Origin of the sequence: Exiguobacterium sp. TNDT2, assembly GCF_003331145.1 — a bacterium.
Classification (GTDB): domain Bacteria; phylum Bacillota; class Bacilli; order Exiguobacteriales; family Exiguobacteriaceae; genus Exiguobacterium.
On the sequence record NZ_QLVE01000004.1, the window covers coordinates 1 to 113,853 of the forward strand.

Annotated in this window: 119 protein-coding genes, 1 pseudogene and 1 other annotated feature (1 of these 121 only partly in view); of the genes and pseudogenes, 96 read left to right on the plus strand and 24 right to left on the minus strand. The window is 51.4% G+C overall.

Translation table 11 applies throughout. The features are described from left to right. The first annotated feature begins 188 nt into the window (after nucleotides 1–188). Nucleotides 189–1,853, plus strand: coding sequence for a peptide ABC transporter substrate-binding protein (locus tag DPV68_RS03230; protein WP_114165395.1), 1,665 nt, complete (start codon nucleotides 189–191; stop codon nucleotides 1,851–1,853). A gap of 118 nt (nucleotides 1,854–1,971) precedes the next feature. On the opposite strand, the gene trpS is transcribed toward DPV68_RS03230, so the two are convergent. Both trpS and DPV68_RS03240 read right to left on the minus strand, forming a co-directional pair. Next, the gene (gene trpS / locus DPV68_RS03235) at nucleotides 1,972–2,973 is read right to left on the minus strand and encodes a tryptophan--tRNA ligase (RefSeq protein ID WP_114165396.1); all 1,002 of its coding nucleotides are present in this window, start codon (nucleotides 2,971–2,973) and stop codon (nucleotides 1,972–1,974) included. Between the two features lie 48 nt (nucleotides 2,974–3,021). Next, nucleotides 3,022–3,229: a binding site (T-box leader), on the minus strand. A 46-nt stretch (nucleotides 3,230–3,275) separates the two neighbouring features. Next, nucleotides 3,276–3,644 carry a DUF3899 domain-containing protein gene (locus tag DPV68_RS03240; RefSeq protein WP_114165397.1) on the minus strand — a complete coding sequence of 123 codons (369 nt, stop codon included), beginning with the start codon at nucleotides 3,642–3,644 and terminating at the stop codon, nucleotides 3,276–3,278. A 273-nt stretch (nucleotides 3,645–3,917) separates the two neighbouring features. On the opposite strand from DPV68_RS03240, the gene DPV68_RS03245 reads away from it, so the two are divergent. From DPV68_RS03245 to DPV68_RS03265, 5 genes are all read left to right on the plus strand, one after another. After that, a complete protein-coding gene (locus DPV68_RS03245) occupies nucleotides 3,918–5,534 on the plus strand; it encodes a peptide ABC transporter substrate-binding protein (protein ID WP_114165398.1) in 1,617 nt (538 codons plus the stop codon). A gap of 300 nt (nucleotides 5,535–5,834) precedes the next feature. Further along, nucleotides 5,835–6,761: an oligopeptide ABC transporter permease gene (gene opp3b, locus DPV68_RS03250; protein ID WP_114165399.1), complete on the plus strand. Its 927-nt coding sequence runs from the start codon at nucleotides 5,835–5,837 to the stop codon at nucleotides 6,759–6,761. After that, nucleotides 6,761–7,786, plus strand: a complete 1,026-nt coding sequence (gene opp3C / locus DPV68_RS03255; protein WP_114165400.1) for an oligopeptide ABC transporter permease — start codon at nucleotides 6,761–6,763, stop codon at nucleotides 7,784–7,786. Before opp3b ends, opp3C begins: the two co-directional genes overlap by 1 nt. 24 nt (nucleotides 7,787–7,810) lie before the next feature. Next, nucleotides 7,811–8,884, plus strand: a complete 1,074-nt coding sequence (locus DPV68_RS03260; RefSeq protein WP_114165401.1) for an ABC transporter ATP-binding protein — start codon at nucleotides 7,811–7,813, stop codon at nucleotides 8,882–8,884. After that, nucleotides 8,884–9,834, plus strand: a complete 951-nt coding sequence (locus DPV68_RS03265; RefSeq protein ID WP_114165402.1) for an ABC transporter ATP-binding protein — start codon at nucleotides 8,884–8,886, stop codon at nucleotides 9,832–9,834. Before DPV68_RS03260 ends, DPV68_RS03265 begins: the two co-directional genes overlap by 1 nt. Nucleotides 9,835–9,905: 71 nt before the next feature. Here the strand turns inward: DPV68_RS03265 and DPV68_RS03270 are convergent, their stop codons facing one another. Then, nucleotides 9,906–10,436, minus strand: coding sequence for an HD domain-containing protein (locus tag DPV68_RS03270; protein ID WP_114165403.1), 531 nt, complete (start codon nucleotides 10,434–10,436; stop codon nucleotides 9,906–9,908). Nucleotides 10,437–10,654: 218 nt separating this feature from the next. Here DPV68_RS03270 and DPV68_RS14950 point away from each other — a divergent pair, with 218 nt between their 5' ends. The 4 genes from DPV68_RS14950 to DPV68_RS03285 all read left to right on the plus strand — a co-directional run bounded on the left by DPV68_RS14950 (nucleotide 10,655) and on the right by DPV68_RS03285 (nucleotide 13,508). Beyond that, on the plus strand, nucleotides 10,655–10,792 hold the full coding sequence (locus tag DPV68_RS14950; protein WP_198662232.1) for a hypothetical protein: 138 nt from the start codon (nucleotides 10,655–10,657) through the stop codon (nucleotides 10,790–10,792). 179 nt (nucleotides 10,793–10,971) lie between these two features. Continuing rightward, nucleotides 10,972–11,370 carry a transcriptional regulator SpxA gene (gene spxA / locus DPV68_RS03275; RefSeq protein WP_015881217.1) on the plus strand — a complete coding sequence of 133 codons (399 nt, stop codon included), beginning with the start codon at nucleotides 10,972–10,974 and terminating at the stop codon, nucleotides 11,368–11,370. Nucleotides 11,371–11,550: 180 nt separating this feature from the next. Next, nucleotides 11,551–12,207, plus strand: a complete 657-nt coding sequence (gene mecA / locus DPV68_RS03280) for an adaptor protein MecA (protein WP_114165404.1) — start codon at nucleotides 11,551–11,553, stop codon at nucleotides 12,205–12,207. A 68-nt stretch (nucleotides 12,208–12,275) separates the two neighbouring features. After that, nucleotides 12,276–13,508 carry a DUF2254 domain-containing protein gene (locus DPV68_RS03285; protein WP_114165405.1) on the plus strand — a complete coding sequence of 411 codons (1,233 nt, stop codon included), beginning with the start codon at nucleotides 12,276–12,278 and terminating at the stop codon, nucleotides 13,506–13,508. A gap of 43 nt (nucleotides 13,509–13,551) precedes the next feature. Here DPV68_RS03285 and DPV68_RS03290 read toward each other — a convergent pair whose 3' ends face one another. Next, nucleotides 13,552–14,274 carry an SDR family NAD(P)-dependent oxidoreductase gene (locus DPV68_RS03290; protein WP_114165406.1) on the minus strand — a complete coding sequence of 241 codons (723 nt, stop codon included), beginning with the start codon at nucleotides 14,272–14,274 and terminating at the stop codon, nucleotides 13,552–13,554. 81 nt (nucleotides 14,275–14,355) lie between these two features. On the opposite strand from DPV68_RS03290, the gene cls reads away from it, so the two are divergent. Genes cls through pepF form a run of 3 tightly spaced genes read left to right on the plus strand, consistent with a single transcriptional unit; the run spans nucleotide 14,356 to nucleotide 18,762 of the window. Next, nucleotides 14,356–15,867 carry a cardiolipin synthase gene (gene cls / locus DPV68_RS03295; protein WP_114165407.1) on the plus strand — a complete coding sequence of 504 codons (1,512 nt, stop codon included), beginning with the start codon at nucleotides 14,356–14,358 and terminating at the stop codon, nucleotides 15,865–15,867. A gap of 12 nt (nucleotides 15,868–15,879) precedes the next feature. Continuing rightward, on the plus strand, nucleotides 15,880–16,941 hold the full coding sequence (locus tag DPV68_RS03300; protein WP_114165408.1) for a competence protein CoiA: 1,062 nt from the start codon (nucleotides 15,880–15,882) through the stop codon (nucleotides 16,939–16,941). An 18-nt stretch (nucleotides 16,942–16,959) separates the two neighbouring features. After that, nucleotides 16,960–18,762 carry an oligoendopeptidase F gene (gene pepF, locus DPV68_RS03305; protein ID WP_114165409.1) on the plus strand — a complete coding sequence of 601 codons (1,803 nt, stop codon included), beginning with the start codon at nucleotides 16,960–16,962 and terminating at the stop codon, nucleotides 18,760–18,762. A 218-nt stretch (nucleotides 18,763–18,980) separates the two neighbouring features. On the opposite strand, the gene DPV68_RS03310 is transcribed toward pepF, so the two are convergent. Together DPV68_RS03310 and DPV68_RS03315 are read right to left on the minus strand one after the other, a co-directional pair. Beyond that, entirely contained in the window at nucleotides 18,981–19,754 is a 774-nt protein-coding gene (locus tag DPV68_RS03310; protein WP_114165410.1) for a DsbA family protein, read from the minus strand. An 84-nt stretch (nucleotides 19,755–19,838) separates the two neighbouring features. Then, the gene (locus DPV68_RS03315) at nucleotides 19,839–20,420 is read right to left on the minus strand and encodes a CYTH domain-containing protein (RefSeq protein ID WP_198662233.1); all 582 of its coding nucleotides are present in this window, start codon (nucleotides 20,418–20,420) and stop codon (nucleotides 19,839–19,841) included. 107 nt (nucleotides 20,421–20,527) lie between these two features. Between DPV68_RS03315 and yjbM the strand changes: the two genes are divergently transcribed. From yjbM to DPV68_RS03330, 3 genes are read left to right on the plus strand one after another with little or no spacing between them, the layout of a single operon-like run. Next, nucleotides 20,528–21,172 (plus strand): GTP diphosphokinase, encoded by a 645-nt coding sequence (gene yjbM / locus DPV68_RS03320; protein ID WP_114165411.1) that lies wholly within the window; start codon nucleotides 20,528–20,530, stop codon nucleotides 21,170–21,172. 11 nt (nucleotides 21,173–21,183) lie between these two features. Continuing rightward, complete coding sequence (locus DPV68_RS03325; protein WP_114165412.1) at nucleotides 21,184–21,981, plus strand: NAD kinase; 798 nt, start codon at nucleotides 21,184–21,186, stop codon at nucleotides 21,979–21,981. 3 nt (nucleotides 21,982–21,984) lie between these two features. Further along, nucleotides 21,985–22,851 carry an RluA family pseudouridine synthase gene (locus tag DPV68_RS03330; protein ID WP_114165413.1) on the plus strand — a complete coding sequence of 289 codons (867 nt, stop codon included), beginning with the start codon at nucleotides 21,985–21,987 and terminating at the stop codon, nucleotides 22,849–22,851. 41 nt (nucleotides 22,852–22,892) lie between these two features. Here the strand turns inward: DPV68_RS03330 and DPV68_RS03335 are convergent, their stop codons facing one another. Then, on the minus strand, nucleotides 22,893–24,059 hold the full coding sequence (locus tag DPV68_RS03335) for an FtsW/RodA/SpoVE family cell cycle protein (protein WP_114165414.1): 1,167 nt from the start codon (nucleotides 24,057–24,059) through the stop codon (nucleotides 22,893–22,895). A 149-nt stretch (nucleotides 24,060–24,208) separates the two neighbouring features. Here DPV68_RS03335 and fabI point away from each other — a divergent pair, with 149 nt between their 5' ends. Beyond that, nucleotides 24,209–24,982 (plus strand): enoyl-ACP reductase FabI, encoded by a 774-nt coding sequence (gene fabI, locus DPV68_RS03340; protein WP_114165415.1) that lies wholly within the window; start codon nucleotides 24,209–24,211, stop codon nucleotides 24,980–24,982. Between the two features lie 86 nt (nucleotides 24,983–25,068). Next, nucleotides 25,069–25,257, plus strand: coding sequence for a hypothetical protein (locus DPV68_RS03345; protein ID WP_114165416.1), 189 nt, complete (start codon nucleotides 25,069–25,071; stop codon nucleotides 25,255–25,257). Between the two features lie 2 nt (nucleotides 25,258–25,259). Here the strand turns inward: DPV68_RS03345 and DPV68_RS03350 are convergent, their stop codons facing one another. Next, the gene (locus DPV68_RS03350) at nucleotides 25,260–25,769 is read right to left on the minus strand and encodes a YjcG family protein (RefSeq protein ID WP_114165417.1); all 510 of its coding nucleotides are present in this window, start codon (nucleotides 25,767–25,769) and stop codon (nucleotides 25,260–25,262) included. Nucleotides 25,770–25,942: 173 nt separating this feature from the next. Here DPV68_RS03350 and DPV68_RS03355 point away from each other — a divergent pair, with 173 nt between their 5' ends. From DPV68_RS03355 to DPV68_RS03370, 4 genes are read left to right on the plus strand one after another with little or no spacing between them, the layout of a single operon-like run. Next, nucleotides 25,943–26,488, plus strand: coding sequence for a phosphatidylglycerophosphatase A family protein (locus tag DPV68_RS03355; RefSeq protein WP_114165615.1), 546 nt, complete (start codon nucleotides 25,943–25,945; stop codon nucleotides 26,486–26,488). Beyond that, nucleotides 26,488–27,072, plus strand: coding sequence for a phosphatase PAP2 family protein (locus DPV68_RS03360; RefSeq protein ID WP_114165418.1), 585 nt, complete (start codon nucleotides 26,488–26,490; stop codon nucleotides 27,070–27,072). Before DPV68_RS03355 ends, DPV68_RS03360 begins: the two co-directional genes overlap by 1 nt. Beyond that, the gene (locus DPV68_RS03365; RefSeq protein ID WP_114165419.1) at nucleotides 27,069–27,578 is read left to right on the plus strand and encodes a hypothetical protein; all 510 of its coding nucleotides are present in this window, start codon (nucleotides 27,069–27,071) and stop codon (nucleotides 27,576–27,578) included. Before DPV68_RS03360 ends, DPV68_RS03365 begins: the two co-directional genes overlap by 4 nt. 20 nt (nucleotides 27,579–27,598) lie before the next feature. Next, entirely contained in the window at nucleotides 27,599–27,790 is a 192-nt protein-coding gene (locus DPV68_RS03370; RefSeq protein ID WP_114165420.1) for a hypothetical protein, read from the plus strand. A 17-nt stretch (nucleotides 27,791–27,807) separates the two neighbouring features. Here DPV68_RS03370 and DPV68_RS03375 read toward each other — a convergent pair whose 3' ends face one another. Then, a complete protein-coding gene (locus tag DPV68_RS03375) occupies nucleotides 27,808–28,095 on the minus strand; it encodes an FHA domain-containing protein (RefSeq protein ID WP_114165421.1) in 288 nt (95 codons plus the stop codon). A gap of 273 nt (nucleotides 28,096–28,368) precedes the next feature. Next, on the minus strand, nucleotides 28,369–29,100 hold the full coding sequence (locus tag DPV68_RS03380) for a hypothetical protein (protein WP_114165422.1): 732 nt from the start codon (nucleotides 29,098–29,100) through the stop codon (nucleotides 28,369–28,371). 151 nt (nucleotides 29,101–29,251) lie between these two features. On the opposite strand from DPV68_RS03380, the gene DPV68_RS03385 reads away from it, so the two are divergent. From DPV68_RS03385 to nadE, 8 genes and pseudogenes are all read left to right on the plus strand, one after another. Beyond that, the gene (locus DPV68_RS03385; RefSeq protein WP_114165423.1) at nucleotides 29,252–29,821 is read left to right on the plus strand and encodes a GNAT family N-acetyltransferase; all 570 of its coding nucleotides are present in this window, start codon (nucleotides 29,252–29,254) and stop codon (nucleotides 29,819–29,821) included. Then, complete coding sequence (locus DPV68_RS03390; RefSeq protein WP_157964136.1) at nucleotides 29,821–30,534, plus strand: alpha/beta fold hydrolase; 714 nt, start codon at nucleotides 29,821–29,823, stop codon at nucleotides 30,532–30,534. The genes DPV68_RS03385 and DPV68_RS03390 overlap by 1 nt, the downstream gene beginning before the upstream one ends. Continuing rightward, a pseudogene (locus DPV68_RS15030) lies at nucleotides 30,527–31,087 on the plus strand (NADPH-dependent FMN reductase). Before DPV68_RS03390 ends, DPV68_RS15030 begins: the two are co-directional and overlap by 8 nt. Before the next feature lie 70 nt (nucleotides 31,088–31,157). After that, a complete protein-coding gene (locus DPV68_RS03405; RefSeq protein ID WP_114165427.1) occupies nucleotides 31,158–31,397 on the plus strand; it encodes a hypothetical protein in 240 nt (79 codons plus the stop codon). Nucleotides 31,398–31,468: 71 nt separating this feature from the next. Further along, nucleotides 31,469–32,560 (plus strand): virulence factor, encoded by a 1,092-nt coding sequence (locus DPV68_RS03410; RefSeq protein WP_114165616.1) that lies wholly within the window; start codon nucleotides 31,469–31,471, stop codon nucleotides 32,558–32,560. 243 nt (nucleotides 32,561–32,803) lie between these two features. Next, nucleotides 32,804–32,998, plus strand: coding sequence for a hypothetical protein (locus DPV68_RS03415; RefSeq protein WP_114165428.1), 195 nt, complete (start codon nucleotides 32,804–32,806; stop codon nucleotides 32,996–32,998). 100 nt (nucleotides 32,999–33,098) lie between these two features. Next, a complete protein-coding gene (locus tag DPV68_RS03420; RefSeq protein ID WP_232819476.1) occupies nucleotides 33,099–33,893 on the plus strand; it encodes a BsuPI-related putative proteinase inhibitor in 795 nt (264 codons plus the stop codon). Nucleotides 33,894–34,010: 117 nt separating this feature from the next. Further along, nucleotides 34,011–34,826, plus strand: coding sequence for an ammonia-dependent NAD(+) synthetase (nadE, locus tag DPV68_RS03425; protein ID WP_114165429.1), 816 nt, complete (start codon nucleotides 34,011–34,013; stop codon nucleotides 34,824–34,826). 305 nt (nucleotides 34,827–35,131) lie between these two features. On the opposite strand, the gene DPV68_RS03430 is transcribed toward nadE, so the two are convergent. Further along, entirely contained in the window at nucleotides 35,132–35,521 is a 390-nt protein-coding gene (locus DPV68_RS03430) for a disulfide bond formation protein B (RefSeq protein WP_114165430.1), read from the minus strand. A gap of 110 nt (nucleotides 35,522–35,631) precedes the next feature. Here DPV68_RS03430 and DPV68_RS03435 point away from each other — a divergent pair, with 110 nt between their 5' ends. The 5 genes from DPV68_RS03435 (at nucleotide 35,632) to DPV68_RS03455 (ending at nucleotide 41,103) form a co-directional block, all read left to right on the plus strand. Next, nucleotides 35,632–36,510: a transcriptional regulator CcpC gene (locus DPV68_RS03435; RefSeq protein ID WP_114165431.1), complete on the plus strand. Its 879-nt coding sequence runs from the start codon at nucleotides 35,632–35,634 to the stop codon at nucleotides 36,508–36,510. After that, nucleotides 36,507–37,628, plus strand: a complete 1,122-nt coding sequence (locus DPV68_RS03440; protein ID WP_114165432.1) for an N-acetyldiaminopimelate deacetylase — start codon at nucleotides 36,507–36,509, stop codon at nucleotides 37,626–37,628. The genes DPV68_RS03435 and DPV68_RS03440 overlap by 4 nt, the downstream gene beginning before the upstream one ends. A gap of 269 nt (nucleotides 37,629–37,897) precedes the next feature. Beyond that, entirely contained in the window at nucleotides 37,898–39,286 is a 1,389-nt protein-coding gene (locus tag DPV68_RS03445; protein ID WP_114165433.1) for a cytochrome ubiquinol oxidase subunit I, read from the plus strand. 14 nt (nucleotides 39,287–39,300) lie between these two features. Beyond that, entirely contained in the window at nucleotides 39,301–40,332 is a 1,032-nt protein-coding gene (locus DPV68_RS03450; RefSeq protein WP_114165434.1) for a cytochrome d ubiquinol oxidase subunit II, read from the plus strand. Between the two features lie 108 nt (nucleotides 40,333–40,440). Beyond that, on the plus strand, nucleotides 40,441–41,103 hold the full coding sequence (locus DPV68_RS03455; protein WP_114165618.1) for a potassium channel family protein: 663 nt from the start codon (nucleotides 40,441–40,443) through the stop codon (nucleotides 41,101–41,103). A gap of 27 nt (nucleotides 41,104–41,130) precedes the next feature. Here DPV68_RS03455 and DPV68_RS03460 read toward each other — a convergent pair whose 3' ends face one another. Then, a complete protein-coding gene (locus DPV68_RS03460; protein WP_114165435.1) occupies nucleotides 41,131–41,907 on the minus strand; it encodes a Cof-type HAD-IIB family hydrolase in 777 nt (258 codons plus the stop codon). 219 nt (nucleotides 41,908–42,126) lie between these two features. On the opposite strand from DPV68_RS03460, the gene rnjA reads away from it, so the two are divergent. Continuing rightward, nucleotides 42,127–43,794 (plus strand): ribonuclease J1, encoded by a 1,668-nt coding sequence (gene rnjA / locus DPV68_RS03465; RefSeq protein ID WP_114165436.1) that lies wholly within the window; start codon nucleotides 42,127–42,129, stop codon nucleotides 43,792–43,794. A 65-nt stretch (nucleotides 43,795–43,859) separates the two neighbouring features. Beyond that, nucleotides 43,860–45,317: a phospholipase D family protein gene (locus tag DPV68_RS03470; protein WP_114165437.1), complete on the plus strand. Its 1,458-nt coding sequence runs from the start codon at nucleotides 43,860–43,862 to the stop codon at nucleotides 45,315–45,317. A gap of 110 nt (nucleotides 45,318–45,427) precedes the next feature. On the opposite strand, the gene DPV68_RS03475 is transcribed toward DPV68_RS03470, so the two are convergent. Both DPV68_RS03475 and def read right to left on the minus strand, forming a co-directional pair. Further along, nucleotides 45,428–47,053 (minus strand): alpha/beta hydrolase, encoded by a 1,626-nt coding sequence (locus DPV68_RS03475; protein ID WP_114165438.1) that lies wholly within the window; start codon nucleotides 47,051–47,053, stop codon nucleotides 45,428–45,430. 1 nt (nucleotide 47,054) lies between these two features. Then, nucleotides 47,055–47,594 carry a peptide deformylase gene (def, locus tag DPV68_RS03480; protein WP_114165439.1) on the minus strand — a complete coding sequence of 180 codons (540 nt, stop codon included), beginning with the start codon at nucleotides 47,592–47,594 and terminating at the stop codon, nucleotides 47,055–47,057. A 330-nt stretch (nucleotides 47,595–47,924) separates the two neighbouring features. Between def and pdhA the strand changes: the two genes are divergently transcribed. From pdhA to lpdA, 4 genes are all read left to right on the plus strand, one after another. Further along, the gene (pdhA, locus tag DPV68_RS03485) at nucleotides 47,925–49,010 is read left to right on the plus strand and encodes a pyruvate dehydrogenase (acetyl-transferring) E1 component subunit alpha (RefSeq protein WP_114165440.1); all 1,086 of its coding nucleotides are present in this window, start codon (nucleotides 47,925–47,927) and stop codon (nucleotides 49,008–49,010) included. A 3-nt stretch (nucleotides 49,011–49,013) separates the two neighbouring features. Then, nucleotides 49,014–49,991 carry an alpha-ketoacid dehydrogenase subunit beta gene (locus DPV68_RS03490; protein WP_114165441.1) on the plus strand — a complete coding sequence of 326 codons (978 nt, stop codon included), beginning with the start codon at nucleotides 49,014–49,016 and terminating at the stop codon, nucleotides 49,989–49,991. A gap of 76 nt (nucleotides 49,992–50,067) precedes the next feature. Next, nucleotides 50,068–51,363: a dihydrolipoamide acetyltransferase family protein gene (locus DPV68_RS03495; protein ID WP_114165442.1), complete on the plus strand. Its 1,296-nt coding sequence runs from the start codon at nucleotides 50,068–50,070 to the stop codon at nucleotides 51,361–51,363. 4 nt (nucleotides 51,364–51,367) lie between these two features. Next, nucleotides 51,368–52,780, plus strand: a complete 1,413-nt coding sequence (lpdA, locus tag DPV68_RS03500; RefSeq protein WP_114165443.1) for a dihydrolipoyl dehydrogenase — start codon at nucleotides 51,368–51,370, stop codon at nucleotides 52,778–52,780. A gap of 17 nt (nucleotides 52,781–52,797) precedes the next feature. Here lpdA and aac(6') read toward each other — a convergent pair whose 3' ends face one another. Then, entirely contained in the window at nucleotides 52,798–53,241 is a 444-nt protein-coding gene (gene aac(6') / locus DPV68_RS03505; protein ID WP_114165444.1) for an aminoglycoside 6'-N-acetyltransferase, read from the minus strand. A 74-nt stretch (nucleotides 53,242–53,315) separates the two neighbouring features. Here aac(6') and DPV68_RS03510 point away from each other — a divergent pair, with 74 nt between their 5' ends. Further along, complete coding sequence (locus DPV68_RS03510; RefSeq protein ID WP_114165445.1) at nucleotides 53,316–53,639, plus strand: DUF3055 domain-containing protein; 324 nt, start codon at nucleotides 53,316–53,318, stop codon at nucleotides 53,637–53,639. Nucleotides 53,640–53,745: 106 nt separating this feature from the next. Here DPV68_RS03510 and DPV68_RS03515 read toward each other — a convergent pair whose 3' ends face one another. Further along, nucleotides 53,746–55,227, minus strand: a complete 1,482-nt coding sequence (locus DPV68_RS03515; RefSeq protein WP_114165446.1) for an aminotransferase class I/II-fold pyridoxal phosphate-dependent enzyme — start codon at nucleotides 55,225–55,227, stop codon at nucleotides 53,746–53,748. A 171-nt stretch (nucleotides 55,228–55,398) separates the two neighbouring features. On the opposite strand from DPV68_RS03515, the gene DPV68_RS03520 reads away from it, so the two are divergent. The 3 genes from DPV68_RS03520 to DPV68_RS03530 all read left to right on the plus strand — a co-directional run bounded on the left by DPV68_RS03520 (nucleotide 55,399) and on the right by DPV68_RS03530 (nucleotide 57,433). After that, on the plus strand, nucleotides 55,399–55,665 hold the full coding sequence (locus DPV68_RS03520; RefSeq protein WP_198662234.1) for a UPF0223 family protein: 267 nt from the start codon (nucleotides 55,399–55,401) through the stop codon (nucleotides 55,663–55,665). Nucleotides 55,666–55,911: 246 nt separating this feature from the next. Beyond that, nucleotides 55,912–56,100 carry a hypothetical protein gene (locus DPV68_RS03525; RefSeq protein WP_114165448.1) on the plus strand — a complete coding sequence of 63 codons (189 nt, stop codon included), beginning with the start codon at nucleotides 55,912–55,914 and terminating at the stop codon, nucleotides 56,098–56,100. Nucleotides 56,101–56,179: 79 nt separating this feature from the next. Further along, nucleotides 56,180–57,433 (plus strand): inositol monophosphatase family protein, encoded by a 1,254-nt coding sequence (locus tag DPV68_RS03530; RefSeq protein ID WP_114165449.1) that lies wholly within the window; start codon nucleotides 56,180–56,182, stop codon nucleotides 57,431–57,433. Between the two features lie 62 nt (nucleotides 57,434–57,495). On the opposite strand, the gene DPV68_RS14955 is transcribed toward DPV68_RS03530, so the two are convergent. After that, the gene (locus tag DPV68_RS14955) at nucleotides 57,496–57,672 is read right to left on the minus strand and encodes a hypothetical protein (RefSeq protein ID WP_021067003.1); all 177 of its coding nucleotides are present in this window, start codon (nucleotides 57,670–57,672) and stop codon (nucleotides 57,496–57,498) included. A gap of 163 nt (nucleotides 57,673–57,835) precedes the next feature. On the opposite strand from DPV68_RS14955, the gene typA reads away from it, so the two are divergent. Beyond that, nucleotides 57,836–59,680: a translational GTPase TypA gene (typA, locus tag DPV68_RS03535; protein WP_114165450.1), complete on the plus strand. Its 1,845-nt coding sequence runs from the start codon at nucleotides 57,836–57,838 to the stop codon at nucleotides 59,678–59,680. A gap of 104 nt (nucleotides 59,681–59,784) precedes the next feature. Further along, on the plus strand, nucleotides 59,785–60,111 hold the full coding sequence (locus DPV68_RS03540; RefSeq protein WP_114165619.1) for a YlaH-like family protein: 327 nt from the start codon (nucleotides 59,785–59,787) through the stop codon (nucleotides 60,109–60,111). A gap of 40 nt (nucleotides 60,112–60,151) precedes the next feature. On the opposite strand, the gene DPV68_RS03545 is transcribed toward DPV68_RS03540, so the two are convergent. After that, nucleotides 60,152–60,352 (minus strand): YlaI family protein, encoded by a 201-nt coding sequence (locus tag DPV68_RS03545; protein ID WP_114165451.1) that lies wholly within the window; start codon nucleotides 60,350–60,352, stop codon nucleotides 60,152–60,154. A 111-nt stretch (nucleotides 60,353–60,463) separates the two neighbouring features. Between DPV68_RS03545 and DPV68_RS03550 the strand changes: the two genes are divergently transcribed. Both DPV68_RS03550 and DPV68_RS03555 read left to right on the plus strand, forming a co-directional pair. Further along, on the plus strand, nucleotides 60,464–60,913 hold the full coding sequence (locus DPV68_RS03550) for a PNPOx family protein (protein ID WP_114165452.1): 450 nt from the start codon (nucleotides 60,464–60,466) through the stop codon (nucleotides 60,911–60,913). Nucleotides 60,914–60,945: 32 nt separating this feature from the next. Next, a complete protein-coding gene (locus DPV68_RS03555) occupies nucleotides 60,946–62,262 on the plus strand; it encodes a PhoH family protein (protein WP_114165453.1) in 1,317 nt (438 codons plus the stop codon). Nucleotides 62,263–62,291: 29 nt separating this feature from the next. On the opposite strand, the gene DPV68_RS03560 is transcribed toward DPV68_RS03555, so the two are convergent. Together DPV68_RS03560 and DPV68_RS03565 are read right to left on the minus strand one after the other, a co-directional pair. After that, a complete protein-coding gene (locus tag DPV68_RS03560; protein WP_232819478.1) occupies nucleotides 62,292–63,503 on the minus strand; it encodes a multidrug efflux MFS transporter in 1,212 nt (403 codons plus the stop codon). Between the two features lie 95 nt (nucleotides 63,504–63,598). After that, nucleotides 63,599–64,066 carry a hypothetical protein gene (locus DPV68_RS03565; protein ID WP_114165454.1) on the minus strand — a complete coding sequence of 156 codons (468 nt, stop codon included), beginning with the start codon at nucleotides 64,064–64,066 and terminating at the stop codon, nucleotides 63,599–63,601. 172 nt (nucleotides 64,067–64,238) lie between these two features. On the opposite strand from DPV68_RS03565, the gene DPV68_RS03570 reads away from it, so the two are divergent. The 4 genes from DPV68_RS03570 to DPV68_RS03585 all read left to right on the plus strand — a co-directional run bounded on the left by DPV68_RS03570 (nucleotide 64,239) and on the right by DPV68_RS03585 (nucleotide 70,717). Then, nucleotides 64,239–64,517, plus strand: coding sequence for an Fpa/YlaN family protein (locus DPV68_RS03570; RefSeq protein ID WP_021067011.1), 279 nt, complete (start codon nucleotides 64,239–64,241; stop codon nucleotides 64,515–64,517). A gap of 87 nt (nucleotides 64,518–64,604) precedes the next feature. After that, nucleotides 64,605–65,840, plus strand: coding sequence for an FtsW/RodA/SpoVE family cell cycle protein (locus DPV68_RS03575; protein WP_114165455.1), 1,236 nt, complete (start codon nucleotides 64,605–64,607; stop codon nucleotides 65,838–65,840). A 31-nt stretch (nucleotides 65,841–65,871) separates the two neighbouring features. Continuing rightward, entirely contained in the window at nucleotides 65,872–69,309 is a 3,438-nt protein-coding gene (locus tag DPV68_RS03580) for a pyruvate carboxylase (protein WP_114165456.1), read from the plus strand. A gap of 52 nt (nucleotides 69,310–69,361) precedes the next feature. Then, nucleotides 69,362–70,717 carry a cryptochrome/photolyase family protein gene (locus DPV68_RS03585; RefSeq protein WP_114165457.1) on the plus strand — a complete coding sequence of 452 codons (1,356 nt, stop codon included), beginning with the start codon at nucleotides 69,362–69,364 and terminating at the stop codon, nucleotides 70,715–70,717. Between the two features lie 51 nt (nucleotides 70,718–70,768). Here DPV68_RS03585 and DPV68_RS03590 read toward each other — a convergent pair whose 3' ends face one another. Then, on the minus strand, nucleotides 70,769–71,671 hold the full coding sequence (locus DPV68_RS03590; protein WP_114165458.1) for a COX15/CtaA family protein: 903 nt from the start codon (nucleotides 71,669–71,671) through the stop codon (nucleotides 70,769–70,771). A 331-nt stretch (nucleotides 71,672–72,002) separates the two neighbouring features. Here DPV68_RS03590 and cyoE point away from each other — a divergent pair, with 331 nt between their 5' ends. The 9 genes from cyoE (at nucleotide 72,003) to DPV68_RS03635 (ending at nucleotide 79,319) form a co-directional block, all read left to right on the plus strand. After that, complete coding sequence (gene cyoE / locus DPV68_RS03595; RefSeq protein ID WP_034777042.1) at nucleotides 72,003–72,923, plus strand: heme o synthase; 921 nt, start codon at nucleotides 72,003–72,005, stop codon at nucleotides 72,921–72,923. 60 nt (nucleotides 72,924–72,983) lie between these two features. Beyond that, nucleotides 72,984–74,000, plus strand: coding sequence for a cytochrome c oxidase subunit II (gene coxB / locus DPV68_RS03600; RefSeq protein ID WP_232819479.1), 1,017 nt, complete (start codon nucleotides 72,984–72,986; stop codon nucleotides 73,998–74,000). 38 nt (nucleotides 74,001–74,038) lie between these two features. Next, nucleotides 74,039–75,907: a cytochrome c oxidase subunit I gene (ctaD, locus tag DPV68_RS03605; protein ID WP_114165459.1), complete on the plus strand. Its 1,869-nt coding sequence runs from the start codon at nucleotides 74,039–74,041 to the stop codon at nucleotides 75,905–75,907. Further along, nucleotides 75,908–76,534: a cytochrome (ubi)quinol oxidase subunit III gene (locus DPV68_RS03610; protein WP_071399539.1), complete on the plus strand. Its 627-nt coding sequence runs from the start codon at nucleotides 75,908–75,910 to the stop codon at nucleotides 76,532–76,534. A gap of 1 nt (nucleotide 76,535) precedes the next feature. Further along, complete coding sequence (locus DPV68_RS03615; protein WP_114165460.1) at nucleotides 76,536–76,865, plus strand: cytochrome C oxidase subunit IV family protein; 330 nt, start codon at nucleotides 76,536–76,538, stop codon at nucleotides 76,863–76,865. Nucleotides 76,866–76,999: 134 nt separating this feature from the next. Next, a complete protein-coding gene (locus DPV68_RS03620; RefSeq protein WP_114165461.1) occupies nucleotides 77,000–77,923 on the plus strand; it encodes a cytochrome c oxidase assembly protein in 924 nt (307 codons plus the stop codon). 23 nt (nucleotides 77,924–77,946) lie between these two features. Further along, nucleotides 77,947–78,408, plus strand: coding sequence for a DUF420 domain-containing protein (locus tag DPV68_RS03625; protein ID WP_114165462.1), 462 nt, complete (start codon nucleotides 77,947–77,949; stop codon nucleotides 78,406–78,408). An 18-nt stretch (nucleotides 78,409–78,426) separates the two neighbouring features. Continuing rightward, entirely contained in the window at nucleotides 78,427–79,041 is a 615-nt protein-coding gene (locus DPV68_RS03630; RefSeq protein WP_114165463.1) for an SCO family protein, read from the plus strand. A gap of 5 nt (nucleotides 79,042–79,046) precedes the next feature. Then, nucleotides 79,047–79,319 carry a hypothetical protein gene (locus DPV68_RS03635; RefSeq protein ID WP_114165464.1) on the plus strand — a complete coding sequence of 91 codons (273 nt, stop codon included), beginning with the start codon at nucleotides 79,047–79,049 and terminating at the stop codon, nucleotides 79,317–79,319. A 144-nt stretch (nucleotides 79,320–79,463) separates the two neighbouring features. Here DPV68_RS03635 and DPV68_RS03640 read toward each other — a convergent pair whose 3' ends face one another. Continuing rightward, nucleotides 79,464–79,826, minus strand: coding sequence for a YugN family protein (locus DPV68_RS03640; protein ID WP_114165465.1), 363 nt, complete (start codon nucleotides 79,824–79,826; stop codon nucleotides 79,464–79,466). 103 nt (nucleotides 79,827–79,929) lie between these two features. Then, nucleotides 79,930–80,685: an ATP-grasp domain-containing protein gene (locus DPV68_RS03645; protein ID WP_114165466.1), complete on the minus strand. Its 756-nt coding sequence runs from the start codon at nucleotides 80,683–80,685 to the stop codon at nucleotides 79,930–79,932. 109 nt (nucleotides 80,686–80,794) lie between these two features. On the opposite strand from DPV68_RS03645, the gene DPV68_RS03650 reads away from it, so the two are divergent. Genes DPV68_RS03650 through DPV68_RS03670 form a run of 5 tightly spaced genes read left to right on the plus strand, consistent with a single transcriptional unit; the run spans nucleotide 80,795 to nucleotide 83,621 of the window. Further along, nucleotides 80,795–81,262 carry a YlbF/YmcA family competence regulator gene (locus tag DPV68_RS03650; RefSeq protein ID WP_232819480.1) on the plus strand — a complete coding sequence of 156 codons (468 nt, stop codon included), beginning with the start codon at nucleotides 80,795–80,797 and terminating at the stop codon, nucleotides 81,260–81,262. Then, nucleotides 81,246–81,509 carry a DUF2129 domain-containing protein gene (locus tag DPV68_RS03655; RefSeq protein WP_021067029.1) on the plus strand — a complete coding sequence of 88 codons (264 nt, stop codon included), beginning with the start codon at nucleotides 81,246–81,248 and terminating at the stop codon, nucleotides 81,507–81,509. The genes DPV68_RS03650 and DPV68_RS03655 overlap by 17 nt, the downstream gene beginning before the upstream one ends. 54 nt (nucleotides 81,510–81,563) lie before the next feature. After that, entirely contained in the window at nucleotides 81,564–82,130 is a 567-nt protein-coding gene (gene rsmD, locus DPV68_RS03660; RefSeq protein ID WP_114165467.1) for a 16S rRNA (guanine(966)-N(2))-methyltransferase RsmD, read from the plus strand. A 4-nt stretch (nucleotides 82,131–82,134) separates the two neighbouring features. Beyond that, nucleotides 82,135–82,632 (plus strand): pantetheine-phosphate adenylyltransferase, encoded by a 498-nt coding sequence (coaD, locus tag DPV68_RS03665; RefSeq protein ID WP_034777061.1) that lies wholly within the window; start codon nucleotides 82,135–82,137, stop codon nucleotides 82,630–82,632. Further along, nucleotides 82,629–83,621 (plus strand): SepM family pheromone-processing serine protease, encoded by a 993-nt coding sequence (locus DPV68_RS03670; protein ID WP_114165468.1) that lies wholly within the window; start codon nucleotides 82,629–82,631, stop codon nucleotides 83,619–83,621. Before coaD ends, DPV68_RS03670 begins: the two co-directional genes overlap by 4 nt. Here DPV68_RS03670 and DPV68_RS03675 read toward each other — a convergent pair. After that, nucleotides 83,600–84,730: a tRNA(Met) cytidine acetate ligase gene (locus tag DPV68_RS03675; protein ID WP_198662235.1), complete on the minus strand. Its 1,131-nt coding sequence runs from the start codon at nucleotides 84,728–84,730 to the stop codon at nucleotides 83,600–83,602. The two genes, DPV68_RS03670 and DPV68_RS03675, sit on opposite strands and share 22 nt — an antisense overlap. Before the next feature lie 157 nt (nucleotides 84,731–84,887). Here DPV68_RS03675 and DPV68_RS03680 point away from each other — a divergent pair, with 157 nt between their 5' ends. The 29 genes from DPV68_RS03680 to DPV68_RS03820 all read left to right on the plus strand — a co-directional run. Then, nucleotides 84,888–85,415, plus strand: a complete 528-nt coding sequence (locus DPV68_RS03680) for a YceD family protein (protein ID WP_114165470.1) — start codon at nucleotides 84,888–84,890, stop codon at nucleotides 85,413–85,415. Nucleotides 85,416–85,437: 22 nt separating this feature from the next. Next, entirely contained in the window at nucleotides 85,438–85,611 is a 174-nt protein-coding gene (rpmF, locus tag DPV68_RS03685; protein WP_081338944.1) for a 50S ribosomal protein L32, read from the plus strand. A 107-nt stretch (nucleotides 85,612–85,718) separates the two neighbouring features. Next, nucleotides 85,719–86,558 carry a 2-dehydropantoate 2-reductase gene (locus DPV68_RS03690; protein ID WP_114165471.1) on the plus strand — a complete coding sequence of 280 codons (840 nt, stop codon included), beginning with the start codon at nucleotides 85,719–85,721 and terminating at the stop codon, nucleotides 86,556–86,558. Then, nucleotides 86,558–86,911, plus strand: coding sequence for a DUF3397 domain-containing protein (locus DPV68_RS03695; protein ID WP_255418297.1), 354 nt, complete (start codon nucleotides 86,558–86,560; stop codon nucleotides 86,909–86,911). The genes DPV68_RS03690 and DPV68_RS03695 overlap by 1 nt, the downstream gene beginning before the upstream one ends. A 24-nt stretch (nucleotides 86,912–86,935) precedes the next feature. Then, nucleotides 86,936–88,492 carry a bacillithiol biosynthesis cysteine-adding enzyme BshC gene (gene bshC / locus DPV68_RS03700; protein ID WP_232819481.1) on the plus strand — a complete coding sequence of 519 codons (1,557 nt, stop codon included), beginning with the start codon at nucleotides 86,936–86,938 and terminating at the stop codon, nucleotides 88,490–88,492. 168 nt (nucleotides 88,493–88,660) lie between these two features. Next, nucleotides 88,661–89,593, plus strand: coding sequence for a 16S rRNA (cytosine(1402)-N(4))-methyltransferase RsmH (gene rsmH, locus DPV68_RS03705; protein ID WP_114165473.1), 933 nt, complete (start codon nucleotides 88,661–88,663; stop codon nucleotides 89,591–89,593). A gap of 23 nt (nucleotides 89,594–89,616) precedes the next feature. After that, nucleotides 89,617–89,979, plus strand: a complete 363-nt coding sequence (gene ftsL, locus DPV68_RS03710; RefSeq protein ID WP_232819482.1) for a cell division protein FtsL — start codon at nucleotides 89,617–89,619, stop codon at nucleotides 89,977–89,979. 38 nt (nucleotides 89,980–90,017) lie between these two features. Further along, complete coding sequence (locus DPV68_RS03715) at nucleotides 90,018–92,126, plus strand: penicillin-binding transpeptidase domain-containing protein (RefSeq protein WP_232819483.1); 2,109 nt, start codon at nucleotides 90,018–90,020, stop codon at nucleotides 92,124–92,126. 58 nt (nucleotides 92,127–92,184) lie between these two features. Next, nucleotides 92,185–93,492, plus strand: coding sequence for a UDP-N-acetylmuramoyl-tripeptide--D-alanyl-D-alanine ligase (locus tag DPV68_RS03720; protein WP_232819484.1), 1,308 nt, complete (start codon nucleotides 92,185–92,187; stop codon nucleotides 93,490–93,492). A 21-nt stretch (nucleotides 93,493–93,513) separates the two neighbouring features. After that, complete coding sequence (gene mraY, locus DPV68_RS03725; protein WP_114165475.1) at nucleotides 93,514–94,473, plus strand: phospho-N-acetylmuramoyl-pentapeptide-transferase; 960 nt, start codon at nucleotides 93,514–93,516, stop codon at nucleotides 94,471–94,473. A 15-nt stretch (nucleotides 94,474–94,488) separates the two neighbouring features. Further along, on the plus strand, nucleotides 94,489–95,826 hold the full coding sequence (gene murD / locus DPV68_RS03730) for a UDP-N-acetylmuramoyl-L-alanine--D-glutamate ligase (RefSeq protein WP_232819485.1): 1,338 nt from the start codon (nucleotides 94,489–94,491) through the stop codon (nucleotides 95,824–95,826). Continuing rightward, nucleotides 95,823–96,899, plus strand: a complete 1,077-nt coding sequence (gene murG / locus DPV68_RS03735; RefSeq protein ID WP_114165477.1) for an undecaprenyldiphospho-muramoylpentapeptide beta-N-acetylglucosaminyltransferase — start codon at nucleotides 95,823–95,825, stop codon at nucleotides 96,897–96,899. The genes murD and murG overlap by 4 nt, the downstream gene beginning before the upstream one ends. Nucleotides 96,900–96,911: 12 nt before the next feature. Beyond that, entirely contained in the window at nucleotides 96,912–97,682 is a 771-nt protein-coding gene (locus DPV68_RS03740) for a cell division protein FtsQ/DivIB (protein WP_114165478.1), read from the plus strand. A 286-nt stretch (nucleotides 97,683–97,968) separates the two neighbouring features. Continuing rightward, nucleotides 97,969–99,198, plus strand: a complete 1,230-nt coding sequence (gene ftsA, locus DPV68_RS03745; protein ID WP_232819486.1) for a cell division protein FtsA — start codon at nucleotides 97,969–97,971, stop codon at nucleotides 99,196–99,198. A 48-nt stretch (nucleotides 99,199–99,246) separates the two neighbouring features. Next, on the plus strand, nucleotides 99,247–100,392 hold the full coding sequence (ftsZ, locus tag DPV68_RS03750; RefSeq protein ID WP_114165480.1) for a cell division protein FtsZ: 1,146 nt from the start codon (nucleotides 99,247–99,249) through the stop codon (nucleotides 100,390–100,392). Nucleotides 100,393–100,446: 54 nt separating this feature from the next. Then, nucleotides 100,447–101,208: a peptidoglycan editing factor PgeF gene (gene pgeF / locus DPV68_RS03755; protein ID WP_114165481.1), complete on the plus strand. Its 762-nt coding sequence runs from the start codon at nucleotides 100,447–100,449 to the stop codon at nucleotides 101,206–101,208. After that, nucleotides 101,205–101,858: a YggS family pyridoxal phosphate-dependent enzyme gene (locus tag DPV68_RS03760; RefSeq protein ID WP_114165482.1), complete on the plus strand. Its 654-nt coding sequence runs from the start codon at nucleotides 101,205–101,207 to the stop codon at nucleotides 101,856–101,858. Before pgeF ends, DPV68_RS03760 begins: the two co-directional genes overlap by 4 nt. A 23-nt stretch (nucleotides 101,859–101,881) precedes the next feature. Then, entirely contained in the window at nucleotides 101,882–102,349 is a 468-nt protein-coding gene (locus tag DPV68_RS03765; protein ID WP_114165483.1) for a cell division protein SepF, read from the plus strand. 4 nt (nucleotides 102,350–102,353) lie between these two features. After that, nucleotides 102,354–102,626 (plus strand): YggT family protein, encoded by a 273-nt coding sequence (locus tag DPV68_RS03770; protein WP_114165484.1) that lies wholly within the window; start codon nucleotides 102,354–102,356, stop codon nucleotides 102,624–102,626. Continuing rightward, complete coding sequence (locus DPV68_RS03775) at nucleotides 102,627–103,397, plus strand: YlmH family RNA-binding protein (RefSeq protein ID WP_114165485.1); 771 nt, start codon at nucleotides 102,627–102,629, stop codon at nucleotides 103,395–103,397. Nucleotides 103,398–103,415: 18 nt separating this feature from the next. Further along, nucleotides 103,416–103,961 carry a DivIVA domain-containing protein gene (locus DPV68_RS03780; RefSeq protein WP_114165486.1) on the plus strand — a complete coding sequence of 182 codons (546 nt, stop codon included), beginning with the start codon at nucleotides 103,416–103,418 and terminating at the stop codon, nucleotides 103,959–103,961. 271 nt (nucleotides 103,962–104,232) lie between these two features. Next, nucleotides 104,233–106,959, plus strand: a complete 2,727-nt coding sequence (gene ileS, locus DPV68_RS03785; protein WP_114165487.1) for an isoleucine--tRNA ligase — start codon at nucleotides 104,233–104,235, stop codon at nucleotides 106,957–106,959. A 58-nt stretch (nucleotides 106,960–107,017) separates the two neighbouring features. Further along, entirely contained in the window at nucleotides 107,018–107,491 is a 474-nt protein-coding gene (gene lspA / locus DPV68_RS03790; protein WP_114165488.1) for a signal peptidase II, read from the plus strand. Beyond that, on the plus strand, nucleotides 107,491–108,402 hold the full coding sequence (locus tag DPV68_RS03795) for an RluA family pseudouridine synthase (protein WP_114165489.1): 912 nt from the start codon (nucleotides 107,491–107,493) through the stop codon (nucleotides 108,400–108,402). Before lspA ends, DPV68_RS03795 begins: the two co-directional genes overlap by 1 nt. A 200-nt stretch (nucleotides 108,403–108,602) precedes the next feature. Beyond that, nucleotides 108,603–109,136, plus strand: coding sequence for a bifunctional pyr operon transcriptional regulator/uracil phosphoribosyltransferase PyrR (pyrR, locus tag DPV68_RS03800; RefSeq protein ID WP_114165490.1), 534 nt, complete (start codon nucleotides 108,603–108,605; stop codon nucleotides 109,134–109,136). 49 nt (nucleotides 109,137–109,185) lie between these two features. After that, on the plus strand, nucleotides 109,186–110,487 hold the full coding sequence (locus DPV68_RS03805; RefSeq protein ID WP_114165491.1) for a uracil-xanthine permease family protein: 1,302 nt from the start codon (nucleotides 109,186–109,188) through the stop codon (nucleotides 110,485–110,487). Nucleotides 110,488–110,617: 130 nt separating this feature from the next. Beyond that, the gene (locus DPV68_RS03810; protein WP_114165492.1) at nucleotides 110,618–111,523 is read left to right on the plus strand and encodes an aspartate carbamoyltransferase catalytic subunit; all 906 of its coding nucleotides are present in this window, start codon (nucleotides 110,618–110,620) and stop codon (nucleotides 111,521–111,523) included. After that, nucleotides 111,520–112,800 (plus strand): dihydroorotase, encoded by a 1,281-nt coding sequence (locus tag DPV68_RS03815; RefSeq protein ID WP_114165493.1) that lies wholly within the window; start codon nucleotides 111,520–111,522, stop codon nucleotides 112,798–112,800. Before DPV68_RS03810 ends, DPV68_RS03815 begins: the two co-directional genes overlap by 4 nt. Next, on the plus strand, nucleotides 112,778–113,853 hold the 5' portion of the coding sequence (locus DPV68_RS03820; protein ID WP_114165494.1) for a carbamoyl phosphate synthase small subunit. 7 nt of this gene lie beyond the right edge of the window; only the first 1,076 of its 1,083 coding nucleotides appear in the window; its start codon is at nucleotides 112,778–112,780; the stop codon falls past the right edge of the window. Before DPV68_RS03815 ends, DPV68_RS03820 begins: the two co-directional genes overlap by 23 nt.

Sequence of the window (113,853 nt, forward strand, 5' to 3'; positions counted from 1 at the left end):
CTAATCAACGGGCTTTTGGCCTATATTAAAATTTTTTTAGAAAAATCAAAATAAATACTTTGCAAAATTATCAGAATATTGTATTATTGCTTCAACGGGATGGCGGTAACAAAATTTGTAAAGTGAACTATCAGAATTTTCTACCATCATTCAATTCGTTAAACCGAAAAAATCAGGGGGTCATCGCAATGAATAAGAAAAAAGGTTTTGCATTAGCAACGTCGGTAACGCTTCTATCTAGCGCGTTCCTAGCAGCATGCTCAGGTGGGGAAGAAGATACAACGTCAACGGATACAGGGACAGGATCAGAAGGAAGTGCAGATGAAGCGCAAGTCCTCAACTTGCTCGATAGTTCTGACATCCCTTCACTTAACCCAACACTCGCGACTGACGCGGTTTCGTTCAACGTGTTGAACAACGTCAACGAAGGTCTTTACCGTATGGATAAAGATGACAACCCGACACCGGGAATCGCAGAATCACACGAAGTTTCTGAAGACGGTAAAACGTACACGTTCAAACTCCGTGAAGGCGCAACTTGGTCTAACGGCGAGCCTGTGACAGCAAACGACTTCGAATACGCTTGGAAAGAAGTCCTTAACCCGGACAACGCTTCACAATATGCTTACGTTATGTCAATCATCGAAGGCGCTGAAGCTTACAACACTGGCGAAGGCGAGCGCGACGCTGTCGGCGTCAAAGCACTTGATGAGCAGACACTTGAAGTTAAATTGACTGCACCAGCTGATTACTTCCTCGGTCTCACAAGCTTCGGCGTATTCATGCCTAAACTTGAGTCGTTCGACACAGAGCAAGGCGAGAACTTCGGTACGTCTGCAGAGACGACTCTCTACAACGGACCGTTCAAACTCGAAAGCTGGGAGCGCGAGCAAGGCTGGAAAATGGTCAAAAACGACGACTACTGGGATGCTGAAGCCGTCAAACTCGACGAAATCAACGTTAAAGTCGTTAAAGAAGTTTCAACAGGCGTTAACTTGTACGAAAACGGCGACGTTGACCGCACTGGTTTGACTTCTGAACTCGTTGCCCAATACCAAGACAACGAAGACTTCTCGACTGTCGTTGAGCCAACACTCTTCTACCTCCAGTTCAACACGGCGGTTGAAGCACTCGACAACCAAAACATCCGTAACGCGATCGACGCGGCATACGATAAAGCAGCGATCTCTGAAACGCTCCTTGCGAACGGTTCAATTCCTGCCAACTACCTCGTACCAAAAGACTTCGTCACTGGACCGGACGGCGCAGACTTCCGTGAAGCGAACGGCGACATCGGCGGCTACGACGTGGACCGTGCGAAAGAGCTTTGGGAAAAAGGACTTGAAGAAATCGGTCAAGACTCTGTCGAAATCGAGCTCCTCAACTACGACTCAGAATCTGCGAAGCAAATCGGTGAGTTCATCAAAGGTGAACTTGAGAAGAACCTTCCAGGGATCACGCTTACAATCAAGCAACAACCGTTCAACAACAAACTTGACCTTGAGAACAAAGGTGAGTTCGAGTTGACATTCGCTGGATGGGGCCCTGACTACCAGGATCCAATGACATTCGTTGACCTCTTCGTCACTGACGGACCATACAACCGTGGTAAGTGGTCGAATGAAGAATTCGATAAACTCATCGAATCTGCGAAAGCAAGCACAGATGCTGAACAGCGTTGGGCTGACCTTCAAGCTGCAGAGAAAATCGTTCTTGAAGAGAACGCAATCTCACCAGTTTACCAACGTGGATCGGCTCGCCTCACGAAGCCATACGTTAAAGGAATCGTTGAACATGCGTTCGGCGCTGACTACTCGTACAAGTGGGCGTTCATCGAAGGAAAAGAGCAATAAGAAACAACACGCATACAAAAAAGAGACGGGGACGCCTGTCTCTTTTTTTTGTGCGATCAGATTGAGCTAACACGATGCACAAAAAAACCGCCCTTTGAATGCAAAGGGCGGTTATACGTTATTTCTTCACTTTAGCCCGTTTCCGATTGAGTCCCATCGCTTTCTCGATTTTCGCGAGATTTTTGTTGGCGACGGCTTCCGCTTTCTCACGTCCCGCATCGAGGATGGCGTCAAGCTCAGCTGAGTCGACAAGTTCGTGATAGCGATTTTGAATCGGCTCGAGCATGGCAACGACAGATTCGGCGACGTCTTGTTTGAACGTTCCATAGTTCGAATCTTTGTAGCGCTCGACAAGTTCAGCGATTGGCGTATCGGTCGAGAGTGAGTAAATCTCAAGCAAGTTTGAGATGCCCGGTTTGTTCTCCCGGTCGAAGCTGATGACACCGCTCGAGTCTGTGACCGCGCTTTTGATTTTTTTACGGATGACGTTCGGCTCATCGAGCATCGAGATGAAGCCTTTCGCATTCGTGTCTGATTTCGACATCTTCTTGACAGGGTTCGTCAAACTCATGATACGCGCGCCTTCTTTTTGAATGAGCGGCTCCGGAATCGTGAACGTCTCATAGTAACGTTTGTTGAAGCGCTCAGCCAAATCACGCGTCAATTCGACGTGTTGTTTTTGGTCATCGCCGACGGGGACGAGTTCTGTCCCATACAAGAGGATATCGGCCGCCATGAGTGTCGGGTAAACGAACAGCCCGGCGCCGATGTTTTCACTACTTTGTGATTTGTCTTTGTATTGCGTCATCCGGCTCAGTTCACCCATGCCGGCGATGCATGTCAACATCCAACCGAGCTGGGCATGCGCCTTCACTTCCGATTGTACGAAAATTGTCGATTTCTCAGGGTCGAGACCGCAAGCGAGATAGAGCGCCGCGAGCTTGCGCGTATTGTCCATCAACTCGACGCGGTCGAGCTGGACCGTGATCGAATGGAGATCGACGACACAATAAAACGCTTCGTGCTCTTCTTGCAGCTCGACGAACTGTTTCATCGCGCCTAAGTAATTACCGAGCGTCACGACGCCGGTCGGTTTAATGCCAGAAAAGATTTTTGCCATGATTGCACCTCCAGAGAATATAAAAAACCGCGGTTTCCCGCCCGAAAAAATCGGGACGAATAACCGCGGTGCCACCCAAATTTGCATGAAGTTCATGCCACTTGATCGCGTTAACGGGCGTGACCGTCTCGCCATACTCTCGTTCAGGCGAGCCACTCCGAAGTCCATTCACTCGAAGTTTTCCATCTACTCGCAGCAACGTAGACTCTCTGAGGGAAAAGGGGTTCGAGGTACTTGTCTTCTTCCTTGTGTTTCCTATTGTTCTAGCCATAGTGTAGCATATCAACCGCGAAATCGAAAGGTCAAACGAGGGCGAGCACGTAGGATAAAGTGACACTTGCGACGCCGACATACACCCAGCGCCAAGCTGCTCGCTTTTGGACGGCACGTTCTTCCGGCGTCGCTTCTTCGTCCTCTTCATAATCGGGATCAATCTCTTTCAACTTGGCGCGCCGGTTACGTTTGAACCCATACATGATGCCGTCGAATAATCCAGACGCGCTCATTTGTGAGAACATACCAATCGCGAAAACGAGCATGCCAGCGACGAACAGTCCGCCGCTCAAATGAAACGATAACGTTTCGTCTTGATAATAGGACAAGCTCGACCAAACTGTATAGGTGATTGTGACAATCCCCCAAACGATTAATATACTTCTAAAATTTTTCAACGTAATAAACTCCTTTCAGCGTGGGGGCGCTCCATCGTGCCTTCCACTCTATGGCTCTATGATACCCGTTGACTAGTTAAGATGGCGAGAAGTTCGTGTTGAAACATGATAGCGGTTTAATAGGGAGTTGACAGTTTGATTAAAAATTTTTTACAATAGCCCTAACGTTCTTTTGTTGGATACAAAATGAAATATTCAGAAAATTAAAGAAAAAGAGAATACGTCAAATCCGACGAAACGCTATGCTTCACGATTCAGAAAGGGGACATCGCAATGAAGAAAAAATCGATTTTGCTCATGATGACACTCATCTTGGCACTCGGTTCAGTGCTCGCTGCTTGCTCGACAGGTGGAGACTCTGACGGCGGTTCGTCTTCGAACGGAGAAAAAGTACTCCGTTTGACGGATACGTCTGATATTACAACAGCTGACCCGGCGCTTGCGACGGACGCAGTCGCGTTCAACTTAATCGCCAACACAATGGAAGGTCTTTACCGTCTTGACCAAGACGGGAATGCCATTCCGGCCATCGCCGAAGGAGAGCCAGAAGTGAGCGAAGACGGAACGGTCTACACGTTCACACTCCGCGACGCGGAATGGTCAAACGGTGAGCCTGTCACAGCGAACGATTTCGTCTACGCTTGGCAACGCGCCGTGAATCCTGAAACAGGTTCACAATACGCGTATATCATGAACACGGTTAAAAATGCAGAAGCGATCAACACAGGAGAACTTCCGAAAGAAGATCTCGGCGTGAAGGCAATCGATGAGAAGACACTCGAAGTCACACTCGAGCGTCCAGATCCGTCGTTCATCTCGCTCACATCGTTCGGTACGTTCACACCGATCAACGAAGCGTTCGCCACTGAAAAAGGTGCGGACTTCTCGACGACTCCAGAGAACCACATCTACAACGGTCCATTCACATGGTCGGAGTGGGATCGCGAGCAAGGATACGTGTTGACGAAAAACGATGCGTATTGGGATGCTGAAAACGTCGCTTTAGAAAAAGTAGACGTTCGTGTCGTTAAAGACACTTCAACAGTCGTTAACTTGTATGAAGCGGGAGAAGTGGACTATGCCGGTCTCTCATCTGAACAAGTTGCTGCGTTCCAAGAGAATGATGACTATAACACAGGCCTTCGTTCAACTGTCGGTTACTTTAAATTCAACCACGAAGATGAAGTCTTCGCTGACGTCAACGCTCGTAAAGCAGTCGCTCGTGCGGTCGACCCAGCCGGCATCATCGACCAACTCTTAAACAACGGTTCAATCGCAACGACTTCATTCATTCCGAAAGAATTCATCAAGTATGAGGACGGAACGGATTACACTGAAGGTGTCTCACACTTTGAGACAAACGCTGATGAAGCGGCATCACTTTGGGAAGAAGCGACAGGCGGTGAAGCTGTCACGATCGAACTTCTCTCATTTGACAGCGAAGTCGCGAAACAAATCTCAGAGTACATGGAAGGCCAAATCGAATCGAACTTGCCGAACGTGACCGTGAACATCTCACAACAGCCGTTCAATAACAAGCTCGAGCTCGAAGCAAACGGAGATTACCAAATGTCATTCGCCCTTTGGGGACCTGACTATCAAGATCCGCTTACAAACCTTGGCATCTTTACGTCTGACAACGGTCAAAACGACATCAATTACAAGTCTGCCGCCTATGACAAATTGATTGATGAAGCATCAGCTGAAACAGCAATCGATGCCCGTTATGACAAATTTAAAGAAGCAGAGACGCTCTTGATTGAACAAGACCAAGCCATCATGCCGATTTACCAAGCAGGTGTCGCTTACTTGATTCGTCCAAACGTCGAAAACTTCAACCGTCAACTATTCGGTGCTGACTACCAGTACAAATACGTCGATATCAACTAAATGAGAAGGGGGCATGCACCACGCATGTCCCCCCTTTTATAAAAAAAAACTGGAAATGTGAGAAAATACTATTCAAATGTTTTGTTGGTAAAGTATAATGTAGTAACAGTGAAAATTCAGAATACTTTACAAACTAAGGATTCTTTAATTTTCAAGTGCTGTGCTAAGAGCCTTGAGATGACGTTTCATCTATTCTTTCAGAAAATTCCTTTCATTTCGTGAATTATAGAATAGAGACATATGTCATAGTGATGCTGTTGGTGCAAGCATAGACATTAGAAAAACAGGGGGTATTTATTTATGGGACGTTATATTCTGCAACGGCTGACTTACGGCCTCATCACGTTCTTCTTGATTGCGACGTTCACATTCTTCTTGATGGACCTGCTTCCAGGTTCGCCGTATCAGAACCAGGAGAAATTGACGGACACGCAAATTCAACTCTTGAACGATCGTTACGGACTCAATGATCCACTGCCGGTTCGTTACGCGACTTATTTAGGGAACCTTGTGCAAGGTGACCTTGGTGTGTCGTTCCGTACGGCCAACCGGCCAGTGACGGAGTTGATCATGGAGCGGATCGGTCCTTCGGCACAATTGGGTATTCAGGCATTAGTCCTTGGTACTTTCGTTGGGTTGTTGCTCGGAATCGTAGCGGCCATCCGTCATAACACGTACATCGACTATGGTTCAATGTTCGTATCGGTAATCGGGATTTCTGTCCCGTCGTTCGTCTTTGCAGCCCTCCTTCAGTACTATGTAGGGGTTAAGTTGCAGTGGTTGCCTGTCGCGTTCTGGGATTCACCGGCCCATACCATCTTGCCGACCATCTCGCTCTCGCTCGGGGTCACGGCATCGATTGCCCGTTTCGTCCGGACTGAGATGCTAGAAGTTACCGGACAAGACTATGTCACGCTCGCCAAGGCGAAAGGGTTGACCGGGAATGCCATCGTATGGAAGCACATGGTGCGTAACGCGATGATTCCTGCCATCACAATCCTTGGACCAATGACGGCCGGTCTATTGACTGGTACGTTCGTCATCGAAAAAATCTTTGCGGTACCTGGACTCGGTGAATTGTTCGTCACATCTATTACGTTGAATGATTACTCGGTCATCATGGGCACGACGCTCTTCTTCTCTGGCCTGTTTATTATTATCATTCTACTAGTCGACTTGCTCTACGGAGTCGTTGACCCACGTATTCGTCTTGGGGGGGATAACTGATGATTGAAAATAAAAAGAATTTCGAGCAGTTCGACCAAGACATGTTCCAACGTGTCGAAATGAATGAACAGCTCGGTGAACGGATCGCCGGTAAAAGTTTAAACTTCTGGCAAGACGCTTGGATGCGCTTAAAGAAAAACAAGGCCGCCATCCTCTCGTTGTCAGTCATTGTCATTCTTGTCTTACTTGCGCTATTCGGTCCGATGCTTTCAGGCCGTGACGCATATGAACAAAACATCTCACAAGCCAAACTCCCGCCGAAAGTCACTGGACTTGAATGGGCTGGATTTGATGGGATGGCCAACCTCGGTGGGCGCGACATTAATTTTTATGAACAGAAAAATGTTGAAGAGAACTTCTGGTTCGGTACAGACTATCTCGGCCGTGATCTTTGGTCACGTGTTTGGGAAGGGACACGTATCTCGCTCTTCATCGGTTTGATGGCCGCCATCATCGATACGGTCATCGGTGTCGCTTACGGTGGAATCTCGGCTTATTTCGGTGGCCGCACAGATAACATCATGCAGCGGATCGTTGAAATTTTGACAGGCGTGCCGAACTTAATTTTGATCATCTTGTTCATCTTGATTTTTGACCCAGGGGTGTTCACCATCATCCTCGCGATGACGATCACCGGTTGGATCGGGATGAGTCGACTCGTCCGCGGTCAAATCTTGAAACTTAAAAACCAAGAGTTCGTCTTGGCAGCCCGTACACTCGGTGCCTCAAGTACTCGTTTGATTTTCAAGCACTTGATTCCGAACACACTCGGCGCCATCATCATTACACTTATGTTCACGATTCCATCTGCCATCTTCTTCGAGGCATTCCTTAGTTTCATCGGGATCGGACTTCAACCGCCACAAGCATCACTTGGTACGTTGATTAACGACGGATACAAAGAGTTAAGAACATTCCCGTACTTGCTCGTCATCCCGTCAGTCATCATCGTCTTGCTCATGGTCAGCTTCAACTTGCTCGCCGATGGATTGCGTGATGCGTTCGACCCGAAAATGCGTAAATAATTATAGAAACAGGGGGACTCGTGAATGGAAACGATTTTATCTGTCCGAGACTTAGCGGTCTCGTTCCATACGTATGCTGGAACGGTACAAGCCGTTCGCAACGTATCGTTTGATTTGAAAAAAGGCGAGACGCTCGCCATCGTTGGTGAATCGGGTTCTGGTAAATCCGTCACTTCGAAAGCGATTATGCGTTTGATTCCGAACCCGCCAGGTGAAATCACGAACGGGGAAATCTTGTTCGAAGGCAAAGACTTGGCGAAGTTGTCGGAAAAAGAAATGTTAAAAATCCGTGGCCGCGATATCGCCATGATTTTCCAAGATCCAATGACGTCGCTCAACCCGACGATGACGATTTACAAACAGATCGCCGAAGGATTGAAGCAACACCAAGGTCTCACAGGTGAAGATGCGAAGAAACGTACGCTTGAATTGCTCACACTCGTTGGGATTCCGAACCCTGAGGCACGCCTCAAGCAATACCCGCACCAACTTTCAGGTGGGATGCGTCAGCGGATCGTTATTGCGATTGCGCTCGCATGTAACCCAAAAGTATTGATCGCCGATGAGCCGACGACGGCCCTCGATGTAACAATTCAAGCTCAGATTTTGGAGCTCTTGAAAGACATCCAACAAAAGACGGGCACAGCGATCATTTTCATCACGCACGACCTCGGTGTCGTTGCGAACATGGCAGACCGCGTTGCTGTTATGTACGCTGGTAAAATCGTCGAGAAGGGAACGGTCGATGAGATTTTCTATGAGCCGCGTCACCCATATGCATGGGGACTACTCGGATCGATGCCGCGTCCGACTGACGACCCGAACGAGGCGCTTCCGGCCATCCCGGGTACGCCGCCGAACTTACTCAACCCACCGAAAGGCGATGCCTTCGCACCACGTAACCCGTATGCGATGAAAATCGACTTTGAAAAAGAACCACCGATGTTCCAAATTAGCGATACACACTATGCGGCGAGCTGGCTATTGCACCCACAAGCCCCACAAGTGAGCCCGCCGAAAGCAATCCGTGATCTTGCGCTCAAGTATCGTCCGGACAGCGCGTTCGCGAAATCGATTTTGAAAGGTGGTGCTGAATAATGGAACGCGAGAAATTACTTGAAGTAAAAGACCTGAAGCAGCACTTTAAAATCGGCCGAGGCCGCGTCGTCAAAGCGGTCGACGGCATCTCGTTCGATATTTATAAAGGTGAAGTGCTCGGACTGGTAGGGGAGTCTGGATGTGGGAAATCGACGACAGGTCGTACCATCATCGGACTTTACGATGCGACTGACGGGGATGTCATCTTTAAAGGTGAGAACGTTCATGGTAAAAAGAATAAGGCTGAGAAGCTGAAGTTCAACCGGGCCATGCAGATGATCTTCCAAGATCCTTACGCGTCGCTCAACCCGCGGATGACGGTCGCGGACATCATCGCCGAAGGCATCGATATTCACGGTCTTGCCAAGACGAAAGAAGACCGGATGAACCGCGTCTATGACCTTCTCGAGACAGTCGGTCTCACGAAAGAGCACGCGAGCCGTTACCCGCACGAATTCTCGGGTGGTCAACGTCAGCGGATCGGGATTGCCCGCGCTCTCGCGGTCGAGCCAGACTTCATCATCGCCGATGAGCCGATTTCAGCCCTCGACGTATCGATTCAAGCCCAGGTCGTCAACTTGATGAAAGAATTGCAACGCGACCGTGATTTGACGTACTTGTTCATCGCCCACGATTTGTCGATGGTCAAGTACATCTCGGACCGCATCGGCGTCATGTATCAAGGTCACCTCGTCGAACTCGCTCCAGCAGCTCGTTTGTACGAAAACCCGCTCCACGCCTATACGAAGTCACTCCTCTCGGCGATCCCACTTCCGGATCCAGAGCACGAGCGCACACGTAAACGGATCGTGTATGAGTCGAAGTCACTCGGTGCCGTCGGACGTTCAGATGAGGATTCGAGCATCCCGCCACTCCGTGAAGTCGAGCCAGGCCATTACGTCTCATTGACAGACGAAGAGTACGAAGCGTATAAAGCGCAATTCGTATAAACAAAAAGTCCCACATCCAATTGGATGCGGGACTTTTTGGGCAAATAAAAACACCGTCTAGGATGACGGTGTCAGGCGTTTGAGATGCGTGGCAAATTCGAAAGCCGTTCGACGACCGCATCAATCAAGCGGACTCGAGCCAGGGCGTCTTCGATGTCCATCGTCTCATAGTGGTGCAATCCGCCAGGTTGTTCGACGAACGTATCCGCATCATGGACGAGCTGTTGGAGCGGGGTACGTTGAATCCGGTTAGGTGGCAAGTAAGAATCGGTATGAAGCAAAATCATGACCGAGATCTCTTTCGCGCGCGCCGGGTCTTCCCCGAGACGAATCAATAGCTTGTGGGCGCGTTCGGCCCCTTTAATCGCATGGATGTCGTTTTGACGATATAAATCATAATTCCATTTGCCTTCGGTATACCATTCGTAGTGACCAATATCATGTAGCAGAGCGGCTTTCGTCGCTAAATCGGTATCGAGACCTCGTCGCGTCGCCAATTCGAGAGCGCGTTCACAGACGTCAACGGCATGTTTTAGACCGGAGCGGGTCAAGTATTTTTGTGTGACCGGGTGTTGCATAATCGTCTCTAATGTAATTCTCATCTACGCTCTCCTCCTTGGTGAATTCAAAGGTTATTTCTATTAACTATACGGGAATTGAATAAGAAAATCAAATTTGGAACGTGTGAAATGATGAAAAACGTTGATATTGTTCAACTATTTTCATAAGAATGTGCTATAATTTAAGTGTAGATTAGTGCAAGTTCAAGATTTTCAGATTCAGTAACGGTCGGTCCTTTTAGTGCTGGGGGTGAGAGACCATGAAAGAACGTGACAAGGTACTACAACAGAAAAAGAAACTTTTGAAGGAAGTCCTCAAGAAGAAATTGAAAGACTTGCAAGTGAAGCCTGGCAAAGAGACGGTGTCACAACCGGTTTCTCGGGTGCCGGCGTCCTAGAACGGTCGATCAAGGGTCGCATTCTTCTGAATGCGTCCTCTTTTCTTCCCTCAGTGAGAAAGAATATCATTGTAGTTTCAATAATTAAGAATTATTATAATTAAGTGAACGATATTTTGGGTATACAAATAGAGTCGCTTGTAAAAGATGAACGAACACTTGATCAGGGAGGAACGATAATGGTCACACTGTACACATCTCCGAGTTGCACATCGTGCCGAAAAGCACGCGCCTGGCTCGAGGAGCATGATATCCCATTTACGGAACGAAACATATTTTCAGAACCACTCTCACTTAATGAGATTAAACAAATTTTACGTATGACAGAAGATGGGACAGATGAAATCATCTCGACCCGCTCTAAAGTTTTCTCGAAAATCGATGTATCGGTTGATGCGCTCTCGCTCCAGCAATTGTACGACTTGATTCAAGAATATCCGGGACTGCTTCGTCGTCCAATTTTGATTGATGAAAAACGTCTTCAAGTCGGGTACAACGAAGATGAGATTCGCCGATTCTTGCCGCGCAAGGTCCGGACGTTCCAACTTCAAGAGGCGCAACGACTTGTCAACGAATGAGGAAGCATACTGTCTAAGCAGTGTGCTTTTTATTATTCCGTTTTTCCGATAAAATAATAGAAACAACCCCATCATCAATAGATTGACACGTATAAAAAAGGGTACTATGATAACAAGACAATTTCCCCTCTCCTCCTTAATTATTGAAGTAGGAGTGAGGTGAGAAGGGAGTGGACAATCGTGAAAATTGAGCGCATCAACGATAACACCGTCAAATTTTTCATTACGTATGTTGATATCGAGAAACGCGGTTTCGCTCGTGATGAAATCTGGTATAACCGGGAACGTGGTGAGCAACTGTTTTGGCAGATGATGGACGAAGCGCACGAACGAGAAGATATCTCGTTCGATGGTCCACTATGGATACAAGTACAAGCGTTTGAAAAGGGACTCGAAGTGACCGTGACAATCGCGAAAAATATGATTGATGCTGAAGACGATTCTGAGCTTGGATCACTCCTACGCTCGGCAATCGATGAGGCGCGCGATCAGCAATCGGTGCTTGATCAATTGAGTGAACTTGATGAAATCGAAGCTGAGCCGGAGGCGTGGGCTCCGCTCGCCATGGAAACGGATGACTTTGAGGCGATCATCTCGCTCAGTAAACGAGCAGGAGAGGCGTTGAACAACGTCAACCTTAAGTTATTCCATTACGACAATCGGTATTACTTGTGGATTGACTTCCCAGACGAGATGGAACCGGAAGAAGAAGAGAACGTATTAAGTCTCTTATCCGAGTATTTGACGTTCAGCACGCAGACGTTAGCGATGCTTGAAGAATACGGCAAGCTCATTCTCGACGGGGATGTCTTCTCAAAAGTTCGTCACTATTTCTAAAGCCTAATCGCCTGTTCATGTGGACAGGCGATTTTTTTACCAATTTATACATATGAAGAGGTGTCGTGATGCTCAAGCGGATTCAATTAAAGTTGGAAGATAGCACCTGGTTCGTCCCGTTTTTATACGGAGTGGGAGGGATCGCATTAACGTTCCTGACTCAATATTTTGGAAGCTTCTTTCGCGAGCTGTTACCGGAAATCATTTATTTAGACAAGGATTCAGCAGCTTCTGTCCTGTCTTCGTCGTTCACGAGCCTCATGACGATGATGACGTTCAGCTTTTCGACGATCCTCGTCGTTTTGACGACGTATTCGTCGCAGTTCTCGCCTCGGACGATCAATAACTTTTTGACGAACTCGGCGTCGAAGCATACACTCGGCCTGTTCATCATGACGACGGTGTACGGCATTACGAACTTGTTCCTTATCCGGACATCGGATGAAGACGTCGTACTCGCTTCAGGCATCAGTGTCCTGCTCGTCGTCAGCTCGATTTGGGCGTTCGTTAAATTCATTCAAACGATCAGCGTCTCGATTCAAGCGGAGCGCCTCTTATCGGCATTGCACCGCGAAGCGCTATCCGTCATTGAAAACCAGAGACGGGCGGTCGAAGAGGAAGACATGTATATCGTCCCGAAACGAACGGTTCACACGTTCGAAGGACAGGCGGTCTATGCCTCTCGAACGGGCTACGTCCAACTGTTCTCGAGCGGGAAGCAGGAGAGCCGTGACGTCGACTTCGAATCGGTCGTGGCCGTCGGGGACTTTGTAGCGGAAGGAGATATTCTCGGCTATTGGCTCGCAGAAGAAGCGCCCGATATCGACGTGTTCCAAATCGGTGAAATCCGTTCATCGATTCAAGACCCGGCGTTCGTCATCGAGAAGTTGAGTGAGATTGCTCTGAAAGGCGTCTCACCGGGCATCAATGATCCGAATACGGCGATTCACGCGATTCACTACATCGGCGATATTTTACGCGAACTGAGCCGATTGCCGGCAGGCGACTTTTTATTCTCAAACAACACGAGCAATTGGCATGTTAAACGAAAAACGATGGGAACGACGCTTTTTGAGGCATTCGCTCCTGTGAAGACGTATGCGAGCCATGATATTTTCGTGATGGCGTCCGTCTTCGAGGCGATTCGAATCGCCCGGATTCAGGCACACCCGTCGCACGATGAAACGTTCGAGGAATTCATCGATTACTTGGAAGAAACGCTCGATTTAGAGGAGTTGCATCCGCGAGAGAAAGCGTTCTTGACGAATCAGATGACGAAAGCACGGAAAATACGTGATTAACGAGAAAGGAAGGGGTCCGAGAAGACCCCTTCCTTTCTGTGCATCATGAGAGGGTATAGCCCCCATCGACCGTAATGGCTTGGCCGTTGATATAGCTCGACGCCTCACTCAACAAGAAGGTCACGACCGGCGCCACTTCATCCGGTTTGGCGGCATATCCTCGGAAATGATGCGTCATCGCCTCGTGGAACTTGGCTTCTCCGCCGTATAACTTGTGACTGAGCGGCGTGTCGACCGGACCGAAACAGACCGCATTGAAACGGACTTTACCTTTCATCCGGTGGGCGAACGTCTTCGTCAAAGCAATGACAGCCGCTTTGGAGGCGGCGTATGGACCGAGCATCGGTGGGAATTTGACGTGCCCGACGATGGCGGCGTTGTTGACGACGCTTGCTCCATCGGCCAAGAGTGGGAGGGCGCGTTGGATGAGCCGATTCACAGCGCGCACGTTCAGTTCGAAGACATCATCGAACGTGGACGCCGGCAAGCGTTCGGGCGTCCCGGGGCGCCCGAACGTCGCAGCGTTATTGAATAGTCCGTCTAACGTGATGACCCGGTCTTTGAGCTCGTCCATCATCGCCTCGATGTCGTCAGGCCGAGACAAATCGCAGGCCATAAACGTGATGCGAGCAGAGACTGCCTCGATTTCCTCGCCTCGTGCCTCGTCCCGGCCGACGCCGATGACGTCATGCCCTTCCTCCGCTAATCGGAGGGCGACGGCCCGTCCGATTCCGCTCGTTGCTCCCGTAATTAAAAATGTGCCCATATCTTATTCGCTCCCCTCAAAAGATGGCGTTAAGTTGTATAATTATGATAATACAAGATAGAAACGGGGTCAGTTTATAATATGTTGCGACGCATACAAGTCCTTTTATCCCTGATTTTGCTCGCAGGTCTCATTGCCGTATTATCATATTACTGGAGCTCCCAAGTGATCGGCTTGTTCTCAGTGCTCGTCTTTTTGACGACGTTGAGCATTTTGCTCGTCATCTTGCTCGAGAACCGTAATCCGCAACGCACGCTCATTTGGGCGATCGTCATGCTTGGCTTCCCGGTCGTCGGGCTGTTCGCCTATTTCGTATTCGGCCAAAACTATCGCCGGAAGCGGATGTTCAAAGAGAAAGCGATGCTCGATGAAGAGACGTACCTCGCCTATCGGCAGAAAGCGATGACGTTGTCGCCGTCCCTCATGTTCTCCCATGACGATTATGAGAAGCTGCTCCATCTGACGTCGTCACTCAATCAATTACCGGTCTCATCGAACACGTATACGCAAGTGCTGACGAACGGGCAACAAAAGTTTTCAAAACTGTTGCCAGCTTTGAAAGGGGCGACGCGTCACATCCATCTCGAATATTATATTTTCCGGGAAGATCGTATTTCTCGGGAAATTCAACGCATTTTGATTGCCAAGGCGAAGGAAGGGGTCGAGGTGCGCTTTCTATATGACGCGGTCGGCTCGATTCATACGAGCGGGACATTTTTCGACGAGATGCGCCAAGCGGGCGTCCACGTTAAAGCTTTCTTTCCGGTCGTATTGCCGCTCGTTTCGAGTAGGACGAACTACCGGAACCATCGAAAAATCGTCGTCATCGACGGGACGGAGGCATTCACGGGCGGATTGAACGTCGGCGACGAATATTTGGGTGAGCATTCGAAGTTCGGATTTTGGCGTGATACGCATCTATACGTCAGAGGGGAAGGTGTGTCCGAACTTCAACTGATCTTTTTGCAGGACTGGTACTATATGACGGGGGAGCGCCTATTCACCCCGTTCTATCTCGAACCGCTCGAGACGGTACGGAGTGCGAGCGGAGGCGTGCAAATTGTAGCGAGTGGTCCGGATGAACCGTATGAGACGATGAAGTCAATCTATTTCGCGCTCATCAACGCTGCAAAAAAATCGGTGTATATCTCGTCACCGTACTTGATACCAGACGAGGATATCATGAGCGCGCTCAAAACGGCTTCGCTGTCCGGAATCGATGTCCGAATCGTGCTCCCGAGCTATCCGGATCATAAAATCGTGTTTTATGCGAGTCGGTCGTACTTTGAGGAGCTGCTCAGCGCCGGGGTCAAAATTTATTTGTATGAGGAAGGGTTCATGCATTCGAAAGTCATCGTTGTCGACGACGGGTTGGCGACGATTGGGACGGCGAATATGGACTTCAGGAGCTTCCATCTCAATTTCGAGGTGAACGCGCTTCTGTATAATACGAACTCTGTCCATCAACTCAAACAAGATCTCTATAAAGACTTTGAAGGGTCCCATGAGTTAGAGTTACAGGAGTTTTCAGAACGGTCCTATTTAATCAAACTCGTCGAGTCATTGGCCCGAATGTTTTCACCACTACTATAAGGGGGAAGCGGGATGCGGTTTGCCATCGATCAAACAGGAGGGTATGTCGATGCCCTTATGCTCAGTCGGGGACGGGTCAAACCGTTTGCCCCTTTTGTCTGCCCGGAATGCGGAGAACGGGTCATCGTTAAACAAGGCGCGAGACGACGCCTTCATTTCGCACATGTCCATCCGTGCGGACGAGGTGAGTCGACGGGGCACCACGAAGACAAATGGGGTGTTCGGCAGTGGCTTCAAACACAAGGTTACACCGTCGAGCAAGAAGTCGTCATCGGCACGCGTCGTGCCGATTTAATCGCGACACGATGTGTTGAGCGAATCGTCGTTGAAATCCAAGCGTCCTCACTCTCGGTCGAGTCATATGGCGAGCGGACACAGTATTATACGGAACATGGACTCGACGTCCTTTGGTTGGCGAGCGGATTAGAACCTAGTGCCTGGCCTTCGTTGCAGCCGTGGATGCGTCACGAGCTGTTCAGACGGCATGGTCTCCTTGTCCCTTGGAAGCAAGCACTTTATCGTTTCATCGGGTTCCCGACATCAGTTCGACGCGGTGTTGGGCATTGGGAACCCGTTTCGTCATTCTCTAGTTCGCCGTTCGAATCCTATTATCGTTTCGACGCCCAGCAATGGGTTCAACTCGTCCGGCGACGGCGTATGACCCCGCCCTATCCGACGCCACATTACCGCAAACTCGTCTTGAACCGACTGTATCCGCTCGGGATGTTGCCTTCTTTATTGCCGAGCTACTGTTATTTGCCGTTATCTTCGCTCTGGGGCATCCACGTCCATCCGTTCATGTTCCAGACGGTGCTCTACTTGAATCGACGGGATTGCCCTGGAGACTCCGTCAGCTGGAGCATCGAGAAGACGTGCCGTCAGTTCGACGTGACCCCGACAAGCGACTTTCTCCAAGCGTTTGAAGTACAATGGAGACAACTGTTGAACGTATTCGATGTGACTGAAGCAGTGCGTGATTGGCACGTGCCTAAGACGTTAGACACGGCGTTGCTTCACGATTTTCGATATTTTCAAGGGTTTCAGCGATTCATGGCGAAATCGTATACAAACTAAGAAAAAGGAAGTGGACATATGTCAGAAGTACTTACACGACAACAAGTACCCGTCGAGGAGACGTGGAACCTGGAGACGATTTATGCGGACGATCAAGCGTGGGAACAAGATTTCGAAACGTTGAAGGCGAACGTGCCGGCTTTGGTGGCATATAAAGGAAAACTCGGAGAGTCAGCATCTTCCTTGTTTGAAGGCTTACAACTTCGCGACGACATCTCGCGTCAGCTGCATAAACTGTATACATACGCCCATATGCGTTATGACGAAGATACGTCGAACAGTCATTATCAAGCGTTGAATGACCGGGCGGGCTCGCTTGCCGCTCAAATCTCGGCTCAGCTCGCGTTCATGACGCCGGAACTGCTCGCCATCGATGAGAACCAAATCGAGGCGTTCATGAATGAGCACGAATCACTCCACGTCTATCGCCATGCGTTCGACGAGTTGGCGCAAGAGCGTCCGCACGTGTTGACGGAAGCCGAAGAGGCGATTCTCGCCCAGGCCGGTGACGTGCTCGGCCAGTCGAGCTCGACGTTCGGCATGCTCAACAACGCCGATTTGAAATTCCCGAAAGTGAAGAACGAGCAAGGCGAAGACGTCGAATTGACGCATGGACGCTACATCACGTTCCTCGAATCAAGTGACCGCAGCGTCCGCGAAGGCGCATTCAAGGCGATGTATGGCACGTACGAACAATATTTGAATACGTTCGCCTCGACGTTATCGGGCAGCGTGAAAAAAGACAACTTCTATGCGACGGTCCGCAAGTTCGAGAGCGCCCGCCAAGCGGCGCTCCATCATAACGCCATCCCGGAAACGGTATACGACGGTCTCGTCGAAGCGGTGAACGAACGTCTCGACTTGTTGCATCGATACGTCGCGCTCCGGAAGCGGGCACTTGGTGTCGACGAGTTGCATATGTATGATTTGTATATGCCGCTCGTGAAAGATGTGGACATGAAAATCCCATACGATGAAGCGAAAGATTTGATGGTCGAGGGGCTAGCACGGCTTGGGGACGAGTATGTCCAAATCGTCAAGGACGGTCTCGATTCACGCTGGGTCGACGTCCGTGAGACGCGTGGCAAACGAAGTGGCGCTTACTCTTCAGGCGCGTACGATACGCAGCCGTTCATCTTGATGAACTGGCAAGACAACGTCAACAACTTGTTCACGCTCGCGCACGAGTTCGGTCATTCGGTCCATAGCCATTACACGCGGGCGACGCAACCGTATCCATATGGGGACTACTCGATCTTCGTGGCCGAAGTGGCATCGACGACGAACGAGGCGCTCTTGAACGACTATTTGTTGAAGACGCGCACGGACCGTCAAGAGCGGCTCTATCTCTTGAACAATCAGCTCGAGACGTTCCGCGGGACGTTGTTCCGTCAGACGATGTTCGCCGAGTTCGAACATATGATTCATAAGGCGGCCCAAGACGGTGTCTCGCTCACGCCTGAGTACTTGAACGAGACGTATCTCGAGCTCAACAAACGTTACTTCGGGGACGAGCTCGTCATCGATGGCGAGATCGCATTTGAGTGGGCACGCATCCCGCACTTCTACTACAACTACTACGTCTATCAGTATGCGACGGGCATCTCGGCGTCGGCCGCACTGTCGCAACAAATCATGGACGAAGGGGAACCGGCCGTCCGTCGTTACATCGACAAGTTCTTGAAGGCCGGGTCGAGCGATTATCCGATTGAAGTGTTGAAGGCGGCTGGAGTCGATATGACGACGAAAGCACCGGTGCTCGCCGCGCTCGATCAGTTCGAGTCCGTGCTCGACGAGATGGAAGCGTTACTGTTTCAATGAAAAAAGCGAGGCGTGAACATTATGTGACAATATGAACAAAGTGCTTGTCATGTCGTGCTCGTCTCGGTATATTATAAGTGTGAAATCAATCACAAACCCCTTTATTGACCGTAAACTTTCTCCCAACCTGTGATCTATATAGAGACTCGGGTAACGATGTTTTCTGTCCCCGCGGAAAACATCAAAAGACCCCACGGCTCCCCGGCCGTGGGGTTTTGTTATTTATTCGTCGCCCAAGCTTGACCGCTGCAGCCCGGGACAGGTCGACAACGTTGTTGAAGTGACAATTTTTTTAGCTCTCTTTCGATAATCGGCTTATCGAGTTCTAAAATGAAAGCGAGCTCGGTAATCGTCGAAGTATCATAATGGCTTAATACTTTTTCGACATTCCAATCGGTCTCACGGCTCGGGACATAACCGAGCAGTTCAACCATGACCGCCTGATAGACGTCATACGGGTACAGCCCTTCGATTTTGAGCGCTTCGTCACGCGTGACGAACGTCAAGGCGGGAAGCGATTCGATTTCCCAGTCTTTCAAGATCTCGTGGTCGACTGCCAATGCGCTCAGCAATTGATTGGATTGGATATCGGCAGCCAGTTCATCGATGTCGAGTCCATAACTGACGAACGACCGGGCAATTTCCCATAAGTCGCTGTCACTAGAGTCATCCTTCAAAAAGATGTTATTAATATGCAGATGACGCATGAAACGCATCGCATGACGTCTTCCTTGCAACTCCATAGCCTTAATCATCGTGAGAAGGCGAACCTCTTCTTGACATCCGCCAACACAACTAGGAACCGTCGAAACCATACGGAAACGAATCAAATGCCCGTATTCGAGTTCGAGTTTTTTAATGAGTGTCATCACATGAAGCCCGTCCGGATCTGAAATATCCATGAAATAGAATAACTCTAATGGCTTATATGTTACTTGGATAGAAGATTCTTCCAATGAACAGAATGACTCATTACATTGTTCAAGTTCCATTGTGTCGCCTCCTCTCCTAAACAAAATCAAATATATCGTATGCTCATTGTAGCAACGAAAAAAAAAGGTTGGCAACGTATCTGCTCAACCTTGGCTTCGACGCATTTTTTCTTCCATGAATCGAACGATTTTATTTTTGGCAGGACGGAAGGGGATGCCGTGGCGGTGAAGAAGCTGTTCAAAGGCAATTTTTCCTTTCGCCTCATCGGTCACTTCAAACTCGATTTCGTAGTCGTGAATCTCCAAATAATGACTTTCGTCGAGGACGATCAGACCTTCCGGCGTCTCGAATTCTGCACGTTTCGTCTCAAGGCGGCCCAGATGTTCGAGCGGACCGCTCAAATGAAACGATGCGAGCGCTTCTTTCATCTGGTCGTCGTGGATGATGCCGTACTTGAACAAGTTCTCGGCTTCTGTTTCAGTGATGGTGGCATGCGTCTCGAGCAATCCGACTTCATGCGGTTGTTTAAGTGTCAGCACTTGGCCATGTTTTTTCTCACGGATGCGAAGGGCGGCCCCGTGGTTTTTCAGTTCGAATGCCGGCGTGTCAAAGTAGTCATTTGCCTGCCAGTTTACTTTGTCCGTTAAGCCATAGGCGTTGAGCAACGCATCGTATTCGTCTTTCGTCAACATCGATTTAAATTCAATTTCCACTTCTTGGGTCATCAATTATCGCTCCATTCTATGAACAATTGTTCGTTTATGATACCATACAATCGGATACATACGGAAAGAGCAGGGTTTTCCGAAACGAACGAAAGTGGTGACAGCATATGCAACCAATGGAGTGGGATCAATTTTTAGTACCGTATCAAATCGCGGTCGATGAGCTGAAAGTAAAATTCAAAGCGATTCGGAAACAATATAAATCTCAAAACGACCATTCACCAATCGAGTTTGTCACGGGACGGGTCAAACCGGTCGGCAGCATTCTCGAGAAGGCGAAACGCAAGCAAATTCCTTACGACAAGTTGTCGACGGAAATGCAAGACATCGCCGGGCTCCGCATCATGTGTCAATTCGTAGACGATATTGTCCATGTCCTCGAGCTGCTTCATCACCGGACCGATTTTAAAATTGTCGAGGAACGGAACTATATCACGAACCAAAAGGAGTCGGGCTACCGTTCCTATCATCTGATTCTTGAGTACCCGGTGCAGACAATCCATGGTGAGTTCCCAACGCTCGTCGAAGTTCAAGTGCGGACGCTCGCGATGAATTTTTGGGCGACGATCGAACACTCGCTCAATTATAAATACGATGGGGATATGCCGATCGAAGTCCAAAAACGCTTACGCCGAGCCGCTGAGGCGGCATTCCTGCTCGATGCTGAGATGAGTCAGCTTCGTGTCGAGATTCAAGATGCACAGCAAGTGTTCCGGGATAAAGAAATGAACGTCCAAACGGATCAAGATTAGGGGGTCAAGGTATGCAATTTGCGATTGTAGCACGGGGTGACGCGCGCTCGGCCGATCTTGCGCGCGAGTTGACGAATAAATTGACCGAAGCAGGGCATACCGTCTCGAAAGAACCGCGAATCGTCGTTTCGGTCGGTGGGGATGGGACGATGCTTCAAGCGTTCCATGAATATATCGACCGGCTTGATGATACGCTCCTCGTCGGGATCCATACGGGCCATCTTGGGTTCTATGCCGACTGGCAACCGGACGAGCTCGACGAGTTGACGGAAATGATCACGAGCGAATCATTTGAACCGGTGTCCTATCCGCTTGTCGAGGTGCTGATCGATTATGAGGACGGGACGACTGAACGGCAGCTCGCCATGAACGAGTGTACGATTAAAAACTACAAGCGGACGCTTGTATGCGATTTGTCGATTCGTGACGATTATTTCGAGACGTTCCGCGGGGATGGGTTGTGCATTTCGACACCATCCGGGTCGACGGCCTATAACAAAGCACTCGGTGGGGCCATCGTCCATCCGTCGATTGAAGCGATTCAAGTGACCGAGATGGCGTCGATCAATAACTTGGTTTACAGGACGATCGGTTCACCGCTCTTGTTGCCGAAACATCATCAAGTGAAAATCGAACCGCACACGAAAACAGAATTTGAACTTGCGTTCGATCACCAAGAGGCGGTGTCTTGGTCGAACGTGCGCTCGATTCGCTGTGCGGTCGCGAAAGAAAAAGTCACGTTTGCCCGGTTCCGTCCGTTCCCATTTTGGCGACGGGTCCGGGAATCGTTCATTGAGGAAGGGAAGTAACCGATGTATGGATTCACACTGCATCGCGTCGCGGGGACGAACGTCCCGATGCGCGATTTTTTAATGACAGACTGCGGCATCTCACGCAAGATGTTAACCCAAATTAAACAAGGGGGACTCATCCTCGTAAATGGGGAGCCGAGGACGGTACGCTATGACATCAGCGAAGGCGATGACGTGACGGTTCATTTCCCGGTCGAACAGCCTGCGGAGACGATGGTCCGCACGTCACGTCCGCTTACGATTTTGTTTGAGGACGACTACTTGCTCGCCGTCGATAAACCGGCGGGGATCGCGACGATCCCGTCCCGGCTCCATCCGGATGACACGCTCGCCAATGCGGTCCTCGGATACTACGGGCGAATCGGGTTGCAGTCGGCGATTCACGTCATCAATCGACTCGATCGTGACACGAGCGGCGTCGTCTTGTTCGCAAAATATGCGTACGTGCACCATCGATTCAGTGAATTGCAACAGACCGGGGGATTGGCACGGACGTATCTCGCTCTCGTCGAAGGGGATGTTTCGCCACAGACGATTGACGCCTCGATCGGTCGCGCCCCGGATTCAATCATGGAGCGAATCGTGACGGCAGACGGACAACACGCTGTGACCCATATCCTTGAGGCGGAGCCGATCGGGGCGTATACGACGCTGACGATTGCTCTCGAGACCGGGCGGACGCATCAAATACGCGTCCATCTACGCCATATTGGACATCCACTTCTTGGGGATACGATGTATGGCGGCAAGCCTGTGCTCGACCGTCACGCGCTCCATAGCGCCTCGGCGACGTTTTGCCACCCGATGACGGGGGAGAGACTCGTCATTGAGGCGACATACCCGCGTGACTTTCGACTTGAAGCATAATACAAACAGTCCCGCACTCAGCTGAGCGCGGGACTGTTTTTTCAATCGTCGTCGAACATATACGATTTTGATTTTGAAGCGACGTTCATGACGAGGCCGATGGCGATCATGTTCATGATGATCCCGGTCCCCCCGTAACTGATGAACGGTAACGTCAGACCGGTGATTGGAAGGACACCGATCGTCATGCCGATGTTTTGGAAAATCTGGAACGTGAACATGGCGATGACTGCGGTCACGATATAACTGCCGAACGGGCTGCTCGCTTCAAGCGCAATATGGATCATCCGATATAAGAACAGAAAGAAGACGATAATCACGATGGCCGCTCCGATGAACCCGTAATGTTCAGCGATGACGGCGAAGATGAAATCGGTCTGCGACTCTGGCAGGTAGACCAACCCTTGGCCATAGCCGGCCCCAAACATTTGACCGGACCCGATCGCCTGAAGCGATTTAATCAATTGGAAGGCCAAATCGTCAGAATACTCATACGGGTAAATCCAGGCTTGGAAACGATTCAAGGCATGGCCCGGCACAAAGCTTTGCAACACCTCGAAATGGGCAAAGAACAAGTACATGAAGCCGCCGATCGTCACGGCAGCAGCGCTAAATAGACCGAGCAACCACTTCCAGCCGATGCCGGAGACGATGATGGTGGCGCCGAGCATCGTGATGAGAACCAGGCCGGTCCCTAAGTCTGGCTGGGTCACAATCAGTCCGAGTGGCGGTATGGCGAGTAGGACGAGCTTCGTTAACAGCCACGTATCCTGTTGGGACGAGCCGTAGCGTTTATTATGGTCGTAGACGATCGTAGCCATGGAGATGAGTAAAAACAACTTCATGAATTCGGCCGGTTGAAAACTGAAACCAGGCACGTTATACCAGCCATATGCTCCATTGATATTTGGAACGAGTGTCGTATCCCGAAGCGGAATCAACCCCACTAAAAGGAGCAGCCCGAAGGAATAGAGATACCAGTGAATTTTTCGCAACTGTTCGTACTCGATCGTCATAATGGCGAACATGGCCACGAATCCGAGAATATAACGAATCCCTTGATCGAATGCGAAGTTGATATGTTGTAATCGTGTCGGCAGCATCGGTTGTGCCGTGTAGATGGCGCCGAGGCTTATGACCATCAAAAAAAAGACGATTGTCAAAAGTGTCGTGTCTAAACTTCTTAAATAAGATTGAATGCGGTTCATGATGAAGTCGTCTCACCCTTTCTATACGTATTTTATCTTACCGTAAGTTAAAAAAATCGCAATACGTTACACGCTAGTTGACAAAACAGACACCATTCTGTAATCTGATAACAGATGTTATAACCAGGTACTAAAAAGGGGAGTTTACGATGTCCATCTATCCAACGTTAACGAATCAGACGTATGTCGTCATGGGAATTGCCAATAAACGCTCGATCGCATGGGCGATCGCAAAGACGCTCGACGCAGCAGGCGCGAAGCTCGTCCTCACGTATGCGGCTGAACGTTTCAAGTCAGGTCTTGAGTCGCTCGCGGCCGACTTGAACGGGGAAGCGCTACTCTTAGAGTGCGACGTCACGAACGACGAAGCGATTGACGAGACGTTCCGTACGATTCACGAGCAAGCAGGTCCGGTTCAAGGAATTGCCCACTCGATCGCTTTCGCCGACAAAGAAGCACTTCGCGGCGAGTTCTCCGAAATGACACGCGGCCAGTTCGCACAAGCGCTCGACATCTCGGCGTACAGCTTGACGGCCGTCGTCAAAGCGGCCAAACCGTATTTCGCAGAAAACGCATCGGTCATCACGCTCACGTACCTCGGCGGTGAGCGCGTCGTCCCGAACTACAACTTGATGGGTGTCGCGAAGGCCGCCCTCGACTCGAGCGTCAAATATTTGGCGAACGAATATGGCCCTCACGGCGTCCGCGTGAACGCGATCTCGGCAGGACCGATCCGCACGTTGTCAGCCAAAGGTGTCGGCGACTTTAACAGTATCTTGTCTGAGCTTGAGCAGAAGGCGCCGCTACGTCGCAATGTGTCGGCAGAAGAAGTGGCCTCGACGGGCTTGTTCTTGTTGTCGAGCATGGGCAGCGGTGTGACGGGGGAAATCATTCACGTTGACAGTGGATATCATATTTTGTGATTTTGCAACAGAGCGCAACGATGCGCTCTTTTTTTTGTATTATTTTGAATCGATTACGGGTAAGGACTTGTGAAGGAGGTTGGATCATGGGTCCTTATCAGATAGATTTCACAGTCGTCCAATATGGAAATCGCCAAGTTCAACCGACGGAACGGGCACATCTTGAGCCGGTCACGCGGATTCAACGTGTCCAACGAATCAGGCCGCGCCAAGAAGAATGGTTAGAAGCCGAGCAACAAAACAGCCCCGGTCGATTTGTCGACCGGAGCGTGTAATCTTATCCGCGGAACCGGAACGTCTCATAGACGTTCCATGTTTCGTTTTCGAGCTCATACATGACAGCCATGCGGTTGACGGTCTCCTCAAAATGAACCTGTTCCATCCGCATCCGTTCAAGCACATCGAATAGTTCCGCATCAGTCAAATCTTGACCGATGGTGATGTGTGGCAGGAAATCATATTTTGGAGGCTGGTTGAGGAGTCCCTCATGAAGCTTGTCCTGAAGCGCTGATAATTCGCGCGTCGGCAACACCTTCAAGTAAAGAACGTTGTTCGTCGGTGCGAACGAGCGGACCCCGTCGATTTTTAATTGAATTGGCTTAGTCGTGTCGGCGACTTGTTGCAAATACTCGAGTATTTTCGGTAAATCGGCTTCGTCAATCTCTGTACGTTCCTTGAGTGTCACGTGTGGTGATATCAAGGCGTACTTCGTGTCATACCGTTTCCGATACGAGTTGGCGAAATCTTGAACTTGTTTTGATGGAAATAAGACTACCCCAATCTTCATTCCAGTTCCCCCTCTATAAAGTGGTCTACTTTTTTATGATGACTGATTTATTGAATGAAGTCAAAGCGGGCTTAGTCTTTTTTTCGAGTTTTCAGTATAATAGAGATTGAGTACTTCGAGAAATACCATCTCGAGATGAAAGGATGTGTAGCGGGAGTGTTCCCGCCTAAATGATGAAATATGTACCACACTCACGAGACGTACGCGAGGCCGCACGGGCCAGGTTGATTGAACGGGGCGTATCGATTGAATCGATCGCCGAGATCGTCTATCAAATGCAGGCGCCATATTCGCCTCACTTATCATTGAAAGACTGCACGGAATCGGTCGAGGCCGTGTTAGATAAACGCGAGCTCCAACATGCGATTCTCGTCGGATCAGAACTAGACATTCTCGCCGAACGCGGTCAGTTGTCCGAGCCGCTTTTATCGATTGTGGCTTCGGACGAAGGCTTGTTCGGTGTTGATGAGACAATCGCCATCGGGGCCGTCAACACATATGGTTCCATTGCCGTCACGACGTTCGGATACTTAGACAAAGCGAAGATTGGCATCATTAAGCAGCTCGATACAAAAATGGAAGACGGACAAGTCCATACGTTTATGGATGACATTGTAGGCGCAATTGCGGCGAACGCATCGGGACGCTTGGCGCACCGGCTACGTGACATGACCGACTTTGGGGAAGAAGAGATGCGGGAACGAAAAGGGTTATATTGATGACTTCTCGCTCGAAAACGCTGGCGATCACCGGGACGATTGGATTCGTTCTCTTCTCGGTGTTCGTCGTTTTAGGTTGGGTGGTGCCAATCGACCGGTTCGTCACGTCTGCGCTCGAGCCGCTCGCCGGACCGTTGTTCGTCTACGTGACCGAGCTCGGGAGCGTGAAGGTATTGATTGGCCTGTCGTTTATCGGCATGCTTTATTTTTTGTGGCGGGGTGACCGGTTCGAGGCGTATCGCTTACCGAGTGTCGTCATCACGACGCTACTTGTGACGCAAGGGCTGAAACTTAGTTTTGGTGTCGACCGGCCGTCAATCGATGCTGCACTCGACGCGACGACATACAGTTTCCCGAGCGGCCATGCCTCAGGGTCACTCGCATTATATGGATTGATCGCCATATGGGTGTATCGACGCTTTGGAAGTGTAACGGGGTTGATTTTACTTGTCATGCTGACGTTAGGCGTCTCGTTCAGCCGGGTCATCTTGAACGTCCACTATTTCAGTGACGTCATCGGAGGCTGGATCGTCGCCCTGATCATCATGGCAGGTTCAGAAATAGTAAGGAGGAGACAGAATTGATTCTCGTCACACAAGTTGAAACATGGTTGTTTATGAACCGAGACCGAGCGGATGCGACAGAAGCGCCGACAATCCTGGTCGAAAAGGACGCTTTTGGGGCCAAGTCGTTCACGACGATGCGGACGTTGTTTCAATTGAAGAAATGGACAGGAAAGCATCGCTTCGTGCCGTTCTTGTCATGTGATGAAACGGCTTACCGAGCCTATGAAGTGTTTCATGTCGATGCGAAGCCCCCATTCGCCATCCTTGAATCAGGGCGTATCTTGATGAGGAATAATGAGCGGGACGAGGCCTATGACAACGCAATGGAAAATGCAGGCGTCACCTCGCAAGTCGAGCAGGTCGCGTTTGCGGCTAGTTATCTCGAACGAGAATTCGGCGAACCGGTCGTGCTTGCCATCGATGAACCGGTCGCGTCGCATGCCCGTGTCCCAGAAGACATATTTGTACCTGGGAATGTGATGCTGACGAGTGAAGGATTGTTCGCCTGGGCGAATCGACAATAAACGGAGAGAGGTGACGCGCAATGAATGAATGGGAACGAAAGATTCAAGAACTTCTCGACGGTTCGGTCGAAGAGTTGCTCGTGCCAAAAGACGAGTTTTTAACGGTCCGTTCGCTGTTAATGGACAAGGGCTGGATGTTTGAAGTCGTGGGGGAAGCGAAACATGGAGGCGTGACTGTATATAGAAAAAATGAACAAAGCGCATCCTCATAAGAGAGATGCGCTTTGTGTTAGGCGTTAGAAGCCAATTTGATTTTTTGTCGTTTTAACTTGTGTAATAACCAGGCGTGTAACACTTCACAAGAATGGTGAGGAAGGGTCAGTTCGACAAGTGGGTGTGACTGACCGAATATAGTGAAGCGCGAATGGTCCTCGTCGAGCATCGAGACTTGAATATCAGTCGCTTCTTGAAGCGAAATCCGTTGCTCGCCGGCTACTGCATCTTTTAGTTTCAGCATTTTCCCATTCGTCGCAAACTTGGTGAACGAAGATATTCCTTGTACTTTCAGTTGTTCCATCTCGTGGATCTATCCATCGGCGTGATGAATAGATTTTCACCTCGCTTTCTCTATATTGCCTTCCATTCCTCCAGAAGGTTATTCCTAGTATACCGCCCTCGGCATAAAAGAAAAGACTTAATTTAACGAAAAATTAAGACAATTTGTTATCAATTTTCAAAAATAGTATCACAGGCGCCTCACTGAGGGATTCGGAGTGTAATCTTTATGGCCGGGATAACAAAAAAGAACCTGATTGGACCAGGTTCGAAAAAGATTTATGCAGGGATGAACTCAAAATCGTTCGATTTCCCACGTGCGTCGACGATACGTTAATTGACCTTTCAGCGCGATGGATTCTTTTTTCGCGTCGAAGTCTTCCTCAAGGACGGACATATCCTCGTATCGTCCCGCGACATAGAAGGCGATCGACACTTGGCGATTGAATAGACTCCGTTTCGTATGGTCAAAGTCGATGATCAAGCCTTGCGGTGACAGCGCCAAAATCTCATCGATGACCGGGATGGGAATCGGGGCGAAACTGATGTTTCGGATGTCCCGGTCGAGCTTACTTTGCAACACGCTTTGAAGAAACTGGCTGATCGTCGACCAGTCTCTGATGTAAAGGCTGCTGTGACGGTCATTTGACTCATTAAAAAAAGCAATCTCGTTTTGAATCGAGTTGAGGAACGGTCCCTTTAAGCCTCGTTCCATGTGGCTGAAGAACAAAATCTCGGCGATTTCATGGTCTGATAATGATTCGAGCAGATGATAGTCGGGAAAATCGATGGCAGTGAAGCTTGTTTGATTGTTTAAGTATTTCGTCGAGAACGTCGACAATTCGTGCGCCTCGATATAGCGGAATCTGGTCCGGGACGACTGTCTCATTCCTTTTACGTCCGTACGACAGATAATCATCGGGCGGGCAAGTGCTAAAGCCTCAGTGACATCGCCTAACGTCACGCCGTGCAGTGTAAAACGTTGCAGGTCACGGTCTTGTTTAATGTAAAACAGCTGTTTCGACATGTTTATCCCCTCAGTTCAAAGTCACTATAGAATAATTCTAGCAAATCTCTCTTAAGAGTGCCATGTTTGAACGGTAGAAGAGGATTGAGGTCATCGTGATATCGGGTAAACGGTTATAATTGAAGAAAAGAAACAGAAAGGCGGATTCCATATGTGGGGGCTGAAAAAAAGTTTTCCCGAACTCATAACGAGTCGGTTCATCTTAAGGGAGCTTGAACCTCGTGACGCAAGGGCGCTCTATGTAATTCTCTCGACCGAGGAAGTGATGCGCTATTACGGTTCGGACCCTTTGTTAGCCGTTTATGAAGCGAAGAACGTCATCGCATATTTTAAAGATCAGTTTCAGCAAGGTAAAGCAATTCGTTGGGCGATTTGCGATCGCGAGACAAATGAACTGGTCGGGACGATCGGTTTTCATAACTGGACGCCACAATACTTTCGAGCCGAAATCGGTTTTGAAGTCGCGCCGAGCCATTGGCGCCGCGGGGTTGCTTATGAGGCGGCCTCGGCTGCGATTCGTCATGGATTCGATGAATTCAAGTTTCATCGTATTTCTGCGCTCGTCGCCCCGGAAAACGAAGGGTCGAATCGATTGGTGCAGAAACTTGGATTCACTCAAGAAGGGCTGTTGCGGGATTATGCGTATAGTCACGGTCGTTTTCTAGACTTGACGATGTATCGTCTCTTGAAAGAGGAGTGGAATGAGAGGGAGGAAAGATGATGAGACAACTTGTACTATTGCACGGCTTATGTGGGTCGCCTGACTATTTTGAGGAACTCATCCCACTGCTCGATGCGGATGTGTATGCGCTGACGCTACCGGGTCATGCCGGGACCGAGGCGGGACCGGAGACGATGGACCAGTTCGCGGATTGGGTACGTACTGAAATGCGGCTTCGGGAACTCAATCGGCCAATCGTGCTCGGCCATTCATTTGGGGGCTACATCACGACAAACCTCGTTCGCCGTTATCCGGCCGAGTTGTCAGGATTTGGCTTGATTCACTCGACGGCGGCGGCTGACTCGGAAGAAATAAAAGCCAAACGGAATCAAGCAATCGAACGGGTGATGGAAGAAGGGGCCCATCCGTTTATCGATTTGATGATCCCGGGTGTGTTTGCGTCTGACTCAGACACCACCTTGATCGAGCGTGCACAACAAATCGGGTATGAGATGTCAAAAGAAGGAATCATCGCGGCCCAGATTGCCATTCGTGACCGGGTTGACGAGACAAAGACCGTGCGCGAAACGAACCTGCCCGGCCTCTTCCTCTATGGGCACAAGGATCCTAATATGGACGCTGACCGTGCTTTTCTAGGTGCGGAGCATCACACGAGGTATACAGTCCCAGGCAGCCATATGGGAATGATGGAGGAACCCGAATTAGAAGCCCGTCTCATCAACGACTGGCTCACGGAGGTGCGGCATGTCTAAATATAAACTGGTTGCCGTATCAGGAAGCCTCCGAAAAGCATCGTTCAATACGGCGTTACTTCATTCAATCATTGAACTAGGTCAAGACCGATTCGATGTCGAAATCATCTCGATTGAGATGCCGCTCTATAACGATGACTTGATTGACCCGGATGAACCTGATGTCGTGCTCGCATTTAAACAGGCTGTGCGTGAGGCAGATGGACTCCTCGTCGTCACGCCAGAATACAATCACAGTATCCCGGGCGTCTAAAAGAACGCAATCGATTGGCTTTCCCTTGAACCGGGCACGCCGCTTCGGGACAAACCTGTCATGATTGCCGGTGCGTCTCCAGGGATGCTCGGGACGGCGCGTTGTCAAATTCATCTTCGTCAAGTATTTGCCACAAATCGTGCTAACGTTTTACCAGGAAATGAAATTTTTATCACTCATTGTAAAGAAAAGATTGATGAGAGTGGATTACATGATGAAACATCGCGACAACAAATCAATCGAGTGTTATCGGAGTATTATAATTGGATTGATTTTTGGAAGCGTCACGCAAAAAAATAACTTGAAGTCGCTTTGAATGTTTGATAGAAATGAATTGTGAAAACAAACACAAAGGGAGCGACAACAAAACATGGAAACATATATTGAACTGTACAATGGCGGCGAGTTAGAGGACCGAGCAGTCATCAATGATGGGATGACATTCGGCCGGGTCACGATTGTAGAATTATTCTATCAGACGGGCCATATTTTCGGATACGTCAAGGCTGATGGAGAGAAACGTTTCTTCCTCGAGCCGGTCGCCGGGGACGATACATTTATCGTCGAAGGAGACCGTTATTCGCTCCGACAGTTCATTGCCCTATTTTGATCTTCACGACGCAAGCGACTCGCTTGCGTTTTTTTGTCGTTTTCGTCACGATTGAAAGTGAGGTGATGAGAATGAAACTAGTAGCAATTGAACCAACTCCAAGTCCAAACAACTTGAAGATTATCGTGGAGCCAGCATTTACGGGTCGAGGCGTCACATATGATAAGGCGAGCCTTGATATGCCCCCGATTATCGAGGAAATCGTCGGGTTGCGCGGGGTCAAGTCGGTCTATGCCGTCTCAGATTTCCTCGCCGTCGAACGCCATCCGAAGCATGATTGGCACGACGTGATGAATGAGATTCGCCGCGCATTCGGGGAAGACGTGCCAGAAGTCGAGTCAAATCAAATGGCGGCAGATTATGAACCGGTACACGTGTCGGTCCAGTTCGTGCTCGATGTCCCGATGCAGTTGAAACTCGTCAAAGGAGACTCGGAGAAGCGCGTCGGTTTGTCGAAACGGTTCGTCGATGCTGCACTCGACGTGCAGGCTCAAGTGAAAAATATCATTCAAGACCGGCGTTGGGTCGAACAAGCTCCGCGCTACGGAGAACTCGAAGAGGTGAGCGTTGTCGCCCAAGAAGAACTTGAGGCGGCCTATCCTGAAGAACGGGTCGCGCGTATCGTCGCCCGTGCGTTCGGAAGGGAAGCCGACTACGAGGCGAATGCGAACCAGTTGCAATCGGACGATTGGAAAGTACGATTGGCGTTCTTGGATGAACTCGAGATTATCCCGGACAACATGGTGTACTTCCGCCGAGCGCTTGAGGATAAAGTGATGGCGATTCGTCGCCAAGCGGTCGTTATGATTGGCATGTTCGAGGAGAACCGGGAAGAGTACGTCACGTATATCGAACAGGCGCTCGTGGACTCGTCACCGATCGTCCGGCGTACGGCCGGCGATACGGTATCCGATTGGGCGTTGCCGCAGTCGCAACCGTCCATGATCGAGGCGCTCAAAGATAAGAGCAAGCTCGTTCGTTGGCGGGCCGCCCGCTTCCTGTTTGATTGCGGCGATGACGAGGCTGTACCGGCACTGAAACTTGCCGAGGAAGACCGTGAGTTCGAAGTTTCTCTCCAAGCTCGCCTTGCCAAAGAACGAATCACGAGCGGAGAAACAGCGCTCGGGACAGTGTGGCAACAAATTTCGAATCGGACGAAATAACAATCATTCGACAAATTAATCAAATCACTTTTTACAGTTACAGGGAAGAGAGACAAGTCATTATGCGATTTGTCTCTCTTTTTAGGGATATAAATTGTTAATTCATCCAAATGACTAACAATCGATACCAGTTATTCGACAGGTGAGTTAGTAGGTTTGAGAACCTGTCGAACGATGGGACGTTTTTATTTGTGAATCGTTGCTACACTAGAAGTATCTTATACCGAAAAAGGAGCCATACTCATGATGCTTTTTGCAGAAACCCCAGAACTCGTAGCCTATAAGGAAGTCGTCGATGACATGATTACGGTCATTTTTGAGTCGATTCATAGTGAAACGTTCTCGATCTCTGCACAAGTTCGTCCCGACATCGACGTCGCTGACGTGTTGTTCATGACAGGTTGGCAACAGTATGTGGAAAACATCCAAGTTTCATAATAAAGGTGAATAATATGCGTAAACCTATTACAAACGTCTGCACGAACGTTTACACTAGTGCTATAGACGTTTTTTTATTTTTTAGAGGAGAGTGGCATACGTGAAGAAAATTTGGTTATTGGCCATCGTCACGGTCATGATGTTGGTTGTGGCAGCGTGCAGTAGCGAAGAAGCAAACCCGAGTGATGTGGACGGAAACGCGTCGACGCCGCCTGCTTTATTGACGCTCGATACGAACGTGAGCTATGACGCCGAAGCGAAGCAATTGTCGGCGACGGTTTCGATGACTAATCCGAACGAAGAACCGGTCCAGGTAACGTTCAACTCGTCTCAACGTTTTCAAATGACGGTTAGGGAAGGCGATACGACAACTTTTGATTATGGCAGTGAATATATGTTCACGGAATCAATAATTGAAGAGACGTGGGCACCTGGAGAGAAGAAAGTATTCGACGAGGTCTTCCCGCTCGTGCTGGAAGCCGGGGATTATACGGTAGACTTCATCGGTCTGGCTCAAGTCGAAGGTGCGCCTGAGATGGCAGTCACGGACCAACACGCTTTGACTGTTGAAGCGCTCGAGACGCCGACAGAAGAGACGACTGAAGAATCTACTGAGGAACCGAGCGACCAGCCGGCGCAAACGAACGGTGCGTTCCGTGATGTCGTGATTAACTTGAACGGCAGCACCATCGACGTGTCTGGCTTCACGGACGTCGAAGAGTTTGAGTGGAGTGTGTCGGACGGTCATACCCTGTATGCCCAAGGCGCGGCAGAAGTGACAAGCGGCGGCTTTACGTTCGGCGTTCTCTTAGATGAAGAACCTCAGGCTGGGAAAACACTGTTTTTGGAGATGACGCCAATCGGCGGGGACGTCTCTTCGTTCCGCATCCAATAAACGAACGACGGAAACCGAGGTTTCCGTCGTTTTTTTTCGGGAATGAAACAAGTTGACGGCATCTACGGATTGTCAGACAATGAGGCAAACGAATACCACCTAGGGAGGAAATGGAGTATGCAACAACACATTATCGAATCGACACACGTCAAACCCGTCATCAACCCGGCTGAAGAAATTCGACGGCGCATTGATTTTTTAAAGACTTACGTCAGACAGGCCGGGGCAAAAGGGCTCGTGCTCGGAATATCAGGAGGACAAGACTCAACACTCGCGGGTAAACTTGGGCAGCAGGCGATGGAAGAATTGCGTCAAGAAACGGGCGCGGATTACACGTTCTACGCTGTCCGTCTCCCATACGGCGAGCAACATGACGAAGCCGATGCCAAACGTGCCCTCGAGTTCATCCGACCGGACAAGACATTTACGGTCAACGTGAAGGCTGCCGTTGACGCTTCGGCTGAAGCGTTCGAACAAGCGACCGGACTTGAGTTAGGTGATTTTCATAAAGGGAACACGAAAGCGCGTGAGCGGATGAAAGTACAGTATGATATCGCAGCCACATTCGGCGCGCTCGTCATCGGGACAGATCATGCGGCTGAATATGTGACGGGTTTTTACACGAAGCATGGGGACGGTGCGGCCGACTTGACACCACTTACAGGACTCAACAAACGTCAAGGCAAGGCGTTGCTCCATGAACTCGGGGCCCATGAGAGTTTGATTTATAAAGTGCCAACGGCTGATCTCGAAGATGACAAACCAGGTCTCCCGGACGAAGTCGCCCTCGGGATGACATATGATCAGCTTGATGATTACTTGGAAGGGAAAGACATCGACCCGGATATCGCAAAACGAATCGAGACGATTTTTAAACGGTCACGACACAAGCACCATATGCCGGCCTCGCTCTACGACGAGTGGTGGCAGTGAGCATAGAGGACCAGCCCACGGGTTGGTTCTTTTTTTGTATGATGAACCAAGTTCTGTATTGACTTTGCCGGTACCCTCCGTTCCTGGGGCGATGCGGATGCCTCCGCAGCGCGAATCGCGCTTTACGGGGTCATCCTTGCATCGCTCTCCCTTAGGAGTTCGAGTGCCGGCTTTGGCACTGGACAGTCAGACCGTCGCGATGCGGCACCGGGATTGCCCGCGGAAAGCATGGGCGCCGAAAGGGACGCGCGATTTAATCACACAAAAGAACCGATTCTTAGACCGGTTCTTTTGTGTATCATGTATTAGCGCTTCGAGCGTGTCGGCGCGAATTGGATGAGTAAGATGAGCGTGAACGCGATCAAGCTGAGGAGCGGGATTGTAAGAAATCCAAAATAGTTCACCCAACGAATCAAGCAGTCGTTGCTGCAGAAGGCGTCACCGTTCGGGATCCGTTCGAGAATGACGTGATAGAGGGCGATTGCCCATCCCGCACCGGCCATGAGACCGACGAACAATTTGTTAACGGAACGGTTAGACAGGAGAATTGTCAAATAATAAATGGCGAGCGGATACATAAATATGCGTTGGAACCAACATAACTTACATGGCACGTACAGCATGATCTCTGAGAAATAAAGGCTGCCGAGCGTCGCGATGGTGGCGACAATAAAAGCAAAATGATGACGTTGCATGAGATTACCTCCTGATGATTCAAAATGAATCGATTAACATGATATGATACAGTGAAGCAATAACGTATCCAGTATACAATCTTTGAAACGATAGAGAAATAGGTGACGTCATGCAAGTATCAGAAGTGGAAGTGTTGATCGTCCTCGCCGAAGAGTTGAACATGCGTAGAGCGGCGGAGCGTTTATTCGTGTCCCAACCCGCGCTCAGTCAACGGCTCGTCACGATCGAGCATCAGTGGGGCAAGAAAATTTTCGTCCGTTCAACTCGTGGCCTTGCGCTCACGCCAGACGGTGAAAAAATTATTGAATTCGCAAAAAAAATGTATAGCGAAGAACAAGAACTGCGAGGCGAGCTGACGGCCAAGCAAGGTGAAGTGTATGGGACGCTCAAGATCGCGGTCGCTTCGATTATGGGCCAATATTGGTTGCCTCGCGTCTTGAAACGATTCATGGAGCGTTATCCTTCTGTACGTGTCAAGCTCGTAACAGGCTGGTCGAGTGAGATGATGCGTTATATGCTTGAAGAAAACTTTCATATTGGCATCATTCGAGGAAATCCGGATTGGCGCGGAGAAAAGATGAAACTGTTCTCGGATTCACTTCACCTCGTCGACCTACGGATGACCGATTTACAACAATTGAAAAATAACGAGCGTTCCTTCATACAATTCAAGAGCGACTCAACGTATTACCAAGAGATTCTTGAATGGTGGCAAGAACGGTTCTCGAGCCCCCCTCTCACAACGCTCGTTGTCGACCAAATTGAGACGTGCAAACAGATGGCACTCCACGGCATCGGGTTTGCGATTTTACCGGAGTCGACGATTCGCGATGTCGAGGCGATCAATAAGATTCCGCTCACCTCGTCGAACGGGACCCCTCTCGTTCGAGATACGTGGATGTTGTCGACCGAATCGATGCTTGAGTTGGCACAAGTGAAGGCGTTTTGGGAAATCGTGGATGAAGTGACAAAGGAGAGTGTGGAATGAGTTGGGCAATTGAAGCGAGACGACAATTACATTTGATTCCAGAACGAGGCTACGAAGAGTTTAAGACACAGGCGACGCTTGAGGAATTGATTCGTTCCTTGAACTCGCCGCGGGTACACATCTCGCATTGGCGTACCGGCCTGTTCGTCCGCATTGATGGTCTTGTCGGTGAGAAGACGATTGGGTACCGAGCCGACATGGACGGCTTGCCGATCCTAGAGGAGACAGGACTCGAGTTCGCCTCGGTCCATGAAGGGATGATGCACGCTTGTGGTCACGACGTTCACATGGCGATCGCCCTTGGGTTGATCAAACGTGCCGTCGAGAAGCCGCTCGACCACGACCTCGTCGTCTTTTTCCAACCGGCCGAGGAGGGTCCCGGCGGCGCCGAACCGATGGCCGTGTCGGAACTGTTCTACCATTTCCGTCCCGATGCGATGTTCGGACTGCACGTCGCCCCTGAATACCCGGTCGGCACCATCGCCTCGCGACCAGGCGTCTTGTTCGCGAGTGCGCGTGAACTGCATCTGACGATTCACGGGAAAGGCGGACATGGGGCCTTCCCACATGCGGGGATTGACGCCGTCATCGTCCAAGCCGCCTTAATCATGCAACTTCAAACGATTGTCTCGCGTAATATCGATCCGATGGGGAGCGCGGTCATTTCAATCGGCAAGGTCGTGGCCGGCACGAAAGAGAATATCATTGCGGACACGGCCAAACTCGATGGGACGATTCGAGCCTTATCGGACAAGGAGATGGTCGTGCTCGAACGGCGCATCCGTCAAATCATCGCCGGGGTGGAAATGACGTATAACGTTCAAATCGATCTCGAGTTCGGCAATCGCTATCATGAGGTCGTCAACGATGAGCGCTATTTGTTCCAATTCGAAGAAGTGGTCGAAGAAGTCGGGTATTCGTACAAGACGTGTGTCCCCGCCATGACCGGCGAGGATTTCGGTTATATGCTGAAGCAAGTACCTGGATTCATGGTCTGGCTTGGCGTGAATGATATGGGGTCGGGACTCCATCAATCGACGCTTAATCCGGATGAACGGGCGATCGATGTGGCCATCGAGCTGTTCGATCATTTTTTTAGAACGGCAATCATTAAATGAAGGGAGCGGACATGCTGATGTCCGCTTTTTTTGTGCAAAATGTGTTGAAATGTGCGTGAACGGTTAAAGATTCGGGAAGTAAATAAGACTTGTAAAGCGTCGATATTGTTAAGCATGCTCAAATGTGAACATTTTGCGAACTCAAGCATTGAGACATTACAGCGCTATATAAAATCATTATGATAAGGGTATCCAAGGGAAATCATCTGTGATGTTGCGCGATAGACATTGGTTTGACGCGCTAGAGAGAGATAGGAGGTAATCAATAGATGTTTCAAGATCCTGTCCTGATGAGCCGGGCGTTAACGGCACTCACGTTGGGTTTCCACGTGATTTTTGCCACAATCGGCGTTGGGGTTCCACTTTTAATTTTATTGGCAGAGTTTTTAGGCATTAAAAAGAAAGATCCGAAATATACCTTGATGGCCCGTCGCTGGTCACGGGGCTATGTTGTCACCGTAGCGGTCGGTGTCGTGACAGGTACGGCAATCGGGCTCCAGCTGTCCTTACTTTGGCCGAACATGATGCGCGTCGCCGGTCAAACGATCGCTCTTCCATTATTTATGGAAACGTTCGCCTTCTTCTTTGAGGCGATCTTCCTCGGAATTTATTTGTACACGTGGGATCGCTTTAAGAACCCATGGCACCACATGCTCGTCGGGATTCCGGTCGCCGTCGGCGCCTTGTTCTCAGGTTTCTTCATTACAACCGTGAACAGCTTCATGAACCAACCGGTCGGATTTGATATCGTCGATGGGCGTCTTGCCAACGTGAGTCCGCTTGAAGCGATGTTCAGTCCGGCAATGCCGACAAAAATGGCGCACGTCTTGACGTCAGCTATCCTGACATCCGCGTTCATTTTAGCGGCGATCGCGGCCGTTCAGTTGCTCCGTCAACGTCGGAACCAGCTCGACAAGTTGTCGATTGAGTACCATAAAAAAGGGCTCCGCTTGACGATGACCGTCGCACTCATTTTTGCGATTGCGACTGCCCTCGTCGGGGACTTCTCAGGTAAATACTTGGCGAAATACCAGCCGGAAAAATTGGCGGCTGCGGAGTGGCACTTTGAAACATCCTCGGAAGCCGAGCTCATCTTGGGCGGCTGGCTCGAGGAAGACGGGGAAGGCGGTTACGAAGTACGAGGCGCCTTGAAGATCCCTTACGCATTGTCCATCCTAGCGGGTGGCGTACCGAACTATGAGGTGACAGGTCTTGACGAATTCGCGAAAGAAGATCAACCACCGTTATTCGTCCACTATCTGTTTGATGCGATGGTCGGGATCGGGATGCTCCTTGCACTGATTTCGTTCTTGTTCGTCCTCGGACGCTATATCAAGCGGCTACCGCAATTCAGTAAACCGATGCTCATCGCCATCGCAGCGGGCGGTCCGCTCGCGATGATGGCCATCGAATTCGGCTGGTTCTTCGCCGAGTTCGGTCGTCAACCTTGGGCGCTTTACGAGTTGATGCGCACGAGTGAAGCGGCAACGACATCAGCGAACGTCGGTTGGATGCTTATCGCCTTTGCGATCCTGTATGCAGTTCTTGGCGTGGTCACCGTGCTCGTCTTGACTCGTCTGTTCAAGGACAACCCAGTAGGGAAAGAACTAAAACAATCGGAGCATCGCGGTGAAGCGATGTTCGCGGATGAAGTGTGATCGGAGGGTATGATATGCAGATTCAAGAATTAGGGATTGCCGTACTATGGACGTTTTTGTACGGCTATCTCATCGTCGCATCGATTGATTTCGGTGCCGGCTTCTTCGCCTTCTATAGCAAGTACACGAAGCGAGACCACATGATCAACCGTTTGATTCAGCGGTACTTGTCACCGACGTGGGAAGTGACGAACGTCTTCTTCGTCTTCTTCTTTGTCGGAATCGTCGGGTTCTTCCCGGATACGGCCTACTATTACGGGACAGCACTTCTCATTCCCGCCTCGGTCGTATTGATTCTACTTGCAATTCGCGGGAGTTTCTATGCGTTCGCCAACTATGGTTCAAAAGAGAGCACGTTTTACATGTTCCTGTACGGGGCGACCGGTCTCTTGATTCCGGCCTCGATGTCGACCGTCCTTACGGTCAGTCAAGGCGGATTCATCAATGAGACCGAGTCCGGCGTCTTCTTTGACGGCATGAAGTTGTTCACCAACTTCTATTCATGGACCGTGGTCTTCTTGGCGATTGTGTCGGTGCTCTACATCAGCGCCATGTTCCTGTTGTTCTACGCGGACAAGGCACGTGACGTGCAAGCGGTCCCGCTCGTTCGGAAGTGGGCCTTGTTCTGGAGCGTGCCGACCATTATCGCCTCGGGCCTCGTCTTCTTCGGGTTGAAGTCGCAGGCGGCTTGGCATTATGAGAGTATTTTGGCAGGCAACTGGTGGTGGTTCGCCGCAAGTTTCATTTTCTTCGTCGTAGCAGTCTCATTCGTCTACTTGAAGCGAAACTACGGCCTCGCTTTCTTGATGGTCATGGGTCAATTCTTTATGGCTTGGTTCGGATATGGCTATACGCACTTGCCGTATATCCTCTACCCGTACATCGACATCAACGGAAGCGTCGTCAACGAATCGATGGCGGTCGCCCTCGTCATCGTCTTCATCCTTGGATTGCTCCTTCTCGTACCGGCGCTGTATCTCTTACTACGCCTGTTCTTGTTCGACAATGACTATGTACGCGGAAAACGTTCGAGTGGTAAAGCGTAAAGACCGGATGATTCCGGTCTTTTTTTGTATAGTTTTTTTGAAGGGAATCGGTTACACTGTACGAAGAATCGGGAACAGAAACAGCGTAGGAAAGGGATGTATGAAATTATGACAGGTGAATTTGCAGTCATCGGATTAGGACGGTTTGGCGGTTCGATTGTACGGGAGCTGTCGGCAAACGGGTATGACGTGTTGGCCATCGACGCCGATGAAGAACGCGTCAACGAGTTTATGGGACTGGCGACGCACGCAGTCATCGCCGATACGACGGATGAGAATGTATTGAAAAGTCTCGGGATTCGCAACTTCGAACACGTCATCGTGGCGATTGGGGAAAACATTCAAGCATCGATTTTAACGACGCTCATTTTAAAAGAGCTCGGTGTTCGAATCATTACTGTGAAAGCGACGAACGATTATCATGAGAAGGTATTGCGCCGCATCGGAGCCGATAACATCGTCCACCCAGAACGTGACATGGGTGTGCGGATCGCGAACGGGTTGATGAGTCAAAGCATCCTCGACTACCTCGAACTCTCAAACGAACATTCAATTGTTGAAATTAAAGCGTCTGAGAAGCTATCGAATAAATCGCTCATCGACTTAGATCTTCGTGCTAAATACGGCGTCAACATCGTCGCCGTCCGCCGAGATGACGACGTCATCATCTCCCCGCAAGCCGACGAGATGATTCTGCCAGAAGACATTTTAATCATCATCGGAAAAGATACAGACTTAGATCGGCTCGAGCGTTCGCTTCGGTCTAGATAAAAAACGAGAGGCGTGCCTCTCGTTTTTTTAGATAAGCTTCATTTTTTTTAGCCCGTACTCAATCCCGTCCTCGAGAATCGACTTCGTCACGAAGTCTGCGACTTCTTTTGCTTCGGTCCGGGCGTTGCCCATCGCGATGCCGGTCCCGACATATTCGAGCATTGCCAAGTCGTTCAAGGCGTCGCCAAAGGCGTACGTGTTCTCAAGCCGGTAGCCGTTCGCCTCGATGAAGTGACGGATGCCATCGGCCTTGCTCGCACCGCGATTGATGACGTCCATGGCGTGCGGGTGCCAGCGGATGAAATCAAATTCGCCGTACGCATCCAAATAGTGATGCTCTTCTTCTGGCGTACAGTACAGTAACGTCTGATAGACGGCTTGTTCGATGTGGAAATTCGGTTCATAGGTCGGGATTGGCATCTCGAGCTCACCGAGCGACTGCTCGACAATAGGATCGTTCACTTTCGTCGCACCGCCTCGGTCTTGACCGAGATAGACGAGCGTATGGTCGTTCGAGCCGGCATGCGTGGTCAGGCGATGGAGGGCATCTGTCGGTAAGGCGTTCCGGTAGACGACCTCGCCCTTATGGACGACGATTTGTCCGTTATAACAAACAAAGCTCTCAATCCCTACTTGCGCTGGGATATCTGAGAGCATCGCTGGTCCGCGGCCGGTCGCAATGAACGTCTCGACGCCGTTGTGACGCAACTGCTGAATGGCCGCAATCGTCGAAGGGGGAATGTACGACCCTTCATGGAGCAACGTGCCATCGATGTCAAAAAAGACTACTTTCTTATCTTCCATGTTATTTCACCATGCTTTCTCTGTCTTGAATAGGTCAGTTGTATCTTAAAAAGCATAACATGAAATCGAGAAACCGCCCTCAATCTAACGTCATTAGTGAAATATTGTCACAATATGAGCTATAATGAAGAAAGAATCTTACGGAACGTAATTATATTGCGAGAATCACTTATGTTTCACATAGATGAACATCAACTACTTGTAGCAAGGAGAGATTAAATGAAGTTTGTAAAGAACCACCAAACAGCTGTGTTCGCATTAGGCGGACTCGGAGAAATCGGGAAGAACACGTACGTCGTTCAATTCCAAGACGAGATTATCGTCATCGATGCGGGTGTCATGTTCCCGGAGGATGACTTGCTTGGAATCGACTATGTGATTCCCGATTACTCGTACTTGATTAAAAACAAGGATAAAGTCAAAGGAGTTTTCATCACCCACGGTCACGAAGACCATATCGGTGGAATCCCGTTCTTGTTGAAGCAAGTGAACTTGCCAATTTATGCGACGAAACTCGCACTTGGATTGATTAAAGTGAAACTCGAAGAGCACGGCTTGCTCCGCGAAGCGGAACTCCATGAGATCGACGAAGATACGATCGTCAAATTCCGTAAGACGAGCATCTCGTTCTTCCGGACGACCCATTCGATCCCGAACTCACTCGGTGTCGTCGTCAAGACACCACAAGGAAATATCGTTCATACGGGTGACTTCAAATTCGACTTCACCCCGGTCGGCGAACCGGCTGACATTGCGAAGATGGCAGATATCGGGAAAGAAGGCGTGCTCTGCCTCTTGTCCGACTCGACGAACGCAGAAGTCGAAGGATTCACGATGAGTGAGAAAGTCGTCGGTGGCACGATTAGCGAGACGTTCCGGAAAGCGGAAGGCCGCATCATTTTCGCCACGTTCGCCTCGAACATTTATCGTCTACAACAAGTCGTTGACGCGTGTGCCGAGACAGGCCGCCATTTGGCCATCTTCGGTCGGTCGATGGACAAGGTCATGACAATTGGGCAAGAACTCGGCTTCATCAACGTGCCGAAAGGCATGATCATCGAAGCGAATCAAATGCGGAACTATGAGCCGCATGAAGTGGCAATTCTTTGTACCGGTTCACAAGGAGAGCCGATGGCAGCGCTCAGTCGCATCGCCAACGGGACGCACCGTCAAGTATCGATCATTCCTGGCGATACGGTCATCTTCTCGTCGTCACCGATTCCGGGGAACGCCATCTCGGTCGGAAAGACGATCGACCAATTGTATAAAGCCGGCGCGGACGTCGTCTACGGCAAATTGACGAACATTCATACATCGGGCCACGGTTCGCAACAAGAGCAACTGCTCATGATCCGTTTGCTGAATCCGAAATTCTTCATGCCGATTCACGGCGAGTACCGCATGTTGGTGAAACACGCTGAACTGGCAGAGTCGGTCGGCATTCCGAAAGAGAACAGTTTCATCATGGATAACGGGGAAGTGCTCGCGGTCGATGCCGACTCAGCGGCCATCACTGGCAAAATTTCAGCCAATGCGGTTTATGTGGACGGGAACGGCATCGGGGACATCGGCAATATCGTCTTGCGCGATCGCCGCATCCTTTCAGAAGATGGACTCGTCGTCGTCGTCATCAGCATCGACGGCAAGACACGCAAGCTCGTCTCCGGTCCGGATATCATTTCACGCGGTTTCGTCTATATGCGTGAATCAGGTAGCTTGATCCGTGATGGTGAGCGGTTGCTCAAAAAAACGGTCGAACAAGGACTGTCGAACAAGCAGATGAAGTGGTCGGAGATGAAACAACTCGTCTCAGACACGCTCACACCGTACTTGGCTCAGAAAACTCGAAGACACCCAATGGTTCTTCCGATTATCATGGAAGTATGACCGAACGGGCTGTAGGTGACTACAGCCCGTTTTTTAGAGGAAACTAATAAAGGAGATGGTGCTGAATGGAACGACCAAAACGAAAGAAGGGGTGGGTGAAATGGACGCTTGCCGCCTTTGCCTTACTGTTTCTCATCACAATGATTTACCATCAAGTCAAGCCGCTGCCGGACGGTGTATCACGGGCGTCAGAACCGGTGGCGATTTCAGACGACCAAATCGATTTTTTATCTGACTTGACGTATCAAGGGGAAGACACCGAAATCAATGAGCAAGAGATCTTTCAAGATGTCGAGCGGTCTATCCGTGAGGCTCGGGAGTATATCGTCATGGACTTTTTCTTATTCAATCCGTATTCGAACGAAGACCGTCAATATCCCGACATCACAGCAAGCCTGTCGTCGGCTTTGTTGGAACAGATGAAGGCATACCCGGACCTGAACGTCGTCTTGATTACCGATGAAATCAATACGTCGTACAACGGTCATGCGTCCGACCATCTGGATGTGTTAAAAAAAGCAGGCGCTGAAATCGTCTACACGAACCTCGATGCACTCCGCGACCCGAACATCTTATACTCGACGCTGTATCGCATCGGGTTCCAATGGTTCGGTGACAGCGAAAATGGCTGGCTTCCGAACCCGATGGCCAAGTCGGCCCCAGAGATTACGATTCGGTCATATTTACGGCTCTTGAACGTGAAAGCGAACCATCGCAAAGTGATGGTGACCGAGAATGACGGTTTCGTCTTATCGGCTAACCCGCACGACGCGAGCGGCTACCACTCGAACGTCGGCGTCCGGCTCGACGGTCCGATTTTAGCGGACATCCTCGAAGGGGAAGAAGCGATTGCGACGTTCTCGAAAGGGGACAGCGAACGCTTTCCGAGCGAAGAGAAGCTTGCTAACCTTCGCGAAGAAGACTCAACGGGTCCGATGCAAATCCGCTACGTCACGGAATCGAAAATTCAAGAAGCGGTTGTCGGGGCGATGGAAAAGGCGCGGGCAGGCGAGACGATTTGGATTGGCATGTTTTACTTAGCTGACCGCAACATCATTCAAGCCATTCATGAGGCCGCCGAGCGCGGTGTGTTCGTCAAATTGATTCTCGACCCGAACACGAACGCGTTCGGCCGAGATAAGTCAGGCTTGCCGAACTTGCCTGTCGCGGCTGAACTGAACACCGTGAACCCGGAGCAAATCGAGATTCGATGGTATAAAGTCGACAAAGAACAGTATCATCCGAAGATGCTGTACGTCGAAGGGGACCGACGTGTCGTCGTCCTCGGGTCAGGGAACTATACGACCCGCAACATGAACGACTATAATCTCGAAGCGAACGTTGAAGTCGTTTCGACGGCGGAAACGGAATTCATCGGCGAAGTCGATGACTATTTCAAACGTCTCTGGAATAACGAACAAGGAACGTATACTGTTGCCTATGAAGAAGTTCAAACTGATCTGCCAATCGGGAAGTACTTGATTTATTGGTTGCAGAAATTGACGTGGACGATGACCTATTGAGTCAAACCCGCCTTCACAGGAAGGCAGGTTCAGTTTGTGTTTGCTTATAAAGTATCCGTCCATCATTCCTACACAAAACACCCGCCCTCAAGCGCGAGAGCGGGTGTTTGTCAATTCGTTTCGACGGGGTTGAACTCGTTCGAATATTCGTACAAGAACCGCCCTGTCTCTCGGAGGACGTCTGTCTTCCGATGGAGCGAGAAGTGGTCGTACGGAACGGTTTCCGTATCAATGTTGTTCGTGTATTCTTCGAGTAGGAGCGAGCTAGATGGCTCAATCAAGTTGAACTCGCCACCGCGTCCTGAGAAGGAGAACACTTGCACGGAACGAGGCCAAGTCTCAAGCTTGGCTTGGAACGCCTGCAGGCCGTCGGAAGTCGGGGACAAGTCCCGGATGGCAGGGCTGCCGGTATTGATTCCGAAGTTACTGGCGGATAGTCCGAAATTCGCAAGGCGCGTCCCAGCGAACGGACTATCAAATGTCACGAACTTATCGATGATGTAGTCGTCTTGATTCAAAATGTAGTTGGCGGCCGCGACACCGCCCATGCTGTGACCAATCAAGTACATGCGGTCAAATGAACGATTCCGTTCATCTTTATAGCGTTCGATAGCGGCGTTCAGCCATTTCGTCTGGTTGTTGAGCGATGCCTCGGCATCCTCATATTCGATTCGAACGATTGGCCGCATCGAACTGTAGTCGTTGACGACACAGTCGACCGCGCCTTTCGCCGTCACGGTACAGAGTGCCCCGTCTTTAGCCAACCCACGCTGCTCCATGTACTGTGAGAAACGGAGGAACGTGCGGTCGGTCCCGAGCAACCCATGCACGGCAAACGTTGGGATGAATTCGGTCGTCTGAGCCGTTTGACGAATTGCCTCGCTCTTCCGTTCGGTCGTCAACTCTTCGCGAATCGTCACGACAATCAAAGCGAGCGTCAATACGAGAATAAAGCCGCCAAAGATTCGGGAGCGAATCGATGTCTTGTCCGGATTACCGGCATTTTTGCGATACTTCCGCCAGACGAAGTAACCGACGATTGCGAGAATGACGGCAACGACGATCGTGATGATCCATGCCTTGACGTTCGGTACATGGGCGACGAGCATCATATTGTTTTGGCGGCCGCCATATACTTGCCACTCGACATGTTTCATCGAACGTACATCGAGCCCTGTGCCGTCTTCGACGAACACGCCGGTTGGCACCGTTAGATTAAACCGGATATCGGCTTGACGCACGTAGCGTTCGGCCAGTTGTTTCGGAGAACCACTTAAATTCAAACCGGGCAAGTTAACCCGGTCAAGCCGGAGGTCAAGATTCGTATTTAAAACGTATGAGTCGAACCAAATCCCGTCCTCTTTCTCGACGTCGAATTTTACATCGGGCGGGACGAGGATGCCGGCCGGACCGGTTTTCCATTCTTCTTTGATGTTTTGAAGATCGTCAACGCTCTCGAACGTCTTCTTGAGCACCATGCCCTCATAGTCGTCTTGACTCAAATAATCACGCGTCGCATAACCGTTCGCGTTCGCCTGTTGTTTCCATGTCTCCCAATCGAGCCGCAAATTGAGCAGTTTCATGACCGGATGGTCGCGGAAGGCGTACGTCGTCTCTAAGGTGACCGACTGGTCGTAGTGGACGGTGGCATCATATTCAATTCGAACACATCCGCCGATTAAAAGAAACAAAAATGGGAATAGGAACAACAGTGCCTTTTTTTTCAAGTTCATCACCTCAAATCGGCTCACCATAAGTTTCTAACGGGTTGGTCGGATTGATGCGGTCGTAGAAGAGCACCCCATCTAAATGGTCGAGCTCATGTTGGCAGACGATGGCGCGCATCCCGCGAAGTCGCAATTTGATTGGGGCGCCGTCGCGATCGAACCCTTCAATTGTGATGCGACGATGACGGGGCACGTTGCCTTTGACGACACGGTCGACAGATAGACAGCCCTCACCGCCGTTCAAATATGTCTGCTCGACCGAATGACTCGTGATTTTTGGATTGAAAATTGACAGTTTAAACGTATCTTCTTCTTCGTGGAGCAGGACCGTGAAGAAGCGGCGATTGACGCCAAGTTGCGGTGCGGCAATGCCGACACCTCCGCGAAGTTCATATTTCTCGCTCATTTCGGGGTCCTGGCTATTGACGAGGAACGTCTCCATCTCATCGAGTAACGCAATGTCCTCGGCCGTCGGTGGGACCGGGACCTCGATTGAACGGGTGCGGAGCCGCTCGTCTCCTTCACGAATCACATCTTTCATCGTTAACATGCAAAAACTTCCTTTCCAATGGCGATATGACCAATTATATCATATTTATTAGTCATGTCTTCTAGATGGTACAGAAGGTGAAATGAAAATGATACAGAGTCAAAATAGAGGGAAAGATGTGGTCATGTAAGCGTTTTTATAAAGTGAGCATATTTTTTGCGTTATTATAACAACCCGTTTTATACTAACTAGGAAACGGCAGGATAAGTGTTACTTTCCTGAATCACGTTAATACAGATTGCTTTTTTGGACAGATACACTTAAGATTTGAGGTAGTGTTTGATTAAAAAAAGACAATTGTCTCATAGTTGAAAGGATGAGGTGAAACGAATGAACAACGTTCAGGTACTTCAAAACGTGGAAGAGAACTTCCAAACGTTCCGTATTCTCGACGAGAAGGGCGAGGTCGTCAACCAAGACGCAATGCCCGATGTAACGGACGAGCAACTTCAGGAGCTTATGCGCCGCATGGTCTATACACGAATCTGGGACCAACGCGCCATCTCGCTCAACCGTCAAGGACGCTTAGGTTTCTATGCGCCAGTGGCTGGTCAAGAAGCAACGATGATCGGGACGCAATATGCGCTCGACAAACAAGACTGGATTCTTCCAGGCTACCGTGATATCCCCCAACTCGTATTCCACGGACTTCCGCTTTATCAAGCGTTCTTGTTCTCACGTGGTCACGTAGCGGGTAACCGTATCCCTGAAGACGTCAACGTCTTGATGCCACAAATCATCATCGGGGCACAAATCATCCAAACCGCGGGTGTGGCTATGGGCCTCAAACGCAACGGCAACACAAACGTCGCCATTACTTACACGGGTGACGGTGGTTCATCACAAGGTGACTTCTACGAAGGATTGAACTTCGCAGGTGCATTCAAATCACCAGCCATCTTCGTCGTTCAAAACAACCGCTTCGCCATCTCGACTCCTGTTGAGAAGCAAACTGCAGCTAAAACGATCGCGCAAAAAGCTGTCGCAGCGGGAATCAATGGAATCCAAGTTGACGGAATGGACGTTCTTGCTGTTCTCGCCGCAACGCAACAAGCGCGTAAAGACGCACTTGACGGAACTCCGACGCTCATCGAAGCACTCACATACCGTTACGGACCACATACGCTCGCAGGGGATGACCCGACGCGTTACCGTACAAAAGAACTCGACACAGAGTACCAAGAAAAAGATCCACTCGTTCGTTTCCGCCTCTTCCTCGAAGGCAAGAAGCTTTGGAGCGAAGATATGGAAAACGAAGTCATCGAGCAAGCGAAAGCAGACGTGAAAGAAGCGATCAGCCTCGCAGACAAAGAACCAAAACAAAAAGTTTCGGACTTCATCAACAACATGTACGAAACACTTCCTTCAAACTTGAAAGAGCAGCTTGAAGAATATACAGCAAAGGAGTCGAAGTAAGTTATGGCTCAAATGACAATGATCCAAGCGATTACTGATGCGATGCGCGTTGAAATGAAACGCGACGAGAAAGTACTTCTCTTCGGAGAAGACGTTGGTAAAAACGGTGGGGTCTTCCGTGCGACGGAAGGACTTCAAGATGAGTTCGGCGAAGACCGCGTCTTCGATACGCCGCTCGCTGAGTCTGGTATCGGAGGTCTTGCAATCGGTCTTGGTCTTACAGGCTTCCGTCCGATCATGGAAGTTCAATTCTTCGGATTCGTCTTCGAAGTGTTCGACTCAATCGCTGCGCAAATGGCACGGATGCGTTACCGTTCAGGCGGCGCTTACAGCCAACCGGTTACAATCCGTTCACCATTCGGTGGCGGTGTTAAAACACCAGAACTTCACGCGGATAGCCTTGAAGGTTTGATGGCTCAGACACCTGGTCTTAAAGTTGTCATCCCGTCAACACCATACGATGCAAAAGGTCTTTTAATCGCAGCAATCCGTGACAACGACCCAGTCGTATTCCTCGAGCACATGAAACTTTACCGTTCATTCCGTGGCGAAGTTCCAGAAGGCGAATACACGATCGAGCTTGGAAAAGCAGACGTGAAACGCGAAGGAACTGACGTTTCGATCATCACTTACGGTGCAATGGTCCACACGTCACTCAAAGCGGCAGAAGAGCTCGAAAAAGAAAACATCAACGTCGAAGTCATCGACCTCATGACAGTGAGCCCACTTGATATCGATACAATCGTCGAGTCTGTTAAAAAGACTGGCCGTGCGATCGTCGTTCAAGAAGCACAACGTCAAGCAGGTATTGCGGCTAACGTCGTAACTGAAATTCAAGAACGCGCAATTCTTCACCTCGAGGCACCAGTGCTTCGTGTAACTGCACCAGACACAGTCTTCGCTTTCGCTCAAGGTGAAGATGCATGGTTACCTGACCATAAAGATGTCGTTGCAAAAGTTAAGGAAGTTATCAACTTCTGATCGTGTTCAAGTAACGATGAGGGAGAATTGTCTCCCTCATTGTGTTTACATGATTAATTGATGGGAGGAAAAACCAGTGGCAGTATTTGAATTTAAATTACCAGACATCGGTGAAGGAATTCACGAAGGTGAAATCGTCAAGTGGTTCGTAAAAGCAGGGGATACAGTAAAAGAAGATGACATTCTTCTTGAAGTTCAAAACGACAAAGCCGTCGTTGAGATTCCTGCTCCTGTGGATGGAACAGTTAAAGACGTCAAAGTCTCTGAAGGTACAGTTGCGGTCGTCGGCGACGTCCTCATCACGTTCGATATCGAAGGTGACGCGCCAGCAGGCGAAGAGGAAGCAGCTCCTGAACAACCGAAAGCTGAAGAAGAACCAGAAGGTACAATCGAGAAAGCCGTTGAAGCAGACAAGCCGCGCGACGTCCAACTTCATAAGTCGGAGCGCGTCATCGCGATGCCTTCGATTCGCAAGTACGCTCGTGAAAAAGGCGTCGATATCCGTGAAGTCCAAGGTTCTGGCGACAACGGCCGCGTCTTGAAAGAAGACATCGATGCATTCGCAAGCGGAGAAGCGCCAGCAGCAGAAGCTACAACAGAGAAAACTGAATCTGTAGCGAAAGCCTCGGCTGCGAAAACGGAAATCAAGCCTTACGAGTCAGCAACGCCTGAACTCGAAACGCGTGAGAAAATCCGTGGTATCCGTAAAGCGATTTCGAAAGCAATGGTTAACTCGAAGCACACAGCTCCACACGTTACACTCATGGACGAAGTCGACGTCACGAAACTCGTCGCACTCCGCAAAGAGTTCAAACAAGTGGCTGCTGACCAAGGCGTGAAACTCACGTACTTGCCGTTCGTCGTAAAAGCATTGACAGCAGCAGCGAAAGCTTACCCAGCCATCAACGCGTCAATCGACGACGTCAACGAAGAGATCGTCTACAAAAACTACTACAACATCGGTATCGCTGCTGACACGGACAATGGCCTCGTCGTTCCTGTCGTCAAAGAAGCGGACCGTAAATCAATCTATGCACTCGCTACAAACATCAATGAGCTTGCCGGTAAAGCCCGTGAAGGCAAACTTGCTGGGGACGACATGAAAGGCGGATCGATCACAATCACGAACATCGGTTCAGCTGGTGGACAATGGTTCACACCTGTCATCAACCACCCAGAAGTTGCAATTCTCGGTATCGGCCGCATCGCTGAAAAAGCTGTCGTCAAAGACGGCGAAATCGTCGCAGCTCCAGTCCTCGCGCTTTCATTCAGCTTTGACCACCGCCTCATCGACGGTGCGACTGCGCAAAACGCACTCAACATGGTGAAACGCTTGCTTCAAGATCCAGCACTTCTAATGATGGAGGGATAAGAACATGGTAGTAGGAGAATTCGCACAAGAAACTGATTTACTTGTCATCGGCGCCGGTCCTGGTGGATACGTCGCAGCCATCCGTGGCGCACAACTCGGCCTTAAAGTCACGATCGTCGAAAAAGGAAACTTTGGTGGCGTCTGCTTGAACGTCGGTTGTATCCCATCGAAAGCGTTGATCACAGCTGGTCACAACTTCCAGCATGCTAAAGGTCACTCTTCAATGGGAATCACGTCTGACAACGTGTCAGTCGACTTCACAAAAGTCCAAGACTGGAAACAGTCGGTCGTCAACAAATTGACTGGCGGCGTCAAAGGCCTTTTGAAAGGTAACAAGATTGAAATCGTTCAAGGTGAAGCTTTCTTCGCATCTGAAGACACAGTCCGTGTCATCACAGAAGACAGCTCGACTCCTTACAAGTTCAAAAAAGCGATCATCGCGACTGGTTCGACACCAATCGAGATCCCATCGTTCAAATGGTCAAAACGCGTCCTTTCTTCAACTGGCGCATTGGCTCTTCCTGAAGTACCGAAGAAACTTGTCGTCATCGGCGGCGGATACATCGGTATGGAGCTAGGTACAGCGTACGCGAACTTCGATACAGAAGTCATCGTCGTTGAAGGCGCAAGCGACATCTTGTCTGGCTTCGAGCCGCAAATGACTCAAATCGTCAAAAAGAAACTCAAACAAAAAGGTAACGTCACGATTCACACGAACGCTCTTGCAAAAGGCGTCGAGGAAACAGAAGACGGCGTAACTGTTAAGTTTGAAGTGAACGGCGAAGAGCAGTCTGTTGAAGCGGACTACGTCCTCGTCACAGTCGGCCGTCGTCCAAACACTGGCGACATCGGTCTCGAAAACGCGGAAGTGAAAGTCAGCGACCGCGGCATCATCGAAATCGATGACCAGTGCAAGACATCGAACGAAAACATCTACGCCATCGGCGACATCGTACCAGGACCACCGCTCGCGCACAAAGCTTCTTACGAAGCAAAAGTTGCAGCGGAGGCAGCTGCCGGCAAGCCAGCGTACCTCGACTACTCAGCAATCCCAGCGGTCGTCTTCACTGACCCTGAACTTGCGACAGTCGGTTACACGGAGCCACTCGCAAAAGAAGAAGGACTTGAGATTACTGTATCGAAATTCCCATTCGCAGCGAACGGCCGTGCCCTCGCGCTCGACGAGCCAGACGGCTTCATGAAGCTCATCACGCGTAAAGAGGACGGTCTCTTGATCGGTGCTCAAATCGCGGGAACTGGCGCTTCAGATATGATCGCCGAGCTTGGTCTCGCTATCGAAGCAGGCATGACAGCAGAAGATATCGCGCTTACAATTCACGCTCACCCATCACTCGGTGAGATGGCAATGGAAGCGGCAGAAATCGCAATGGGTATGCCAATCCACGTCGTTAAATAAGTCAAAAGCTCTCTCGCTTACTCGCGAGAGAGCTTTTTTAAGTAATGGACGGTCCGTTCGACTTCTCGGAACCCGATGCGTTCATGAAAGCGTTGGCTGCCGTCGTTCTCCACTTCCGTGTCGGAGGCGAGTTCGTCGCATCCTTTTGAGCGGGCGAACGCGGAGGCCGCTTCGACGAGCCGTGACGCCACGTCTTGCTGTCGCGCGGTTTCGACGACGTAAATCCCTTCTAAGAAGGCAGTTGGAGAAGAAGTCGTTCCTGGGACGTAGTCATGACGGAAGCTGAGCTGACAAAAGCCGACCGCTTCATCCGTTTCTGCGATAAAATAGTGCATCTTTCCGGAGCGGATGCCGAGCCGGACCTCCATCGTCAACTCGTCTTTGGACGCATCTGGCCATAGCTGCCGCATGAGCCGAACCAAGTCGAGATGATCGCGCTCATTAGCTTTTCGTATGTTCATTGTAACCCTCCTTATGTTTCGTACGTTCAGTATAAAGGAAAATAAGGAATGAAGTGAGAAAGGAGGGAACGATGATGGCGTTCGATGAAGAATTGTTATATACCGTCTCTGAGACGAGCCGCGTCCGGTTCACGGGAATCGAGACAGAGACGTCACGTTATGATTTTGGTTTTGTGTATACGCATCAGTTCATGGGAAAAGTGCTCGTCGTTTGCATGCAGACCGGACAGTCTGCCCTTCTCGATATCCACGCGCTCGAAGAACCGAGACAACTCTACCCGATGCTCGGGATCGCTTTGCGCGACACGGGCCATGTCGCTGAGTTTTTACGTCTTTGTCTAACTGAAAATGTGGCTGAATCCGATCAAACAGGAGATTTACCCCTTGAAAATATGTAAGCGTTTTCTTATAATGGGAGATAGGGGAAGCAATTCGATTATCATAAGCACCTTTTCTTTTGATGATACAAAGCGAGCCGGTCCATTGGACCGGCTCGCTTTCGTCTTAGCGGATGGCTTTCGTTTGCTGGATGACTTTAATCATTTGGAGCGACTCGTCTTCAAGACCTTGGACCGGGAGACCGGCCTCGATGTTGGCCATAATGTATTCAAGTGTTGATGTCGTAATGAGTTCGCCTGGAATAATGATTGGAATTCCCGGTGGATACACCATGATGAACTCGGCCGAAATGCGTCCGACGGCGTTCTCGAGCGGAATCGTCTCCGTCTCCTCGTAGAAGGCGTCACGTGGGCTGAGTGCGAGCGGTGGAATCTCTGGGAGCATGATTGACAACGAATCGTTTCCAGACTGGTCGTAAACCGATACGACGTCACGCATGCCGTCAATCAACGCTTGAATCGTCGACTCGTCGTCGGCGCTCGTCACGATGAACAAGACGTTCAACAGATCCGACATTTCGACTTCGATACGGTGCGTCTCGCGCAAATACTTCTCGACTTCGAAGCCGGTGATTCCGAGCTCACGGACCGAGACGAGGATTTTCGTCTCGTCGAGCGCGTACGTCGACTCTGAATGAAGTTCGGCGTGGCCGTATACCTTCAAGTGCGGCATGTTGTCGATGGCCGTACGCGCCGTACGGGCGAGCGTGAGGGCACGATCGTTCATCGCTTCTCCTTTTGTCGCCAATTGGCGGCGGGCCGCGTCGAGCGACGCGAGGAGGAGATATGACGTCGATGTCGTCGTGATCATCGAGAGCATCGCGTGAATCCGTTCAGGCGATACGAGTCCACGGCGGACGTTCAAAATCGAACTTCCTGTCATCGAACCGCCGAGCTTATGGACGCTTGTTGCCGCGACGTCCGCGCCGGCTTGCATCGCCGAGAGCGGGAGTTCGTCGTGGAATGGCAAGTGGACGCCATGTGCCTCATCGACGAGGACCGGTACATCTTGCGCATGGGCGACGGCGACGATGCGCTCTAAGTCACCGGCGATGCCGAAGTAGGTCGGGTTGATGACGAGGACGGCTTTCGTGTCAGGGTGCATCTCGAGGGCGCGTTCGACGGCGCTTGCCGTGATTCCATGGGCGATCCCATATGTCTCATCATATTCAGGGTGAATGAAGACAGGGTGGGCCCCGGTCAAGACGAGCGCGGACATGACTGATTTATGGACGTTGCGCGGCACGATGATTTTCTCGTTCGGACCGACGACGCCCATGATCATCGCCATGATGGCGCTTGATGTCCCTTGAACTGAGAAGAACGTCTCGTCGGCGCGGAACGCCTCGGCTGCGAGGCGCTCGGCCTCGGCAATCGCCGCTTTCGGATGATGAAGATCATCGAGCGGGGCGATGTTAATCAAGTCGATCTTCAAGGCGTTCTCGCCGATGAAGTCGCGGAATTCGGGGTCCATCCCTTTCCCGCCTTTATGACCAGGGATGTGGAAAGCGATCGGGTTCGTGTCCACGTGCGTGAGCAACGTGTCAAAGAGCGGTGTCTCGAGCTGTGTAGCACCTTTAAGTTTCAATAGTAAGTCCTCCTTGATAGCAGTGTGTATATAGGTCGTCGGTTTAAGTTCAATCTGAGGTCGTTCTGAACGTTTCGCTTCAAAAACAATGCAACAAAAAAACTATAGTGATTTCTACCCCAACTTGCAATAGTTTTTTTTGTTGATACAATGGTTGTCGAGGTGAAGAATATGCAAATCAACTATCCGATCAATCCGGACTGGACAACCGACGAACTGATTGAAGTCGTCGAGTTCTATAATCAAGTCGCCTTGGCAAATGAAGGCGGTGTTGACCGTGTGTCATTTTTAGACGCGTATCGGTCGTTCAAACAAATCGTGACGTCAAAATCAGAAGAGAAACAACTGAGCACCGTCCACGATGAACAGACCGGGTACTCTACCTATCGTACGGTGCAGGCGGCCCTAAAATCAAATGCAAAGATTATAAAGTTGTAACTGCTGGAAAGCATGGGAGAACCGAACAGTTTTCTCATGCTTTTTTTGTTATTTCTCTATTAAATAGGGTACATATCATTAACAGTTATTTCAGGTTTAGTGTCAGTTGAAATGGGAATATACTCACTAAGATAAAAAATTCGAAATAGTCAGACAATTTACTTTATTTTTTGAATCTCATCTGATATACTCAATTCAACTCATTAAACCGTAACTTGTAGCCCAACTAAAGGAGTGTGGCATCTCATGAAACAAGTGATCGAGGCATTTAAAAGAAAAGACGCAGAAAAACGGATTCCGGTGCTGCGCTTAGAGATTGATTATGAATTGGCAACTCTCTTCGATGCGATGGCGTCACAAGACGATGCCACGGTTCAGGTTAGCAAGCATCGGTTAGAAAAATATCGCCAAGAACTTTTGCGTCTCGAAGCCTGACCCACAACCACTCAATCAACCAGTATTCCATGCGGATACTGGTTTTTGTTTGGTACAATACATAGTAGAGGTGATAAACATGTTGGAATGGTTCGCGATTGACTTGATTAAACAAGCAGGGGAATATATTCGGCAAAAAATCGATGAGAGCTATCGCATCGAACGAAAGACAGGTAAAGGGGATTTGGTCACAGAAATCGATCGAGCCGTCGAACAGTTGATTGTCGACCGTATCCGTGAAACGTACCCCGAGCATCACATTATCGGGGAAGAAGGGATCTCTACAGGACCGGACGACTTGTCCGGAACGGTCTGGTTTGTCGATCCGATCGATGGGACGTTGAACTTCATCCATCAGAAGCGCATGTTCGCCATCTCAGTGGCCGTCATGATCGATGGGGTCGTCGAATACGGCTTCGTCTATGATGTGATGGCGGATGAGCTGTTCGTGGCGCGCCGCGGCGTTGGGACCACGCTGAACGGGCGAAAGTTACCGCCCATCCAAGAACATCATGTCCGTGACGCCTTTCTTAGTATGAACGCGACATGGGTAACGCCGAACCAACAGATCGCCCCGGAAGTACTCGCCCCAATCGTGCGCGACTCGGTCGGCACGCGTGCGCACGGCGCGGCCTCGCTCGAACTTGCGTGGCTCGCAGCGGGTCGGGTCGACGGCTATATCACGATGCGGAATATGCCGTGGGATTATGCGGCTGGAAAATTGCTCGTCGAGGAGGTCGGGGGACGGGTCGTCTCGATTTACGGGGAGCCGGTCCGCTATGACGGGAAGACGTCGGTCCTTGCTGGGAGCGAGACGTTCGTCAAAGATGTCGTCAAGCATTACGTCATCGCCAAAGGGGTAACGCCGGAAGTAAGACCGGATCTTCAAATTGAAATCAACGCCTCCTACGATCGTGTCCGGGACTTGCTCGTATTGGCCAACCCGAACGAGGCGATGGTGCGTGACCAATACGAAACCGGCGAGACGTATGAAGCGACGCTCGGTGGGGAACTTGTCGGTGCGTACATGTTGGTGCGACGCAGTGAGGCGATGTTAGAACTCGTCAACATCGCCGTCAAACCGGACCGGCAAAACCAGACGATCGGGCAACGGCTGCTCCAAGATGCGATTCGTCGGGCCGAACAGAGCGGTGCGAAACAGATGCTCGTCTGCACGGGTAACTCGAGCGTCGTCCAATTGCGGTTTTATCAACAGGCCGGTTTCCGTTTTGAGTCGGTCGAGCGGGACTACTTCCCGAATCACGGTTATTCATCAATCGAAGAAGACGGGCTCGCCTTGCGTGACCGGATTTGTCTGACACGCGACCTATAGGCGTTACAGGCAGAAGAACAAGCTCATAATACAAGGCCCGGGCGTTTTGCCCGGGCCTTGTATTATGGACGTCGGTTCGAGAGGACGCGACGGCGCAAGTTGATTCCAAAGAACGTAGCGATGCCGCTCAAGGCAAGACTGCCGATGATGATGGCGGCACTTCCTTCGGCCACCCCGATTCCGATGCCGACGAAACCGGCGACGACCGCGGTCGCGATTAAAACGAACATGAGTTGCATGAAGATTCCCCCTTTTTTCGCTAGTCCCCTTTATTGTAGTCAAAAATGGTGCGTTTGGAAACGCTAACAGTTGATAACACTCGACAAAGGTGGTAGGACGTGTGCTATACTCTTAAAGTTGAACAAAGGATGAAACTTTTTTAAATAAGAGAGGACTAACTACATGAATGTAAGAACTAACCTTCGGAACGTAGCCATCATCGCCCACGTTGACCACGGTAAAACAACGCTCGTCGATGAATTATTGAAACAGTCTGGTACTTTCCGGACAAACGAAATGGTCGCAGAACGCGCCATGGACTCGAATGACATCGAACGTGAGCGCGGAATCACAATTCTCGCGAAAAACACGGCGATCGATTATAAAGACACACGCATCAACATCGTTGATACACCAGGTCACGCCGACTTCGGTGGTGAAGTTGAGCGGATCATGCGTATGGTTGACGGCGTTATCCTCGTCGTCGATGCACGTGAAGGCTGCATGCCACAAACGCGTTTCGTATTGAAGAAAGCACTCGACCAAGGTCTCCGTCCAATCGTTGTCGTCAACAAAATCGACAAACCGATGGTACGCCCGCTCGACGTCGTCGATGAAGTTGTCGACTTGTTGATTGACCTTGGAGCAGATGAAGATCAACTTGAATTCCCTGTCGTCTATACGTCTGCTGTCAGCGGTTCAAGTTCGTTCGATCCTGATCCAGAGAAGCAAGAAGATACAATCACGTACGTGCTCGACACGATTCTTGAGAACACACCGGCACCAATCGATAACTCGGATGAGCCGCTCCAGTTCCAAGTCACGATGCTCGACTATGACAACTACCTCGGCCGAATCGGTGTCGGTCGTGTCTTCCGTGGGAAAATCAAAGTCGGCGAGTCAGTGTCGCTCTGCAAAACAGACGGTTCAATCAAACAACTCCGCGTCACGAAACTGTTCGGTTACTTCGGCCTCAAACGTGTTGAAATCGAAGAAGCCAAAGCTGGTGACTTGATCGCCATCGCCGGAATGGAAGATATCAACGTCGGTGAAACGGTGACGCCAGTTGGTAAAGAAGAGCCGCTTCCTCTCCTTCGCATCGATGAGCCGACGCTTCAAATGCGTTTCATGACGAACAACTCTCCATTCGCAGGACGCGAAGGCGATTTCGTGACTGCACGTAAAATCGAAGAGCGTTTGATGAAACAACTTGAGACGGACGTTTCACTCCGTGTCGAGAACACAGATTCTCCTGACCAATGGATTGTATCAGGACGCGGTGAGCTTCACCTTGGGATCTTGATCGAGAACATGCGTCGTGAAGGGTACGAGCTTCAAGTTTCGAAACCACAAGTTATCATCCGTGAAGACGAAGATGGTACGAAAATTGAGCCGTTCGAACGTGTCATCATTGACGTGCCTGAAGAGTACACTGGTTCAGTCATGGAGTCAATCGGTCTCCGTAAAGGTGAACTTGCCAACATGAACACGAACGACAACGGTCAAACGCGGATGGAATTCATCGTTCCTTCACGTGGTCTCATCGGATATCGTAACGAGTTCTTGTCAGCAACACGCGGGTACGGAATCTTGAACCACACGTTCGAAGAGTACCGTCCGTTCATCTCTGCTGACATCGGCGGCCGCCGCAGCGGTGTTATGGTTTGTATCGAGCCTGGTAAGTCTACGGCTTACTCGATCGGTGCGCTTGAAGACCGTGGAACGATTTTCATCGAGCCAGGTACGGATGTATACGAGGGCATGATCATCGGTGAATGTAACCGCGACGTCGATCTCGCGATCAACGCCGTCAAAGGAAAACAGTTGACGAACATGCGTGCTTCATCAAAAGACTCGACACAAGTCTTGAAACGTCCACGCGTCTTCTCACTCGAAGAATCGCTCACGTTTTTGAACGATGACGAGTACTGTGAAATCACGCCGGAGTCAATCCGTCTCCGTAAAAAAGTCTTGAACAAGAACGAGCGCGAGAAAGCTGACAAGCGTCGTAAACTTGGTAAAGAATAAGTCAGAAAAAAGGGAGCGCCTAGGCGTTCCCTTTTGTTTTGGATAGTGTAGAATGGTTGTGAAGGAAATAAAGGGGGATTATCAGCTTGAAAGCTTCTCAAACGATGGACATCACACAAATCGATGTGCCGTGGATTGCCTCGCTACTTGGCGTCGGCAGTGACGCGAACGACTTCTCGGTCGGATTCAACGCGTTAATCATCACGGTCATCTTATTGACGATCCTTGTGTTTAAATTAGGTTTTGCCAAACAATTGACGTGGTGGAAGTCACTCGTCGTCTATATGCTGCTCGCACTCGGGGCAGGCACGATGGCGCTCGTTTTCTTCACGTGGCCGATTCCAGAAGTTCTCCTTGTCATGGCTGTCGTCTTGGCCATTTACCGGGGCCGCCTCTGGTGGAACCGTCGACAAGGCGTCGAATCACATTAAAAATGGACGTATTGCCCGAGGGCGATACGTCCATTTTTGATTACCATCTCCGTTTTTGACGGAACGATGGATATAGGTGGAATTGGCCGGTCGCGGCACGCTCCGCGGTTCGCGCGGTGATCCGTTCTTGACACGCCCGGCACATATACGTTTTAGCAGGTTTGTTACGAAGTCGTTTCGCTTCGAACGACCACGAATCAATCGTATCGATTTTATCACAAAGAGAGCACTTTACGCGCATGGTCTCACCTTCCTCTTTGTTGATTATAGCATGATTTTAGGAGAGAAAAGCAGGGAAAGAGGTTTGTAAGAGCGAATCCATTTGTATACCCGTTCGGGAGGAGGGGAGTACATGGCGAGTAAAGCGGCGTTCGAACTATCGAGGACGCAACAAGACACATTGAACGAGATGCCATTGACGTTTTTAATCACATTTGACGAGCCGAAACGGTGGCCGATCACACATGCGATCAGCTGGGTGCAAGCGCCGAATGAGATGACGATTCGCTTAGCGTTAACGAAGAATTCACATGTAATCACGTTACTCACAAACGAGAAAACAGCAAGTCTCATCTTTATAGAGGGAGGTCTTGCCTACAGCATCGCCTTGTCCCACGTGCATGAGTTCGAGCCGAGCGTGAAGCCGGCGCTACACCTTCGCTTTTTTGAAGGGAAAGTCGAGGAGGTCCGCAACATCTCTTTTTACGGGGCGAGTTATGGACAACCGGACATCGTCAAGACGTACGATGTCGTAGCAGCAGAAAAGTTGGACCGTGAAGTCAAGGAAAGTTTGAATTCTTGATCACCAACAATTTTCGAGGGGCGGCAAAGTCTATGAAAAAAACATATGTGCTCGATACGAACGTACTCTTACACGATCCGTTATCCTTATTCCAATTTGATGAGCACGATGTCGTCATCCCCGCTATCGTATTAGAAGAGCTTGACGGCAAAAAACGAAATATGGACGAGGTCGGCCGCAACGCACGGGAAACGGCGCGTGTGCTCGACCAACTCCGTACGACCGGTAAACTGCATGACGGGGTGCCGCTCGAGAATGGCGGACGACTGTTCGTCGAGATCGGTCACGAGCATACCATCGATTTCCCGTTCGACGTCATGACGAATGATAATCGCATTTTGACCGTGGCACTCGGACTGATGAAACAATATGAGAACGACCGGACACGTAAAGTCGTCGTCGTCTCGAAAGATATACTTGTCCGCGTCAAAGCGGACGCCATCGGCATTGAAGCCGAGGATTATTTGACCGACCATATCGTCGATACGACGAACTTGTACACCGGCTATCGTGAAATCGAAGTCGATCAAGCCGTCATCGATGAATTTTATAAAGTCCGTCAGCTTCCATTGGCGGCCATTTCAAAAAATCAGCTGTACCCGAACTCATTCGTCGTTTTAAAAAGTAACGTCTCAAAAGCGAGCGCAATCGCGGTCGTCGATGCGTTGCAGCCGATCCTTCGCCCGCTCTCGCTAGACGTCGAACACGTCTGGGGCATCCACCCCCGTAACGTCCAGCAACGGATGGCGCTCGACTTGTTGCTTCGGGACGATATCCCGTTCGTGACACTGCTCGGGAAAGCCGGGACCGGGAAGACGTTGCTCGCGCTCGCGGCGGGGCTGTCGCTCGTCGAAGACGAACGCCGGTTCAATAAACTCGTCGTCGCCCGTCCGGTCGTCCCGATGGGGAATGATATCGGCTATCTACCGGGGGAAATGGAAGAGAAGCTCCGGCCGTGGATGCAACCGATTTATGACAACTTGGAGTTCTTGTTCAACGCTAATTCGAAAGACGAGCTCGGGAACATCTTGGCCGGCATCAAATCGATTCAACTCGAGGCGCTCACGTATATCCGTGGCCGTAGCATGCCGGATCAGTTCATCATCATCGATGAGGCCCAGAATTTGACGAAACACGAGATCAAGACGATTCTGACCCGGGTCGGGGAGAACTCGAAAATCGTCCTCGTCGGCGACCCGTATCAAATCGATCACCCATATCTGGATGAATATTCGAACGGTCTCACGTACGCCGTCGAACGGTTCAAAGGCCAAAACGTATTCGGCCACGTCCAACTCATCAAAGGAGAGCGCTCGTCGCTCGCCCGGTTGGCCGCCGATTTACTATAACGAAAAACGCCGAGCAAGCCGCTCGGCGTTTATTTTGTGTTCGGATGAAGTGCGACTTGTACGTTCGATTTTTCCAGGAAGGCGTTCGTCAGCATGATCAGACCGGTCACGATAAACAGTGCAGAGAAGCCGAAATAGGCGACGACTTGCGAACCGAATAACGGTCCGAGCAAATTCCCCATGAATTGGGCCGACTGATTGTAAGAGAAGATGCGACCGGCCGCGCGGCTCGGTGTATGTTGCCGGAGGAGCGACTGCACCGAGGGCATGAGCGCCGCGGTGGCGAAACCGAGGCCGAATCGTAGTACGACGAGTTGTGTCGTCGACGTCACGAACGCCTGCGGAATCAAGAAGGCACTATAAATGATGAGCGCCCAGAACAGGATACGTTCGGCCCCGTACCGGTCGGAGAGCCGTCCAAGACGCTGGGCGGAAATGAGCGCGGCCACACCCGGTGCCGAGGCGACGATGCCTGCGATAAAGGCGAGCGACGTCGTATACGGGTTTAATTCACGGACGTACAGTGTTAAGAGCGGGCCAATCGATTGGGCCGAGAACGTGATTAAGAACGTCGTCAAAAACAGGCTGAAGATGAGTTGCGGGTGACGGAGCGAGGCGATGATCGATCTCGTCGAATCAAGCCGCTCGCGCGCCACCGGGACGAAGTCCTCTTTGACGAACACGAGTGTGATGAGAAACGTGATGAACAAGGCGCTGCCGGTCAAGAGAAAAACGGGTCGAAGCCCAATCAGGTCTGCAAGGAGTCCGCCGATCAAGGGACCGAGGAGTCCGCCGGTGATCCCACCGGTCGACAAGGTACCGAGCGCCCAGCCACTTTTCTCTTTTGGCGTTTGTGAAGCGACGAGGGTGATTCCCGCCGAGATGAATCCGGAGACGGCGCCCATGAGGAGCCGAAGTCCGACGAGCTGATACACATCTTGAACGAAGCTGATGAGCGTCATCACGACGGCCATGCCGAGACTGGCCCGAATGAGCATCAGTTTGCGCCCTTTTTGGTCGGCGAGCCGTCCCCAAAGTGGGGAGACGATGGCGGCCACGAGGAACGTGGCGCCGAAAGCGACAGCTGACCAAGTGACGACGTGATCGGGATTCGTGACCCCGAGCTCTTCGATGAACAAGGGGAGGAACGGCAAGACGAGGCTCATCGAGGCCGCCGTCAAAAAGCTACCGATCCAGACGATGATTAAATTTTTCTTCCATAAGGGGTACGTAAGCGTCACGACCTTTCAAGCTTGAAGTTTTTCCATAACCTATATGTTACACTTTGTGAAGTAAAAAGTCCAAAAAAAAGGAGAAGGCACAATGGCCTTCTCAATCATGCTTCTGTCCGCACCGCGATATGATGAACGCTGCGCAGAACTTGCTGATTATGCAAGACGTATACTGGCCCGTCCGCGAGCACTTTTCCGTCTTTCGAGAACTGAAGATAGACGGTGCGCGCTTCATCAATCGGTAGTGTAAGCACCGATTCTCCATAAAAGCTAACGTGTGTCGCCGTAGCGATCGGTTCAGCGTTTTGCAGAAACGGGGCGAACGGCATCGCGAACGAGTCGCGCAGCGCCGCATCTTTATCGGCCCGAGTCATCGGTTTATTGTGGTCGACACGTGTCCCTTGCGTCAAGCCGTCGTCCCATGCCTTCCCCATTTTGGCATAATATGCTTCATTATCATTCTCGACAGTGCGGTCGAGCTCTTCGACGTTCCGCTTGCGGTCGTCAAAAATCCATACGGTCGGGTCGATCGTCAACGCGTGACGAACCGCTCCGTCTAGTGGAAAAATCATTGATACGCCCCCTTTATTCACGATACACTGTACATTATACAGCTCTTCCGGGGAAAAAGGGAAACTGCGAGAAACTCGTAGTGAATCCAGACTGTTCGTTGAATTATGATGAAATATAATGTACAGTTGAGTTATGACAAACAGTCTGTCATTGTACGGAGGAGGGGTCGTAGTGGCGACAAATTTGGCTGCAGTCCAACGGGAGCAAGCGCTTCAACTATTAGAGGCAGACGCTGAAAAAATCCGTTGTTTGATTGAAGTGCAGTTAGAAAACCTAAAAATGCCGAAGTGCCCGCTTTATGAAGAGGTGCTTGATACACATATGTTCGGTCTATCACGCCAAATTGATTTTGCGGTCCGTCTTGGACTCATTTCAGACATTGAAGGTAAAGGACTGCTCGATTCATTGGAACAAAAGCTGTCCGCCCTCGCGGAAGCTTCAGATTTATGAACCTTATACTCAAACTGTGCAAGCGGCGCTGTTTGAGTATTTTTTTATAATAGGTCAAGGATTGTTGTACATAAGGAAGTGAAAAACATGAAAACTCGGTTTCGGTACTTTGATTTCTCATTGTTCATTGCCGTGCTCATGCTCGTCGGAATCAGCTCGATCATGATTTACAGTGCGAGCGTATGGAATCGCGGCGATTACGCGAACAGCAGCTTGTTTTATCGTCAACTGTTCTATGCGGGATTTGGGATTGTCGTCTATTTGATTGCATCGATGTTTCGGTATGAAAATTTCCGCAAAAAGAACGTGTTGCGAAGCCTATATGCGTTCTCGGTCATTCTCTTGTTTATTACGTGGGCGATGCCACCGCTCAACGGGGCACGGGCTTGGCTCATTATCGGAGGTTTTACGATCCAACCAATCGAAATTGCTAAATTTGTGTTAATTTTATTGCTTGCTAATTATTATCATGAGTTATGGAACCGTGAGCTGACGGGATGGCCGGGCCGAGTTGCGCGCGCGGCGATTGACAAGAAAAAAATTCGCGCCCAAATCGGTTCTTTTTTCATCATTCCGGGCTTGTTTTATTTTTTCCCGTTCGCGATTGCGATTTATGGTCAGCCGGACATGGGCGGACTGTTCGTTCTTGGTGCCATCATGTTCATGATTTGGCTTGCTGCCGGAGCCCCGCTACGGATTATCATTCCTGCTGTCATGGGCGGCCTCGGATTAGTTTATGTCATGTATTCGACGATTTTCTCCGAAAACCAACAAAGCCGGATTCAAGTCGTCTTCAATCCGTTCATGGATCCTGAAGGCTATGGCCATCAATTGCTCATGTCGATCATCTCGATTGTGCATGGTGGCTTGACCGGTGTCGGTCTAGGCAACAGTTATCAGAAGTATGGGTATCTGCCCGAACCAGAGACGGATTACATCATGTCGATCATCGCCGAAGAGCTCGGCTTCGTCGGGGTCGTCGTCGTTCTAGTCTTGCTCTTTTTCATCGCGTTCCGAGCGGTCAATATCGCCAATCATAGCGATACCCACTTCGCGATGTTCGTCGCGTTCGGTATCGCAGCCCAGATCATGGTTCAAACCGGAATCAATATCGGGGCGATGTCCGGTTGGTTCCCGGGGACGGGGGTCACGCTCCCGCTCGTCAGTTACGGGGGGACGTCACTCATCATGACGATGGGCATTCTCGGTGTGCTCAGCAGCATCTCGATGCGAAACCGGCACCGGGAAGCAACGAGACGGGCTGAGATTCGGGAAAAATCTGCCGAGAACGTTCAGAATTCATCATTGCATGTTGTCAGGTAAAAAGGATTGAACTACTTAAATGGGGGGATTTATGTTGAAATCAATTAGCAAATTACTCGTCGCAAACCGTGGAGAGATCGCCATTCGCGTATTCCGTGCCGCTACTGAATTAGGGATGCGAACGGTCGCCGTCTATTCTCAAGAAGACAGCGGCTCGTTACACCGCTTTAAAGCGGATGAGGCATATTTGATCGGTCTCGATAAAAAGCCGATTGACGCCTATCTCGATATCGAGGACGTGATTCGAATCGCGAAACAGTCGGGGGCTGACGCGATTCACCCAGGATACGGATTTTTGTCTGAGAACATCGAACTCGCACGTCGTTGCCGCGAAGAAGGTATCATCTTCGTCGGTCCGAATGAATCGCATCTTCATGCGTTCGGGGATAAAGTTCGGGCCCGTCAAAATGCGATCGCGGCCGGTCTCCCGGTCATTCCAGGGTCGAACGGACCGCTCACGTCTTACGAGGATGCCTTAGAGTTTGCGAACGAGCATGGGTTCCCACTCATGGTCAAAGCCGCGATGGGCGGAGGTGGCCGCGGGATGCGTGTCATCCGTACGGAAGCCGAGATGAAAGATTTGATTGAACGTGCCAAGTCAGAAGCGAAGCAAGCGTTCGGTTCAGACGAAGTGTACATAGAAAAATTAGTGGAACGCCCGAAACACATCGAGGTCCAAATCCTCGGGGATGACCACGGGAACATCATTCACTTGTTCGAACGCGATTGCTCGGTCCAGCGCCGACACCAAAAAGTCGTCGAAGTCGCACCGTGTGTGACGTTGTCGGATGCGTCACGCCAAGCCATCTGTGACGCGGCCGTGAAGCTCATGCGCCACGTCGGCTACATCAACGCCGGTACGGTCGAATTCCTCGTCACGGAAGACGAGTCGTTCTACTTTATTGAAGTCAACCCGCGTATCCAAGTCGAGCATACGATCACCGAGATGGTGACCGGGTTCGATATCGTGCAGACGCAGCTCATGATCGCCCAAGGCGAGTCGCTACATGGCGACGTCATCCATATGCCGAAACAAGAAGATATCAAATTGCTCGGGTATGCGATCCAGTCACGCGTCACGTCAGAAGACCCAGGCAACAACTTTATGCCAGACACGGGCAAAATCATGGCGTATCGTTCACCAGGCGGCTTCGGGGTCCGACTCGACGGCGGGAACGCCTACGTCGGTGCCGAGATCTCGCCGTATTACGACTCGCTACTCGTAAAATTGTCGACGCACGGCATGACGTTCGAACAGGCCGCTTCGAAGATGGTCCGTAACTTGAACGAGTTCCGGATCCGTGGCATCAAGACGAACATTCCGTTCTTGATCAACGTGATGAAGCACCAGAACTTCATCAGCGGTGACTACAACACGTCGTTCATCGACGAGACGCCAGAACTGTTCGTCTTCCCGAAACGGAAAGACCGCGGGACGAAACTTCTCAACTATATCGGCGACGTCACGGTGAACGGATTCCCGGGCGTCGGATTGAAAGATAAGCCGATCAGCCGCTCGGTTCGGATTCCGCATGACCTTCCGGCCGAAGCGAAACCGGGCACGAAACAGATTTTAACGGAGCTCGGCCCGGACGGCCTTGCCGATTGGATCAAACGACAACCTGAACTGTTGTTGACGGATACGACGATGCGTGATGCGCACCAGTCGCTGCTTGCGACACGGATGCGGACACAAGACATCATCAATATCGCCGAACCGACGAGCAAGCTCATGCCGGAGCTATTCTCGGTCGAGGCATGGGGCGGGGCCACGTTCGACGTCGCCTATCGCTTCCTCTCAGAAGACCCGTGGGTTCGTCTCATGCGTCTCCGCGAGAAAATGCCGAACGTCTTGATTCAAATGTTGCTTCGCGGCGCGAACGCGGTCGGGTATAAGAACTATGCCGACAACGTCATCGAGAAGTTCGTCCACGAGGCGGCCTATGCGGGTGTCGATGTGTTCCGGATCTTCGACAGCTTGAACAACCTCGAGTCGATTCAACTCGCGATCGACGCGACGTTACCGACCGGAAAAGTCGCCGAGGCGGCGGTGTGTTATACGGGCGACTTATATGACGGCAACCGTCCGAAGTATCACTTGCCGTATTACGTCGATTTGGCGAAGAAACTCGAAGCGAGCGGGGCCCACATCCTTGCCATCAAGGACATGGCCGGCCTGCTCAAACCGGAGTCGGCGTACGCGCTCGTCTCGGCTTTGAAAGATGCCGTCGACTTGCCGATCCACCTGCACACGCACGACGCTTCCGGCAACGGGATCTTCACGTATGCCCGGGCGACGGATGCAGGTGTCGATATCGTCGACGTGGCCGCGAGCTCGATGTCAGGCATGACGTCACAACCTTCAGGCGGCAGCTTGATTTATGCGCTTGACCACCACGCGCGTCAACCGAAAATCGATGCGAAGCATTACGAGGTCATCAGCGACTACTGGCAAGACGTGCGTCATAACTATGAGCCGTTCGAGAGCGACATGCGTGCTTCAAACCCATCGGTGTATGAGCATGAGATGCCGGGCGGTCAATATTCGAACTTGCAACAACAAGCGAAAGCGGTCGGCTTAGGCGACCGTTGGAGCGAAGTCAAAGCGATGTACGCCCGCGTCAACATGTTGTTCGGCGATATCGTCAAAGTGACGCCGTCGTCTAAAGTCGTCGGGGACATGGCACTGTACATGGTCCAACATAACTTGAGTGAACAAGATGTGGTCGAGCGGGGTCATCAACTCGACTTCCCAGACTCGGTCGTCGAAATGATGCGTGGGGAGCTCGGCACGCCTCCAGGCGGATTCCCGATTGACGTGCAACAAGCCATCTTGAAAGGTGAGAAACCGCTCGATGTACGTCCGGGTAAACTGATTGAACCGTATGATTTCAAGGCGGCGCAGACGAAGTTGTTCGAGAAGCTCGAGCGTCCAGTGACGGACTTCGAACTGCTCTCGAACGCGTTGTATCCGAAAGTGTTCGAAGATTACGTGACCCATTCGACAACGTATGGCGATGTATCCGTCCTCGACACGTTGACGTTCTTCTACGGCTTGAACGTCGGGGAGACGATTCAAGTCGAAATCGAGACCGGGAAGACGCTCATCATCAAACTCGTTCAAATCAGTGCGGCGAACGAGGACGGCATCCGTCTCGTCTCGTATGAGATGAACGGGGTACCGCGTGAAATCGAAATCAAGGACGTGAACGTGAAGTCGGCGACGACGAGCCGTCCGAAAGTCGACCGGACGAACCCGAAACAAGTCGGTGCCTCAATGCCGGGATCGGTGTTGAAAGTACTCGTCGAACCGGGCAGCCGTGTCCATCGCGGGGAACAGCTCATCGTCACGGAAGCGATGAAGATGGAGACGACGGTCCAAGCCGCTCAAGACGGTGAGGTCAAAGCGGTCCATATTAAAGAAGGCGACACAATCCAAAGTGACGACTTATTGATTGAGTTTGTATAATGGAAAGAAGCATAGCGCGTCTATGCTTCTTTTTTAGATAGGAGTGGAAGAGATGAGACGAGTCTGTTGGTTTCGATCGGATTTTCGATTGACTGATAATCATATGTTACACCGGGTATTGAAAGATGCTGTTTCAGGCGATGAACTGGAGTTCGTCTTTTGGCTCAATCCAAACTATTGCGAGCCGTTCGAGATGCGGCACGATTACTTTTTCGCGACGATGCGACAGTTCATGGACGAGCTTAGTGCGTATGGGCTTTCACTTCGTGTCATCGTTGCCGACACGGCCGAGCAGTTCGTCGAAGCGCTTGGCGAGCTTGACGCCCTCTATTTCAACGCCGAGTATATCGAACCGTTCAAGCATCGCGATGATGCCGTCATCCAGGCGCTCGGGCAAGATGTAATAATCATTCGCCTGTTGGACCGTCATTTGTTCGCGCCGAACGCGTTCACAAAAAAAGACGGTGAACCGTATAAGGTGTATACGCCATTTAAAAAAGCGGCCTATGCGGTGACGCCGCCCGCGCCATATGAGGTCGACGTGAATGTGTTAAAGCGTCATGTGACGACGGGGCACGATGTCCCATCTGAACTGAAGCGTCAGTTCGACCGGTGCGTGAGGCCGTGGAAAGCGCTCGGGGAAGCAGCCGCAAAACAGCGGTTGAGCGATTTTGTCGCCAACCGAATCGATACCTACGATGAAAACCGTGATATCCCAGCGATCGCCGGCACGAGCCGGCTCTCACCTTATCTTCGGACCGGGGTGCTGTCGATCCGCACCGTGGCGGAAGCGGTACTGTCAGCGCCGAACTCGAGCGGGCGCAACACGTATTATGACGAGTTGTTATGGCGTGAATTTTATTATATGATCATGGTCCAATTCCCGGGACTGAAAGACCGTCCGTTCAATGATAAATATAAGCACTTCGACTGGGAAGACGATGCCGCGAACTTTCAGGCCTGGTGTGAGGGGAAGACGGGGTACCCAATTGTCGACGCGGCGATGCGGCAATTGAACGAGACAGGCTGGATGCACAACCGGCTCCGGATGATTGTCGCCTCGTTCTTATCGAAGCATTTGCTGATCGACTGGCGAAAAGGGGAACGCTATTTCGAACAAAAACTAATCGACTATGAGGCCGCCTCGAATATCGGGGGTTGGCAATGGGCCGCCTCGGTCGGGACGGATGCGGTACCATATTTCCGCATCTTCAATCCGACGACACAGTCCGAGAAGTTTGACAGCGAAGGGGCGTTCATCCGAAAGTACGTCCCTGAACTCGCCGATTTCGACAAAAAAGCGATTCACTTTCCCGACCTGACCGAGCGGGACGGATACGTCGATCCGATTGTCGACCACAAGGAAGCGCGGGCCCGCGCGCTCGAACGATTCAAGGACGCCCAATGAACAGGCATAGAAAAAAGGAGCGATGAATGTCGCTCCTTTTTGTGTGCTCGATTAAACTGATTTTTGTCGAGCGGGCGCGGTCGTCTGCTTCTGACTCCGATACGCATGATATGCCAAATACGAGATAATCCCGAAGTAGCAGGTGATCAAGAACGCGTGGAGGAGCGGCACGTATGTGGCATGTCCCCCGAGGACGATCCACGCCCCCGTACCGACTTGAAGCAAGATGAAGCACAAGGATGCCCACATCCCGGTCTCGACGAGCCGGTTCGTCTCCCGTCGCGCCAAGTACAACACGTATAGCGTATAGAAGACAAGCAGTGCGGCCATGATCCGGTGCCCCATTTGGACGTACGACTCGAACGTCCAGACGTCTTGGCTACAGACCGGCCAGCCGACGCACGCATACGTCGCGCCGAGGTGACGGACGTAAGCACCCGTATAGACGACGACCATCGTATAAATCGTCAAGCCGTAAAGGTGAATCTTCAATCGTTCGGAGACGGCCCGATGGACGCGTTCTCCTTCGAACAAGAGGATTGTCAGAATGAGCAGCGATGCGAACGAGACGAGCGAGATGCCGAAGTGGAGCGCGAGAATCGCGTCCGACTGTTGCCAGATGACGGCCCCGGCGCCGATAATCGATTGGATGAGCATAAAAATGAACGCGAGGAATGCGAACACTTTGACGTCATAACGGTTCTTGACGACCGCGAACGTCCAAACCGTCAACGCGATGATGAGGAGACCCTCGATGCCGGAGACGACACGGTGACTGTACTCGATCATCGTCTCGACGCTCGGGTTCGTCGGAATCAGTTTCCCGTGGCAGAGCGGCCAGTCTGTACCGCACCCGTCGCCGGAGTCGGTCTTCGTCACGGTTCCACCCATGATGAGAACGAGCATCATCCCGAGCGTGACGAGTGCTGAAAATAGTGCGAGTTTTTTATGCATTCGTTTCCACCTGCTTTTGAGAAAAATCACTAGAATTGTGCCTTGTCAGTTTATATTTTTTTCGCCATACTTATTATACGGCTTTACGTCGTAAAAACGAAACGGAAAAGCTTGCAATCGCTATCAAAATCGTTATTCTAGTATTAGCGTAGCGTTTTTGCTGTGACAATCATCACACGTCTGTCACAAAAAACTAGCTATTTTACAAGCATAAACGACGTATTCTTTTTGAAAATATGGTATCTTTGTTATGAGTTAGGTGAACTTTGTTCATATTGTGTTTTTTCTGTGAAAAGAATACGAGGATTTCGTGATTAGTAGGGGGGTCAGTATGACAAAAGTCAACCCAGGGACAATGGCAGAAGTAGAATATACAGAATCCGCCTCGTTCCGCGACTATGTTGCTCTGGCAAAAATGGGAATCGTCCGCGCCAATCTATTGTTGGTGTTCGCCGGTTTTTTTGTGGCAGCAACATATCAGAGTGATACGCCAGTACTTTATTTGTTTGAAGTTTGGCCACAACTCTTATTAACGATGTTAGGAAGCGCGCTCGTCATCTCCGGGAGTTGTTACCTAAACAACTTCGTGGACCGTGATATCGATTACTTGATGGGACGTACAGACAACCGACCAAGTGTCACCGGGAAAATTTCGGGAGAACGGATTTTGCTCCTTGGATTAACGCAACTCGCGATTGGGACATTGCTCTTATTGATCGTGTCGTATGTGGCAGCAGTCTTCGGTTTAATCGGGGCATTTTTTTATGTCGTTATTTATACGATGTGGCTTAAACGGACGCATACGTTGAACACGGTCGTCGGCAGCATCTCCGGAGCGGTACCGCCGCTAATCGGTTGGGCAGCCATCGATCCCGCGCTTCATATCGATGCGTGGCTCATGTTCCTCGTCATGTTCTTGTGGCAACCGCCACACTTCCTCGCGCTCGCCATGCGCCGTGTCGAGGAGTATCGAGCGGCTGGCATTCCGATGTTACCGGTCGTCAACGGCTTTGCGATCACTAAGCGCCAAATCATTTGGTGGATCGCGACACTCATTCCAGCGTCGCTTTTGTTCTTGCATTACGGTTTGATTTACGTGATCGTCGCGGCCGGTCTTGGGGGCTACTGGTTATATCTCGGCTTGAAAGGTTTCAAGGCCGAAGATGAGATCAAGTGGGCAAACAAAATGTTCTTTTATTCATTGATTTATTTAGTCGTGTGGATTGTCACGCTGGTATTGACGGCACTTTGATAGTCGCACTCACTATAAAGAAACCATTGCACATCATTTTGGGAGAAAGTGGGGATTGTTGTGAAATCATTTAAGAAGTTTCTGTTTGGCATCGTCCCGATGATGATGTTCGCACTACTGTTATCAGGGTGCGGCGTAGAGGGATTGTCTGCATTGAAGCCGATGGGAGAGGGAGCTGAGATTCAGCTTCGCATCATTCTCATCAGTTTGGCAATCATGCTCTTTGTACTTGTCATCGTAACGATTATTTACGTGTACGTACTCATGAAATTCCGTCGGAAAGATGAATCGATTCCGAAGCAAGTCGAAGGAAGCAGCACGCTCGAGATGATTTGGACAGTCGTGCCGATCATCTTGCTCATCATTCTCGCTGTTCCGACGATCACGACGACAGTCGAACTTGCGAAAGCGAAAGAAGCGAAAAAAGAAGAAGAAATCAATGTCACGGCCAACCTTTACTGGTGGGAATTTGAATATCCGAACGCAGGCGTGGTCACGGGTCAAGAACTCGTCATCCCGGTCGGTAAGCGTGTCGGCATCAACTTGACATCGAAAGACGTCATTCACTCGTTCTGGGTACCGGCCTTGTCAGGTAAGACGGACACGAACCCAGGCCTTGATAACGAGATGTGGTTGCATGCAAATGAACCAGGTACGTTCTACGGGAAATGTGCCGAGCTTTGCGGACCTTCACACGCACTCATGGACTTCAAAGTCATCGCACTCGAGCAAGAAGAGTACGACCAGTGGCTAGAAGACATGAAAGCACAGCAAGACGCGAACACAGAAAACCTCGTTGCAGATAACCAAAACTTGACGACAGGTGAGGCCGTGTACGTCGAGAGCTGCTTGAGCTGTCACGGTGGCGGGAAAGTCGCGCCGAGCTTGACGAACTTTGGTGATCGCGAATGGTTGGCGGGTTACCTCGAAAACAACGAAGAGAAGTTGAAAGAATGGATTCGCGACCCACAAGAATTGAAACAAGGCGCGCTCATGCCTGGCTTCGGTGAAGGCCAAATCAGTGATGAAGAGTTAGATGCACTCGTTGACTTCTTGTACGATCAGAAGATTGACTAACGGGAAAAGGGGGATTTCACGTGGCACAGACCACTGCTATGCAGCAACCGCGTAAATACAATGGCATCATGGATTGGGTTACGACGGTTGACCACAAAAAAATCGGTATTTTGTATTTGTTCTCAGGAATCTTCTTCCTCCTTCTCGGTGGAATTGAAGCGTTACTTATTCGGTGGCAACTCGTTCGCCCGATGAACGACTTCGTCAGCGGCGAAACGTTCAACCAATTGATCACGATGCACGGGACGACGATGATCTTCCTAGCGGCCATGCCGATGCTCTTCGGATTCATGAACGCCGTCGTACCGCTTCAAATCGGGGCACGCGACGTCGCGTTCCCGTTCATTAACTCACTCGGATTTTGGTTGTTCTTCTTCGGTGGTCTCATGTTGAACCTTAGCTGGTTCTTCGGCGCCGCACCGAACGCAGGGTGGACGGCTTACGCGCCGCTCTCGACACAACCGGAAGCATCAGGGGTCGATTTCTATGCCCTCGGTCTTCAAATCTCAGGTTTCGGTTCACTCATGGCCGGGATTAACTTCCTCGTCACGATCTTGAACATGCGTGCACCAGGCATGAAACTCATGCGGATGCCGCTCTTCACGTGGACGACGTTCGTCGCTTCGGCGTTGATCGTCTTCGCGTTCCCGCCGCTCACAGTCGGCTTGTTCATGTTGATGTTCGAGCGCTTGTTCGGTGCCGTCTACTTTGATCCGGCAGCCGGCGGTAATGTCGTCATCTGGGAACACCTTTTCTGGATTTTCGGACACCCGGAAGTATATATTTTGATCCTCCCGGCGTTCGGTATTTTCTCGGAAATTATTCCGACATTCGCTCGTAAACGTCTGTTCGGTTACACAACGATGGTCTTCGCAACGATGCTCATCGGTTTCCTTGGATTCATGGTTTGGGTCCACCACATGTTCACGGTCGGTCTCGGACCGGTCGCCAACTCGATCTTCGCTGTCGCGACAATGGCCATCGCCGTGCCGACAGGAGTCAAGATCTTCAACTGGCTGTTCACGCTATGGGGCGGACAAATCAAGTTCAACGTCGCGATGCTCTACTCGGTCGCATTCATTCCATCGTTCCTCGTCGGGGGGATGACAGGGGTCATGCTTTCGGTCGCACCGGCCGACTATCAGTATCACGATAGTTACTTCGTTGTCGCTCATTTCCACTACGTTATCGTAGGTGGGGTTGTCTATGGTCTATTCGCAGGACTTTACTACTGGTTCCCACTCATGTTCGGCAAAGCGCTCTCTGAGAAGCTTGGCTACTGGCAGTTCTGGTTGTTCTTCATCGGGTTCCACTTGACGTTCTTCCCGCAACACTTCCTCGGATTGTTCGGGATGCCACGCCGCGTCTTCACATACCTTCCGAACCAAGGGTTTGAGACGATGAACTTACTGTCGACGATCGGTGCCTTCTTTATGGGTGTGTCGACAATCATCTTGCTCGTCGCTGTCGTCAAGGCATTCTTGTCGAAACAACGCGTCAAGCCAGACCATTGGGAAGATGGACGTACACTCGAGTGGACGCTTCCTGTACCGACACCAGAATACAACTTTGCACAAACACCGCTCGTCAAAGGTCTCGATACGTTCTGGCTCGAAAAAATGGCGGGCAACAAACGGGTCTCTGTAGCTGAACCAGTCGCAGACATCCACATGCCGAACAACTCGCTCATTCCGTTCTTCATGTCACTCGGTCTTTTCATCGCCGGGCTTGGAGCGATCTTCCAAATGGATAACACGGTTGTCGGTTGGTCACTCATCGTGATTGGATTACTCATCACATTCGTGTCGATGTTCCTCCGTTCATGGATCGACGACCACGGTTTCTACATTCCAAAATCACAGATTGAAGCGGATTTGAAAGCGATTCGTGAGAAAGGAGACCAATAAATGGCACATGCAGTCGAAAAACACCCGGTGACCGGTATTCCGGCCAATCCAGAGAAAGCCACGCTGGAAGGGAAAAATAAATATGTGGCCTTCTGGTTCTTCCTCGGTGGAGAGACTGTTCTCTTCGCCTCGCTATTCGGAACGTACGTTGGTCTACTGAACTCTGGTGCGCCAGAGGAACTTCGTTCGTACAATATCTTTGAGATGGGGCTCGTCTTCTTGATGACGATGCTCCTCCTCACAAGTTCGCTCACAAGTGTTCTCGCCATGATGAACATGAAAGCGAACAACCCAGGCCGTATGAAGTTTTGGTTGATCGTCACGCTGCTTCTCGGGGCAGGTTTCCTTGGAGCAGAGATTTATGAGTTCATCCACTACTACCACATCGGTCACACGTTCACATCGAGCGCGTTCGGATCGGCGTTCTACACGCTCGTCGGATTCCACGGCGCGCACGTCACATTCGGTCTCCTTTGGATCACGACGCTGTTGATTCGCAACTGGAACCGTCCGATCGATGTGTACAATGCACCGAAGTTCTATGTGTCGAGCCTGTACTGGCACTTTATCGACGTCGTATGGGTTTTCATCTTCTCAATCGTCTACCTCTTAGGGATGGTGAGCTAACATGGAAAAACAACCAATGAACGAATCGCACAAGCAGTTAGAACTCGAAGTAAAAGCTGAATCGCGACGCGAGTATCAACTTCAGTTGATTAGCTTCGCGATGATGATCTTGCTCACATTCATCGCGTTTGGAGCTGTATACGCTGACCTTATGCCGGTGTGGGCGGCAGGTGGCTTCTTGATCATCCTTGCCATCATTCAAGTGTTCTTGCAGCTCTACATTTTCATGCATATGAACAACCGAGGCAACACGTGGATCGTCGGAATGATGTGGCTTGGCATCTTCGTCGCCATCATCACGGTCGCGGCCCTTCGTTTGCTCATTTGGTAAATGTGACAAAGGATTGAACATCTGTGGAAACATAGATGATTCAGTCCTTTTTGCTTTACTTCAAAAATAAAGGAATAGTAATCTTGAAGTGAACGGTTTCATCGGTTTGGGAGAGAAAGAAAAGGGGTGAAGGGATGCTCTGGAACACATCAGAGCTACTCACACAGTTCGATTGGACGACGCTTTGGAGTCCATGGTTCGGATTGTTGATGGTAGGGTTGTACGTCCTCTATGCGGTCGTCACAGAGAAGATGGCGAAGCGAGGATACGAGTCGACCACGTTGCTGCAAAAGTTTAGCATGTTATCCGCCATTTTATTGTATTACATCGGTTTCGGCAGTCCGGTCGATGTGCTCGCGCACATCATTTTCTCGGTGCATATGTTACAGATGGTGCTCGTCTATGTGCTCGCACCGGCGCTCGTCGTGTACGGGATGCCGTATTGGGTGTTTGAAAAATTATTTAGCTATAAGGTGATTGGGCCGACGCTCAAATTTATGACAAAACCTTTGATTGCACTCGTTTTGTTCAATGCACTATTCACGTTCTACCATATGCCGTTCATCTTTGATTATGTGTTGACGAATTATGGTGTGCATAAAGTGTTCCACGGCGCTCTCGTCGTCTTCAGTTTGACGATGTGGTATCCGGTCATCGCACCGTTCCTCTCGGATGAAGAGGAAGGCATGTCTGATTTGAAGCGGATGGTGTATATTATTGCGAATGGTGTGCTCTTGACGCCGGCATGTGCGTTCATCATCTTCAGCCAAGGCATCTTGTATGACGCCTATACGGACGCGGAGACGTTCGCGACAGTGCTCGGGTACTGTATGCCGAACGGAGATGTATCCGGCCTTGATTTGAACGCGCTCATGGCTGCGACGAACAGCGCCCTTGAAGACCAACGTTTCGGCGGGGTGTTGATGAAGCTCGGTCAAGAAGTCGTCTATGGTTTCTTCTTCGGTTGGACGTTCTTCGGCTGGGTACGCCGGACAAAATCGCTTGCACTTGATGAAGGCATGTCGTTCACACCGCATGAACCAAAAGAGAAAAATTGAATGAAGTCAAAGGGGAAACTACGATGAACTATCTTGCCTTGATCAGCGTGACATTCATTGTCATCAGTGCTGTTTTAGTCGCGATCGGATGGACGATTATCGCACGTGATCGCCGCAACGTCGACAAACATAAAAAAGTCATGACGGCCGCCGCGATTGCCGCGACAACATTCTTCATCCTTTACGTATCGCGCACAATCTTTGTCGGAAATACTGCCTTTGGAGGCCCAGATTCAGTGAAGCCATACTATTTGGCGTTCATGATCTTCCATATCTTGCTTGCGACGACAGGCGGGGTCCTCGGCTTGATTACGCTTTACCTCGGCTATAAGAATAAAGTCGAGAAACACCGGAAAATCGGCCCGAAAGCTTCGGTCGTCTGGTTCTTCACGGCAATTACAGGTGTAATGGTATATGTCCTCCTGTACGTCGCCTATGACCCAGGTGAGACGACGAACGTCTTCCGTGCCATTATCGGCGGGTGAATCGAGAGGGGGGAAAGGATGAAACGGAATAGCTATATGACGGTCGGATTGACGGTCGCCATGTTGGTGGCGATTGGCGTGGCCTCGTACTTCTTTTTCTTTAAAGAAGAGGACTTGCCCGTCATCCAAGAACCGACCCCGTTCACGTTGACGAACGCACTCGACGGTCAGTCATACGATTCGGATAACGGCAAAGTCAAAATTGTCACGTTCTTCTATACGAATTGTCCGGACATCTGCCCGCTCACGTTGCGTGACTTCATGAAGCTCGAGCAAGAGCTGAAGGCGAACGGTCTATACGGGACGGACGTTGAGCTCGTTGCCATCACGGTCGACCCTGAAGTCGACACCGTTCCGGTTCTTGAGAACTATGGGGCGGCGTTCCAAGCCGAACCGACGGGCTGGAAGATGTTGACCGGAGACAAGGCCGATATCGACCGCATCACACGTCAGCTTCAGTTCTATTATTCGAAAGCGAACAGCGGCCTCGTCACACATGCGACGACGATGTACATCATCGACCGCGAGCATGATGTCCGCGCGGTCGCCCAGATGGCGACGGCAGGAGAGAAACCAGTCGACATCGAAACCATTATGGATGACGTGTTAGTACTCGCGGCAGAAAAGGAGTGAAGAAGATGAATGATACGATGGCTGTCATCGGCAATGATTATTCTTACGGGGATGTGACGATTGCCGAACGGGCGATCGAGAATTTGATTGCCTGCAGCGCGATTGAATTCGGATTGCGTGAAGTAAAAATCGTGTCTCTATCGAAAGCGCGATACGATTATCAAATCATTGCACCCGTCTCGCTCGTCGAGGCTGAACGCTTATATCGCTATGTACGCGACCAGTTCGACTTGTTGCTCGGACAAGTCGATGTAACGCTTAACGTCATCGGAGTATAAAAATGGAGAACCTCGGCCAGGTTCTCCATTTTTGTTGAGCGGGCACAAGAAAACCCATTTGCTAAGGAAAACAGAGGAGCGTCATCCCAAACGGGACGACGCTCCTCTGTCCAAAATCAGTTGAAGTTTTTCAGTGCCCTCTGCTTATGCAAGGGGTTTTACTTCAAGTGTCTCAGCAAGTGCGGCTAGACGACGCTCGCAATCACGGACGATTTCTTGCGGGAACTCTTCGTCATACTCGACGCCGTGCGGGTAGTAATGTTTTCCGAGAATCGGTGTCAACATTTTAACGACCGCATGACGGTCCTCGATTTGGCCTTCGATCGCATATACCGGTAAGCGAAGGTAGAACGTTTCGCCTGTCGATTGCTTCTCGTACTTCATGTCATACGTTGCACGCTCATAGTCCCAAGCGCCTTCACGGATGAAATGATGATGATCCATGATCGTCTCGAGCAAACCGAAGCGGATCTCTTTTCCCTCGATGTGGAACTGCTCAAATTTCATCATAATCCCCCTTTTCCCTAATAAACCTCATATGTCATCATATCATATCCGAAAACGTTCTTGGAATAACGTGTGTTCAAATTGTGAAAAAAAGATGAACGCTTCAAGCGCGGGTGTCAAGGTAATGGGCGATTTTGTCGGGCAGTCTCACCCCGAGCGGCATGAGTCCTTCTGAACCGAAGAAGACATTGAACTCTAAAATATAAAATTCATCTTCCACGACGATGACGTCAAACGCCGCGTGATTGATGTGAAGCGTCTTCGCGATGTCGAGCACTTCCGCGACGACGTTTTCCGGGATATCCTCATATGAGAAGTGGGCGCCTTGGGCGACATTGTTCAAGAACGCCTCGCTGACACGCCAGTAGGAGCCGACGACTTCTTCACCGATGACGATGATCCGCAGGTCGCGGTCGTTCGGGATGTATTGCTGGACGTAGAACGTCTCGTGCTTGTCGACGTACTCGATCCAGTCCTGTTCATGCTTGATGAGCCAAACGCCTTGTCCCATCGATGATTTAGCCGTCTTGGCGACGAAAGGATATTCAAACTCCTCGAGGACACGTTCAATCGTATACGGGTTCTTCCCATAGATGAGTGTCTTCGGGATGCGGTGCGGGAATGTCGCTTTAAAGGCGCGCGTCATCTCGATTTTGTCATGCCCGAGGTGGTAGGTGGCCGGCGACGGGAAAATCGGTTTATTCAGTCCGTAGATAATTGAGTTGACCATCCAATATTCGGGGAACAAGACGAGGTCGGCCGCTCTTACTTTATCGAGCTGGTCGTAATAATATTCAGGTTTCGCATAGTCGGTTTTGATGCCGGCCGAACGAATCATGTTAAAGGAGACTTTTTTCATAGCGAGGTGCACGTGCGCACCTGTTCACTTCCTTTCTGGTTGGACGCTTGACAGTCATGTTCAATTATAAAGCCGATTGCTTACAGAGGGAATCAAATGTGTTAAAATCATGGCAGAAAGGGTGAAAGCCATGATTATTACTGAACAGACGATTGCCCTGCTCGATCAAACGGAATCGTTAGCCGATTTGATCGAAGCGAGCGAGTCGTTCCAAACATATATCGCCACGAAACAAGCGCGAGCCCAATCGGAGGAAGCGCGCCTCGTGGAACGTGAGTTCTTGCGGATGAAAGAAGATTACGAGTACGTACAGCGGTTCGGGAAACATCACCCGGACCACGATCGCATTAAAAAAGAGATGCATCTCGTCAAACGGCGTCTCGATGTCCAGCCAGAAGTGGCCGCATTTAAAAAAGCGGAACGCAGTTTAGATAAACTGCTCGGGGAAGTGAGTGAGCTGTTGGCCTTCTCGGTTTCTCCAAAAATCAAAGTCCCGACCGGAAACCCGTTCTTCGACGAAGGCGGATGTTCAGGCGGAGGAAGTTGTGGAGGCGGAAGCTGTGGATGTGCCATCTGAGACGTTTGAGTTGAATGGTCGAATCGGGTTCGTCGTCTACGTCCAATCATTGAAGCAAGTGAAGGCGTTGCGTCGCTATGCGAACCTGTATTACGTGTCAAAGCGGGAGAAGTACGCCTTCTTGTATACCGACCTCGATGGACATGAGGCGATTCTCGAACAAGTGAGCGCGTTGCCGTTCGTCGAAGCGGTCGTCCGCAGTGAGCGGCCGTTCGTCGCGGAGACGTACGAATCGAAGCAGAAATAACACAAAAGATGAAGGCGGCACCGCCTTCATCTTTTGTGGTGAAGGAGAACGGAGATGCGAGTGATTTCAGGAGAACGAAAAGGGACCCGACTCAAGGCGGTCCCGGGGTCGGCGACACGACCGACGACAGATAAAGTGAAAGAATCATTATTCAACATCATCGGCCCTTATTTCGCCGGGGGAGATGCGCTTGACCTATACGCCGGGAGCGGTGGGTTAGGGATTGAGGCGTTGTCACGGGGATGTGACCATGCCGTGTTCGTCGACAAGCAACGAAAGGCGATCCAGACGGTCAGAGACAATTTGAAGACGACACACTATGAGTCCAAAGCGACGGTGTTGCAACAAGACGCCCGGTCGGTCCTCGACCAACTCGTCTTAAAAGGACAGCCGTTTAAATTGATTTTTATGGATCCCCCATATCATGCGGAAGAACATGTGCCGTTTTTACACATCATTGAGTCGAACCGACTATTGACGGACAACGGGGTCGTCGTCTGCGAACATGGCAGCGATGTGACGTTACCGCATCAGGTCGGGCAGTTGGAAAAAATCAAGGTGCAGCGCTACTCGGACGTGATCACGATCAGCTTCTATGAGTATGCGGCGACCGAGGAGTGAGAACATGTCAAAACGTATCGCGATTTGCCCGGGGAGCTTTGACCCGATTACGAACGGTCATTTAGATATCATCGAGCGGGCAGCAGCCATCTTCGACGAAGTCATCGTCGCCGTGCTCGAAAATTCGAGCAAGGCACCATTGTTTAATGTAGAAGAGCGTTTGTCGCTCATCCGTGAAGTGACGACCCATTTGCCGAACGTCACCGCCGACGCGTTTGGGGGATTGCTCGTCGAATATGCAGCGAAGCGTGAGGCGGCAACGATCGTCCGTGGGCTGCGGGCCGTCTCTGATTTCGAATATGAACTTCAAATCGCATCCATCAATAAAAAGTTGAATGAGAACGTGGAGACGCTCTTTATGATGACAAACAGCCAATATTCGTTCCTAAGCTCGTCAATCGTGAAAGAAGTCGCCAAATACGGGGCGTCCGTCGCTGAACTCGTCCCTGAACAAGTCGAGCACGCCTTGCGTCAAAAGTATAAAGTGAGCCAAGGGCAATGAAGTCGCTCAAAATCGGCTTCGGGTTGCTCCTGGCCGTCTTGATTTTCTTGTTTGTGCCGCTCCCGTATTACATCACCTACCCGGGGGAAGCAACGACGATTGAAGAATTCATGACGGTCGAAGGCGGGGACAAAGAACCCGGCGAGCTACAGATGGTGACCATCTCGCAACGTCGGGCGACTCCGCTTTGGCTCGTCGGCAGTTGGTTCACGCCGTTCACCGATGCCAGCCCGGCCAGTCGCTATTTATATGATGGGGAAAGTGAGGCGGACTACGAACGCAGACAAGAGCTGTTGATGTCATCGTCGCAACAGGCGGCGATTCAATACGCCTACGAGTTGGCCGATGCCGACGTGACGGTGACATTCGACGGCATGTACGTCTCTGCCCCGATTGCCGGGTCGCTTGCAGCGAACATCTTGAAACCAGGTGACGTCATCACCGCGCTCGATGGCCAATCGTTCGCGTCGCGCCTCGACTTTGTAGAACGCGTCGCATCGTTTGAAGCGGGCGATGAAGTGTCCGTCACGCTCGAGCGGGACGAGCGCGAGCTTGAGGTCGATATGCTCATCCAGCCGCTCGACCGGACCGGCGACCGGGTCGGACTCGGGATTTATGAACCGCTGCCAATCCAGGACGTGCGCACGGACCCGGACGTCTCGTTCGAACTGACGAACGTCGGCGGACCGTCGGCCGGTCTTATGTTCACGCTCGAAATTTTTGATCAGTTGACGCCGGGCGATTTGACAGGTGGGGCTGTGATCGCTGGTACCGGCACGGTCGATGAGAAGGGGAACGTCGGTCCAATCGGCGGAGCGTGGCAAAAGATCGTCGCCGCGGACGAGGCTGGGGCATCCGTGTTCTTCGTGCCGGCCGGGTCGAACTACGACGAGGCGATGGAATCACTCGACCGCCTAGACAGTGACATCAACGTCGTTTCGGTCAAGACGGTCGAGGAAGCCATCGATTATTTGGAGTCAATGAATTGAGGGGTTTGTACGTGTTCGACGAGTGACCGATTTCCGAGAGGAAGGCGATACGCCTCGGTCACTCGAGCCTCGAACGCAAGATCGGGATGGTACTTGCTCATGAGCGGTACGTCTTTTTTTATGCCTTTCAACACATCTTGTCCGATCGCGTTGAACGCGAGCGGGCGGACGTAAGGGACCTCATCGAACCGTTCCGGCAACTCGTCATGTCGCCAATGGAGGAGGACGGAGACGAGGGCCCGTTGAATGGCGGTCCGAGTGTAACGTCTCGTCAATAATCGGCCGAGCGCTTGCTCGAACGTCGGTTCGAGCCCGGCTTGAATCAAGCGCGGCGATAACGAACTGTCGATGCCGACGAGTTGTTCAAGTACGTCTTTCGGGGTAGTCCGCAACTTGTATTGCAAGACGGGCCAATATAAGGACCAATGTGCCATCGTCACGTCCTGAAACAGCGTTCTTGTGGCGTCTGGCACGGCCCGGACCGTACCTGCTTCCAAGTAGTGGGCGCGCACTCCAGTGGCCGACATGACGTCTGAGACGCTCGGGTCATGGTATCCGGCCCCGAGACGACGGATCGTATGGAGCTCAATCGTCTTCGCTGCTTTCGCATAGTGATAGGCGAGAATATTGTTCGGGAGCGTCAAATCAAAGTCGGGATAGAGGGACCCGAACGCCTCGCTCGACGCCTTGGCGGATGAACGTCCATTGTCCAACGCTTCTTTTATAGCTGTCTGATAGGCCGGCGTCGCTTCGATGTTGGCGGCTGCGGCCCGTTTCACGGCCGTGATATCGCCGCTCTCACTCCCGAACGAGAGCGATTGGCATCGCATACGTTCGGCAATGCTGACCGCGGCGCTCGCGAACCGGTCGGCGCGTTGAACCCCGTAACAGGTTGGAAGTTCGATGACGAGGTCGATCGCGCCAGTTTGGACAGCCACTTTCGCGCGGCTCCATTTGTCGAATGCCGCGGGCTCCCCGCGTTGCGTGAACTGGGCACTCATGATTGCGATGACGGCGTCGGCATCGGTTTCAATCCGGGCACGTTCCGCCTGGTGGAGATGTCCGTTATGGAACGGGTTGTACTCAGCGATGATGGCCGTTTTTCGCATAAAATTACTCCTTTGCATTGTCGATTGGATTGGTGTAAGATGGATAAGTACGCTTTGGCAAAGCGCCGTCGTCAACTGATTTTAGTGTAAAGAAAAAACATTGACAAAACAAGTTGGCCTATCTATAATTCATATTGTTGCAATTGAGGTGATTCGGATGAAGTGGTCTATTGCACAGCTACTTAAGCTACGAAACCAGGGTGACAGTTTTGCCATCGATGAGATGGTCGAACTACCAGAGCTTACTCAGCTCCATCCGGATATCCGTTCGATTCGCCCGGTGCATGTGCACGGGGATGCGTCGTTCACATCTAATCAAGTTACATTCAATCTGAAGATTCATGGTGACCTGACGTTGCCAGATGCGCGTACGTTGGACGATGTCATCTATGAATTCGATATTGAATCGCTCGAGCCTTTCTTTTTGGAGAATGGGCGTTATACGGAGCAATTCGATGATGTCAATTTGCCAGAAGGAAATACGATTGATCTGCGACCGATCGTAAGAGAGCTCATCATGTTAGACGTCCCGATGCAAGTCTTCGGGAACGAAACAGACAAAACTCAGGTTGAAGGGGAAGGCTGGTCCGTCATTGACGAGCAGCCGGACGACCAACCAAAAATTGACCCGCGCCTCGCGGGGCTCGCTGACTTGTTCTCTAAAAAAGAGGATAAGGACGGCTAACTTTTCAAGGAGGTGGACAACGATGGCAGTACCATTCCGTAGAACGTCGAAAACTCGCAAACGTCTTCGTCGTACTCACTTCAAACTCAACGTACCTGGTATGAACGAGTGCCCGAACTGTGGCGACATGAAACTTTCACACCGTGTTTGCAAATCTTGCGGACATTACAACGGTAAAGAAGTAACAAGCAAATAATGCGAAAAGAAGCGGTCTCCTCGGAGGCCGCTTCTTTTTATTTTTTGGGTCGTGGAAACAGATTGTGGTAAACTTTTCAGTGCAGACTAGACGTGGAGGGGTGGCCAATGAAGCCGATTAAACGAATTGGGATTATCGGAAACGGAGCCGTCGGCATGCTGATGGCATCGTTACTCGCGAAAGACTATGACGTCACCTTGTACGGTCGAGGCAACGAAGCGAGAGACGTCATAATCGACCGATTCGGTGTGACGAAGGGAACGGTTACGGTCCCGCTCAAACCGGTACATACACTTCATGAGACGGAAGCGGACGTCTTTTTCGTGACGACGAAAGCACATCAGGTCGAGGCGGCGACGGAACGATTGTCCGGCGACGTGCCCGTATTCATCTGTTCGAACGGAATCGCCCATCTCGACTATGCACGGAAGCGCGGGTTTCATCTCGGTGTCGTCGAACATGGCGTGAGTCGAGAGGGCGACCGGCTTCACCATACCGGGCTCGGACGCATTCGGATTGGCAGCCTCGACTCGCTCGAGGCGATGTCGTTCAACGCATCTCCACTCGATGTCGTCTGGGAAGCGGATATCGAGCAAGTCGTCACCGAGAAACTATTCGCGAATGCGATCATCAATCCAATCACGGCGCTTTGTCGTGTCGAAAACGGTGCGGTCGCTTCGCCGCCTTGCCGTGACCTCGCCGAAGCCGTCTATGCGGAGCTGTCCACATTGTTTGATCGTGACGTGCCGTATACATATATCGAGACCATCATTGCCAAGACGGCCCATAACCGTTCATCCATGTTGCGTGACATCGAGGCCGGGCGCCAGACCGAGGTCGACGCCATCTTGACCCCGCTGTTGAAACGGGCCGACGAGCGAGGCATCACGTTGACCGTCATTCCCATCCTACAAAAATTAATTTTAGGAGCGAGCGTATCGTGCTAGTGTATATCGTTTCATTTCCACTCGTCATTTGGTTTATGGTGTATATGATACTTAGAAAAATTATGCCGAAATCGGTTAATACGTTCAAACTCGTCTGTGATGCCGGCGTGATTCTTTGGTTTTATGCATGTGCGGTTCTGCTCGAGGCGATTGTCGGGGTCGATGTGTTTTGGTTGCTCCTTGCCGTCTGTGCCGCCATCTTCCCCGCCAACGCCATTTGGCAGCGGGTTCGTCATGAGGATGTCGTCTATTCGAAGATGTTCGTGCATGGGTGGCGCCTATTGTTTTTGTTGCTCGTCCCGGCCCACATCGTCTTGTTTACGATCGGCATCGCACGAGAGATGATGTATTAATCGTTTGAAAGGAAGTCGTTATACGTGAGGATAGAGTCGCTAGACGCCATGTACGCCCCGTCGTCTCCGATGATGCAGGTGGAGACAGGCTATTCGAAATGGCTGGACTACAAAGGGATGGACGAAGTCGAGGCGAGGGCTGACGAACTGACCGGACGTTCGTTCCCGCATTTGCCCGCGCTTGTAACTATATTGCGAGACCAACAAACCGTCCACGGTCCGATGTCTCCCGCGCTCGAATCAAAGCTCGACGCGTTGGCTCGAGGCGAGGCGTTGACGATGGTGACCGGACAACAAGTCGGGGTATTCGGTGGTCCGTTGTTCGCAGTGTATAAACTGTTGACCGTGATCAAAAAAGCCAAACAGGCAGAAGCGAAACTGAACAAACCGGTCATCCCGATCTTTTGGATGGCGACCGAGGATCACGACTATGCGGAAATCAACCACGTGTTCGTGAGCCAGCCGTTGTCGCGTCAATTGCGTAAAGAGGCGCTATCGACGGTCCCGCTTGCCGGAAAGGCGTCGGTCGGGGAGCTGGAATTCGATCGTCTGAAAATCGAGCTCGTGCAAATGTTGCAGCGGCTGCTGTTGTCAGAGACGGAGACGCCATACACGATGACACTTTATCATGAGCTCGTCGCCGTGCTCCAGGCGAGCCATTCGTTCGCTGCGTTTTTCGGACGGATGATGCGCCGGTTCGTCGGCGAAGATTTCATCCTGTTTGACCCGCACCAGCCGGAAGTGCGGGCGCTCGAGCGCGATGCATTCAAGCGGTTGATTCGTGAACACGATCGCCTGAACACGGCATTGCGGGATGCGTTCGAGGATGGCATGCCGCACGTCGACTTGAACCGGGACGCGGCCCATCTGTTCTATCACGACGGGACGCGCGAATTGTTGACGAAACAAGACGGGGTGTTCACGACGAAACGTGGTCATCGGTTCACCGAGGCCGAGCTGATCCAACAAGTCGACGAGCACCCGGAACGGTTCTCGAACAACGTCGTGTCGCGTCCGCTCATGCAAGATTACCTGTTCCCGACGCTCGCCTATATCGCTGGTCCGGGGGAAATCGCCTACTGGCTCCAATTGCGTCCGCTGTTCCATCTCTTTGGTTGGAAGATGCCGCTCCTCATTCCGCGTCTCGGGGCCGTCCTCGTCTCGGCGAACGACGAGAAGAAGCTCGCCCAAGAAGGCGTGACGCTCGTCGATTACTTGACGAACCCGTTGCCGGACCATACGTTCGATGACGAGGCGTTCGACCAGAGTCTTTACGCCTACCGAACGCTCACGGAAGCGCTCGGTCGCGAGGCCGGGAAGCACGGACATCGATTTGACGCCAAGGCGCGCCATGTGCTCGATCGGCTCGCCGATGAAATGCGGGCCGAAGCGAAACGTGACCAATACCGGTTGAACAGTCGGCGCATTCATCTGTCGACAAGGCTCTTACCGATGGATGCGCCGCAAGAACGAATCTGGTCGATGGTCCCGTTGTTGAACCGTCACGGTCTCGACTTGTTCGAGCGCTTACGCCGGTCTTATGAACAAGCCGATTTCGAGCGATGTTTGGTCAAATTGTAACCGATATGAGCTTGATGGAGATGGTTCCCATAAATTTGTGGGAACCATTTTTTGTTTGTTACCTTTTTGTTTCCTCTTTTCACTAAAAACCTATGCGGCGCTTGACATTTTTATGATAAAGTAAACGTAATAAAATAGTTGAAAAATGTAGGTTGAGAGGGTTTTTGTATGTTTGAGCATGAGACGGTTTTAAAAATGGAGTCCATTGAGGGATTGAATATTAAGCCAGACGGGATTTATGTCGATTGTACGTTAGGAGGAGCCGGTCACAGCGAAGAGATCGTCAAGCGGTTGACGACAGGCCATCTGTACGCCTTCGACCAAGATGACGTCGCGCTCAAGCACGCGAGTGAGCGGTTGGCTCCATATGAGGACCGGGTTACGTTCATTAAAAGCAACTTCGTCCACTTGAAAGATGAACTGTTGGCACGGGGAATCACCCAGGTCGACGGGGTATTGTTTGACCTCGGAGTGTCGTCGCCGCAGCTCGATGAGGCCGAACGTGGCTTTAGCTACAATTACGACGCGCCGCTCGATATGCGCATGGACCGTTCGCGTGAGCTGTCGGCTTACCATGTCGTCAATGAATGGCCGTTCGGGGACCTTGCCCGCATCTTCTTTACATACGGGGAAGAGAAATTCTCGAAACAAATCGCCCGCAAAATCGAGCAAGCCCGTACCGTCAAACCAATTGAGACGACGTTTGAACTCGTCGAGTTGATCAAAGACGCGATTCCGGCACCGGCTCGACGAAAAGGCGGTCACCCTGCGAAACGAACGTTCCAGGCGATCCGTATTGCCGTCAACGATGAATTGAACGTGTTCGACCGTGCCGTCCAAGACGCGATCGATCTGCTCGCCATCGGTGGACGGATTTGTGTCATCACGTTCCACTCGTTAGAAGATCGAATTTGTAAGCAAGTCTTTAAAGAGAGAAGCCAGCACCCACCGTTACCACCAGGATTGCCGGTCATCCCGAAAGAGTTCGAACCTGAACTGAAGTTGATTACGCGCAAGCCGATCACGGCCGGGGACGTTGAACTCGAAGACAACCGCCGTGCCCGTTCTGCCAAGCTTCGGGTCGCAGAAAAACAAAAATAGACTGTACGTAGGAGGGATATCTGATGCCAGAAGCTGCTCGCAAGGCTCTGCAGCCTCATATTACGCCGAATCGCAACCCGATTCCGCAAGAAAGACCAATACCCGTTCCAAAACGACGTACGTTGACCTTGTTCGAATCCATCCTGTACCCGACCATGATTTGTTCAGTTGTCTTGTTCGGTGGCATCACGGTATCGAAACATAATGAAGCGTACAATATCATGCGCGATACGGCTCTGATCACACAAGAGACGAACACGATCGCGAAAGAAAATGAAGAACTGAAGTATGAAATCGCCCAACTAAGCTCACCCGAGAGAATCTATGCGATTGCTGAAAAGCTCGGTATGCAATTCAATGAGAACAACGTCAAGGTGATTGACTGATGACTTCTCTACAACAGAGTAAAAAAAGAGTGGCGTGGGTGGCGATCGTTTGCTTCACACCACTCTTTTTGTTTTTTGTCGGCTGGTTCTTCTACTTGTCCGTCTTCCAGACGTACAAAGGGGAAAACATGCTCGCTTTCGCCGAGGAAGAACGCTGGAAAGCGGTCAGTACGTTAAAAGCGGAACGAGGGGAGATTTTTGATCGGTTCGGACAACCAATCGCCATCAACATCCCATCATATCGCGTCGTGGCCGTGTTGAAGCTCGGCGGTAAGCGGGTCGAAAACAAGACGCTCATGCCCGATGCGTTTCCCGAAGCTGCGAAACAACTCGCAACCGTTATTCCGATGACGGAAGGCGATATTTTGAAGCGGCTTGAACAAAACAAAGACCGCGGGCAAATCGAGTTCGGTGTACCAGGTCGTGATTTAACAGTCGAGCAAAAGGAAGAGATTGAAACGTTCGAGATCTCTGGAATCACGTTCGTCGAAGAACCGAAACGCTATTATCCGAACAAAGTGTTCGCATCAAGCGTCGTCGGTTATGCCCAAAAAATTGATCAGAATGGGCGCATTGAACTCGTCGGAGAGCTTGGGATTGAAAAGTCACTCAATGACGTCTTAAGCGAGTCGTACGGGCTGTACCGATTCGAAAAAGATTTGGCCGGCCGTCAACTCGTCTCGAGCGACGAGCAATTGAAGGTCGACCCGGAAGATGGGGCGGACGTCCAACTGACGATCGATCACCGTATTCAACAGTTGCTCGATACGAAGATGGAAGAACTGTATAAAACGTATAAACCGAAGAATGCGACGGCAATCATCATGGATCCGAAGACCGGCGAAATCATCGCCTTGTCGGACCGTCCGTCGTTCGATCCGAACACGCGCGAAATCAGCTCTTACAGCAACTTCTCCGTATCGTCCCGCTTCGAGCCGGGGTCGACGATGAAAATCTTCACGTTGGCCGCCGCCATCAATGAAGGCGTCTATAACCCGAACGAACTGTACAAGTCGGGTTCATATAAGTATGGCAAGACCGTATTCAATGATTACAACATTACCGGATGGGGTACGATTCCTATGGTAGAAGGCGTCTGGCACTCGTCGAACGTCGCGTTCTCGATTCTAGCGAACGAACGGCTCGGGCTTAGCCGCTACGAAGATTATTTCAAAGCGTTCAAGTTCGACCAGCGTACAGGTGTGGACTTGCCAGGCGAGGTCAATAGCCAGTATGATTTCGAGAGCCCGCTCAACGTCTTGATCACGGCCTGGGGCCAATCGACGGCCGTCACGCCGATGCAAATCTTGCAAGCGACGTCGGCCATCGCGACTGATGGGACGATGAAGCAACCTCACGTCATTAAAAAAGTCGTAAACCGCGAGACGGGCGAGACGATTCGGACGACGAATCCGAAAGTCGTCGGGCAACCGATTACGGCCGAATCAGCAAAACAGACACGGGAAGCGCTTGACGGCGTCGTCAACAGCGACGTCGGAACGGGGCAATTGTACGCCCTCGACAACTACCGCGTCATCGGGAAAACCGGGACCGCGCAAATCGCGGAGAATGGGAAGTACTTGAGCGGACAATATATTCATTCGTTCGTTGGCATGGCGCCGGAAGACGACCCGGAACTCGTCATGTATATCGCCGTCGATCGGCCGAATAGTGACTCGTCGACAACGGGACCTCGTATCATGGCACCGTTATTCAAAGATGTGATGGACGTCGCCCTCCGTTATCGGAGCGTCGAGCCGGACAAACAAGCGAAATCGAATGATGCCTCGACGAAGACGACGGTATCATTCGTCGGGCAAGGTCGTGACGAGGCGGTAAAGGCAGCCAAGGCGGCGGCATTCACGCCGGTATCCCTCGGCAGCGGCGAAACGGTCATCGCGCAAAGTCCGGTCGAGGGTCAACCGTACGTCGCCGGCGAGCGCTTGCTGTTGAAGACGGATGAGTCGTTCACGATGCCGGTCTTGAAAGGCTGGTCGCTCCGTGATGTGAAACGGTTGGCGACGCTTTATCAATTGAATTTAGAAATAGACGGTACCGGCTTCGTCTCGTCCCAGTCGATTGGGAAAGGCAAGCCCGTCAACACCGGGGCGACGTTAAAAGTGAAGCTCCAGTCACCGTCGAACTAACGCAAAGGGATGAAGAGGGCCTCGGCTCTCTTTTCCTTTGTCACAGGAGGAAATGGTTATGGAACAATTGACGATTCAAACACTCGCGTCTTGGTTCGGGATGGAGACAGACGATACGCGTGAGGTACGCCACGTCGCGACAGACTCGCGAGATGACAACGCCGACGGCTTGTTCGTTCCGATTGTCGGGGCGCGTGTCGATGGACACGATTATATCGAGGCTGCCGTCAAACAAGGCGCAATCGTGACGTTTTGGGATCAAGACCGGCCGTCTCCGGACGGAATTATCGCCATTCCGGTCGCCTCGCCACTTCAGGCGCTCCAAGAGGCGGCAGCCCGCTATTTGGCGGAGATTAACCCGAAAGTCGTCGCCATCACCGGGTCGAACGGCAAGACGTCGACGAAAGACATGATCGCCGTCGTGCTCAGTGAGACGTTCAAGACACACAAGACGGCGGGCAATTTCAACTCGGATGTCGGTTTGCCGCTCACCGTGCTCAGGATGCCGCGCGACACAGAAGTCGCCGTCCTCGAGATGGGGATGAACGGGTTCGGACAAATCGAGTTGTTATCGAAGCTCGCTAGACCGGATATCGCTTTCGTCACAAATATCGGAGAGTCGCACGGCGAACAAGTCGGGGGCCGCGAGGGAATCGCCAAGGCGAAGCTCGAGATTAAAGCCGGTCTGAAACCGGATGGCGTCTTGATTGTCGATGCCGATGAACCGCTCCTCAGTGAAGCGGGCGGGTACCGCGTCGGCTATGAGGCGACCGCTGACGGCAAACTCGAGGTCGTGGAGGCAACGTTTGACGCCTCGATTTTCCGTTATAACAATGAATTATATGAATTGAAAGTACTTGGCGCCCATCAAATCCGCAACGCCGCCTATGCGATCGCGTGCGGTCTCAAGTTCGGTTTGGGACACGACACGATTCAACGCGGTCTCGACCGGGTCCAGTTGACGTCGATGCGGATGGAGAAACGGATGTTCGGCGATGCCCATTTGATCAATGACGCCTATAACGCCAGCCCGACCTCGATGATCGCCGCCATCGAGACGATGAAGACGCTTGAAGGGTTCTCGCGACGTGTCCTCGTCCTCGGGGACATGTATGAACTTGGCGCAGATGAAGTCACGCAACACGAAAGTGTCGGCCGCGTCATCACGGCACCGGTCACGGACTGTATGCTCATCGGAGACAAGGCGAAATGGATTGCAAACGGCATCACCGACCCACGTGTGAACGTGACAACGGTGCCGACCGTCGAGGAAGCGAAAGTGCTTCTCGGCAGTTATCAACGCCCCCAGACTGTGATATTGTTAAAAGCATCGCGAGGACTGGCGCTTGAGCGCTTGGTTCAATAAAGAGAGTAGTGAGGTACGAACATGTTAATCAGTTTAATCGTCTTAATCAGTTCATTATTGACCGTATTAATCGTCATGCCACGGGCCATCCCGGCACTGCGTCAATTAAAATTCGGCCAAGAAATCCGTGACGAGGGTCCGGATTGGCATCAAAAGAAATCAGGGACCCCGACGATGGGCGGTATTGTCATCTTACTCGCCCTCATTATCGGATTTCTCGTCTCGGTCCTTTTCGGTGAAGCCGTCGCCGGCTTCGGCACGCTCTTGTTCGTGACACTCGCTTTCGGAGTGATCGGGTTCCTTGACGACTACATCAAAGTCGTCAACAAACGCAACCTCGGGTTAACGTCGCTCCAGAAATTGATTGGTCAAATCGTCGTCTCCGTCCTGTTCGTCTGGTTTCTCTCACTCGGTGGGGAGCTCGACACGACCATTCAAATCCCGTTCACCTCGATCGCGTTTGATACGGGTTGGCTCTATGTCGCTATCGTCATCTTCTGGCTCGTCGGCTTCTCGAACGCGGTCAACTTGACGGACGGTCTCGACGGTCTCGTCTCGTTCTCGGCCATCCCGACGTTCGCCTTCTTCGGCATCTATGCCCTCGGGCAAGACGAAGCCGGAATCGCTTGGTTCGCCTTCAGTGTCGTCGGCGCCTTGCTCGGCTTCCTGATTTTCAATAAATACCCGGCGAAAATCTTCATGGGTGACACGGGGTCGCTCGCTCTCGGCGGTGCGGTCGCCGGTCTCGCCCTCATGCTCAAGCTTGAGCTCTTGCTCGTCTTTGTCGGGATCATCTTCGTCATCGAGACGCTCAGCGTCATCTTGCAAGTGCTCTCGTTCAAGACGACGGGAAAGCGAATCTTTAAAATGAGCCCGATCCATCACCATTTCGAAATGGTCGGTTGGTCAGAATGGCGTATCGTCTTGACGTTCGGTGGAATTAGTTTGATCACGGCAGTCTTGTCGTTACTACTCATGTAATGGATGGTGGAAGACATGCAACAACAGTGGAGCGATAAACGAGTCCTCGTACTCGGCGCGGCACGGAGCGGCATCGCCGCTGCCGCTTACTTAAGAAATGTCGGCGCGAACGTGACCATCAATACCGGGAGCGAACCGTCAACGGAAGAACGGATGAAAATCGAAGCGCTCGGCATCAACGGCGTCTTCGGTGCCCATCCGCTTGAATTGCTCGACGCGACGGATATGATCGTCAAAAATCCGGGTATCCCGTATCACATCCCGCTTCTTCAAGCAGCGCTTGAGCGGCACATCCCGATTTACACAGAAGTCGAGCTCGCCTACTTGGCGACTGACGCGACGTTCGTCGCCATCACCGGCTCGAACGGGAAGACGACGACAACGACGCTCGTCCATGAATTGCTCAAAGGGGGAAGTCGTCCTGTGCATGTGGCAGGGAATATCGGTTTTCCGGCAATCGAAGTGGCATCGAAAGCGAAGCAGGGTGACATCATCGTCATCGAGCTGTCGAGCTTCCAACTGATGGGCGTCGAACAGTTCCATCCGCAAGCGGCGGCACTGTTGAACTTGTCACCGGCGCATTTGGATTACCACGGTGACTTTGATTCGTATGCTGATGCCAAAGGAAACTTGTTCCGGAACATGAATGCCTCAGACCGTGTCGTCGTCAAAGGCAACGACTCAGAAGTGATGAAACGTGTCCCGGCCGGCCTTCCCGCTTCAAAGTTCGGTTACGACAGCGGGGACGCGCGCGTAGTGGACGGCTGGGTCACGCTTCATGGAGAACCGATCATCCGCGTCGAGGACCTTGCCCTTGGTGGCGCCCATAACGTCGAGAACGTGTTGGCGGCCTTGTTGCTCGTCGAACCGTTCAACATTCCGCGAGCGCACATCGAACGCGTCCTTCAGACGTTCGGCGGAGTGGCCCACCGTACAGAGAGCCTTGGGCGAGTGCTCGGCCGCCGAGTGTATAACGACTCGAAAGCGACGAACAACGTGGCCGCCGAAGCTGCGTTGAACGGTTTCGAGGCCCCGATTGTCTGGGTGTGTGGCGGACTCGAACGTGGCGCCGACCTCACTTCTCTTATTCCGGCGCTCGGCCGTGTCAAAGCGATTGTCGCTTATGGCGAGACGGCAGAACGGTTCAAGTCGTTAGGCGAGGCCGAGCAGATTCCATCGTTCGCGGTCGATACGCTCGAAGCAGCGGTCCCGCTCGCGTTCGAACAATCGGCGACGGATGACGTGATTTTACTATCGCCGGCTTGTGCAAGTTGGGATCAATACAAGACGTTTGAAGAGCGGGGCGAACATTTCGTCCGCCTCGTCGATGCATATAAGGAGGCCAACCGATGAAAGTCATAATTTCTGGTGGAGGAACGGGTGGACATATCTATCCGGCACTCGCTCTCCTCGATACGCTCAAACAACGTCATTCGAACCTCGAGGTGCTCTACATCGGCACTGAGAACGGTCTCGAGGCTGATCTTGTTCCACGCGCTGGCATCCCGTTCAAATCAATCCGGATTGCCGGGCTGAAACGTTCTTTATCGATCGACAATGTGAAGACGGCGTATTGGTTCCTCCAATCGGTCCTCACGTTACGCAAAGAAATGAAGACGTTTCATCCGGACGTCGTCATCGGCACGGGCGGTTTTGTTTCAGGACCGGTCGTCTTCACGGCACAGCAACTCGGGATTCCGACCATCCTGCATGAACAGAACAGCATCCCGGGCTTGACGAACAAATTCCTTTCGAAAAAAGCCGACCGCGTCGCCTTGTCGTTCGCTGGTTCGGAGTCACAGTTCCCGGGAGCGAACGTGCGCGTCATCGGTAACCCGCGCGGGAGCGAAGTGTTGAAGACGACGGTGAATGAAGCGGCGGTGCGAGCCGAGTATGGCCTCGATGAACGTCCAATCGTCTTGATTTATGGCGGAAGCCGCGGAGCAGAAGCAATCAATCGCGCCGTCATCGACGCTATTCCAGCGCTTGCGGCTGAACCGGTGAACGTGCTTTACGTGACCGGGAACGTCCATTATGACAACGTCGTGGCGAAGGCGCCGAAAGCAGAAAACGTCCACGTCTTGCCGTACGTATACGATATGCCTGAACTGCTTGCTTGTGCGAGTCTTGTCGTGTCACGGGCCGGTGCCTCGACAATTTCTGAGTTGACCGCACTTGGTCTGCCGAGCGTCTTGATTCCGAGTCCATATGTGACGGCAGACCATCAGACGAAAAATGCGTCTGCCCTCGTTGAGAGCGGCGCGGCCGAATTGATTAAAGAAGGAGACTTGACGGGCGAGACGCTCGTCACGTCCATCCGTCGCGTATTGGCAAACCATGATCAGATGGCGAAAGCCTCGAAACGGCTCGGGTTCCCTCAAGCTGCGGAATCCCTTGCCGACCTCGTCGAAGAAGTCCGTGGATAAAGGAGAATAGACATGGAGACACGTCAGAACACCGTGCGTAGTTTAGAAGACCGTATCCCGTATATGAAAGATCAGCGTCGTAAAAAAGCGAACCGACGCTTGTCGACCATCTTGATCTTATTCGCGGTGCTGATTGCACTCGTCGTGTATATGCAGACGTCGGTATCTGACGTGAAGGCGATAAATGTGAACGGCCTGTCTTGGCTGACCGAAGAATATGTGCTCACCAAAACGGACATCGACTCGTCCACGAACATCGTTCAAGTGTCACCGGACAAGATTGAACGGAAACTTCGTGCCTTGTCTGGCGTGAAAGACGTCGACGTCAATCGGTCCTGGTATAACATTGTGACAATTGATATCGAAGAAGAAAAGATGATCGCCTATTCACGGGTGGATGAAGATGATGTAGCGGTACTCGCCGACGGCTCGCTTCATCCGACAAACGGAACCACTGACCCAGAGCAGTTAAAGGACGGTCCGCTCTTACGTGAATTCACGGACAAAGCTGAACTTGAGAAAATTGCGAATGAGCTCGAACAAGTTGACGATGCGATGCGGGCCCGGATGTCAGAAATCGTCTTCACAAAACAAAAAGGTGAGCCGACTCGATATGAGGTCTATATGAACGACGGCAACACGATTCATACGCCGACATTCAAGTTCAGTCAAACCGTCTCCAAATACAGCGACATCTATGAGAATATCCCTAAAGGGCAACGGGGAACAATTGTCATGGATGGCGGATATTATTTCGTCCCATACGAAAAAGCGAACGAATAATCTGATATTTTACAGTCCTTATACACGTAAGGACTGTTTTTTGTTGATTGTAATCGAATTGACACCCCAAAACCGCGTAATTTGTAGGATTCTACCTTTTCTCACTATCTTATTTGTTGTAAACTTAGACGTGAGATATCTTGCCGGACCTAACAATATTTTTGGATATCTGTAATAATGTAACGGAATTCGAATATAGAAATTAAAGCGCGGAGGTGTTTCCCTTTTGGAAGCGAATGGTTATGTGGCCGCATTGGATATAGGAACGTCAGAAATTAAGCTTGTCGTGGGTGAATTACTCGGGGGAACGCTTAACATTTTGGCGGAGGGGTGTGCCCCGTCTGCAGGAGTAAAACGTGGCGCTGTCGTCGACATCGATAAGACGGTTCAAGCTATTAAACAAGCTGTCGAACACGCTGAAGCGGCACTTGGTGATCAAATTCGGTCGGTATATGTTGCCATCGAAGGGGAACATATCCAAATCGCCCCATGTCACGGAATCGCGTCAGTTAAACGAGACGATCAAGAGATCACGGATACAGATGTCATCGAAGTCATCAACTCGGCACAAGTCATGCGATTGCCGGATGAGATGAGCGTCATCGATGTGATTCCATCATCATTCACGGTCGATCAACAGACAGGAGTCGTCGATCCTCGGGGCATGCTTGGCTATCGTTTAGAGATGCATGGGAAGATGGTGACTGGTTCGAAGACGATTTTACATAGCATTCGTCGTTCCATCGAACGAGCCGGACTTAAACTCGAAGGCTTTATTCTTGGCAACTTGGCGCTCGGTATGAGTGCGGCATCTGTCGACGAAATCGACCTTGGCATCGGATTGATCGATATCGGACATGAAAAGACGACCGTTTCCGTCTTCTATCGGGGCGACCTCGTCTATTCATATATCCTTCCTGTCGGTGGCGATCATATGACGCGTGATTTGGTTTACAAGCTCAACTGTAAATATCAAGACGCTAAAGTGGCGAAAGAAGAATACGGGCTCGCCCTTGAAGAAATGGCAGACGGATCTGAGGGCTTCTCGTTCACGAACATTAACGGAGAGGTCATGTTCGAACCGCAATCTGAAATTAGTTACGTTTTAGAGGCAAGAATAGAGGAAATGTTTACGCTTGTGTTGAATAGAGTGCAAAAGGTAGGCGTTCCGACGCTAAGTGGAGGATATCTCCTTTGCGGGGGAGCCGCCGCGTTACCTGGTATTCAAGAATTGGCGACTCGTGTTATGGGTCAAACGACGAGATTGTACCAGCCTTCGTCGATTGGCGTCAGACACCCGAAATATGCGACTGCGGTCGGTGTCCTCAAATATGTGCTCATGAGCGATCATCACGTTTCGAAATCACGGCTTGAAAAGCCTGAAGAGCGCGTGACCGTCACGAAACCGAACGGTACGACGCCTGATGATCATGGCCATGAAGTGGATATGGAGCAGAACGATCGCGATACGAAAAACGGATTCGGACGCTTAATGGAAAAACTATTCGGCGTGTAAATGTGACGTTGTGTTAACAATTGGAAATTACGTAGGGGGATACCTGAAATGATGTACTTTGATGAGGCGATTGACGCCGTAGCAAAAATTAAAGTGATTGGAGTCGGGGGCGGCGGTTCAAACGCTGTCAACCGCATGATCGAGCACGGAGTGCAAGGTGTCGAGTTCATCGCCGTCAACACAGACGCGCAAGCACTCAACATGTCGAAAGCAGACGTGAAGCTTCAGCTTGGCGCGAAGTTGACGCGCGGTCTCGGTGCCGGTGCTAATCCGGATATCGGTAAAAAAGCGGCGGAAGAGAGCCGTGAACAGTTGATTGAAGCGCTTGATGGCGCAGACATGGTTTTCGTCACAGCAGGTATGGGCGGAGGAACCGGGACGGGGGCTGCACCTGTCATCGCTGAAATCTCGAAAGAAATCGGAGCGCTCACAGTCGGTGTCGTCACGAAGCCGTTCATGTTCGAAGGACGCAAACGGATGCAACACGCCCAGCACGGGATTCAAGCGTTCAAAGAAAAAGTGGACACGCTCATCGTTATTCCAAACGATAAGTTGCTTGAAATCGTCGAGCGCAATACTCCGATGATTGAAGCGTTCCGCGAAGCGGATAACGTGCTCCGTCAAGGTGTTCAAGGGATCACAGATTTGATCGCCATCCCGGGACTAATCAACCTTGACTTCGCAGACGTGAAGACGATCATGACAGAAAAAGGATCGGCGCTCATGGGTGTCGGTGTTGCGACAGGCGAGAACCGTGCCGTCGAAGCAGCGAAGAAAGCCATCTCATCCCCACTCCTTGAGTCTTCAATCGAAGGAGCGAAAGGCGTCTTGATGAACATCACAGGCGGACTCAGCCTTAGCTTGTATGAAGTTACGGAAGCCGCTCAAATCGTTCAAAGCGCCGCTGATGAAGAAGTGAACTTGATTTTCGGTTCGGTCATCAACGAGAACTTGAATGACGAGATTATCGTCACTGTGATTGCAACTGAATTCGCAGAAGAAGCGCAAGGCACGAACCCGTTCCTCCAGCAACCGAAGAAAAAACCGGAAGCTGAAGTGAACCGTGAGGCTCAACCAAAAGCGCAAGAAGCTGCACCACAAGATGAAGGGAACTTCCATAGACCGGTCTATGGCGGGGACGTCCCAGACGAGACGATCAACATCCCAGCGTTCGTAAGACAACGCCGTAACTAAACAACAGGGGGTGCCGGTTCTCGGCATCCCTTTTTTTTAAAAAAGGAGAATCATATGCGACTGTTACATACATGGGAAACCGAGACGGATCGCTACCGCGCCTATGTGACGACTCGGACGGAAGGGCATAACGAAGGCAACGTCGGACTCCACGTCGGAGATGACCCGGAACGAGTCGTCGCCAATCGGGAGCATTTCTTCGAAGCGGCGGGTCTCACCCTCGCGGATTCAGTCTGGGCCGATCAAGTCCATCAAACGAACGTCGAAGTTGTGGGCGACGCCGACCGCGGCAAAGGCGCATATCGCTATGACGAAACGATTCCGGCCACGGACGGTCTCATCACGACAGCCGAAGCGTTACCGCTCGCCCTCGTCTTCGCCGATTGCGTCCCGCTGTTCTTTTGTGCCAAAGACCATGGCGTCATCGGTGTCGCACACGCAGGCTGGAAAGGGACGGTCGGGAATATCGTCGCCGCGATGACGGATGCGTTCGCCACGCTCGGCGTTCCGGCCGAAGCGATTGACATGTTCGTCGGGCCGGCCATCACGGCCGAACATTACGAGGTCGACCGCCGCGTCCTGGATGCGGTCAAAGCGGTCTCACCGGCTGCGTATACGTCGTCGGTCATGGACGAACGAGCGGGCCATGCCCGTCTATCCCTGCAGCAAGTAAACGAGACGCTCGCAGTGGAACGAAATATCGAGGTCACCCAATCGAACTTGTCGACCGTTTCTGATCAGACCTTTTTCTCGTATCGGAACGGAGATGCCAAGCGTCGCTTTGCGGCCGTCCTCGTCAAGGAGAAGAAATCGTGAGTATAGCCAATAATGTGAATCAAGTCAGACAGACGATCGACGCGCATCGGACCGATCAAGCGGTGACGCTCATCGCGGTCACGAAATCGGTCGGTCCCGACGTGGCGAACGCCCTCTACGCGGAAGGCATTCGCGACTTCGGTGAAAATCGTCCTGAAGGATTGCTTGAAAAAGTTGAACAGTTGCCACCTGATGCAAAATTCCACTTCATCGGCAGCCTGCAGACACGAAAAGTGAGACAAATTATCGACCATGTGACGGCGATCCATTCGCTCGACCGCATTTCGCTCGCTGAAGAGATCGATAAACGCGCCAAAGGTATGATTGATTGTTTCGTACAAGTGAACGTGTCGGGCGAAGCATCAAAACATGGTCTCGAAAAAGAGGAAGTCATCCCGTTCATCGAGAACTGTAAACAGTATCCTCACGTGCGGATTATCGGTTTGATGACGATGGCCCCGTTCACAGAGGACGAGATGGTCATTCGGGAGACGTTCCGAGACTTGAGACAATTGCGCGATGACGTCGCGCGTCATGCCTATCCGCATGCACCGTGTACCGAACTGTCAATGGGGATGTCGAATGACTACACGTTGGCGATTGAAGAAGGCGCATCGTTTGTTCGTATTGGAACCGTACTTGTGCAATAATATATTTTAAGGAGGAATCCGTTATGTCAATCAAAAACAAAATGAAAGACTTCTTTGGACTCGAGGAAGATCCGAATCAAACGTTCGAAGAGGAAGATTATTCCCTCGCTGAGACGAAGACACAACCGATGGCAGAGCAAATCGTCAAAACCGAGGACCGTCCGAGAACATCAAACAACATCGTCGCATTGAACACGAAGAAGAAAGAACGTTCAAAAGTCGTGCTCGCCGAGCCGCGTGTATTTGCCGAGGCGCAGGACATTAGCGACCAGTTGAAAGAAAATCGGGCCGTCATCGTCAACCTTCAGCGGATGTCGAAAGAGCAGTCTCGCCAAGTCGTCAACTTCTTGTCAGGTGTCGTCTACGCCTTAGAAGGGACGATGACATCGATTGGACATAACACGATTCTATGTACTCCAAACAATATCGAGTTGACGGGGTCGATTTCAAACTTGATTTCGGAAGACGAACTCAACAGTAAAGGGTGGTAACTGAATGGAAAATGCTATACCTGCGTTAGGTAACACAATCGTTACATTACTTGAATATTATAGTTGGGTTTTAATTGCCTATATTTTATTATCATGGTTTCCGAATGCGCGTGAATCGAAATTCGGTCAAATTTTATCGTATCTATGCGAGCCATTCTTAAATCCGTTTCGTCGCATCATCCCACCAATCGGCGGGATGCTCGACATCTCTCCAATCGTCGCCTTATTTGTGCTGCGGATGGCACAATTTGGAGTGCGAGCGATTTTCGGTATTTAAATGAGCGTCTTCGATCACTATCGTCCGAATGAGCGCCCGTTTGTCGAGCAAGTGCTCGACTGGGTGCAACAAGTCGAGGACAACTATGTGTTTAAAGTGACGGACTTTTTAGATCCACGCGAGCAACAAATCGTCCGGCAACTCGTCGGGAAGCAGCTCGTGATTTATGAGGACGGCGGGTTTGAAGGCGCGGAACGGCGCCGAATCATTCTTGCCCCGGACTATTACGAGCTCGACCCGAATGATTTTGATATCGCGATTCGTCAAATCGACTATCCGACCAAATTTGTCGAATTGACACACCGTCAAGTGACAGGTACGCTTTTGAACGCTGGTTTGAAGCGTCAAAAATTCGGTGACGTCGTCCTTGACGACGGCGTCGCCCAGTTTGCGACGACACGTGAGGCGGCCGGATTCATCGAGATGAACGTCGATCGGGTCGGCAAGGCCCGGATTCGCATCTCGGAGGTGCCGCCCGAGTCCGTGCTCGTCGTACCGGAAGTCAAATGGAGCGATGAGTTCGGTATCGTCTCGTCACTTCGGTTTGACACGGTCGTCAGCGAAGTGCTCGGATTATCAAGGCAAAAAGCCCAGGCGCTCGTCAAGCATGGCGACTGCAAAGTGAATCATAAACCGATGGATGATCCGAGCTTCATCCTTGAACCAGACGATTTGGTCTCAATTCGAGGGTATGGCCGCGTCAAATTGACGGCGATTCTCGGCTCGACGAAACGTGAGAAAATAAAAATCCAGTATGGCATCATACGTTGAATTTAGGAGGAAAGTCGAATGGCGTTGACACCAATTGATATTCATAATAAAGAGTTCTCGACTCGTTTTCGCGGGTACGATATCGATGAGGTCAATGAATTTCTAGATCAAATCATCAAAGAGTTTGAGCTATTGATTCGTGAGAATAGAAGGTACGAAGAACTCGTCAACGATATGCAAGCCCGTATTGACTACTTCTCCTCGATGGAAGACACGTTGAACAAATCGATTATCGTCGCCCAAGAGGCGGCCGAAGAAGTGAAGACGAACGCGACGAAAGAAGCGAGTCTCATTTTGAAGCAAGCCGAACGTGAGGCGCTCGCCCGTGAGGAGGAAGCGTCACGTAAGGAACAGCTCGCCGAGCGTGAAGTCATTCAAATGCTCAAGAAAGTCGAGTTGTACCGGACCCGGTTCCGCGTCCTCGTCGATGCACAGATGGAACTTTTGAACAGTACGGAATGGGACACGATCGTCGGTGAGCCGCCGGTTCAGACGGTTCTTGACGATAAGACCGAACTTGCGTATAATGACGACGAAGTCATACCAACCAAACATCATGGATAATACACAATACGTCGACTAGGACAAGTCGATAAAGTCATACCTACGAAGCGACTTAGGGAAGGTGCAAGCCTAAGAGAAAGACTTTATCGGTATCCCCTATGAGTGTCGAGCTGAAGTTAGTAAGTGCGACCGCCTGACCTCGTTATCGGTTACCAAGAGCGGTCTCAGGGGTTCCCTTGAGATTAGTAGGGTGGTACCGCGAGTCGACTAACTCGTCCCTATTAGGGGCGGGTTTTTTTGTTGTCAAAAAAAGATGCAGGAGGAGTTTTCAATGAACTACAAAGACACACTATTGATGCCTGAGACAGAATTCGCGATGCGCGGAAATCTGCCGAAACGCGAGCCCGCAATGCACGAGGCTTGGGAACAGATGAACCTATACAACCGCGTCCAAGAGAAGAACGCCGGGAAACCGCAATATATCTTACACGACGGACCTCCGTACGCGAACGGCGACATCCATATGGGCCACGCACTCAACAAAGTATTGAAAGACATCATCGTCCGCTTTAAATCATTGAACGGCTACCAGTCACCGATGATCCCGGGCTGGGACACGCACGGTCTCCCAATCGAGAACGCGCTCCAAAAAGCAGGCGTCAATCGTAAAGAGATGACCGTCGCCGAGTTCCGTGAGAAGTGTGCAGCGTACGCGATGGAACAAGTGAACTCGCAACGTGAACAGTTCAAACGCCTCGGACTGATGGCTGACTTTGACAACCCATACATCACGCTCCTCCCAGAATACGAAGCGGCTCAAATCCGTCTCTTCGGGACGATGGCCGAAAAGGGCTACATCTATAAAGGGAAGAAACCGGTCTATTGGTCACCTTCTTCTGAATCGGCGCTCGCTGAGGCAGAAATCGAATACTATGACAAGAAGTCACCAGCCATTTATGTGGCGTTCCAAGTCGTCGACGGCAAAGACGTCCTTCAGACGACCGACCACTTCGTCATCTGGACGACGACACCATGGACTATTCCAGCCAACCTTGGGATCGCGGTCAGCGACGAGTTGACGTACACGCGTATCGAGCACGACGGCAAAGGCTACATCGTTGCCGAATCGCTCGTGGAAGAAGTGACGACGGCACTCAATTGGACGGATTACACGGTGAGCGGTTCTTGGAACGGACGTGAGTTCGAACACATGACGGCGCAACACCCGCTTTATGACCGGACTTCGCTCGTCATGATCGGCGATCACGTCACGGCTGACGCGACAGGTCTCGTCCATACAGCACCAGGTCACGGGGAAGACGATTACCGTGTCGGACAAGCTTACGGACTCGACGTCCTCTGCCCGGTCGACGACCGTGGTTACATGACGGATGAGGCGCCAGGTTTCGAAGGCTTGTTCTATGAAGATGCGAACAAACAAATCGGCATGAAGCTCGAAGAGAACGGTTACCTCCTCAACTTGAAATTCATCAAGCACTCGTACCCGCACGACTGGCGTACGAAGAAACCGGTCATTTTCCGTGCGACACCGCAATGGTTCGCGTCAATCAAAGATTTCCGGGCCGACATGCTCCGTGAAATCGAAGAAGTGAACTGGGTGCCGGAATGGGGCATGACACGCCTTTACAACATGGTCCGTGACCGTGGGGACTGGGTCATCAGCCGTCAACGCGCTTGGGGCGTCCCAATCCCGATCTTCTACGCCGAAGATGGTACGGAAATCATTACGAACGAGACGATCGACCACATCGCCAACTTGTTCCACGAGCACGGCTCGAACGTCTGGTATGAGCGTGAAGCGAAAGACTTGTTGCCAGAAGGCTTCACACACCCGAACAGCCCGAACGGCGAGTTCCGTAAAGAGCTCGACATCATGGACGTCTGGTTCGACTCAGGTTCGTCACATGCGGGCGTGCTCGAACAGCGCGACAACTTGCGCCGTCCGGCCGACTTGTACCTTGAAGGCTCGGACCAATACCGCGGCTGGTTCAACTCGTCACTCTCGACGGCTGTCGCGACGACCGGCAAAGCACCGTATCGCAACGTGCTCAGCCACGGCTTCGTCCTCGACGGAGACGGACGTAAGATGTCGAAGTCACTCGGTAACACGATTGCACCGAACGACCTCGTCAAACAGTACGGAGCGGAAATCGTCCGTCTTTGGGTGTCGTCAGTCGACTATCAGTCGGATGTCCGCGCGTCACACGATAACTTTAAACAAGTGTCGGAAGTCTACCGGAAGATCCGCAACACGTTGCGCTTCTTGCTCGGTAACTTGAATGGGTTCGACCCATCGATGCGTGTCGCGTTCGAAGACATGCCGGAAGCGGACCGCTTCATGGCGACAAAACTCAAACAGCTTCAAGCGAAAGTCGTCAAAGCGTACGACACGTTCGACTTCATGGCAGTCTATCACATGAGCCATAACTTCTGTGTCAACGAGTTGTCGTCATTCTATCTCGACTTTACGAAAGATATCTTGTATATCGAGCGCGAAGACGATGCGCGTCGTCGTGCCGTTCAAACGGTCATGTATGACACGGTCGTCACGCTCACGAAATTGCTTGCACCAATCCTTCCGCACACGGCGGATGAAGTATGGCAAGAAGTGCCGGCGAAGACAGCAGATAGCGTCTTCTTGACTGACCTTGAGGCAGTGGCACCGCTCACAGAAGACGAGACGACGTTGCTCGCGAAGTGGTCGAAGTTCCTCACGTTCCGGGATGACGTCTTGAAAGCGATCGAGATCGCCCGTGGTGAGAAACTGATTGGGAAACCGCTCGAAGCGAAGCTGCTCGTCGCGCCGAAAGGTGAAACGACACAGTTGCTCGAGACGATCGATAACGTGCGTCAATTGTTACAAGTGTCACAGCTCGATTACGTCGAATCGGCCGATGTCGACTATGCGACGGCCGAAATCAGCGTCTTGAAAGCGGACGGTGCCGCTTGTGCCCGTTGCTGGACATACTCGACTGAGCTCGGTCAAAATGCTGAACATCCAGAGCTTTGCCCGCGTTGTACAGAAGTCATCGCATAAGCCGGACCGGAGTGGCGATCGTCCACTCCGGTTTCTTATGACTTGAAAGGAGAATCTGATGAAACGTTACTACGGATTAGCACTTTTCCTCATCTTACTCGACCAAGCGACCAAATGGATTATCGTCCAGACGATGACGATCGGACAGTCGATCGAACTCATCCCTGGTTTGCTCTACTTGACGTCTTACCGCAATAAAGGCGCGGCTTGGGGCATGCTCGAAGGGCAGATGGTGTTCTTCTTTATCGTCACGGCCATCGTCGTCGTCGGCTTGATTTACTTCTTGCATAAAGAAGTGAACGGGTTCAATCTGCTCGGTTATAGCGTCGGCTTACTGCTCGCCGGTGCCATCGGGAACTTCATCGACCGTCTGTTCCGTGGCGAAGTCGTCGACTTTGTCGACACGTACCCGTTCGGCTACAACTTCCCCATCTTTAACGTCGCCGATATGGCGCTCACGTTCGGGGTCATCTTCATGATTATCGGCGTCTTGTTCGAAGAAAAATTAAACAAAGAAAGGGGACAATCGTAATGGAAACTTACACATTTGTCGCCGAAGAAAAGGCACGTATCGATAAATGGATGAGCGAACAAAGTGACTGGTCACGTTCGCAAATCCAAGACTGGATCAAGGCGGGAGACCTGCTCGTCAACGGAAAGGTCGTCAAGCCGAACTATAAGCTGCAAGAAGGCGATGAAATCGTCGTGACGGTCCCAGATGCCGTCGAACTCGAAGTATTACCTGAGCATATCCCGCTCGACGTCGTCTATGAGGACGAGGATGTCATCGTCGTCAACAAGGCACGCGGCATGGTCGTCCATCCGGCGGCCGGCCATACGTCAGGGACGCTCGTCAACGCGCTCCTCTATCACTGTGACGATTTGTCAGGCATCAATGGCGTCAAACGCCCAGGCATCGTCCACCGCATCGACAAGGACACGACCGGTCTCCTCATGGTCGCTAAAAACGATGTGGCGCACGAATCGCTCGCGAGCCAGTTGAAGGATCGTTTAATCAAGCGTGAATATATCGCCCTTGTTCACGGCGAAGTCGCCCATGAACTTGGGACGATTGAGGCGCCAATCGGACGCGACACAAACGACCGTCAACGGATGACGGTGACGGACAAGAACGCGAAAGAAGCGATCACGCACTTCCGTCTGCTCGAGCGCTATAAAGACTTCACGCTTGTCGAGTGTAAGCTCGAGACAGGACGGACGCACCAAATCCGCGTTCATATGCGTTATATCGGCCATCCGCTTGCCGGTGACCCGAAATACGGTCCGCGCCGCACGATTCAATTGAACGGTCAGGCGCTCCATGCGGCGACGCTCGGTTTCTTCCATCCGCGCACGAACGAATGGCTTGAATTCGAGGCGAAACTCCCGGCCGACTTCGAGGCGGAGCTTGCCAAATTGGACAAAATCGAGAAAACGCGTTGACTTTCAACCGATTCCGATTTATAGTCTAGGAAGCATAACACCTTTAAACCCAGTCCAGAGAGGCTGTGAAAGGATTGTGGCCGCGGTCACGACACGTCGATTATTTGAGGCAGACGTCTGCCCTCACATATGAAGACTTCCTTTTCCAGCCGGATGAGGAAGTCTTCTTTTTTATATAATTTATGAGAGGAGGGAACCGTTTGAAACGTTCTACCATATTGGATGAAGCGGCCATTCGCCGCGCGCTTACCCGAATCGCCCATGAGATCATCGAACGCAACAAAGGGACGGACAACGTCGTCCTCGTCGGGATTAAAACCCGAGGCGAGACGCTCGCTGACCGGCTCGCGCATCGCATCGAAGAAATCGAAGGCAAGCCGATCGCGCTCGGCAACTTGGACATCACGCTGTACCGGGATGACTTATCAAAGAAATCACTCGACCCAGAAGTCAAAGCAACCGAATTACCGCACGACATTAACGGTAAGACGGTCGTCTTGATTGACGACGTCCTCTATACAGGCCGGACAGTGCGGGCTGCCATGGACGCGCTCGTCGACCACGGGCGCCCGGATTATATCCAGCTCGCCGTCTTGATTGACCGCGGACACCGCGAGTTACCGATTCGCCCCGACTTTGTCGGCAAGAACGTCCCGACGTCTAAAACAGAACAAGTCGTCGTCCGACTCAGTGAAGTCGACACGACCGATGAAGTGTTCATCAAACAGCAATAACCAAAAAACCTTTAAGGTGGTCCAGAGAGGCCAGGAAGGAGAACCACATATGAAACCCATCCTCAACATTCACGAGCGTCCTGCTCACTTACCGCAATGGCTGCTCTTCAGCCTGCAGCACGTTTTCGCCATGTTCGGAGCGACGATTTTAGTCCCGATTTTGACGGGACTGAACACGTCCGTCGCCCTCGTCGCTTCCGGTGTGGCCACGCTCTCATTCCTAGCGATTACCCGCTTCAAAGTTCCGACCTATCTCGGATCGAGTTTCGCTTACATCGCCCCGATTATCGCCGTCAGCCAGCAATGGGGTGTCGAAGCCGCCCTGTTCGGCGGCATCATCGCCGGATCGGTCTACGGTGTCGTCTCGCTCATCATCTATAAGACAGGTGTGAACTGGTTGCTGCGCTTGTTGCCGCCGGTCGTCGTCGGTCCGGTCATCATGGTCATCGGTTTGTCGCTCGCGCCGGTCGCGATTGACATGTCGATGAACAAAGACGGCGCGTACAACGGAACGTTCATCACCGTCGCGCTTCTCACGCTCGGCATCACGATTCTCGCCATGACAAAACTCAAAGGCGTCTGGGGCGCCGTCCCGATTTTGTTCGGCATCATCGGCGGCTACATCATCGCCGCGCTGTTCGGCATCATCGACTACTCGGCGCTCGGACAAGCGAGCTTGTTCCAACTGCCTGACTTCACGATGGTGTTCGTCGACTACATGCCGATGTGGCAAGTCGGGGCACTACTCGCCATCGTCCCGGTCGCACTCGTCACGATGACGGAACATATCGGAGACCAAATGGTCACGTCAAAAATCATTGGCCGCGAGACGATGAAAGATCCAGGTCTCCATCGGACACTCCTCGGTGACGGAGTCGGGAAAGCGGTCGCCTCGGCGCTTGGTGGTCCTCCGTGTACGACTTACGGGGAGAACAACGGGGTCATGGCCATCACGAAAGTGTACAGCGTTTACGTCATCGCCGGAGCGGCGCTCATGGCCATCAGCTTCGGATTCCTCGGACACGTCGAAGCGTTCATCTCGACGATTCCGAACCCGGTCAAAGGCGGCATCTCGATCCTTTTGTTTGGGGTCATCGCCTCGAACGGTCTGCGGACGATGGTCGAGAGCAACGTCGACCTCGCCGAGAAACGCAACCTCATCATCGCCTCGGTCATCCTCGTCGTCGGACTCGGTGGGGCGATGGTCCAACTCGGCAGCTTCCCGGTCCAAGGGATGGCGCTCGCCACGGTCGTCGGGATTCTCTTGAACGCCTTCTTGCCAAAAGCGGAGAGTGTGGAAGAACCGGCTGTTGAAACAACTGAAGACACACGACAAGCAAGTAACTTTTAATTCGATCCCGTGAGGTCGGCAAAGTGAAGGCTCGTTTATTTGGGGGTAGTCTACCCAAATGAAGGCGTCCCTTCACGTAGGTGAAGAGACGCCTTTTCTCTTTGCCTTCACATAAAAGGAGGAGACGAACATGAACATCATCAAACAACAACCGAAGCATTTTGTCAGCCTGGACACGCTCTCGCTCGACGAGATTATGGGCTTGATCGAGGAATCGCTACGTTATAAACAAGGGGACATGCCACCCTTGTTCGATGGGAAAACGGTTGCGAACTTGTTCTTTGAAAACTCGACGCGAACGAAAAATTCGTTTCAAATGGCCGAACGGCACTTGAATCTGCAGGAAATCCCGTTTGACGTGGCGACATCATCGGTGACGAAAGGTGAGACGCTGTACGACACGTGCAAGACGCTCGAAGCAATCGGGGTCGATGCCCTCGTCATCCGCCATCCGGAGTCGGGATACTATCACGAACTCGTCGAAACATTGAATATCCCGGTGTTGAACGGCGGGGACGGGAGCGGGGAACATCCGTCTCAGTCACTCCTCGACCTCGTCACAATCTTTGAAGAGTTCAAGACGTTTCAAGGGTTGAACGTCGCCATCTGCGGTGACCTCGTCCATAGCCGTGTCGCCCGCTCGAACGCCTCGGTGCTCAAGCGGCTTGGCGCGAACGTCGTCGGTTGCAGTCCCGCTTCCTGGTGGGACGAGTCGATGGGGCTCGAACATCGTGACCTCGATGATGTGTTAGCGGACTGTGACGTCGTCATGCTGCTCCGCGTCCAGCACGAACGCCACATCATGGGCGATATCTTCTCGAAGGAAGATTATCATGCGCGCTACGGGTTGACGCCCGAACGCGTCGACCGAATGAAAGGACGAGCGATCATCATGCATCCGGCACCGGTCAACCGTGACGTCGAGATTGCCGGCAGTTTGATTGAACATCCGCAATCGCGTATCTTTCCACAGATGACGAACGGCGTTTACGCCCGGATGGCCATTTTAAATCGAGCATTAGGGGGACAATTATGATACTTCAACACGCAACTTGGTATGACGGGAACAAAAAACGGACGACAAATCTATTGATCGAGGACGGCGAAATCCGCTCGGTCGACTATCACGGTACGACCGAAAACCATGACGTGATCGATGCGACAGGAAAGCTGCTCATTCCGGGGCTCGTCGATGTCCACGTCCACTTACGCGAACCGGGCGGGGAGAAGAAAGAGACGATCAAGACGGGCACCGAGGCGGCCGCGGCCGGCGGATTCACCACCATCTGTGCGATGCCGAACACGCGCCCCGTCCCAGACGACCGCGCGACGATGGACCAGCTGTTAGCTAAGATTGAGCAAGACGCAAGCGTGCGCGTCCTGCCATACGCCGCCATCACGAAACGACAGCTCGGCACCGAACAAGTTGACATGGCCTCGCTTACAGATGCGTTCGCGTTCACCGATGACGGCGTCGGCGTCCAATCGGCGGCGATGATGCGGGAAGCGATGCGAGAAGCGAAACGACTCGACAAGGCGGTCGTCGCCCACTGCGAGGACAATACGCTCAAGGCCGGTTCGGTCCACGAAGGACAGTTCAGTGAAGAACACGGCATCCAAGGCATCCCGAGCCTCGCCGAAAGCATCCATATCGCCCGTGACGTCTTGATCGCCGAAGAGACGGGCTGCCACTATCACGTCTGCCACGTCTCATCACGTCAATCGGTCCGCGTCATCCGTGACGCGAAACGAGCCGGCATCCGGGTGACGGCCGAAGTGACACCGCATCACCTCGTCCTCTGTGAAGACGATATCCCGGGCCTCGACCCGAACTTTAAAATGAATCCACCGCTCCGAAGCCGTGACGACCGTGAGGCGCTCCTCGAGGGTTTGTTCGATGGCACGATCGATATGATTGCGACCGACCATGCCCCGCACACGGCCGAGGAGAAGGCGGCCGGCATGGAACGAGCCCCGTTCGGCATCACCGGATTCGAGACAGCGTTCCCGCTCTTGTACACGACATTCGTCAAGACGGGGCAGATGGAAGAGGCGGCGCTCATCGACTGGATGACGAAACGTCCGAGCGACGTGTTCGGGTTGCCGTACGGTGTGATTGAAGTCGGCCGGGCGGCGGACCTCGCCCTCATCGACCCGGAGACGGAGCGGGTCGTCGATCCGACGACGTTCCGCTCGAAAGGGAAGAACACACCGTTTGCGGGGAAGAAACTAGTTGGCTGGCCGGTCATGACGATCGTGGCTGGAAAAATCGTATATAAGGGGAGATTCGATGAAACGAACATTATGGCTTGAGGACGGCACTTCATTTGTAGGCACAGCATTCGGCGCAGACGTCGAGACGATTGGGGAAGTCGTCTTTCAGACCGGGATGACCGGGTATCAGGAGATGTTGTCGGACCCATCGTACTGCGACCAGCTCATCGTGCTGACGAACCCGTTAATCGGCAACTATGGCGTCAACCGCGAAGATTTCGAGACGACCGTGCCGATGGCGAAAGGGCTCGTCGTCAAAGAAGTGTGCGATCTGCCTTCGAACTTCCGCTCGACCGCAACGCTTCATGATACGCTCAAACGCTTCAATATCCCAGGTCTAGCAGGGGTCGACACGCGAATGTTGACGCGTCATTTGCGCTCACGTGGCGTCATGCGCGGTGTCATGGTCGATGGGGAATCGACGTGGGACACGGTCCAACACCGCTTCGATGTTCTCCTGCCAACCAATCAAGTCGAGCGCGTCTCGACGAAGCAGGCGTATGTCAGCACGGGCCGCGGGCCGCGGGTCGCCCTCATCGACTTCGGTGCGAAGCTCGGCATCATGCGTGAACTCGTGAAGCGTGACTGTGAAGTCGTTGTCTTGCCGCACGACGTGACGGCCGAAGAAGTGATGCGCTATGAGCCGGACGGTGTCATGCTGTCAAATGGACCGGGGGACCCGAAAGACGTCCCGACGGCGCTGCCGCTCATCGAACGCCTCATGCCGGTGTTGCCGATTTTCGGAATTTGTCTCGGCCATCAGTTGATCGCACTCGCGAGCGGGGCCAATACGTTCAAACTCCCGTTCGGCCATCGCGGCGCCAACCATCCGGTGCTCGAACTTGAGACCGGCGTGGTGACGATCACATCCCAAAACCACGGCTACGCGGTCGATGAGGCATCACTCGCGACGACCGGACTCGTCGTCACGCATCGCGCCGTCAACGATGGCACGGTCGAAGGGGTGAAGCACTTGCATCATCCGACGTTCTCGGTTCAATACCATCCGGAAGCGGCACCGGGTCCATATGACGCCAACGACTTATTTGACCGCTTCATGCAACTCGTTCAAGAAAACAAGCAGAAAGTAGG

Excerpts from the sequence above, each read along its gene's own strand:
- DPV68_RS03670 (WP_114165468.1), top strand. The coding sequence starts at position 82,629 with ATGAAGTCGCTCAAAATCGGCTTCGGGTTGCTCCTGGCCGTCTTGATT.
- ctaD (WP_114165459.1), top strand. The coding sequence starts at position 74,039 with ATGCAGCAACCGCGTAAATACAATGGCATCATGGATTGGGTTACGACG.
- DPV68_RS03690 (WP_114165471.1), top strand. The coding sequence starts at position 85,719 with ATGAAGCCGATTAAACGAATTGGGATTATCGGAAACGGAGCCGTCGGC.
- cyoE (WP_034777042.1), top strand. The coding sequence starts at position 72,003 with ATGACAAAAGTCAACCCAGGGACAATGGCAGAAGTAGAATATACAGAA.
- def (WP_114165439.1), bottom strand. The coding sequence starts at position 47,594 with ATGTTAACGATGAAAGATGTGATTCGTGAAGGAGACGAGCGGCTCCGC.
- DPV68_RS03450 (WP_114165434.1), top strand. The coding sequence starts at position 39,301 with ATGCAGATTCAAGAATTAGGGATTGCCGTACTATGGACGTTTTTGTAC.
- DPV68_RS03455 (WP_114165618.1), top strand. The coding sequence starts at position 40,441 with ATGACAGGTGAATTTGCAGTCATCGGATTAGGACGGTTTGGCGGTTCG.
- DPV68_RS03440 (WP_114165432.1), top strand. The coding sequence starts at position 36,507 with ATGAGTTGGGCAATTGAAGCGAGACGACAATTACATTTGATTCCAGAA.
- DPV68_RS03490 (WP_114165441.1), top strand. The coding sequence starts at position 49,014 with ATGGCTCAAATGACAATGATCCAAGCGATTACTGATGCGATGCGCGTT.
- DPV68_RS03470 (WP_114165437.1), top strand. The coding sequence starts at position 43,860 with ATGGAACGACCAAAACGAAAGAAGGGGTGGGTGAAATGGACGCTTGCC.
- pepF (WP_114165409.1), top strand. The coding sequence starts at position 16,960 with ATGTCAGAAGTACTTACACGACAACAAGTACCCGTCGAGGAGACGTGG.
- DPV68_RS14955 (WP_021067003.1), bottom strand. The coding sequence starts at position 57,672 with ATGCAACTCATGTTCGTTTTAATCGCGACCGCGGTCGTCGCCGGTTTC.
- DPV68_RS03550 (WP_114165452.1), top strand. The coding sequence starts at position 60,464 with ATGGCGAGTAAAGCGGCGTTCGAACTATCGAGGACGCAACAAGACACA.
- DPV68_RS03525 (WP_114165448.1), top strand. The coding sequence starts at position 55,912 with ATGAAACAAGTGATCGAGGCATTTAAAAGAAAAGACGCAGAAAAACGG.
- lpdA (WP_114165443.1), top strand. The coding sequence starts at position 51,368 with ATGGTAGTAGGAGAATTCGCACAAGAAACTGATTTACTTGTCATCGGC.
- opp3C (WP_114165400.1), top strand. The coding sequence starts at position 6,761 with ATGATTGAAAATAAAAAGAATTTCGAGCAGTTCGACCAAGACATGTTC.
- DPV68_RS03815 (WP_114165493.1), top strand. The coding sequence starts at position 111,520 with ATGATACTTCAACACGCAACTTGGTATGACGGGAACAAAAAACGGACG.
- DPV68_RS03615 (WP_114165460.1), top strand. The coding sequence starts at position 76,536 with ATGGAAAAACAACCAATGAACGAATCGCACAAGCAGTTAGAACTCGAA.
- rsmD (WP_114165467.1), top strand. The coding sequence starts at position 81,564 with ATGCGAGTGATTTCAGGAGAACGAAAAGGGACCCGACTCAAGGCGGTC.
- DPV68_RS03335 (WP_114165414.1), bottom strand. The coding sequence starts at position 24,059 with ATGAACCGCATTCAATCTTATTTAAGAAGTTTAGACACGACACTTTTG.
- DPV68_RS03575 (WP_114165455.1), top strand. The coding sequence starts at position 64,605 with ATGAAAACTCGGTTTCGGTACTTTGATTTCTCATTGTTCATTGCCGTG.
- DPV68_RS03635 (WP_114165464.1), top strand. The coding sequence starts at position 79,047 with ATGAATGATACGATGGCTGTCATCGGCAATGATTATTCTTACGGGGAT.
- DPV68_RS03345 (WP_114165416.1), top strand. The coding sequence starts at position 25,069 with ATGGGTCCTTATCAGATAGATTTCACAGTCGTCCAATATGGAAATCGC.
- DPV68_RS03650 (WP_232819480.1), top strand. The coding sequence starts at position 80,795 with ATGGCAGAAAGGGTGAAAGCCATGATTATTACTGAACAGACGATTGCC.
- ftsZ (WP_114165480.1), top strand. The coding sequence starts at position 99,247 with ATGATGTACTTTGATGAGGCGATTGACGCCGTAGCAAAAATTAAAGTG.
- murD (WP_232819485.1), top strand. The coding sequence starts at position 94,489 with ATGCAACAACAGTGGAGCGATAAACGAGTCCTCGTACTCGGCGCGGCA.
- DPV68_RS03370 (WP_114165420.1), top strand. The coding sequence starts at position 27,599 with ATGAATGAATGGGAACGAAAGATTCAAGAACTTCTCGACGGTTCGGTC.
- spxA (WP_015881217.1), top strand. The coding sequence starts at position 10,972 with ATGGTCACACTGTACACATCTCCGAGTTGCACATCGTGCCGAAAAGCA.
- DPV68_RS03675 (WP_198662235.1), bottom strand. The coding sequence starts at position 84,730 with ATGCGAAAAACGGCCATCATCGCTGAGTACAACCCGTTCCATAACGGA.
- DPV68_RS03620 (WP_114165461.1), top strand. The coding sequence starts at position 77,000 with ATGCTCTGGAACACATCAGAGCTACTCACACAGTTCGATTGGACGACG.
- DPV68_RS03680 (WP_114165470.1), top strand. The coding sequence starts at position 84,888 with ATGAAGTGGTCTATTGCACAGCTACTTAAGCTACGAAACCAGGGTGAC.
- DPV68_RS03795 (WP_114165489.1), top strand. The coding sequence starts at position 107,491 with ATGGAAACTTACACATTTGTCGCCGAAGAAAAGGCACGTATCGATAAA.
- DPV68_RS03315 (WP_198662233.1), bottom strand. The coding sequence starts at position 20,420 with ATGACCCAAGAAGTGGAAATTGAATTTAAATCGATGTTGACGAAAGAC.
- typA (WP_114165450.1), top strand. The coding sequence starts at position 57,836 with ATGAATGTAAGAACTAACCTTCGGAACGTAGCCATCATCGCCCACGTT.
- DPV68_RS03300 (WP_114165408.1), top strand. The coding sequence starts at position 15,880 with ATGCGGTTTGCCATCGATCAAACAGGAGGGTATGTCGATGCCCTTATG.
- trpS (WP_114165396.1), bottom strand. The coding sequence starts at position 2,973 with ATGGCAAAAATCTTTTCTGGCATTAAACCGACCGGCGTCGTGACGCTC.
- DPV68_RS03260 (WP_114165401.1), top strand. The coding sequence starts at position 7,811 with ATGGAAACGATTTTATCTGTCCGAGACTTAGCGGTCTCGTTCCATACG.
- mraY (WP_114165475.1), top strand. The coding sequence starts at position 93,514 with ATGTTAATCAGTTTAATCGTCTTAATCAGTTCATTATTGACCGTATTA.
- DPV68_RS03555 (WP_114165453.1), top strand. The coding sequence starts at position 60,946 with ATGAAAAAAACATATGTGCTCGATACGAACGTACTCTTACACGATCCG.
- ftsL (WP_232819482.1), top strand. The coding sequence starts at position 89,617 with ATGCCAGAAGCTGCTCGCAAGGCTCTGCAGCCTCATATTACGCCGAAT.
- DPV68_RS14950 (WP_198662232.1), top strand. The coding sequence starts at position 10,655 with ATGAAAGAACGTGACAAGGTACTACAACAGAAAAAGAAACTTTTGAAG.
- DPV68_RS03740 (WP_114165478.1), top strand. The coding sequence starts at position 96,912 with ATGGAGACACGTCAGAACACCGTGCGTAGTTTAGAAGACCGTATCCCG.
- DPV68_RS03445 (WP_114165433.1), top strand. The coding sequence starts at position 37,898 with ATGTTTCAAGATCCTGTCCTGATGAGCCGGGCGTTAACGGCACTCACG.
- DPV68_RS03625 (WP_114165462.1), top strand. The coding sequence starts at position 77,947 with ATGAACTATCTTGCCTTGATCAGCGTGACATTCATTGTCATCAGTGCT.
- lspA (WP_114165488.1), top strand. The coding sequence starts at position 107,018 with ATGAAACGTTACTACGGATTAGCACTTTTCCTCATCTTACTCGACCAA.
- DPV68_RS03810 (WP_114165492.1), top strand. The coding sequence starts at position 110,618 with ATGAACATCATCAAACAACAACCGAAGCATTTTGTCAGCCTGGACACG.
- DPV68_RS03245 (WP_114165398.1), top strand. The coding sequence starts at position 3,918 with ATGAAGAAAAAATCGATTTTGCTCATGATGACACTCATCTTGGCACTC.
- DPV68_RS03610 (WP_071399539.1), top strand. The coding sequence starts at position 75,908 with ATGGCACATGCAGTCGAAAAACACCCGGTGACCGGTATTCCGGCCAAT.
- DPV68_RS03520 (WP_198662234.1), top strand. The coding sequence starts at position 55,399 with ATGCAAATCAACTATCCGATCAATCCGGACTGGACAACCGACGAACTG.
- yjbM (WP_114165411.1), top strand. The coding sequence starts at position 20,528 with ATGCAACCAATGGAGTGGGATCAATTTTTAGTACCGTATCAAATCGCG.
- rnjA (WP_114165436.1), top strand. The coding sequence starts at position 42,127 with ATGAAGTTTGTAAAGAACCACCAAACAGCTGTGTTCGCATTAGGCGGA.
- DPV68_RS03405 (WP_114165427.1), top strand. The coding sequence starts at position 31,158 with ATGGAAACATATATTGAACTGTACAATGGCGGCGAGTTAGAGGACCGA.
- DPV68_RS03325 (WP_114165412.1), top strand. The coding sequence starts at position 21,184 with ATGCAATTTGCGATTGTAGCACGGGGTGACGCGCGCTCGGCCGATCTT.
- DPV68_RS03230 (WP_114165395.1), top strand. The coding sequence starts at position 189 with ATGAATAAGAAAAAAGGTTTTGCATTAGCAACGTCGGTAACGCTTCTA.
- DPV68_RS03460 (WP_114165435.1), bottom strand. The coding sequence starts at position 41,907 with ATGGAAGATAAGAAAGTAGTCTTTTTTGACATCGATGGCACGTTGCTC.
- DPV68_RS03410 (WP_114165616.1), top strand. The coding sequence starts at position 31,469 with ATGAAACTAGTAGCAATTGAACCAACTCCAAGTCCAAACAACTTGAAG.
- ileS (WP_114165487.1), top strand. The coding sequence starts at position 104,233 with ATGAACTACAAAGACACACTATTGATGCCTGAGACAGAATTCGCGATG.
- DPV68_RS03765 (WP_114165483.1), top strand. The coding sequence starts at position 101,882 with ATGTCAATCAAAAACAAAATGAAAGACTTCTTTGGACTCGAGGAAGAT.
- DPV68_RS03640 (WP_114165465.1), bottom strand. The coding sequence starts at position 79,826 with ATGAAATTTGAGCAGTTCCACATCGAGGGAAAAGAGATCCGCTTCGGT.
- DPV68_RS03540 (WP_114165619.1), top strand. The coding sequence starts at position 59,785 with ATGGACATCACACAAATCGATGTGCCGTGGATTGCCTCGCTACTTGGC.
- DPV68_RS03430 (WP_114165430.1), bottom strand. The coding sequence starts at position 35,521 with ATGCAACGTCATCATTTTGCTTTTATTGTCGCCACCATCGCGACGCTC.
- DPV68_RS03350 (WP_114165417.1), bottom strand. The coding sequence starts at position 25,769 with ATGAAGATTGGGGTAGTCTTATTTCCATCAAAACAAGTTCAAGATTTC.
- DPV68_RS03285 (WP_114165405.1), top strand. The coding sequence starts at position 12,276 with ATGCTCAAGCGGATTCAATTAAAGTTGGAAGATAGCACCTGGTTCGTC.
- pdhA (WP_114165440.1), top strand. The coding sequence starts at position 47,925 with ATGAACAACGTTCAGGTACTTCAAAACGTGGAAGAGAACTTCCAAACG.
- DPV68_RS03290 (WP_114165406.1), bottom strand. The coding sequence starts at position 14,274 with ATGGGCACATTTTTAATTACGGGAGCAACGAGCGGAATCGGACGGGCC.
- rpmF (WP_081338944.1), top strand. The coding sequence starts at position 85,438 with ATGGCAGTACCATTCCGTAGAACGTCGAAAACTCGCAAACGTCTTCGT.
- DPV68_RS03645 (WP_114165466.1), bottom strand. The coding sequence starts at position 80,685 with ATGAAAAAAGTCTCCTTTAACATGATTCGTTCGGCCGGCATCAAAACC.
- pgeF (WP_114165481.1), top strand. The coding sequence starts at position 100,447 with ATGCGACTGTTACATACATGGGAAACCGAGACGGATCGCTACCGCGCC.
- DPV68_RS03590 (WP_114165458.1), bottom strand. The coding sequence starts at position 71,671 with ATGCATAAAAAACTCGCACTATTTTCAGCACTCGTCACGCTCGGGATG.
- fabI (WP_114165415.1), top strand. The coding sequence starts at position 24,209 with ATGTCCATCTATCCAACGTTAACGAATCAGACGTATGTCGTCATGGGA.
- DPV68_RS03780 (WP_114165486.1), top strand. The coding sequence starts at position 103,416 with ATGGCGTTGACACCAATTGATATTCATAATAAAGAGTTCTCGACTCGT.
- DPV68_RS03545 (WP_114165451.1), bottom strand. The coding sequence starts at position 60,352 with ATGCGCGTAAAGTGCTCTCTTTGTGATAAAATCGATACGATTGATTCG.
- nadE (WP_114165429.1), top strand. The coding sequence starts at position 34,011 with ATGCAACAACACATTATCGAATCGACACACGTCAAACCCGTCATCAAC.
- DPV68_RS03330 (WP_114165413.1), top strand. The coding sequence starts at position 21,985 with ATGTATGGATTCACACTGCATCGCGTCGCGGGGACGAACGTCCCGATG.
- DPV68_RS03530 (WP_114165449.1), top strand. The coding sequence starts at position 56,180 with ATGTTGGAATGGTTCGCGATTGACTTGATTAAACAAGCAGGGGAATAT.
- DPV68_RS03310 (WP_114165410.1), bottom strand. The coding sequence starts at position 19,754 with ATGGAACTTGAACAATGTAATGAGTCATTCTGTTCATTGGAAGAATCT.
- DPV68_RS03720 (WP_232819484.1), top strand. The coding sequence starts at position 92,185 with ATGGAACAATTGACGATTCAAACACTCGCGTCTTGGTTCGGGATGGAG.
- murG (WP_114165477.1), top strand. The coding sequence starts at position 95,823 with ATGAAAGTCATAATTTCTGGTGGAGGAACGGGTGGACATATCTATCCG.
- DPV68_RS03265 (WP_114165402.1), top strand. The coding sequence starts at position 8,884 with ATGGAACGCGAGAAATTACTTGAAGTAAAAGACCTGAAGCAGCACTTT.
- DPV68_RS03385 (WP_114165423.1), top strand. The coding sequence starts at position 29,252 with ATGTGGGGGCTGAAAAAAAGTTTTCCCGAACTCATAACGAGTCGGTTC.
- DPV68_RS03770 (WP_114165484.1), top strand. The coding sequence starts at position 102,354 with ATGGAAAATGCTATACCTGCGTTAGGTAACACAATCGTTACATTACTT.
- DPV68_RS03360 (WP_114165418.1), top strand. The coding sequence starts at position 26,488 with ATGACTTCTCGCTCGAAAACGCTGGCGATCACCGGGACGATTGGATTC.
- DPV68_RS03390 (WP_157964136.1), top strand. The coding sequence starts at position 29,821 with ATGAGACAACTTGTACTATTGCACGGCTTATGTGGGTCGCCTGACTAT.
- DPV68_RS03580 (WP_114165456.1), top strand. The coding sequence starts at position 65,872 with ATGTTGAAATCAATTAGCAAATTACTCGTCGCAAACCGTGGAGAGATC.
- DPV68_RS03355 (WP_114165615.1), top strand. The coding sequence starts at position 25,943 with ATGAAATATGTACCACACTCACGAGACGTACGCGAGGCCGCACGGGCC.
- DPV68_RS03380 (WP_114165422.1), bottom strand. The coding sequence starts at position 29,100 with ATGTCGAAACAGCTGTTTTACATTAAACAAGACCGTGACCTGCAACGT.
- cls (WP_114165407.1), top strand. The coding sequence starts at position 14,356 with ATGTTGCGACGCATACAAGTCCTTTTATCCCTGATTTTGCTCGCAGGT.
- DPV68_RS03630 (WP_114165463.1), top strand. The coding sequence starts at position 78,427 with ATGAAACGGAATAGCTATATGACGGTCGGATTGACGGTCGCCATGTTG.
- DPV68_RS03510 (WP_114165445.1), top strand. The coding sequence starts at position 53,316 with ATGGCGTTCGATGAAGAATTGTTATATACCGTCTCTGAGACGAGCCGC.
- DPV68_RS03805 (WP_114165491.1), top strand. The coding sequence starts at position 109,186 with ATGAAACCCATCCTCAACATTCACGAGCGTCCTGCTCACTTACCGCAA.
- DPV68_RS03585 (WP_114165457.1), top strand. The coding sequence starts at position 69,362 with ATGAGACGAGTCTGTTGGTTTCGATCGGATTTTCGATTGACTGATAAT.
- DPV68_RS03565 (WP_114165454.1), bottom strand. The coding sequence starts at position 64,066 with ATGATTTTTCCACTAGACGGAGCGGTTCGTCACGCGTTGACGATCGAC.
- DPV68_RS03435 (WP_114165431.1), top strand. The coding sequence starts at position 35,632 with ATGCAAGTATCAGAAGTGGAAGTGTTGATCGTCCTCGCCGAAGAGTTG.
- coaD (WP_034777061.1), top strand. The coding sequence starts at position 82,135 with ATGTCAAAACGTATCGCGATTTGCCCGGGGAGCTTTGACCCGATTACG.
- opp3b (WP_114165399.1), top strand. The coding sequence starts at position 5,835 with ATGGGACGTTATATTCTGCAACGGCTGACTTACGGCCTCATCACGTTC.
- DPV68_RS03775 (WP_114165485.1), top strand. The coding sequence starts at position 102,627 with ATGAGCGTCTTCGATCACTATCGTCCGAATGAGCGCCCGTTTGTCGAG.
- DPV68_RS03270 (WP_114165403.1), bottom strand. The coding sequence starts at position 10,436 with ATGAGAATTACATTAGAGACGATTATGCAACACCCGGTCACACAAAAA.
- DPV68_RS03415 (WP_114165428.1), top strand. The coding sequence starts at position 32,804 with ATGATGCTTTTTGCAGAAACCCCAGAACTCGTAGCCTATAAGGAAGTC.
- DPV68_RS03375 (WP_114165421.1), bottom strand. The coding sequence starts at position 28,095 with ATGGAACAACTGAAAGTACAAGGAATATCTTCGTTCACCAAGTTTGCG.
- rsmH (WP_114165473.1), top strand. The coding sequence starts at position 88,661 with ATGTTTGAGCATGAGACGGTTTTAAAAATGGAGTCCATTGAGGGATTG.